This is a genomic window from Leucobacter salsicius M1-8, from assembly GCF_000350525.1.
In the GTDB taxonomy this organism is placed as follows: Bacteria; Actinomycetota; Actinomycetes; order Actinomycetales; family Microbacteriaceae; genus Leucobacter; species Leucobacter salsicius.
The window spans coordinates 115,343-230,404 of record NZ_AOCN01000019.1 but is presented as its reverse complement, the minus strand read 5'-3'; the positions used below and the strand labels follow the sequence as shown (position 1 = coordinate 230,404).

At 64.2% G+C, this 115,062-nt stretch carries 109 protein-coding genes and 3 tRNA genes (2 of these 112 only partly in view); 36 read left to right on the top strand and 76 right to left on the bottom strand.

Going from position 1 to position 115,062, the window contains the following annotated elements; all coding sequences use genetic code 11:
- The 33 genes from C795_RS0108800 to rpoB form a co-directional block, all read right to left on the bottom strand.
- On the bottom strand, nt 1-196 hold the beginning of the coding sequence (locus C795_RS0108800) for an adenylate kinase (protein WP_017793386.1). The gene continues 404 nt to the left of window position 1, outside the view; the window shows 196 of its 600 coding nt (coding positions 1-196); it begins with the start codon at nt 194-196; its stop codon lies off the left edge, out of view.
- Nucleotides 193-1,515, bottom strand: coding sequence for a preprotein translocase subunit SecY (secY, locus tag C795_RS0108795; protein ID WP_017793385.1), 1,323 nt, complete (start codon nt 1,513-1,515; stop codon nt 193-195). Before secY ends, C795_RS0108800 begins: the two co-directional genes overlap by 4 nt.
- A 215-nt stretch (nt 1,516-1,730) precedes the next feature.
- Nucleotides 1,731-2,192, bottom strand: coding sequence for a 50S ribosomal protein L15 (rplO, locus tag C795_RS0108790; RefSeq protein ID WP_017793384.1), 462 nt, complete (start codon nt 2,190-2,192; stop codon nt 1,731-1,733).
- A complete protein-coding gene (rpmD, locus tag C795_RS0108785; RefSeq protein WP_017793383.1) occupies nt 2,189-2,377 on the bottom strand; it encodes a 50S ribosomal protein L30 in 189 nt (62 codons plus the stop codon). Before rpmD ends, rplO begins: the two co-directional genes overlap by 4 nt.
- Nucleotides 2,377-3,078: a 30S ribosomal protein S5 gene (gene rpsE, locus C795_RS0108780; protein ID WP_017793382.1), complete on the bottom strand. Its 702-nt coding sequence runs from the start codon at nt 3,076-3,078 to the stop codon at nt 2,377-2,379. The genes rpmD and rpsE overlap by 1 nt, the downstream gene beginning before the upstream one ends.
- The gene (gene rplR, locus C795_RS0108775) at nt 3,075-3,449 is read right to left on the bottom strand and encodes a 50S ribosomal protein L18 (protein WP_017793381.1); all 375 of its coding nucleotides are present in this window, start codon (nt 3,447-3,449) and stop codon (nt 3,075-3,077) included. Before rplR ends, rpsE begins: the two co-directional genes overlap by 4 nt.
- A 2-nt stretch (nt 3,450-3,451) precedes the next feature.
- On the bottom strand, nt 3,452-3,988 hold the full coding sequence (gene rplF / locus C795_RS0108770) for a 50S ribosomal protein L6 (RefSeq protein ID WP_017793380.1): 537 nt from the start codon (nt 3,986-3,988) through the stop codon (nt 3,452-3,454).
- A gap of 6 nt (nt 3,989-3,994) precedes the next feature.
- The gene (rpsH, locus tag C795_RS0108765; RefSeq protein WP_017793379.1) at nt 3,995-4,393 is read right to left on the bottom strand and encodes a 30S ribosomal protein S8; all 399 of its coding nucleotides are present in this window, start codon (nt 4,391-4,393) and stop codon (nt 3,995-3,997) included.
- A 118-nt stretch (nt 4,394-4,511) separates the two neighbouring features.
- A complete protein-coding gene (gene rplE, locus C795_RS0108760; protein WP_017793378.1) occupies nt 4,512-5,078 on the bottom strand; it encodes a 50S ribosomal protein L5 in 567 nt (188 codons plus the stop codon).
- Nucleotides 5,078-5,440 carry a 50S ribosomal protein L24 gene (rplX, locus tag C795_RS0108755; RefSeq protein ID WP_017793377.1) on the bottom strand — a complete coding sequence of 121 codons (363 nt, stop codon included), beginning with the start codon at nt 5,438-5,440 and terminating at the stop codon, nt 5,078-5,080. Before rplX ends, rplE begins: the two co-directional genes overlap by 1 nt.
- A gap of 4 nt (nt 5,441-5,444) precedes the next feature.
- On the bottom strand, nt 5,445-5,813 hold the full coding sequence (gene rplN, locus C795_RS0108750) for a 50S ribosomal protein L14 (protein WP_017793376.1): 369 nt from the start codon (nt 5,811-5,813) through the stop codon (nt 5,445-5,447).
- A gap of 30 nt (nt 5,814-5,843) precedes the next feature.
- The gene (gene rpsQ / locus C795_RS0108745) at nt 5,844-6,116 is read right to left on the bottom strand and encodes a 30S ribosomal protein S17 (RefSeq protein WP_017793375.1); all 273 of its coding nucleotides are present in this window, start codon (nt 6,114-6,116) and stop codon (nt 5,844-5,846) included.
- Nucleotides 6,117-6,118: 2 nt separating this feature from the next.
- Nucleotides 6,119-6,424: a 50S ribosomal protein L29 gene (gene rpmC, locus C795_RS0108740; protein ID WP_017793374.1), complete on the bottom strand. Its 306-nt coding sequence runs from the start codon at nt 6,422-6,424 to the stop codon at nt 6,119-6,121.
- Nucleotides 6,424-6,843, bottom strand: coding sequence for a 50S ribosomal protein L16 (gene rplP, locus C795_RS0108735; RefSeq protein ID WP_017793373.1), 420 nt, complete (start codon nt 6,841-6,843; stop codon nt 6,424-6,426). Before rplP ends, rpmC begins: the two co-directional genes overlap by 1 nt.
- A gap of 2 nt (nt 6,844-6,845) precedes the next feature.
- Nucleotides 6,846-7,604 (bottom strand): 30S ribosomal protein S3, encoded by a 759-nt coding sequence (gene rpsC, locus C795_RS0108730; protein ID WP_017793372.1) that lies wholly within the window; start codon nt 7,602-7,604, stop codon nt 6,846-6,848.
- On the bottom strand, nt 7,605-7,988 hold the full coding sequence (rplV, locus tag C795_RS0108725; RefSeq protein WP_017793371.1) for a 50S ribosomal protein L22: 384 nt from the start codon (nt 7,986-7,988) through the stop codon (nt 7,605-7,607).
- Between the two features lie 25 nt (nt 7,989-8,013).
- Entirely contained in the window at nt 8,014-8,295 is a 282-nt protein-coding gene (gene rpsS, locus C795_RS0108720) for a 30S ribosomal protein S19 (RefSeq protein WP_017793370.1), read from the bottom strand.
- 25 nt (nt 8,296-8,320) lie between these two features.
- On the bottom strand, nt 8,321-9,157 hold the full coding sequence (gene rplB / locus C795_RS0108715) for a 50S ribosomal protein L2 (RefSeq protein ID WP_017793369.1): 837 nt from the start codon (nt 9,155-9,157) through the stop codon (nt 8,321-8,323).
- Nucleotides 9,158-9,179: 22 nt separating this feature from the next.
- Nucleotides 9,180-9,479, bottom strand: a complete 300-nt coding sequence (gene rplW, locus C795_RS0108710; protein WP_017793368.1) for a 50S ribosomal protein L23 — start codon at nt 9,477-9,479, stop codon at nt 9,180-9,182.
- Entirely contained in the window at nt 9,476-10,096 is a 621-nt protein-coding gene (gene rplD, locus C795_RS0108705; protein ID WP_017793367.1) for a 50S ribosomal protein L4, read from the bottom strand. The genes rplW and rplD overlap by 4 nt, the downstream gene beginning before the upstream one ends.
- A 4-nt stretch (nt 10,097-10,100) precedes the next feature.
- Entirely contained in the window at nt 10,101-10,754 is a 654-nt protein-coding gene (rplC, locus tag C795_RS0108700; protein ID WP_017793366.1) for a 50S ribosomal protein L3, read from the bottom strand.
- A 13-nt stretch (nt 10,755-10,767) separates the two neighbouring features.
- A complete protein-coding gene (gene rpsJ, locus C795_RS0108695; protein WP_010156393.1) occupies nt 10,768-11,076 on the bottom strand; it encodes a 30S ribosomal protein S10 in 309 nt (102 codons plus the stop codon).
- A gap of 523 nt (nt 11,077-11,599) precedes the next feature.
- On the bottom strand, nt 11,600-12,706 hold the full coding sequence (locus tag C795_RS0108690) for an MraY family glycosyltransferase (protein WP_017793365.1): 1,107 nt from the start codon (nt 12,704-12,706) through the stop codon (nt 11,600-11,602).
- Nucleotides 12,703-14,502, bottom strand: coding sequence for a polysaccharide biosynthesis protein (locus C795_RS0108685; RefSeq protein ID WP_017793364.1), 1,800 nt, complete (start codon nt 14,500-14,502; stop codon nt 12,703-12,705). Before C795_RS0108685 ends, C795_RS0108690 begins: the two co-directional genes overlap by 4 nt.
- 207 nt (nt 14,503-14,709) lie before the next feature.
- Nucleotides 14,710-15,903, bottom strand: coding sequence for an elongation factor Tu (gene tuf, locus C795_RS0108680; RefSeq protein ID WP_017793363.1), 1,194 nt, complete (start codon nt 15,901-15,903; stop codon nt 14,710-14,712).
- A 161-nt stretch (nt 15,904-16,064) separates the two neighbouring features.
- Nucleotides 16,065-18,179 carry an elongation factor G gene (gene fusA / locus C795_RS0108675; RefSeq protein ID WP_017793362.1) on the bottom strand — a complete coding sequence of 705 codons (2,115 nt, stop codon included), beginning with the start codon at nt 18,177-18,179 and terminating at the stop codon, nt 16,065-16,067.
- A 147-nt stretch (nt 18,180-18,326) separates the two neighbouring features.
- Nucleotides 18,327-18,797, bottom strand: a complete 471-nt coding sequence (rpsG, locus tag C795_RS0108670) for a 30S ribosomal protein S7 (protein WP_017793361.1) — start codon at nt 18,795-18,797, stop codon at nt 18,327-18,329.
- The gene (gene rpsL / locus C795_RS0108665; protein ID WP_017793360.1) at nt 18,797-19,171 is read right to left on the bottom strand and encodes a 30S ribosomal protein S12; all 375 of its coding nucleotides are present in this window, start codon (nt 19,169-19,171) and stop codon (nt 18,797-18,799) included. The genes rpsG and rpsL overlap by 1 nt, the downstream gene beginning before the upstream one ends.
- A gap of 292 nt (nt 19,172-19,463) precedes the next feature.
- Complete coding sequence (locus tag C795_RS0108660) at nt 19,464-20,096, bottom strand: hypothetical protein (protein ID WP_017793359.1); 633 nt, start codon at nt 20,094-20,096, stop codon at nt 19,464-19,466.
- A complete protein-coding gene (locus tag C795_RS0108655) occupies nt 20,093-20,581 on the bottom strand; it encodes a hypothetical protein (protein ID WP_026139557.1) in 489 nt (162 codons plus the stop codon). Before C795_RS0108655 ends, C795_RS0108660 begins: the two co-directional genes overlap by 4 nt.
- Entirely contained in the window at nt 20,578-21,612 is a 1,035-nt protein-coding gene (locus tag C795_RS0108650) for a hypothetical protein (RefSeq protein WP_017793357.1), read from the bottom strand. The genes C795_RS0108655 and C795_RS0108650 overlap by 4 nt, the downstream gene beginning before the upstream one ends.
- Before the next feature lie 169 nt (nt 21,613-21,781).
- Complete coding sequence (locus tag C795_RS0108645) at nt 21,782-25,675, bottom strand: DNA-directed RNA polymerase subunit beta' (protein WP_017793356.1); 3,894 nt, start codon at nt 25,673-25,675, stop codon at nt 21,782-21,784.
- Between the two features lie 37 nt (nt 25,676-25,712).
- Nucleotides 25,713-29,210, bottom strand: coding sequence for a DNA-directed RNA polymerase subunit beta (rpoB, locus tag C795_RS0108640; protein WP_017793355.1), 3,498 nt, complete (start codon nt 29,208-29,210; stop codon nt 25,713-25,715).
- 306 nt (nt 29,211-29,516) lie between these two features.
- Between rpoB and C795_RS0108635 the strand changes: the two genes are divergently transcribed.
- The 4 genes from C795_RS0108635 to C795_RS0108620 are packed head-to-tail and all read left to right on the top strand — an operon-like array spanning nt 29,517 to nt 31,835.
- On the top strand, nt 29,517-30,209 hold the full coding sequence (locus tag C795_RS0108635) for a phosphatase PAP2 family protein (RefSeq protein WP_017793354.1): 693 nt from the start codon (nt 29,517-29,519) through the stop codon (nt 30,207-30,209).
- A 10-nt stretch (nt 30,210-30,219) separates the two neighbouring features.
- A complete protein-coding gene (locus tag C795_RS0108630; RefSeq protein ID WP_017793353.1) occupies nt 30,220-30,534 on the top strand; it encodes a glutaredoxin domain-containing protein in 315 nt (104 codons plus the stop codon).
- Nucleotides 30,527-31,390, top strand: a complete 864-nt coding sequence (locus tag C795_RS0108625; protein ID WP_017793352.1) for a spermidine synthase — start codon at nt 30,527-30,529, stop codon at nt 31,388-31,390. The genes C795_RS0108630 and C795_RS0108625 overlap by 8 nt, the downstream gene beginning before the upstream one ends.
- Nucleotides 31,383-31,835, top strand: a complete 453-nt coding sequence (locus C795_RS0108620; RefSeq protein ID WP_017793351.1) for a SprT-like domain-containing protein — start codon at nt 31,383-31,385, stop codon at nt 31,833-31,835. The genes C795_RS0108625 and C795_RS0108620 overlap by 8 nt, the downstream gene beginning before the upstream one ends.
- A gap of 10 nt (nt 31,836-31,845) precedes the next feature.
- Here the strand turns inward: C795_RS0108620 and C795_RS0108615 are convergent, their stop codons facing one another.
- Entirely contained in the window at nt 31,846-32,403 is a 558-nt protein-coding gene (locus tag C795_RS0108615) for an NUDIX hydrolase family protein (RefSeq protein WP_017793350.1), read from the bottom strand.
- 116 nt (nt 32,404-32,519) lie between these two features.
- On the opposite strand from C795_RS0108615, the gene C795_RS0108610 reads away from it, so the two are divergent.
- From C795_RS0108610 to C795_RS0108600, 3 genes are read left to right on the top strand one after another with little or no spacing between them, the layout of a single operon-like run.
- A complete protein-coding gene (locus C795_RS0108610) occupies nt 32,520-33,365 on the top strand; it encodes a carbon-nitrogen family hydrolase (protein ID WP_017793349.1) in 846 nt (281 codons plus the stop codon).
- Between the two features lie 34 nt (nt 33,366-33,399).
- Entirely contained in the window at nt 33,400-34,206 is an 807-nt protein-coding gene (locus tag C795_RS0108605) for a M15 family metallopeptidase (protein ID WP_017793348.1), read from the top strand.
- Nucleotides 34,207-34,215: 9 nt separating this feature from the next.
- Nucleotides 34,216-34,710 (top strand): NUDIX hydrolase, encoded by a 495-nt coding sequence (locus C795_RS0108600; protein WP_017793347.1) that lies wholly within the window; start codon nt 34,216-34,218, stop codon nt 34,708-34,710.
- A 13-nt stretch (nt 34,711-34,723) separates the two neighbouring features.
- Here the strand turns inward: C795_RS0108600 and C795_RS0108595 are convergent, their stop codons facing one another.
- From C795_RS0108595 to C795_RS0108580, 4 genes are read right to left on the bottom strand one after another with little or no spacing between them, the layout of a single operon-like run.
- Nucleotides 34,724-35,644, bottom strand: a complete 921-nt coding sequence (locus C795_RS0108595) for an ABC transporter substrate-binding protein (protein WP_017793346.1) — start codon at nt 35,642-35,644, stop codon at nt 34,724-34,726.
- On the bottom strand, nt 35,644-36,339 hold the full coding sequence (locus tag C795_RS0108590) for an ABC transporter permease (protein WP_017793345.1): 696 nt from the start codon (nt 36,337-36,339) through the stop codon (nt 35,644-35,646). The genes C795_RS0108595 and C795_RS0108590 overlap by 1 nt, the downstream gene beginning before the upstream one ends.
- Entirely contained in the window at nt 36,336-37,025 is a 690-nt protein-coding gene (locus tag C795_RS0108585; protein WP_017793344.1) for an ABC transporter permease, read from the bottom strand. The genes C795_RS0108590 and C795_RS0108585 overlap by 4 nt, the downstream gene beginning before the upstream one ends.
- The gene (locus tag C795_RS0108580; protein WP_017793343.1) at nt 37,022-37,834 is read right to left on the bottom strand and encodes an ABC transporter ATP-binding protein; all 813 of its coding nucleotides are present in this window, start codon (nt 37,832-37,834) and stop codon (nt 37,022-37,024) included. The genes C795_RS0108585 and C795_RS0108580 overlap by 4 nt, the downstream gene beginning before the upstream one ends.
- A 252-nt stretch (nt 37,835-38,086) precedes the next feature.
- Here C795_RS0108580 and C795_RS0108575 point away from each other — a divergent pair, with 252 nt between their 5' ends.
- Together C795_RS0108575 and C795_RS0108570 are read left to right on the top strand one after the other, a co-directional pair.
- Complete coding sequence (locus C795_RS0108575) at nt 38,087-38,671, top strand: lysophospholipid acyltransferase family protein (RefSeq protein ID WP_269570014.1); 585 nt, start codon at nt 38,087-38,089, stop codon at nt 38,669-38,671.
- 32 nt (nt 38,672-38,703) lie between these two features.
- On the top strand, nt 38,704-40,410 hold the full coding sequence (locus C795_RS0108570; protein WP_017793341.1) for an FAD-binding dehydrogenase: 1,707 nt from the start codon (nt 38,704-38,706) through the stop codon (nt 40,408-40,410).
- 142 nt (nt 40,411-40,552) lie between these two features.
- Here C795_RS0108570 and C795_RS0108565 read toward each other — a convergent pair whose 3' ends face one another.
- From C795_RS0108565 to C795_RS0108540, 6 genes are all read right to left on the bottom strand, one after another.
- Complete coding sequence (locus C795_RS0108565; protein WP_017793340.1) at nt 40,553-41,530, bottom strand: diaminopimelate dehydrogenase; 978 nt, start codon at nt 41,528-41,530, stop codon at nt 40,553-40,555.
- A 157-nt stretch (nt 41,531-41,687) separates the two neighbouring features.
- Complete coding sequence (locus C795_RS0108560) at nt 41,688-42,323, bottom strand: PACE efflux transporter (RefSeq protein ID WP_017793339.1); 636 nt, start codon at nt 42,321-42,323, stop codon at nt 41,688-41,690.
- A gap of 271 nt (nt 42,324-42,594) precedes the next feature.
- Entirely contained in the window at nt 42,595-44,028 is a 1,434-nt protein-coding gene (locus C795_RS0108555) for a protein adenylyltransferase SelO (RefSeq protein ID WP_017793338.1), read from the bottom strand.
- A 48-nt stretch (nt 44,029-44,076) separates the two neighbouring features.
- Nucleotides 44,077-44,688 (bottom strand): CueP family metal-binding protein, encoded by a 612-nt coding sequence (locus C795_RS15630; protein WP_157487042.1) that lies wholly within the window; start codon nt 44,686-44,688, stop codon nt 44,077-44,079.
- Nucleotides 44,689-44,772: 84 nt separating this feature from the next.
- Nucleotides 44,773-44,907 carry a putative transporter small subunit gene (locus tag C795_RS17555; RefSeq protein ID WP_017793336.1) on the bottom strand — a complete coding sequence of 45 codons (135 nt, stop codon included), beginning with the start codon at nt 44,905-44,907 and terminating at the stop codon, nt 44,773-44,775.
- The gene (locus C795_RS0108540; RefSeq protein ID WP_051053785.1) at nt 44,904-46,556 is read right to left on the bottom strand and encodes a sodium:solute symporter family protein; all 1,653 of its coding nucleotides are present in this window, start codon (nt 46,554-46,556) and stop codon (nt 44,904-44,906) included. The genes C795_RS17555 and C795_RS0108540 overlap by 4 nt, the downstream gene beginning before the upstream one ends.
- A gap of 487 nt (nt 46,557-47,043) precedes the next feature.
- On the opposite strand from C795_RS0108540, the gene C795_RS0108535 reads away from it, so the two are divergent.
- Nucleotides 47,044-47,682: a hypothetical protein gene (locus C795_RS0108535; protein ID WP_017793334.1), complete on the top strand. Its 639-nt coding sequence runs from the start codon at nt 47,044-47,046 to the stop codon at nt 47,680-47,682.
- On the opposite strand, the gene C795_RS17425 is transcribed toward C795_RS0108535, so the two are convergent.
- Nucleotides 47,672-48,196 (bottom strand): DUF2510 domain-containing protein, encoded by a 525-nt coding sequence (locus C795_RS17425; protein WP_083879189.1) that lies wholly within the window; start codon nt 48,194-48,196, stop codon nt 47,672-47,674. The two genes, C795_RS0108535 and C795_RS17425, sit on opposite strands and share 11 nt — an antisense overlap.
- Nucleotides 48,197-48,426: 230 nt before the next feature.
- Here C795_RS17425 and C795_RS0108525 point away from each other — a divergent pair, with 230 nt between their 5' ends.
- From C795_RS0108525 to C795_RS0108515, 3 genes are all read left to right on the top strand, one after another.
- Entirely contained in the window at nt 48,427-50,472 is a 2,046-nt protein-coding gene (locus C795_RS0108525) for a heavy metal translocating P-type ATPase (protein ID WP_083879199.1), read from the top strand.
- Nucleotides 50,473-50,702: 230 nt separating this feature from the next.
- Nucleotides 50,703-50,828, top strand: coding sequence for a hypothetical protein (locus tag C795_RS17695; protein ID WP_017793331.1), 126 nt, complete (start codon nt 50,703-50,705; stop codon nt 50,826-50,828).
- A gap of 144 nt (nt 50,829-50,972) precedes the next feature.
- Nucleotides 50,973-51,470, top strand: a complete 498-nt coding sequence (locus C795_RS0108515) for an aminoacyl-tRNA deacylase (RefSeq protein ID WP_017793330.1) — start codon at nt 50,973-50,975, stop codon at nt 51,468-51,470.
- A gap of 30 nt (nt 51,471-51,500) precedes the next feature.
- Here the strand turns inward: C795_RS0108515 and C795_RS0108510 are convergent, their stop codons facing one another.
- Nucleotides 51,501-52,067, bottom strand: a complete 567-nt coding sequence (locus C795_RS0108510; protein WP_026139551.1) for a TetR/AcrR family transcriptional regulator — start codon at nt 52,065-52,067, stop codon at nt 51,501-51,503.
- Nucleotides 52,068-52,205: 138 nt separating this feature from the next.
- On the opposite strand from C795_RS0108510, the gene C795_RS0108505 reads away from it, so the two are divergent.
- The 7 genes from C795_RS0108505 to C795_RS0108475 are packed head-to-tail and all read left to right on the top strand — an operon-like array spanning nt 52,206 to nt 62,002.
- Nucleotides 52,206-53,393: an MFS transporter gene (locus C795_RS0108505; RefSeq protein ID WP_017793328.1), complete on the top strand. Its 1,188-nt coding sequence runs from the start codon at nt 52,206-52,208 to the stop codon at nt 53,391-53,393.
- Between the two features lie 32 nt (nt 53,394-53,425).
- A complete protein-coding gene (locus C795_RS0108500; protein WP_017793327.1) occupies nt 53,426-54,922 on the top strand; it encodes a carboxylesterase/lipase family protein in 1,497 nt (498 codons plus the stop codon).
- Nucleotides 54,919-55,656, top strand: coding sequence for a phosphatase PAP2 family protein (locus C795_RS15620; RefSeq protein ID WP_017793326.1), 738 nt, complete (start codon nt 54,919-54,921; stop codon nt 55,654-55,656). Before C795_RS0108500 ends, C795_RS15620 begins: the two co-directional genes overlap by 4 nt.
- Before the next feature lie 31 nt (nt 55,657-55,687).
- Nucleotides 55,688-57,964, top strand: coding sequence for a glycoside hydrolase family 3 C-terminal domain-containing protein (locus C795_RS0108490; protein WP_017793325.1), 2,277 nt, complete (start codon nt 55,688-55,690; stop codon nt 57,962-57,964).
- 42 nt (nt 57,965-58,006) lie between these two features.
- A complete protein-coding gene (gene pta / locus C795_RS0108485; protein WP_026139550.1) occupies nt 58,007-60,130 on the top strand; it encodes a phosphate acetyltransferase in 2,124 nt (707 codons plus the stop codon).
- A complete protein-coding gene (locus tag C795_RS0108480; RefSeq protein ID WP_017793323.1) occupies nt 60,127-61,329 on the top strand; it encodes an acetate/propionate family kinase in 1,203 nt (400 codons plus the stop codon). Before pta ends, C795_RS0108480 begins: the two co-directional genes overlap by 4 nt.
- Nucleotides 61,330-61,363: 34 nt before the next feature.
- A complete protein-coding gene (locus tag C795_RS0108475) occupies nt 61,364-62,002 on the top strand; it encodes a hypothetical protein (protein WP_017793322.1) in 639 nt (212 codons plus the stop codon).
- Here C795_RS0108475 and C795_RS0108470 read toward each other — a convergent pair.
- Together C795_RS0108470 and C795_RS0108465 are read right to left on the bottom strand one after the other, a co-directional pair.
- Nucleotides 61,999-62,598, bottom strand: coding sequence for a hypothetical protein (locus tag C795_RS0108470; protein ID WP_017793321.1), 600 nt, complete (start codon nt 62,596-62,598; stop codon nt 61,999-62,001). The two genes, C795_RS0108475 and C795_RS0108470, sit on opposite strands and share 4 nt — an antisense overlap.
- Nucleotides 62,562-63,554, bottom strand: coding sequence for an ADP-dependent NAD(P)H-hydrate dehydratase (locus C795_RS0108465; protein ID WP_017793320.1), 993 nt, complete (start codon nt 63,552-63,554; stop codon nt 62,562-62,564). The genes C795_RS0108470 and C795_RS0108465 overlap by 37 nt, the downstream gene beginning before the upstream one ends.
- Nucleotides 63,555-63,602: 48 nt before the next feature.
- On the opposite strand from C795_RS0108465, the gene arr reads away from it, so the two are divergent.
- Nucleotides 63,603-64,055, top strand: coding sequence for an NAD(+)--rifampin ADP-ribosyltransferase (gene arr, locus C795_RS0108460; RefSeq protein WP_051053780.1), 453 nt, complete (start codon nt 63,603-63,605; stop codon nt 64,053-64,055).
- Nucleotides 64,056-64,060: 5 nt separating this feature from the next.
- Here the strand turns inward: arr and C795_RS0108455 are convergent, their stop codons facing one another.
- Both C795_RS0108455 and C795_RS0108450 read right to left on the bottom strand, forming a co-directional pair.
- On the bottom strand, nt 64,061-64,591 hold the full coding sequence (locus tag C795_RS0108455) for a hypothetical protein (protein WP_157487041.1): 531 nt from the start codon (nt 64,589-64,591) through the stop codon (nt 64,061-64,063).
- A 555-nt stretch (nt 64,592-65,146) separates the two neighbouring features.
- Nucleotides 65,147-65,650: a hypothetical protein gene (locus C795_RS0108450; protein WP_017793317.1), complete on the bottom strand. Its 504-nt coding sequence runs from the start codon at nt 65,648-65,650 to the stop codon at nt 65,147-65,149.
- A gap of 291 nt (nt 65,651-65,941) precedes the next feature.
- Between C795_RS0108450 and C795_RS15615 the strand changes: the two genes are divergently transcribed.
- Nucleotides 65,942-66,676: a restriction endonuclease gene (locus tag C795_RS15615; protein WP_017793316.1), complete on the top strand. Its 735-nt coding sequence runs from the start codon at nt 65,942-65,944 to the stop codon at nt 66,674-66,676.
- A 336-nt stretch (nt 66,677-67,012) separates the two neighbouring features.
- Here C795_RS15615 and C795_RS0108440 read toward each other — a convergent pair whose 3' ends face one another.
- From C795_RS0108440 to C795_RS0108425, 4 genes are all read right to left on the bottom strand, one after another.
- Nucleotides 67,013-67,786, bottom strand: a complete 774-nt coding sequence (locus tag C795_RS0108440) for an ATP-binding protein (RefSeq protein ID WP_017791934.1) — start codon at nt 67,784-67,786, stop codon at nt 67,013-67,015.
- Entirely contained in the window at nt 67,779-69,431 is a 1,653-nt protein-coding gene (gene istA / locus C795_RS0108435; RefSeq protein WP_017791933.1) for an IS21 family transposase, read from the bottom strand. Before istA ends, C795_RS0108440 begins: the two co-directional genes overlap by 8 nt.
- Nucleotides 69,432-69,959: 528 nt before the next feature.
- A complete protein-coding gene (locus C795_RS16915; RefSeq protein WP_083879187.1) occupies nt 69,960-71,003 on the bottom strand; it encodes a protein kinase domain-containing protein in 1,044 nt (347 codons plus the stop codon).
- 421 nt (nt 71,004-71,424) lie between these two features.
- Nucleotides 71,425-71,898, bottom strand: coding sequence for a hypothetical protein (locus tag C795_RS0108425; RefSeq protein ID WP_157487040.1), 474 nt, complete (start codon nt 71,896-71,898; stop codon nt 71,425-71,427).
- Nucleotides 71,899-72,645: 747 nt separating this feature from the next.
- Here C795_RS0108425 and C795_RS15610 point away from each other — a divergent pair.
- Nucleotides 72,646-73,041: a tyrosine-type recombinase/integrase gene (locus tag C795_RS15610; protein WP_083879185.1), complete on the top strand. Its 396-nt coding sequence runs from the start codon at nt 72,646-72,648 to the stop codon at nt 73,039-73,041.
- A gap of 179 nt (nt 73,042-73,220) precedes the next feature.
- Here C795_RS15610 and C795_RS0108415 read toward each other — a convergent pair.
- The 3 genes from C795_RS0108415 to C795_RS0108405 form a co-directional block, all read right to left on the bottom strand.
- Nucleotides 73,221-73,293: transfer RNA gene (locus C795_RS0108415), tRNA-Phe, on the bottom strand.
- Between the two features lie 66 nt (nt 73,294-73,359).
- Nucleotides 73,360-73,436: transfer RNA gene (locus C795_RS0108410), tRNA-Asp, on the bottom strand.
- 35 nt (nt 73,437-73,471) lie between these two features.
- Nucleotides 73,472-73,544: transfer RNA gene (locus C795_RS0108405), tRNA-Glu, on the bottom strand.
- A 244-nt stretch (nt 73,545-73,788) separates the two neighbouring features.
- Here C795_RS0108405 and C795_RS0108400 point away from each other — a divergent pair.
- A complete protein-coding gene (locus tag C795_RS0108400) occupies nt 73,789-75,003 on the top strand; it encodes an aminotransferase-like domain-containing protein (protein WP_157487039.1) in 1,215 nt (404 codons plus the stop codon).
- A gap of 168 nt (nt 75,004-75,171) precedes the next feature.
- Here the strand turns inward: C795_RS0108400 and C795_RS0108390 are convergent, their stop codons facing one another.
- Genes C795_RS0108390 through C795_RS0108375 form a run of 4 tightly spaced genes read right to left on the bottom strand, consistent with a single transcriptional unit; the run spans nt 75,172 to nt 80,848 of the window.
- On the bottom strand, nt 75,172-76,158 hold the full coding sequence (locus C795_RS0108390) for a C-terminal binding protein (protein ID WP_017793311.1): 987 nt from the start codon (nt 76,156-76,158) through the stop codon (nt 75,172-75,174).
- Nucleotides 76,155-77,807 carry a thiamine pyrophosphate-binding protein gene (locus tag C795_RS0108385; RefSeq protein WP_017793310.1) on the bottom strand — a complete coding sequence of 551 codons (1,653 nt, stop codon included), beginning with the start codon at nt 77,805-77,807 and terminating at the stop codon, nt 76,155-76,157. The genes C795_RS0108390 and C795_RS0108385 overlap by 4 nt, the downstream gene beginning before the upstream one ends.
- A gap of 3 nt (nt 77,808-77,810) precedes the next feature.
- Complete coding sequence (locus tag C795_RS0108380) at nt 77,811-79,484, bottom strand: amidohydrolase (RefSeq protein WP_017793309.1); 1,674 nt, start codon at nt 79,482-79,484, stop codon at nt 77,811-77,813.
- A complete protein-coding gene (locus tag C795_RS0108375; RefSeq protein WP_017793308.1) occupies nt 79,484-80,848 on the bottom strand; it encodes an MFS transporter in 1,365 nt (454 codons plus the stop codon). Before C795_RS0108375 ends, C795_RS0108380 begins: the two co-directional genes overlap by 1 nt.
- Before the next feature lie 275 nt (nt 80,849-81,123).
- Here C795_RS0108375 and C795_RS0108370 point away from each other — a divergent pair, with 275 nt between their 5' ends.
- A complete protein-coding gene (locus C795_RS0108370; RefSeq protein ID WP_017793307.1) occupies nt 81,124-82,074 on the top strand; it encodes an Lrp/AsnC family transcriptional regulator in 951 nt (316 codons plus the stop codon).
- 12 nt (nt 82,075-82,086) lie between these two features.
- Here C795_RS0108370 and C795_RS0108365 read toward each other — a convergent pair whose 3' ends face one another.
- The 8 genes from C795_RS0108365 to C795_RS16300 form a co-directional block, all read right to left on the bottom strand.
- A complete protein-coding gene (locus C795_RS0108365) occupies nt 82,087-82,371 on the bottom strand; it encodes a hypothetical protein (protein WP_017793306.1) in 285 nt (94 codons plus the stop codon).
- 102 nt (nt 82,372-82,473) lie between these two features.
- A complete protein-coding gene (locus C795_RS0108360; RefSeq protein ID WP_017793305.1) occupies nt 82,474-83,763 on the bottom strand; it encodes a M18 family aminopeptidase in 1,290 nt (429 codons plus the stop codon).
- 3 nt (nt 83,764-83,766) lie between these two features.
- Nucleotides 83,767-85,326, bottom strand: a complete 1,560-nt coding sequence (locus C795_RS0108355) for a leucyl aminopeptidase family protein (RefSeq protein ID WP_017793304.1) — start codon at nt 85,324-85,326, stop codon at nt 83,767-83,769.
- 70 nt (nt 85,327-85,396) lie between these two features.
- A complete protein-coding gene (locus tag C795_RS0108350) occupies nt 85,397-86,806 on the bottom strand; it encodes an ABC transporter permease (protein ID WP_017793303.1) in 1,410 nt (469 codons plus the stop codon).
- Nucleotides 86,803-87,600 (bottom strand): ABC transporter ATP-binding protein, encoded by a 798-nt coding sequence (locus C795_RS0108345; RefSeq protein ID WP_017793302.1) that lies wholly within the window; start codon nt 87,598-87,600, stop codon nt 86,803-86,805. The genes C795_RS0108350 and C795_RS0108345 overlap by 4 nt, the downstream gene beginning before the upstream one ends.
- A gap of 104 nt (nt 87,601-87,704) precedes the next feature.
- Nucleotides 87,705-89,354 carry an amidohydrolase gene (locus C795_RS0108340; RefSeq protein ID WP_017793301.1) on the bottom strand — a complete coding sequence of 550 codons (1,650 nt, stop codon included), beginning with the start codon at nt 89,352-89,354 and terminating at the stop codon, nt 87,705-87,707.
- 34 nt (nt 89,355-89,388) lie between these two features.
- On the bottom strand, nt 89,389-90,978 hold the full coding sequence (locus tag C795_RS15605; protein WP_198008451.1) for an amidohydrolase: 1,590 nt from the start codon (nt 90,976-90,978) through the stop codon (nt 89,389-89,391).
- A gap of 113 nt (nt 90,979-91,091) precedes the next feature.
- Nucleotides 91,092-92,456: an MFS transporter gene (locus C795_RS16300; RefSeq protein ID WP_198008450.1), complete on the bottom strand. Its 1,365-nt coding sequence runs from the start codon at nt 92,454-92,456 to the stop codon at nt 91,092-91,094.
- A 111-nt stretch (nt 92,457-92,567) separates the two neighbouring features.
- On the opposite strand from C795_RS16300, the gene C795_RS0108325 reads away from it, so the two are divergent.
- The 4 genes from C795_RS0108325 to C795_RS0108305 all read left to right on the top strand — a co-directional run bounded on the left by C795_RS0108325 (nt 92,568) and on the right by C795_RS0108305 (nt 96,642).
- Nucleotides 92,568-93,470 carry a LysR family transcriptional regulator gene (locus tag C795_RS0108325; protein ID WP_198008449.1) on the top strand — a complete coding sequence of 301 codons (903 nt, stop codon included), beginning with the start codon at nt 92,568-92,570 and terminating at the stop codon, nt 93,468-93,470.
- A 135-nt stretch (nt 93,471-93,605) separates the two neighbouring features.
- Nucleotides 93,606-94,649 carry an LLM class flavin-dependent oxidoreductase gene (locus tag C795_RS0108320; protein ID WP_026139549.1) on the top strand — a complete coding sequence of 348 codons (1,044 nt, stop codon included), beginning with the start codon at nt 93,606-93,608 and terminating at the stop codon, nt 94,647-94,649.
- Nucleotides 94,650-94,754: 105 nt separating this feature from the next.
- Nucleotides 94,755-95,330 (top strand): hypothetical protein, encoded by a 576-nt coding sequence (locus C795_RS0108315; protein WP_017793297.1) that lies wholly within the window; start codon nt 94,755-94,757, stop codon nt 95,328-95,330.
- A gap of 607 nt (nt 95,331-95,937) precedes the next feature.
- Nucleotides 95,938-96,642: a hypothetical protein gene (locus C795_RS0108305; protein WP_017793295.1), complete on the top strand. Its 705-nt coding sequence runs from the start codon at nt 95,938-95,940 to the stop codon at nt 96,640-96,642.
- An 89-nt stretch (nt 96,643-96,731) separates the two neighbouring features.
- On the opposite strand, the gene C795_RS0108300 is transcribed toward C795_RS0108305, so the two are convergent.
- Nucleotides 96,732-97,217: an SRPBCC family protein gene (locus C795_RS0108300; RefSeq protein WP_017793294.1), complete on the bottom strand. Its 486-nt coding sequence runs from the start codon at nt 97,215-97,217 to the stop codon at nt 96,732-96,734.
- A gap of 222 nt (nt 97,218-97,439) precedes the next feature.
- Here C795_RS0108300 and C795_RS0108295 point away from each other — a divergent pair, with 222 nt between their 5' ends.
- The 5 genes from C795_RS0108295 to C795_RS0108275 all read left to right on the top strand — a co-directional run bounded on the left by C795_RS0108295 (nt 97,440) and on the right by C795_RS0108275 (nt 102,520).
- A complete protein-coding gene (locus tag C795_RS0108295; RefSeq protein WP_017793293.1) occupies nt 97,440-98,162 on the top strand; it encodes a VIT1/CCC1 transporter family protein in 723 nt (240 codons plus the stop codon).
- A gap of 138 nt (nt 98,163-98,300) precedes the next feature.
- Entirely contained in the window at nt 98,301-99,866 is a 1,566-nt protein-coding gene (locus tag C795_RS0108290) for an HNH endonuclease signature motif containing protein (RefSeq protein ID WP_157487038.1), read from the top strand.
- A 187-nt stretch (nt 99,867-100,053) separates the two neighbouring features.
- Nucleotides 100,054-101,178 carry a fatty acid desaturase family protein gene (locus tag C795_RS0108285; protein WP_017793291.1) on the top strand — a complete coding sequence of 375 codons (1,125 nt, stop codon included), beginning with the start codon at nt 100,054-100,056 and terminating at the stop codon, nt 101,176-101,178.
- Nucleotides 101,179-101,240: 62 nt separating this feature from the next.
- Nucleotides 101,241-101,609 carry an MGMT family protein gene (locus C795_RS0108280; RefSeq protein WP_017793290.1) on the top strand — a complete coding sequence of 123 codons (369 nt, stop codon included), beginning with the start codon at nt 101,241-101,243 and terminating at the stop codon, nt 101,607-101,609.
- Nucleotides 101,606-102,520, top strand: coding sequence for a LysR substrate-binding domain-containing protein (locus tag C795_RS0108275; protein WP_017793289.1), 915 nt, complete (start codon nt 101,606-101,608; stop codon nt 102,518-102,520). Before C795_RS0108280 ends, C795_RS0108275 begins: the two co-directional genes overlap by 4 nt.
- Nucleotides 102,521-102,541: 21 nt before the next feature.
- On the opposite strand, the gene C795_RS0108270 is transcribed toward C795_RS0108275, so the two are convergent.
- Nucleotides 102,542-103,162 (bottom strand): LysE family translocator, encoded by a 621-nt coding sequence (locus C795_RS0108270; protein WP_026139548.1) that lies wholly within the window; start codon nt 103,160-103,162, stop codon nt 102,542-102,544.
- Between the two features lie 83 nt (nt 103,163-103,245).
- Between C795_RS0108270 and C795_RS0108265 the strand changes: the two genes are divergently transcribed.
- On the top strand, nt 103,246-103,698 hold the full coding sequence (locus C795_RS0108265) for an Lrp/AsnC family transcriptional regulator (RefSeq protein WP_017793287.1): 453 nt from the start codon (nt 103,246-103,248) through the stop codon (nt 103,696-103,698).
- Between the two features lie 21 nt (nt 103,699-103,719).
- On the opposite strand, the gene ypfJ is transcribed toward C795_RS0108265, so the two are convergent.
- From ypfJ to C795_RS15595, 5 genes are all read right to left on the bottom strand, one after another.
- Nucleotides 103,720-104,610, bottom strand: coding sequence for a KPN_02809 family neutral zinc metallopeptidase (gene ypfJ, locus C795_RS0108260; RefSeq protein WP_026139547.1), 891 nt, complete (start codon nt 104,608-104,610; stop codon nt 103,720-103,722).
- Nucleotides 104,600-105,586, bottom strand: coding sequence for a prolyl aminopeptidase (pip, locus tag C795_RS0108255; protein ID WP_017793285.1), 987 nt, complete (start codon nt 105,584-105,586; stop codon nt 104,600-104,602). Before pip ends, ypfJ begins: the two co-directional genes overlap by 11 nt.
- 65 nt (nt 105,587-105,651) lie before the next feature.
- Nucleotides 105,652-107,736 (bottom strand): acyl-CoA dehydrogenase family protein, encoded by a 2,085-nt coding sequence (locus C795_RS0108250; RefSeq protein WP_017793284.1) that lies wholly within the window; start codon nt 107,734-107,736, stop codon nt 105,652-105,654.
- Between the two features lie 200 nt (nt 107,737-107,936).
- A complete protein-coding gene (locus C795_RS0108245) occupies nt 107,937-109,469 on the bottom strand; it encodes a DEAD/DEAH box helicase (RefSeq protein ID WP_017793283.1) in 1,533 nt (510 codons plus the stop codon).
- Between the two features lie 3 nt (nt 109,470-109,472).
- Entirely contained in the window at nt 109,473-113,837 is a 4,365-nt protein-coding gene (locus tag C795_RS15595; protein WP_017793282.1) for an efflux RND transporter permease subunit, read from the bottom strand.
- 54 nt (nt 113,838-113,891) lie between these two features.
- Here C795_RS15595 and C795_RS0108235 point away from each other — a divergent pair, with 54 nt between their 5' ends.
- A protein-coding gene (locus C795_RS0108235) for a DUF445 domain-containing protein (RefSeq protein WP_051053779.1) crosses the window boundary here: on the top strand, nt 113,892-115,062 show its 5' portion. The gene runs 128 nt beyond the window's last position; only the first 1,171 of its 1,299 coding nucleotides appear in the window; the start codon lies at nt 113,892-113,894; the stop codon falls past the right edge of the window.

Here is a 115,062-nt window from a genome sequence, read left to right as displayed (position 1 = left end):
GGACGAGCTCACCCGTCTCAATAATCGCCTGAACCTTCTTGCCCAGTTCGGTAGCACCCTTGATGTTCGCGCGGAAGATATCTCCCGTCGAAATCGCCGGTACTGCGTAGCCCTCGGCGATCCGGTGGGCCTGTGTGCCCTTACCGGCACCGGGAGGCCCGATGATCAGCAGTCGAGTGGTAGCGGTCTGGGTCACTTCAAAAGCCCTTCGTAGTGGCGCTGCTGGAGCTGAGCGTCAATTTGCTTGACGGTCTCGAGGCCGACGCCGACGATAATGAGGATGGATGCACCACCGAACGGGAAGTTCTGGTTAGCTCCAAAGAACGAGAGTGCGACGAGCGGCAGCAGTGCGATGACGCCAAGGTACAGTGAGCCCGCAGTGGTAATGCGCATCAGCACGTAGTTGAGGTATTCAGCGGTCGGACGGCCTGCACGAATGCCGGGCACGAACCCGCCGTACTGCTTCATGTTGTCGGCGACCTCTTCAGGGTTAAACGTGATCTGCACGTAGAAGAAGGCGAAACCGATGACCAACAAGAAGAAGACGAGCATGTAGAGCGGCTGGTCACCCGACACGAGGTTGTTCTGAATCCAGACCATCCACGCCTTGGGCTCTTCACCGATCTTCGGCTGGCTGAACTGCGTGACGAGCATCGGCAGATACAGGATCGCCGAGGCAAAGATCACGGGGATCACGCCGGCCATGTTTACCTTGATGGGAATGTAGGTGCTCGAGCCACCGTAAGTGCGGCGGCCCACAACGCGCTTCGCATACTGCACCGGAATGCGGCGCTGCGACTGCTCGACGAAGACGACGGCTGCGACCACAACAAGTCCGACAGCAAGCACAAGGAAGAAGATCTCCCAGCCCTGCGACTCCTTGATGACCCACATTGCGTTGGGGAAGGTTGCGGCGATCGAGGTGAAGATCAGCAGCGACATGCCATTACCGACACCGCGCTCGGTGATGAGCTCACCGAACCACATGATGAGGCCGGTACCGGCGGTCATCGTGAGGATCATAATGACAATCGCCCACCACTCCTGCGACACAAGGTTGCGGCACGCGTCGTTCGACACAGCACCAAAGAGCTGCCCCGAACGTGCGACCGTGATCAGCGTCGTCGACTGTAGAATTGCGAGGGCGATCGTGAGGTAACGCGTGTACTGCGTCAGCTTGGCCTGACCGGCCTGGCCCTCCTTGTGGAGCACCTCGAAGTGCGGGATCACCACACGCAGCAGCTGCGTGATAATCGACGCCGTAATATACGGCATGATGCCGAGCGCAAAGATCGACAACTGAAGCAGCGCTCCGCCGCTAAAGAGGTTCACCATCTCATAAAGACCCGATGCGCCCTGCTTGTTGGCAGCGAGACATGCCTGCACGTTGTTGAACTGAACGAACGGCGTGGGAATAAACGAGCCGAGTCGGAACAAGGAGACGATCGCGAGTGTGAACACGATCTTTCGCCTAAGATCCGGGGTCCGAAAGATCCGTCCGATGGCGCTGAACAAAATCTGCCTCCTGGAAACGTCGCCTGGGGCCTTCGCCTGACGACGAGAACCGATTGCACCAGCCTACACGCCAGCGTGAGGCTGAATGAAACTGCCGCGGTCGCGGCAGTGAAAGTCATGAAAAAAGGGGCAGGCTGGCCGGTGATGTTCACCGGCCGGCCATGCCCCAGTCACTCGCACCTAAGGGCGAACGACATCAGTATCTAGAAAGATACTTACTTGATCTCGCCACCGGCAGCGACGATCTTCTGCTCAGCTGAGCCGGAGACCTTGTCGACCGTAACGGTGAGCTTGACCTGCAGGTCGCCATCACCGAGTACCTTGACGGGATGGTTTGCACGAACCGCACCCTTGGCGACGAGGTCAGCAACAGTGACCTCTCCACCCTGGGGGTACAGGTCGGCGAGCTTCGCCACGTTCACGACCTGGTACTCAGTGCGGAACGGGTTCTTGAAGCCGCGCAGCTTGGGGGTGCGCATGTGCAGCGGCATCTGCCCACCCTCGAAGCCTGCCCGAACCTGGTAACGTGCCTTGGTGCCCTTGGTGCCGCGGCCTGCGGTCTTACCCTTGGATGCCTCGCCACGACCCACGCGGGTCTTGGTCTTCTTGGAACCCTCGGCGGGGCGAAGGTGGTGTGCCTTCAGCACGGCGCCGCGCTCCTCGATGTTCTCGCTCATGCGTCGATCTCCTCAACCTCTACCAGGTGAGCAACTGCACGCACGTAGCCGCGGTTGATCTTCGAGTCCTCACGAACGACAGAATCGCCGATCTTCTTGAGGCCGAGGCTCCGCAGCGATGCACGCTGGTTCTGCTTCTCACTGATAACGGACTTCGTCTGCGTAATCTTCAGGCTCGCAGCCATTACGCACCTGCCTTTGCCTTCGCGGCAGCGTCGGCCAGCGCCTTTGCCTCGGCACGCACAATGCGGGCCGGAGCAACGCGGTCGAAGTCAAGGCCGCGGCGAGCTGCGACGGAGCGGGGCTCCTCGAGCTGCTGCAGTGCCTCAACGGTCGCATGCACGATGTTCAGGGTGTTCGACGAACCGAGCGACTTGCTCAGAACGTCGTGGATGCCAGCGCACTCGAGTACGGCGCGCACCGGGCCACCGGCGATAACACCGGTACCTGCGGCTGCGGGACGAAGCAGAACCACACCGGCTGCTGCCTCACCCTGCACGGGGTGGGGAATGGTGCTGCCAACGCGGGGAACGCGGAAGAAGTTCTTCTTCGCTTCCTCGACACCCTTGGAGATCGCGAGGGGAACTTCCTTCGCCTTGCCGTAGCCGACGCCAACGGTACCGTTGCCATCGCCCACCACGACGAGCGCGGTGAAGCTAAAGCGACGGCCGCCCTTGACGACCTTCGACACACGGTTGATCGTTACGACGCGCTCGAGGAACTGGCTCTCGTTGCGGTCACGACCGCCGCGCTCGTTGCGAGTGCCGCGATCACGGCTGCCGCGACGCTGTTCGCGCGGCTCGCTGCGGTGATCCTGAGCCGGTGCGGCCTGGGTATCAGCCTGAGCCTCTGCAGACACTTGCTGCTCCTTCGTTTCGTTGCTCACAGGGTCAGCCCCCCTTCGCGAGCGCCATCGGCGATCGCTGCGACGCGGCCGGCATACTTGCTGCCACCACGGTCGAACACGACGGTGTCAACACCGGCGCTCTTCGCACGCTCAGCAACGAGTTCGCCGACCTTGCGGGCCTTAGCGGTCTTGTCGCCTTCGAAAGCGCGCAGATCGGCTTCCATGGTCGAAGCCGAAGCCAGGGTGAAGCCCTTAGCGTCGTCGATGACCTGAACGAATACGTGACGAGCGGAGCGCGTCACTGCGAGACGGGGGCGAGCCTCCGTGCCGACGATCTTCTTACGCAGGCGGGCGTGGCGGCGTACTCGCGCAGCCGTACGGCCCTTAGCCCGGGAAATTGAAGCGGCCATGGTTACTTACCAGCCTTTCCAGCCTTGCGACGGACATTCTCGCCAGCGTAGCGAATACCCTTGCCCTTGTAGGGCTCCGGCTTCTTCAGCTTGCGGATGTTAGCGGCGGCCTCTCCGACCCCCTGCTTCGAGATACCAGCAACGGTGATCTTCGTGTTGCCCTCAACAGAGAGCGTGATGCCCTCAGGAGCGTCCACGAGCACCGGGTGCGAGAAGCCGAGCGCCATCTCAAGGCCGGTACCCTTCTGCTGCACGCGGTAACCGGTGCCGACAACCTCGAGCTGCTTTGAGTAGCCCTCGGTCACACCGATGATGTTGTTGTTGATGAGCGTGCGGGTCAGACCGTGCAGTGCTCGTGAGTCGCGCTCGTCGTTGGGACGAGTAACCAGAAGCTGGCCGTCCTCAACCGATGCACGGATGGGCTCTGCAATGGTGAGCGTGAGCTCACCCTTTGCGCCCTTGACCGTGACGTTCTGGCCATCGATCTTTACGTCTACACCACCGGGAACGGTGATGGGAAGCTTACCAATACGTGACATGTCGTCTTACCACACGTAAGCGAGGACTTCCCCGCCAACGCCCTTCTGATCGGCCTCGCGCCCCGTGAGGAGGCCCGAAGAGGTGGACAGGATCGAGATGCCGAGGCCACCGAGAACGTTGGGGATCTCAGCCGCACCTGCGTATACACGCAGGCCGGGCTTGGAAACGCGCTTGATACCTGCGATCGAACGCTCGCGGTTCGGGCCATACTTCAGCGACATGGTCAGGGTCGTGCCGACGCGTGCGGGCTCAACCTTCCAGTCCTTGATGTAGCCCTCGCTCTTGAGGATCTGTGCGATCCGCTCCTTCAGCTTTGAGCCGGGGAGCGAAACGTCGTCATGATGTGCGCTGTTAGCGTTGCGCAGTCGGGTCAGCATATCTGCGACCGGATCAGTCATCGTCATGAGTGACTCTTTCTTTTTTCACCTGGTTTCACGATCCGGTACAAGGATCGCGACCTAGGAGACACGCGGCCAGGGCGCCCGGGAAAACCCCGGGCGCCCGTCCGCTTGGACTATTAAATTATTCTGACTTGAAGGGGAAGCCGAGCGCGCGAAGCAGCGCACGACCCTCGTCGTCAGTCTTGGCCGTGGTTACGATCGTGATGTCGAAGCCACGCACGCGATCAATCTTATCCTGATCAATCTCGTGAAACACGCTCTGCTCGGTCAAACCGAAGGTGTAGTTGCCGTTTCCGTCGAACTGCTTGGCCGAAAGACCGCGGAAATCGCGGATACGGGGCAGTGCGAGCGTAACAAGGCGGTCCAGGAATTCCCAGGCGCGGTCGCCACGAAGCGTGACGTGTGCACCAATGGCCTGGCCCTCGCGCAGCTTGAACTGTGCGATCGACTTGCGAGCCTTGGTAACCATGGGCTTCTGGCCCGTGATCTTCACGAGGTCCGCAATTGCGCCCTCGATTACCTTGCTGTCGCGTGCAGCTTCGCCAACGCCGGTGTTCACGACGATCTTGACGATGCCGGGCACCTGCATGATGTTCGCGTACTCGAACTGCTCGCGCAGTGCGGGGACGATTGCATCGCGGTACTGCTGCTTCAGACGGGGCTGGATCTTGACAGCCTGATCAGTCATCAGAGGTCCTTCCCAGACTTCTTTGCGTAACGAACGCGCACGGTCTTCTTCTTGCCGTCCTTCTCAACCTCTTCAACGCGGAAGCCAACGCGAGTGGGCTTCTTGGTCTCGGGGTCGATCATGGCGACGTTCGAGATGTGGATCGGGGCCTCAACGGTCTCGATGCCACCCTCGCGGGCGCCCTGGCTCGACTGGCCAACGCGCACGTGCTTCGTTACGAAGTTAACGCCTTCGACAAGAACACGGTCGGTCTCGGTGAATACCTCGAGAACACGGCCCTGCTTGCCCTTGTAGCCGCCGCGCTCCTGCGACGGGCCCGAGATGACCTCTACGAGGTCACCCTTCTTGATCTTCATGCCCATAGGACTAGATCACCTCCGGTGCGAGCGAGACGATCTTCATGAACTTCTTATCGCGAAGCTCACGTCCGACCGGCCCGAAGATACGGGTGCCGCGGGGCTCCCCATCGGCCTTCAGGATGACGGCAGCGTTCTCGTCGAAGCTGATGTACGAGCCATCAGCGCGACGAGTCGACTTGCGCGTGCGAACGATGACGGCCTTGACGACGTCACCCTTCTTCACGTTGCCGCCGGGGATCGCGTCCTTGACGGTCGCGACGATCGTGTCGCCGAGACCGGCGTAACGACGACGCGAACCTCCGAGAACACGAATGGTAAGCAACTCCTTGGCGCCGGTGTTATCGGCAACCTTGAGTCGGGATTCCTGCTGAATCACTAGCTACTCCTTACTCAGTAAGCCTGAGGCTTACTTCGCCTTCTCGAGGATCTCGACCAGGCGCCAGCGCTTTGAAGCGCTGAGCGGACGGGTCTCGTGGATGAGCACGAGATCGCCGATGCCTGCACTGTTCTGCTCGTCGTGGGCCTTAACCTTCGACGAACGGCGGAGCACCTTGCCGTAGAGGGCGTGCTTCACACGGTCCTCGACCTCGACGACGATGGTCTTGTCCATCTTGTCGCTGACAACGTAGCCGCGGCGCGTCTTACGGTAGCCGCGAGCTTCCTTTTCGACCTCAGCCATTATTAGGCCTCCTTCGTATCAGCGGCGGCGTCCGCCTGCTCAGTCTTCTTGGTGGCCTTAGTGGCCTTAGCCGGCTCGGCAGCGGGGGTTACCCGAATTCCGAGCTCGCGCTCACGCAGCACGGTGTAAATGCGAGCGATGTCGCGCTTCACCTGGCGTACGCGGCCGTGGCTTTCCAGCTGGCCGGTGGCTGACTGGAAGCGCAGGTTAAAGAGCTCGGCCTTAGCCTTCTTGAGCTCCTCAGCCAAACGCTCGTTCTCGAACGAATCCAGCTCCGTGATGGCCAGTTCTTTGGTCCCGATCGCCATTACGCGTCGCCCTCCTCGCGCTTAATAATGCGGGCCTTCAGAGGCAGCTTGTGGATCGCGCGGGTCAGTGCCTCGCGCGCAAGCTCCTCGTCAACGCCTGCGACCTCAAAGAGGACGCGGCCCGGCTTGACGTTGGCCACCCACCACTCGGGTGAACCCTTACCCGAGCCCATGCGGGTTTCCGCGGGCTTCTTGGTGAGGGGACGATCCGGGTAGATGTTGATCCATACCTTGCCACCACGCTTGATGTGACGCGTCATCGCGATACGAGCGGACTCGATCTGACGGTTCGTCACATAAGCGGGAGTCAGGGCCTGGATACCGAACTCGCCGAAGGAAACCTTCGTGCCGCCCTTTGCCTGGCCACTACGGCCGGGGTGGTGCTGCTTGCGGTACTTGACTCGACGGGGAATCAGCATGCTTACTTCTCCGCTCCTGCTGCAGCGGGTGCAGCCTCGGCCTGAGCACCGCGAGGTGCACGGCGGCGGTCTCCACGGTCGCGCGACGGCTTCTGGGCCGCCTGCTCGCGTGCGAGTTCCTTGTTGGTGAGGTCACCCTTGTAGATCCAGACCTTCACGCCGATACGGCCGAAGGTGGTCTTTGCCTCGTAGAAGCCGTAATCGATGTTCGCACGGAGCGTGTGCAGCGGCACGCGACCCTCGCGGTAGAACTCCGAGCGGCTCATCTCGGCGCCGCCAAGGCGGCCTGAGACCTGGATACGGATGCCCTTGGCACCAGCGCGCTGTGCGCCCTGGAGGCCCTTGCGCATCGCGCGGCGGAAAGCCACACGAGCAGCGAGCTGCTCGGCGACGCCCTGTGCGACGAGCTGAGCGTCAGCCTCGGGGTTCTTAACCTCGAGGATGTTCAGCTGGATCTGCTTGCCGGTGAGCTTCTCGAGGTCAGCGCGGATGCGCTCAGCCTCGGCGCCGCGGCGGCCGATGACGATACCGGGGCGTGCCGAGTGGATATCCACGCGGACACGGTCACGGGTGCGCTCGATCTCGACGCGCGAAACGCCGGCGCGATCAAGCTGCTTGGTCAGGTGCTGACGGATCTTGATGTCCTCGGCAAGGTAGTCAGCGTAACGCTGGCCCTTCTTGGTCGAGTCCGAGAACCAACGCGAGACGTGATCAGTGGTGATCCCGAGGCGGAAGCCGTAGGGATGAATCTTCTGGCCCATTTACTTGGCTCCCTTCTTCGCTGCCGCAAGCTCATCGGCGGTCGCGATGACAACCGTGATGTGGCTCGTGCGCTTGTTGATACGGAAAGCGCGGCCCTGTGCACGGGGGCGGAAACGCTTGAGCGTTGCACCCTCATCAACAAAAGCGCGAGCAATGACAAGCTCGTCCTCGTTCAGACGCAGGTTCTCCTTGTCAGCCTTCACACGTGCGTTAGCGATTGCCGAAGCGACCAGCTTGAACACGGGCTCAGCTGCAGCCTGCGGGGCGAACTTCAGGATGGCGAGTGCCTCCTGAGCGTTCTTGCCACGAACCAGGTCAACAACGCGACGGGCCTTCTGGGGGGTGATGCGGATATGACGCACGCGTGCGATCGACTCCACCATTTCTCTTCCTCCTTCACGTCGCCGCTTAGCGGCGACGGCCCTTCTTGTCGTCCTTCACGTGACCGCGGAAGGTACGAGTGGGCGCGAACTCGCCCAGCTTGTGGCCAACCATGGTTTCGGTGACGAACACGGGAATGTGCTTACGACCGTCGTGAACCGCGATGGTGTGTCCCAGCATTGCGGGGATGATCATCGAGCGGCGCGACCAGGTCTTGATCACATTCTTGGTGCCAGCTTCGTTCTGGACAACTACCTTGCTCAGCAGGTGGTTATCGACGAAGGGGCCCTTCTTGAGACTACGAGGCATCTTCTACTCTCTCCTACCCGGCCGACTAGCGCTTCTTGCCAACGGTACGGCGACGCACAATGAGCTTGTCGCTTTCCTTGTTAGGACGGCGCGTACGGCCTTCCTTCTGGCCCCACGGGCTGACCGGGTGACGGCCACCTGAGGTGCGGCCTTCGCCACCACCGTGCGGGTGATCAACAGGGTTCATGACGACGCCACGAACGGTCGGGCGTACGCCCTTCCAGCGCATACGGCCGGCCTTACCCCAGTTGATGTTCGACTGCTCGGCGTTGCCGACCTCGCCGACGGTTGCCCGGCAGCGTGCGTCAACGTTGCGGATCTCGCCCGAGGGGAGACGCAGCTGAGCGTAAGGGCCGTCCTTAGCGACGAGGCGCACCGAAGAGCCTGCCGAACGAGCCATCTTGGCACCGCCACCGGGCTTCAGCTCAATGGCGTGAATGACCGTACCGGTGGGGATGTTCTTGAGCGGGAGGTTGTTACCGGGCTTGATATCAGCCGCGGGACCCGACTCAACGATGTCGCCCTGCTTGAGCTTGTTCGGAGCGATGATGTAACGCTTCGCGCCGTCCTCAAAGTGCAGCAGCGCAATGCGAGCCGTACGGTTGGGATCGTACTCAATGTGAGCAACCTTGGCGTTTACGCCGTCCTTGTCATTGCGACGGAAGTCGATGACGCGGTACTGGCGCTTGTGGCCACCACCGATGTGACGGGTAGTGATACGACCCTGGTTGTTACGACCGCCCGTCTTGGGGAGCGGACGCAGCAGCGACTTTTCAGGCGTGGAGCGCGTGATCTCGGCGAAATCGGCGACGCTCGACCCGCGACGACCGGGGGTCGTCGGCTTGTACTTACGAATAGCCATAGTGTGTTCCTTTTCGCCCCTTCTACAGCGCAGCCGTGAAGATGTCGATGGAGCCCGACTTCAGCGTGACGATGGCGCGCTTGGTGTCCTTGCGCTTGCCAGTGCCAAACTTGGTGCGGCGGGTCTTGCCCTTGCGGTTCAGCGTGTTGATCGAAGCGACCTTAACGCTGAAAACCGACTCGATCGCGAGCTTGATCTCGGTCTTCGTTGCAGTCGGCTGTACCTCGAAGGTGTACTGGCCGTTTGCATCGATGAGGCCGTAGCTCTTCTCGGAAACGATGGGGCGGATGATGACGTCGTGTGCAGACTTGTTCAGGCTCACTTCGTGTCCTCCTTGGCGGCGCGGCCGGCGACGAATGCGTCGAAGGCAGCCTTGGTGAAGACGAGATCGTCGCTGACGACCACATCGTAGGCGTTGAGCTGATCCTGGAACAGGACGTGCACGAAGGGCAGGTTGCGAACGCTGAGCGCCGTAACCTCGTCCTCACGGGTGATGACAACGAGAACGCGCTTGCCAGGAGCAACCTGTGCGAGGAAATCGCGTGCGCTCTTGGTGCTGGGCTTGTCGCCAATGCCGAAGCTGTCAACGACGTGCATGCGGTTCGCGCGTGCGCGATCCGAAAGCAGACCGTTGAGTGCTGCAGCGATCATCTTCTTGGGGGTGCGCTGCGAGTAATCGCGGGGTACCGGCCCGTGAACGATGCCGCCGCCGCGGTGCTGAGGCATACGAACCGAACCCTGACGGGCGCGGCCGGTACCCTTCTGCTTGAACGGCTTGACACCCGAACCGGAGCGCTCGCCCCGGGTCTTGGTCTTGTGCGTACCCTGACGCGCAGCTGCGAGCTGAGCGGTGACCACCTGGTGGATCAGCGGGACGTTCGTCTCGGCGCCGAAGATTGCCTCCGGCAGCGAAACATCAAGCTTGGTAGCGGTAGTCATGAACTTACGCTCCCTTCACTGCGTTGCGAACGAAAACGAGACGACCGCGAGCACCGGGAACCGCACCCTTCACGAGGATGAGGCCCTTCTCTGCGTCAATCGCCTGGACGAGGAGGTTCTGCACGGTCACGCGCTCGCCACCCATACGGCCGGGCATCTTCTTGCCACGGAACACGCGACCGGGGGTCGCTGCGCCGCCGACAGAGCCAGGCTTACGGTGGTTACGGTGTGCGCCGTGTGAAGCGCTAACACCCGAGAAGTTGTGACGCTTCATAGCACCGGCGAAGCCCTTGCCCTTGGAGGTGCCAACGACGTCGATCTTCTGACCGGCCTCGAAGGTGGCATCCACCGTGAGCTCCTGGCCGAGGCTGTAATCAGCCGCGTCGGAGGTGCGAACTTCGGTGAGGTGGCGGCGAGGCGTAACGCCTGCCTTTGCGAAGTGACCAGCGGTGGGCTGGTTTACCTTGCGGGGGTCGATCTGACCCGCGGCGATCTGCACGGCGCTGTAGCCGTCGACCTCGGGGGTACGGATCTGAGTGACCACGTTGGGGGCCACCTCAATAACGGTCACGGGAACGACATTGCCGTTCTCGTCCCATACCTGCGTCATACCGAGCTTGGTGCCCAGAAGACCCTTCACGTTGCGTACTACTGACATGTCCGGACCTCCCTTAGAGCTTAATCTCGATGTTGACATCGGCAGGGAGATCGAGACGCATCAGCGAATCGACTGCCTTGGGCGTCGGATCCACGATGTCGATGAGGCGCTTGTGCGTGCGCTTCTCGAAGTGTTCGCGGCTGTCCTTGTACTTGTGAGGCGAACGGATCACTGCGATCACGTTCTTCTCGGTGGGGAGCGGCACGGGGCCGATCACAGTTGCACCCGCGCGGGTAACCGTGTCGACGATCTTACGTGCTGAGCTATCGATGACCTCGTGGTCATACGACTTGAGTCGAATGCGGATCTTTTGTCCCGCCATGACATCTCTACTTTCTACTTGCGTCTTATTTCACGCACGGGGCGTGAAGCATTGGACGTCTTACGTACCAGCGCCCTGGCATAGCTGAGCCCTAAGGCTCTACGTGCTGGGTCTCTGTTCACCTGTCAAAACCGCACCCGGAGGCACGGCCCACTCGTACAAAAACGGCCGGCATAAATCCGACCGCCTCAGTGCGTGTGGTGCTCGTTCGCTGCCCGCGGCCTAACCCAAACCCTGATTCATCAAGGCGGCTATGCACTGCCTGGCAGTGATCCACGCCGAAGCGAGGAGTACTGAACCTGTTTATTCTCGCATGCCTCGCGCGATCGTGCAACCCGGGCGTGTCTTCCCTCGTGTATTTGCTTCTCCGCTTAGACCGGGGCCCCGGCCTGTCCTAGCTTCGCTCGGCCACGCCAACCCCGATGCGCGGAGAAGCAAACACACTCGCTCGCCGAAAAGCCAACCCCGATGCGCAAAAACGCGCAATCAGTTCGCCCTCCGCACAGCAGGATCCATCGAAGATTTACGCGCGCGCGGGAAGCAGCTTGGGGAGTGCGAGGTAGAACACCAGCACCGCGAGCCCGCCCGCGAGTAGCGCGAGGGTGCCCCAGAGGCCCGTGAACAGCGATGCGAGCCCGAGCAAGGATGTAATCAGCGTGGCGCCCGCCGTAAAGCCCGACGCCTGCACGTGGCTGTAGCCCATCTGCTGAATGCGCTGGTAGGTGTGCTCCTTGTGCGGCTCGTCCCACTTGTGACCGGCGCGCACCCGCTTCACAAGTGTTACACCGACGTCGCCAAAATAGATCACCATGGGACCGATCGTGGCGAGCAGGGGCACTCCGGCCAGCAGCGCCGCGAAGCTCGTGATCGCGGTCGCACCGCCGAGCAAATAGCTCCCCACGTCCCCCAGGAAGGCACCCGGCTTTGTCAGGTTCCACGGTAGGAAGCCGGCAAAGCCCGCCCCCAAGATCAGACCAGCCGCCACTAGCCAGGGCAAGCCCATCCCCCAACCAGCGCCAGCAAATGCTAGTCCAGCAATCAGGCCATGAAACCCGCTGATGCCGTTCAGGCCGTCCATGAAGTTCGCGACATTGATGTAGCTCGAGATAAAGAACACGGCATAGATGACGAGCAAGATTGTGCCCCAGAGCGGCAGCGCGGGCACCCAACCAAATGAGGCCTCTGCCCCAGCAATGCGTCCGACATCGCCGGAGTTGAACAGCGATACGCTCGCGCTCGGCTGCACCCAGAACAGTGCGATGGGAGCGGCAAGTGCGATCACTAGGAGCAATGCGCTGCGCACATTGACGCTCACACCGTGCAGATCTTCTGCCAGGCCGAGGAGCCCCGCACAGAACGATCCGGCGACGACCACCGCGAGGACCTGCCAAACTGCGCTTGCAGGGGCGGCGTCCGCGAACAGCAGCACGCCTATGACGCCCGCAATGACCATCGCGATCAGTACAGCGAGGCCCAGGCCGCGCAGCACGGGGCGCGCGTGCGAAGAGCGCTCGTTGGGCACATCCATAATGCCCAAGCGCACCAGCACCGGGCGCACGACGAATGGCAGCAGCAAGCTGCACACGAGTGCAACCCCGCCAGCGAGCAGGGCAGCGGTTAGGGGGATCAATGCACGCGCTCCTCGGCGGCCTGGGTCAGGTCCATCCGCGCGACCCAGCCCTCGTGGTCGAGCACCTCGGGTGAGATCGTGTCGACGTGGGCGTGGGAAATCATCGGGTGGAAGGGACGTTCGTTGCCCTCCCCCTCACCGGTCAGCTCCTCGTGCAGCTTCTCGCCGTGACGCAGCCCGGTGAACACAATCTCGACGTCCTTGCCTGACTGCGCGATCATGCGTTTGGCAACGTCCAAGATCGAGACGGGCTCCCCCATCTCGAGAATCAACACCTCGCCCTGACGCCCGATACCGCCGGCCTGTACGACAAGCTGACAGGCCTCGGGAATCGTCATGAAGTACCGGGTGACGTCGGGGTGTGTGACCGTCAGCGGGCCGCCAGCCTCAATTAGCTTGCGAAAGGTGGGGAGCATCGAGCCGCGGCTGCCAATGACGTTGCCGAAGCGCACGGAGAGGTACCGCATGCCGGTCTGCTCGGCCATCCAGGCGGTGAGCTTCTCAGCGACCCGCTTGGAGTGCCCGAGAACGCTCGTGGGGTTCGCGGCCTTATCTGTAGAGATGTTCACAAACGTCCCGACCCCGGCCGCCTGCGCGGCGCGCAACACGTTCAGCGTGCCGAGGACGTTCGTCTTCCACGCCTCGTCGGGGTACTGCTCGAGCATGGGTAGGTGCTTGAGCGCTGCGGTGTGGAAGACCACCTCGGGGCGCCGCTCGAGAAAGATCTGGTGAAGCGCGTCGGCATCGCGAATATCCGCGAGCACCACGTCATTGGTGTCCAGCAGTCCGTGCCCGCTGATGGCCAGCTGGCTCTCCTGCAGGGCAGTCTCGTCGCGATCGAGCATGATGAGGTCGCTCGGGGCGAACTTCGCGAGCTGTCGGCACAGCTCTGAGCCGATCGAGCCACCGGCGCCTGTTACGAGCACACGCTTGCCCTGGAGGTAGGACGCGATCGATTCGGTTTCCAGGCGCACGGGGTGACGCCCGATGAGGTCCTCGATCGACAGTGCGCGTACGTCCGAAATGGCCGCATTATTTTGCAGGATCTGTTCCAGCGGCGGCAGCACGAGGGCGGTCATTCCGGCCCGGTCCGCTGCGGCGTCGACGCGCCGCATCATTGCGGAATCTGCGTCTCCAATACACACGATGAGTTTGGTCGCCCGGGTTTCGCGAGCGATCTGCGGAAGGTCTGCGAATCCGCCGAGCACACGGACGCCCCGCACCTCCTGGTTGCGCTTGGTCGGGTCATCGTCGATGAAGCCGACGGGCAGCGCCGCACCCTTCGCGTCGGTGAGCATACGCTTCGCGGTCTGCACCCCGAGATATCCCGCACCGTACAGCAGCGTGATCTCGGCCTCGTCGCCGGGCTTCAGCTGCTTCTCGCTCCTGAGCCGCATGATGTAGCGAGCGACGCCCATGAGGCTGAAGGTGATGGGTGCGGCGATGATGAGGGTACTGCGGGGAATGCCGTTGCCGTAGCCCACTAGGAATGCGAACACCCAGGCGACGATCATCACAGCCGTGATGTCGATGACGAGCGCACGCACCTCATCAAAGCTGCCGATCGCAAAGCGGTTGCGATAGAGCCAGGTGAGCCAGCCAGCTGCGAGCTGCAGCACCGCTGTGACCCCGATCACCACGAGCGTCCAACCCCAGTGGATCCGGGCGAGATTGAAGTCAAACCTCAGTACGAGCGCGACGAGAATGGCGATCGCCCATGCCAGCGCATCGAGGAGGTAGAGCGCGCCATACTGCCGCGCAAAATGGGTGATGCGTTCGGCTGCGGTTTGCGGCACTCCTGCTCCGTTCGCTGTGTGGTGTGAGGGCAAGGATCTGCCCCGTACTTCGAGGATACTCCTCAGAAGGTGAAGACCCCACCAGGCTGGGGCCGGGCGGGCCGCAATAGAGATGCGGTGCCGGATCAGTGCCGGAGGATGCACAAAACCCCCGGGAAAAATCCCGGGGGTTTTGTAGGTCTATCGAAAGACTTAGAAAACTAAGACTTACGCGAGAACCTTGGTCACCGTGCCGGCGCCGACGGTGCGGCCACCCTCACGGATTGCGAAGCCGAGGCCATCCTCCATAGCGATGGGCTGGATCAGCTCAACGGTCATGTCGGTGGTGTCGCCGGGCATAACCATCGGCTTGTCCTCGGGCAGCGTGATAACGCCGGTCACGTCAGTCGTACGGAAGTAGAACTGGGGACGGTAGTTCGTCTCGAACGGGTTGTGGCGGCCGCCCTCTTCCTTCTTCAGGATGTAGGCGGTGCCCTCAAAGTTCGTGTGAGGCGTGATCGAGCCGGGCTGAACAACAACCTGGCCGCGCTCTACGTCTTCGCGCTTGGTGCCGCGGAGAAGCAGACCACAGTTCTCGCCTGCCCATGCCTCGTCGAGCTGCTTGTGGAACATCTCGATACCGGTAACGGTGGTCTTCTGCGTGTCGCGCAGACCAACGATCTCGACCTCAGAGTTGATCTTCAGCGTGCCACGCTCGGCGCGACCCGTAACAACGGTGCCACGACCGGTGATCGTGAAGACGTCCTCAACGGGCATCAGGAAGGGCTTGTCACGGTCACGGACGGGGTCCGGAACGCTGTTGTCGACAGCTTCCATGAGCTCGAGAACTGAGTTAGCCCACTTCTCTTCGCCCTGGAGTGCCTGGTAGCCCGAAACGCGGACGACGGGGACGTCGTCTCCGGGGTAGCCGTGCTTGGAGAGCTCCTCGCGGACCTCCATCTCGACGAGCTCGAGGATCTCCTCGTCGTCAACCTGGTCGCACTTGTTGAGTGCAACGAGCAGGTAAGGAACGCCAACCTGCTTTGCGAGCAGGATGTGCTCCTTGGTCTGTGCCATCATGCCGTCGGTAGCAGCAACCACGAGGATTGCGCCGTCCATCTGGGCAGCACCGGTGATCATGTTCTTGATGTAGTCGGCGTGGCCGGGTGCATCAACGTGCGCGTAGTGGCGCTTCGGGGTCTCGTACTCAACGTGCGAGATGTTGATCGTGATGCCGCGCTGGCGCTCTTCCGGCGCCGAGTCGATCGTTGCGAAGTCGCGCTGAACGTTGGTATCCGAAGGGTACTTGTCAGCAAGCGTCTTCGAGATAGCAGCGGTAAGGGTCGTCTTACCGTGGTCAACGTGACCGATCGTACCGATGTTTACGTGCGGCTTGGTCCGCTCGAACTTGGCCTTCGCCACTATGGTCCTCCTCAGGACATAAGCACCGCTTCCCTTCGACCATTTCGAAGGGCACGAGTACTGGGTTTGTGTACCTATGTTACAAGCTCAGCGACGCAATCGCGACCTGAGCCTCACGGCGAACGGCCAGACTAGGTCTGGCCGCCCGCCGCCGGGCAATATTACTCGCCCTTAGCCTTCTGAACGATCTCATCGGCCACGGCCTTCGGCACCTCAGCGTAGGAGTCGAAGGTCATCGAGAACACTGCACGACCGCTGGTCTTCGACCGCAGATCGCCAATGTACCCGAACATCTCAGAGAGGGGCACCAGTGCACGAATGACCTTTACGCCACTCGCGTCTTCCATCGACTGGATCTGGCCACGACGTGAGTTGAGGTCACCGATAACCTCACCCATGTACTCCTCGGGCGTACGTACCTCGACGGCCATCATGGGCTCAAGGATGACGGGCTGCGCGAGGCGAGCTGCTTCCTTGAACGCAATCGAGCCGGCGATCTTGAACGCCATTTCCGACGAGTCAACATCGTGGTAAGCGCCATCGAGCAAGGTTGCCTTAACACCCACGAGCGGGAAGCCCGCGAGGATGCCGTAGCCCATTGCGTCCTGGATACCAGCGTTGACTGACGGGATGTACTCGCGCGGAATGCGACCACCGGTCACCTTGTCCACGAATTCGTAGATCTTGTCGCCCTCAACCTCGAGCGGAGCAAGCGCGATCTGTACCTTAGCGAACTGACCCGAACCACCGGTCTGCTTCTTGTGGGTGTAGTCGTACTTGGCAACCTCGCGGCGAATCGTCTCGCGGTAAGCAACCTGCGGCTTACCAACGTTCGCCTCAACCTTGAACTCGCGCTTCATGCGGTCGACAAGGATGTCAAGGTGGAGCTCGCCCATGCCGGCGATAACCATCTGGCCGGTCTCGGCGTTGAGGCTCACGCGGAACGTGGGATCCTCTTCAGCGAGCTTCTGGATGGCGACGCCAAGCTTCTCCTGGTCACCCTTGGTCTTGGGCTCAATAGCAACCTCAATGACGGGCTCAGGGAAGGTCATCGACTCGAGCACGACGGGCGCGTCAGCGGCGGCCAGCGTGTCACCCGTGGTGGTGTCCTTCAGGCCGATGACGGCGTAGATGTTACCTGCCATCAGCTCGTCAACAGGGTTCTCCTTGTTGGCGTGCATCTGGAAGATCTTGCCGATGCGCTCCTTCTTGCCCTTGGTCGAGTTAATGACCTGAGTGCCCGAAGGAATCTTGCCCGAGTACACGCGAACGTAGGTCAGACGACCGAAGAACGGGTGAACAGCGATCTTGAAGGCGAGAGCCGAGAACGGGTCGTCAGCCTTCGGGAAACGCTCGATAACGATCGACTCGTCGCGGGGATCGTGTGCCTCGATCGCGCCAACGTCGAGCGGGTTGGGGAGGAAGTCCACAACTGCGTCGAGCATGGGCTGGATGCCACGGTTCTTGAACGCCGAGCCGCAGTACACGGGGTAGATCTCGTTGTTCACGACGAGCTTGCGGATGCCGCCCTTGATCTCGTCGATCGTGAGCTCTTCGCCACCGAAGAACTTCTCGAGGAGTGCATCGTCGGTCTCTGCAGCGGTCTCAACGATCTTCGCGCGGTACTCTTCGGCCTTGGCCTGGAGCTCAGCGGGAATTTCCTTGGTCTCGTAGTTAGCGCCCAGGGTAACGTCACCCTTGGAATCGCCTTCCCAAACGAATGCCTTCATCGTGAGCAGGTCAACGACGCCAACAAAGTCAGCCTCTGCACCGATGGGCAGCTGCATGACGAGCGGCTTTGCGCCGAGGCGGTTGACGATCGTGTCTACGGTGAAGTAGAAGTCAGCGCCCATCTTGTCCATCTTGTTGACGAAGCAGATGCGGGGAACTTCGTACTTGTCAGCCTGACGCCAAACGGTCTCCGACTGGGGCTCAACGCCCTCCTTGCCGTCGAACACTGCAACGGCGCCGTCGAGCACGCGAAGCGAACGCTCGACCTCGACGGTGAAGTCAACGTGGCCGGGGGTGTCAATGATGTTGACCTGGTTCTTGTTCCAGAAGCAGGTTACGGCGGCAGACGTAATCGTAATGCCGCGCTCCTTCTCCTGCTCCATCCAGTCAGTCGTCGCGCCACCGTCGTGGGTCTCGCCCAGCTTGTGGTTAACACCCGTGTAGAACAGGATGCGCTCGGTCGTGGTGGTCTTGCCAGCATCGATGTGAGCCATGATGCCGATGTTGCGGACCTTACTCAGGTCAGTGAGCACGTCTTGTGCCACGGGGTCTCCTCCGGGTGGGGATAAAAGTTTGGTGTGCGCTGAGCACGGGCCCGGTTGGGGCCGATGCCAGCTAAGAAGATCAAACGGCGGGGTGGGCGGCGCGCAGCCGCGCAAGCGGAGCGCGCTGCCCACCTCACCGAGTGACGACTACCAGCGGTAGTGTGCGAACGCGCGGTTCGACTCAGCCATCTTGTGAGTGTCCTCGCGGCGCTTCACAGCGGCACCGAGGCCGTTGGATGCGTCGAGGATCTCATTGGTGAGGCGGTCCGTCATCGAGTTCTCGCGACGGGCCTTCGCGTAGCTGGTCAGCCAGCGCAGTGCGAGCGTGTTGGCGCGGTGAGGCTTAACCTCAACGGGCACCTGGTAGGTGCTGCCGCCAACGCGGCGTGAACGAACCTCAAGGGTGGGGCGCACGTTGTCGAGCGCCTTCTTGAGAACCGTCACTGCGTCCTGGCCGGACTTCTCAGCAACAACTTCGAGTGCCTGGTAAACGATGCGCTCGGCCAGACCCTTCTTGCCGTCGACGAGAATCTTGTTGACCAGCTGGCTAACAATGGGAGCGCCGTATACGGGATCGGCAACTACGGGGCGCTTGGGAGCAGGACCCTTACGAGGCATTACTTCTTCTCCATCTTCGCGCCGTAGCGGCTACGAGCCTGCTTGCGGTCCTTGACTGCCTGAGTATCGAGCGCACCGCGGACGATCCGGTAACGAACACCGGGGAGGTCCTTGACACGGCCGCCACGCACGAGCACGAGTGAGTGCTCCTGCAGGTTGTGACCCTCGCCCGGGATGTAGGCGGTGACCTCAGTACCGTTACGAAGCTTCACACGAGCGACCTTACGCATCGCCGAGTTGGGCTTCTTGGGGGTGGTGGTGTAGACACGGGTGCAAACCCCTGCCTGCTGCGGGTTCGCCTTAAGGGCGGGCGCCTTGGTCTTAGAGACCTTAGGCGTGCGGCCCTTGCGAACCAACTGCTGAATAGTAGGCAATGATTCTCCTATTTAGTCCTGCACGGTGACAGGAATGCTTCCAATGGATGAGCATGCGTCGCGGCTTACGCGGCGACTGAGCTGCTGAGATCGCACCCCTGGAGGTACAATCGCGGGTGCAGCTATGCCGTGGGGGCGCAACTCTTGCGAGTCACATACCCAGCGATGAACACCCCAAAAAGCCGCCGCGAGGGCAGCGCAAACGGGTGCACACCAGTTAGCTACTTTACGCGCAGATGCGAGCGCGCGCAAGAGCGACCGGGCGATCCTCAGTCGGGCGTGTCGCGGGCAGCTACCGCGGCGGCTCCAGATGGCGGCTGAGCTCGTCGAGCATGGCCTGCACCTGGGGCTCAACGAAGCGCTCGATCGCGGCGGCGATCCGGGCCCTGTGGGTCACAAGCGCGAGGCACAGTTCGCGCCCAATCTCCTCGGCACAGTCGTCCGCGCGGGCAATCTCGGCAGCAAGCACTTCCCGTTCCTGCGCAGTCAAGGGCGGCCGCGGGAGCGGCGCCTCGGGGCGCACCTCCTCCGCGAGGCCCGCGAGTGTGAAGAGGTACGGCTGCGAGCCCTCTGCGGGCTCGGGATCCGGATCAATCCCCTCGAATTCAGGCTCAAGCCCGGCGGCCGGATCGTAGCCGCCCGAGCTCCACAGCTCCTCCCCCGTGAGTTCTGCGTGCAGCAGCGGCAACTCTCGCTCCGTGTACTCGTCGACCCCGCGGTCGATGATGCGCTGCATTCGGCTCGTGAGTGCGTGCGTCACCTGATGCGGCACGTCGTGGCCGATCGCGGCGGCCATCACCACCGGAGATCCGGTGCAGCGCCGGCACACCCGCGTGCGACCGCGGTGGCTCCCGGGGCGCCACGATGGCAGCCATCGCAGCCAAGCGTCGACAGCGACGGAGACCCGATCCTCGACGACCGTCACGAGCCGTCGCTCTCCTCAGCCCGCTCCCACGGCCACCGCGGAGGCGGCCGGTCGGTGTACACGCGCCGGGCGAGAACCGCCCAGAAGGCGAGGGTTGCGAGCGCCCAGGAGACGCCGAGCGCGACCGCGTAGGGGCTCAGCCAGGTGGCGCGCAGGTCCATCCCGGCGAGCATGCCGCCGAGGCACCAGACGAGGTAGCCGCCGACGGCCGCGATGATGATCTGCCCCCAGGCGGGGCTGCGCTGTCCACGTAGCAGCGTGATCGCCTGTCGCCACAGCGAAGCGGCGAGCAAGGCGAGCGCGACGACCACCGTGAGTGGGCCGGCCGAGGGCGACACAGAGTCGGTCATCACCGGTTCGGTGCCGGTTGCGAGCGCGATCGCACCCCAGGAAGGGACCAGCAGGGCGACTGCAACGATGCACGTTGCGGCGATCAACGCCACCACATAACCGCGCGTTACGCCCCGCCGGCCCGCCGCGCTCATATCGACTTCGCCTGCACCTCTGCCAGGGCCGATTCGTACGCTGCGAGTTCTTCCGCATTGCGCTGCTTCATGCGCCTACCGCGCGAACCGATCCACGCACCGAACCATACGGTGGCTTCGCGGGCGATCACACCGGCCGCGATCGCGGGAACCGAGACACCAAACTTTTCAATGAGCGCGGCGGGAGCCAGATCAATGAGTGCCCGCCAGCCAAGCGCCTCGACGACGAGCCCCGCGGTGGCAGCTGCCCAGACGAAGACGCCCACGAAAAAGCCGCCCAGCACATAGGCCCACCAGCCAGCACGACCGACGATCAGCACGAGCACGGCAAGCCCGACGAAGAACGCGATCGTCGCGGCAATGAAACTCCACGCGAGCAAGCTTTCCGTGAGCCCGGCGACGAATTGTGACGGTGCGAGCGTGGGCGCGAGCCACAGCGCCACGACACCCGCGCACACGAGCGCGAAACCAACCGTGCCGAGCAGCGCAATGAGCACGCCCGCTCCGCGGTTACCGCGAATCTCGGGGGGCATCGGCGACTGCATGTACAGCGCCGCCATCGGGTGGTCAGCCGCAATGCGAATCTCGCCGTCGCGCGCTGGCTCCTCGGTCGCGCTCGGAAGGTCATCGAGGCCGAGCGTGGGGTCCGCGATACCCGCACCCATGTCGATGTTGAGCTGGGTGTCCACCTCGGAGATGGCTTGGCGGCGCGCCTGTTCTGCAACCTCGGGCGTGGGGGCGACACCGAGATCCACGCTGCCTTCGGTGCTTGTACCGGATCGGGCACTCGCGGCTTCGCCAGTCACTTCCTCGCCGGGCTCCGCGATTGCCGCGGGAGTAGCCTCGTCAGCCAGAGTCGTGGGCTCTCCGTTCGGGCCCGCGGGCTCAGCCGACGGGCTCGTGGCGCGCTCAACCGCCTCGAGGACCTCGGTTTCGCTCACTTCGGTTTCTTCGACGGGTGCGCCGAGATTTGCCGGGGCCTCTGGGGCTTCCGCGGCTCTCGACGCAGGGGTCTCGCGTTCTTCGCTCATCGCCTCACCTCTTGGGTCCAAAAACTATCGGTGACCTACCACCATCACGCCACAGTACAAGCTTGCCACCACTTTGCGGCGTTCCCTCGCCGGACTCTCGCAAGACCACGCAAAAAGCGCGTGGGCGCCCGCACCGAAGTGCGAACGCCCACGCGCCTTGAGGCCAGCGTTAGCTGTAGTTGCCCGGGTTGAACTCGTCAGCCGTGAAGCTGTCGAAGTCCACGAACGACAGGTCGTTCTCGTCGAACGTGCCCTCGGTTGCAAACAGGCGGTTCGGGTAACGCTCCGCCTTTGCATCCTCGGTTGCGCTCACGGTGACGTCACGGTAGACGCCCAGGCCGGTACCGGCCGGGATGAGCTTACCGATGATGACGTTCTCCTTGAGGCCGATGAGCGGATCTCGCGATCCCTCCATCGCGGCCTGCGTGAGCACGCGGGTCGTCTCCTGGAACGATGCAGCCGACAGCCACGACTCGGTTGCGAGCGAGGCCTTGGTGATACCCATGACCTCGGAACGCGCGGTAGCCGTGCGCTTGCCGTCGAGCAGCGCCTCGCGGTTGATGCGCTGGTAGGTGGCACGGTCAACGAGCGCACCAGGCAGCAGATCGGTGTCGCCGTGATCAACCACGGTGACCTTGCGCAGCATCTGACGAACGATGACCTCGATGTGCTTATCGTGGATCGGTACACCCTGCGAGCGGTACACGTTCTGTACGCCCTCGACGAGGTACTTCTGCACGGCACGCTCACCGGGGATGTGCTTGTCGAGCTCGGTCGAGCCGACCTGAAGGATGTCCTTCGGGTCAAGCGTGCCCTGGATGAAGGGCTGACCCAGCTGAACATGGTCGCCGTCCTCCACGAGGAGGGTGGAGCGCTTCAGCACGGGGTACATCTTCTCTTCGGTTCCGTCGTCAGGCGTCAGCAGGATGCTGCGGCCCTTCGGCGTGTCCTCGATGATGATGCGGCCAGCGGCCTCTGCGATGGGCGACGCACCCTTGGGGGTACGAGCCTCGAAGAGCTCCTGCACGCGGGGCAGACCCTGCGTGATGTCGTCTGCCGAAGCCGAACCACCCGTGTGGAAGGTACGCATCGTCAGCTGAGTACCGGGCTCACCAATCGACTGAGCAGCGATAATGCCGACTGCCTCGCCGATGTCGACGCGCTGGCCCGTAGCAAGCGAGCGGCCGTAGCAGGTGGCGCACACGCCCACTGCCGACTCACACGTCAGTACGGAACGCACCTTGATCTCGGTCACACCGCCAGCGATGAGCTGGTCGATGAGCACGTCGCCCACGTCCTCGCCGCCGGTGGCGACGACAGAGCCGTCAGCACCAATGGCGTCGGTTGCGAGGGTACGTGCGTACACCGAGTTCTCGACGTTCTCGTCACCGACGAGCACACCGTTCGCGTCGGGTGCCGCGATGGGCAGGTCGAGGCCGCGGCGCGTGCCACAGTCTTCCTCGCGGATGATGACGTCCTGCGACACGTCGACGAGTCGACGAGTCAGGTAACCCGAGTCTGCGGTACGCAGAGCGGTATCAGCCAGGCCCTTACGAGCGCCGTGGGTCGCGATGAAGTACTCCGCAACCGACAGGCCCTCGCGGTACGAGTTGATAATCGGGCGAGGGATAATCTCACCCTTCGGGTTCGACACCAGGCCACGCATACCGGCGATGTTACGGATCTGCAGCCAGTTACCACGTGCACCCGACGACACCATACGGAAGATGGTGTTGTCCTCGGGGAACTGCTCGCGCATGGCCTGAGCAACCTCTTCGGTCGCCTCGGTCCAGATCTCGGTGAGTGCCTTGTGGCGCTCGGAGTCCTGGATCATGCCGCGGTCGTAGTCGCGCTGAACCTTCGAGGCACGCTCTTCGTGCGCCGCGATGATCTCTGCCTTGTTCGACGGGGTAACGATGTCCGACAGAGCAACGGTGACACCCGAGCGCGAAGCCCAGTAGAAACCGGCGTCCTTGATGCGGTCAAGCGTTGCCGCCACCTCAACCTTCGGGTAGCGCTCGGCCAGGTCGTTGACCAGGCTCGAGAGCGTGCCCTTGTCGGCTACCCGCTCAAAGTAGGGGTAGTCGGCAGGCAGCGTCTCATTGAAGAGCGCGCGTCCCAGCGAGGTCTCCACAATGACGGGCTTGTCAGACGTGATGCCCTTAGCATCGGTGTAATCGGTGAGACGAATCTTCACCGGTGCACCCAGGTCGAGCGTGTGCTCGTCCATTGCAAGGATTGCCTCGGCGATCGAACCGAATGCGCGGCCGGTGCCGACAGCGCCATCCTTGAGCGTCGTGATGTGGTGCAGACCGATGATCATATCCTGCGAGGGCAGGGTCACCGGGCGGCCATCAGACGGCTTCAGGATGTTGTTCGATGCGAGCATCAGCACGCGAGCCTCAGCCTGCGCCTCAACCGACAGCGGCAGGTGAACTGCCATCTGGTCGCCGTCGAAGTCAGCGTTGAAGGCGGTGCAGACGAGGGGGTGCAGCTGGATAGCCTTACCCTCAACGAGCTGCGGCTCGAATGCCTGGATGCCCAGGCGGTGCAGCGTCGGTGCACGGTTGAGCAGAACGGGGCGCTCGCGGATGATCTCCTCGAGCACGTCCCAGACCTCGGAGCGCGCGCGCTCCACCATGCGCTTCGCAGCCTTCACGTTCTGTGCGTGCGACAGATCCATGAGGCGCTTGATGACGAACGGCTTGAACAGCTCGAGTGCCATCTGCTTGGGCAGACCACACTGGTGCAGCTTGAGCTGCGGGCCGACCACGATGACCGAACGGCCCGAGTAGTCAACACGCTTGCCGAGCAGGTTCTGACGGAAACGACCCTGCTTGCCCTTGAGCATGTCGCTGAGCGACTTCAGGGCGCGGTTGCCGGTGCCCGTGACCGGGCGACCACGACGACCGTTGTCAAACAGTGCGTCGACGGCTTCCTGCAGCATGCGCTTCTCGTTGTTCACGATGATCTCGGGAGCACCGAGATCAAGCAGGCGGCGCAGACGGTTGTTGCGGTTGATCACGCGGCGGTACAGATCGTTGAGATCCGAGGTCGCGAAGCGTCCACCGTCAAGCTGCACCATCGGGCGCAGCTCGGGCGGGATCACCGGTACAACGTCGAGCACCATCGCGGCGGGGCTTGCGCCCGTCGTGAGGAACGAGTTGACAACCTTCAGGCGCTTGATCGCACGGATCTTCTTCTGGCCCTTGCCCTCGGCGATCTGCAGGTGCAGCAGGTCGCTTTCGGCAGCGAGGTCGAAAGCCTCAAGACGCTTCTTGATTGCCTCGGCACCCATGTAGGCCTCGAAGTAATCGCCGTAGCGGTCCATGAGGTCAGCGAAGACTGCGTCCTCAGGCTTGAGGTCGCCAACCTTGAGGTTGCGGAAGTCCTCCCACACGCGCTGCAGGCGAGCGATGTCATCATCGAAGCCCTTACGCATGACGGTCATTTCCTTCTCGGCTGAGGCTTCAGCGCGGCGGCGCTGATCGGCCTTCGCACCTTCTGCCTCGAGCGCGGCAAGGTCGGACTCTGCCTGCTGCTGGCGCTGTGCGATCGAGATGTCGCGCTGGTCCTCAAGCGTCTTCAGCTCGAGCCGCAGCTCAGCCTCAAGCTCGCCGAGGTCTTCGTGGCGGCCCTCATCGTCAACGTCGATCACCATGTAGGCAGCGAAGTAGATGACCTTCTCGAGGTCCTTCGGTGCCATATCGAGCAGGTAACCGAGGCGGCTAGGCACGCCCTTGAAGTACCAAATGTGCGTGACAGGTGCTGCCAGCTCAATGTGTCCCATGCGCTCGCGGCGCACGCTCGACTTGGTAACTTCTACGCCACAACGCTCACAAACGATGCCCTTGTAGCGCACGCGCTTGTACTTGCCACACGAGCACTCCCAGTCCCGGCTGGGTCCGAAGATCTGTTCGCCGAACAGACCGTCCTTCTCCGGCTTCAGGGTGCGGTAGTTAATCGTTTCAGGCTTCTTAACCTCGCCAAATGACCAGCTGCGGATATCCTCAGCGGTCGCCAGACGGATCTGCAGCTCGTTAAAATCTGGTCCCTCGAGCAAAATGTTCTCCCTTGGTAACTGTGTCGTCTGGTCCGGCTTAGATCTCGTCAACAGACGAGGTCTCGAAGCGCGAAGAAAGGTTAATGCCGAGCTCTTCCGCGGTGCGGTGAGCCTCATCGTCGTTGTCGCGCAGGCTGACGACGTTGCCGTCCTTGCCCAGCACCTCGACGTTTAGGCAGAGCGACTGCATCTCCTTCATGAGCACGCGGAACGACTCGGGGACACCGGGCTCGGGGATGTTCTCACCGCGCACGATCGCCTCGTAAACCTTCACACGACCAAGAATGTCATCCGACTTCACCGTGAGCAGCTCCTGCAGCGCGTATGCGGCGCCGTAGGCCTCGAGCGCCCACACTTCCATCTCACCGAAGCGCTGGCCACCGAACTGGGCCTTACCGCCCAGCGGCTGCTGCGTGATCATCGAGTAGGGACCCGTTGAACGCGCGTGGATCTTGTCGTCCACGAGGTGGTGCAGCTTCAGGATGTACATGTAACCGACCGCGATCGGGTACGGGTAGGGCTCGCCCGAACGACCGTCGAACAACCGGGTCTTACCCGTGTGATCGACGAGGCGGTCGCCATCGCGAGTCACGAGGGTCGAGTCCAGCAGACCGGCGATCTCGGCCTCGGAAGCGCCATCGAACACGGGGGTCGCAACCTTGGTGTTCGGGGCAGCTTCGAGGGCCTCCTGCGACAGCTTGGCAGCCCACTCGGGGTTGCCCTCTACCTTCCAGCCCTGCTTGGCGATCCAGCCGAGGTGGACCTCGAGCACCTGGCCGAAGTTCATTCGACCGGGGATACCCAGCGGGTTCAGGATCACGTCGACGGGGGTACCGTCAGCGAGGAACGGCATGTCCTCAACGGGGAGGATCTTCGAGATGACACCCTTGTTGCCGTGACGGCCAGCAAGCTTGTCGCCCTCGGTGATCTTACGCTTCTGCGCAATGTAGACCACGACGCGCTGGTTGACGCCCGAGCCAAGCTCGTCGTCGTTGTCGTTCTCGGCGTCAAACACCTTGACCGACGTCACCGTGCCCGAGACACCGTGCGGCACCTTGAGCGACGTGTCGCGAACCTCGCGGCTCTTCTCGTTGAAGATAGCGCGCAGCAGGCGCTCCTCAGCCGAAAGCTCGGTCTCGCCCTTGGGCGTGACCTTGCCGACGAGGATGTCGCCGGGGCCAACCTCAGCGCCGATGCGGATGATGCCGCGCTCGTCGAGGTCCTTGAGCGCCTCCATGCTGGCGTTGGGGAGGTCACGAGTGATCTCCTCCTTGCCGAGCTTGGTGTCGCGGGCATCGATGTCGTACTCCTCGATGTGGATCGACGAGAGCGTGTCGTCCTTCACCAGGTTCTGGCTCAGGATGATGGCGTCCTCAAAGTTGAGGCCCTCCCACGGCATGAACGCGACCAGCAGGTTCTTGCCCAGTGCGAGCTCGCCGTTCTCGGTAGCGGGACCATCAGCGATGACCTCGCCGGCTTCGATGCGCTCCCCCTCCTTGACGATGACGCGGTGGTTGTAGCTCGTGCCCTGGTTCGAGCGATCGAACTTGCGCAGGAAGTAGCTCTTGCGGCCACCCTCATCAAGCTGGATCGTGACGACGTCAGCAGACACGTCCTCGATCACGCCCGACTTCTCGGCGACAATGACGTCGCCGGCGTCAATGGCTGCGTAGCCCTCCATACCGGTGCCCACAACGGGCGACTCGGAGCGGACGAGCGGCACGGCCTGACGCTGCATGTTGGCGCCCATGAGCGCGCGGTTTGCATCGTCATGCTCGAGGAACGGAATCAGCGAGGTTGCGACCGACACCATCTGGCGGGGCGAAACGTCCATGTAGTCCACGCGAGTCGCGTCAACCATCATCACTTCCGAGCCACGGGGGCGAGCCAGCACCTGCTCCTCAGCAAAGGTGCCGTCCTCGGTGAGGGGGGCACCTGCCTGAGCGATGAGGTACTCGTCCTCTTCGTGAGCGGTGAGGTAGTCAACCTGGTCGGTGACCTTGCCATCGAGGATGCGACGGTACGGCGTCTCAATGAAGCCGAACGCGTTGATCCGCGCGAACGTTGCGAGTGCACCGATCAGGCCAATGTTCGGGCCTTCCGGGGTCTCAATGGGGCACATACGGCCGTAGTGCGACGGGTGAACGTCTCGAACCTCGACGCCTGCGCGGTCACGTGACAGACCACCCGGGCCGAGGGCCGACAGACGACGCTTGTTCGTCAGGCCAGCAAGCGGGTTGTTCTGGTCCATGAACTGCGACAGCTGCGAAGTACCGAAGAACTCCTTGATCGCTGCGAGCACAGGGCGCGTGTTGATCAGCGTGTTGGGCGTGATCGCCTCGATGTCCTGGGTCGTCATGCGCTCACGCACGACGCGCTCCATACGGCTGAGGCCGGTGCGCACCTGGTTCTGGATCAGCTCGCCAACGGCGCGGATGCGACGGTTGCCGAAGTGATCGATGTCGTCGGTGTCGAGACGGTTCTCGAAGGGCTTGCCGTCACGGATGCCGGGCAGCGTCTTCGTCTCAGCGTGCAGACCAACGAGGTACTTGATCGTCGAAACGATGTCCTCAAGCGACAGCACCGAATCGGTGATGGGGGCATCGACGCCCAGCTTGCGGTTGATCTTGTAACGACCGACCTTTGCGAGGTCGTAGCGCTTCTCGTTGAAGTAGCTGTTGTCGAGCAGAGCCTTGGCAGCCTCGATGGCAACCTGCTCGCCCGGACGCTGCTTGCGGTAGATATCCTTGAGCGCCTCTTCCTGGGTGAGGACGGTGTCCTTCTCCAGGGTGAGCATGATCGACTCGTAGCCGGCGAACTCTTCCATGATTTCTTCGCTCGTCATACCGAGCGCCTTCAGGAAGACGGTAACCGACTGCTTACGCTTGCGATCGATGCGCACACCGACCTGATCGCGCTTGTCGACCTCGAACTCGAGCCAAGCACCACGGCTCGGGATTACGCGTGCGGTGAAGACGTCCTTATCGCTCGTCTTCTCCTGTGCGCGCTCGAAGTACACACCGGGGCTACGGACGAGCTGCGAAACGATGACGCGCTCGGTGCCGTTAATGATGAACGTGCCCTTGTCCGTCATGATGGGGAAGTCACCCATGTAGACGGTCTGGCTCTTCAGCACCTGGGTCTCGGTGTTGTAGAAGGCCGCCTCGACGTACAGCGGAGCGGCGTAAGTCTTGCCGCGCTCCTTGCACTCCTCGATGGTGAACTTCTGATCGTCGAGAATCGGGTTCTCGAACGACAGCTGCATAGTGCCAGCGTTGTCTTCAATCGGTGAGATCTCGTCAAAGATCTCTTCGAGGCCGCTCTTCAGCGCGATGTCATCGCGCCCCTGAGCCTGTGCCTCGACGACGCTCTGCTTCCAGGCGTCGTTTCCGACGAGCCAGTCAAAGCTCTCAAGCTGCAGTGCCAGTAGGTTAGGCACCGACAGCGTGTCGGAAATCTTGGCGAAGGACAGCCGCTCGTGATTGCGGCCATTCTTCGGTTGGGTGGTGGACGATGCGTTGCGCGCAGCAGCCAAGGAAACTACCTCCGTGGGCCCCGTCGGGCCGGTTGAGCCTGGTCTTGCGAGAAGTGCATCGGATCACAAGGTCGAGGCTCATATGCGCTTTCGCGCCAGCTCCCGGGGCCTACCACTATATGAAGGCACACTGGTGTCCGTAGTGCAGCTTTCTACTGTAACACCATCGTTACGCGCTGTCCATGAGAAAACCGGTGTTTATGCACCAGCCCCGCGGGCCCCCAGCTTATTCCCGGGAACCGGGATGGTTCCATGCGACGCGCTGTTCCCACAAAACTCCGCAGCTTGCGACGCTACTGTGTCCAGATGAACGATGCACCAGGCGCGAATCGCCACGATCCGGATCCTGCGTCGCCGCGCGCCGCAACCGCCTGGGCGGTCGCGGGCCTCGCGGCCGTCGTCGCGTTTGGGGCGTACCTGCGCTTCGTTTCGCAGGGCCCGCTCGGCATTGATGAGTGGTGGCACGGAGTCGCGGGCGTCACACGCGGCAGCGTCCCGTTTGCCATCGCAGCATTCATGGCGGAGGTGGGCAGCGGCATCGGTGCGGCCGTGTGCGCGGCAATTGCGGCCGCCCTCTTCTTTGCCCTGCGGTTTCCGCGCGCCGGGGCGACGGTCATGACCGCGATGCTGTTCGGCGTGGTCTCGTCCCAGCTACTGAAGCAGTTGGTGGCACGGCCCCGCCCCTGGGATCAGCTCTATGGTTCGAGTGGATATTCGTACCCGTCGGGGCACACCATGGGCGCGGCCGCACTGGTGGTCTCACTCGCTCTCGTCGTGCGCTATTCAGGCTGGGTGACTCGTCGGCAGGCAGTATGGGTCAATCTGGCGGCCGTCGGTTGGATCGTTCTCATGGCGTGGAGCCGCACCGCGCTCCACGTGCACTGGCTGAGCGACACGGTCGCTGGCGCGATCGTGGGAGCCACTGCTGCCCTCATTTCGTTTGCGATGTGGCAGCCGCAGCGCGCGGCGGCACAGGCCAATGTCGGAGGCTCGCTTTAGGCTTGGGTGCATGACCACCTCTTCAGCGCCCCGCGATTCTGTTGATCCGAGCCACACTGAAACCGCAGTCCAGCCCGAGACGGTGATGTTCGGTGCCGACTGGTGCGGCGATTGCCGGCGCGCAAAGCTCGTGTTCGATCGTGCGGGAGTGTCCTACCGCTACATCGATCTGGTGCTAGAGCCCGATGCGGCAGAGGTGGCTCGAGACATCAGCGGTCGCACGAACATTCCCGTCATCCTCTATCCCGATGCAAGCCATCAGGTTGAGCCCTCAAACGCTGACCTGCAGCGCAAGATCGAGGAGCTGGGGCTCGGCCGTGGCTAAGCTCGTGCTTCCCGATCCGGTTACCCTCCCCTCGGGCCTCATCGCCGCCGTCGAAGAGGACGAGTGGGTCCCCGGAGCGGTGCAGTTGACCATTGACGGCACCCCGCAGTCACACGTGAATCTGCGCGACGAGACCGAGCTCTTCTTTGAGTACGTGCGGCGCATGGGGCATGTCATCGACCTGTTTCGCCCCGAGGGTGCGCCCATTTCGGCGCTACACCTGGGTGGCGGGGCTTTCACCCTCCCCCGCTATGTCGAGGCGATGCGCCCGGGCAGCCGTCAGCAGGTGATTGAGCTCGAGGGCGCGCTCGTCGATCTGGTTCGCGAGGCTGCCCCGCTGCCCAAACGCGCGAGCATCAGGGTGCGACGCGGCGACGCCCGCGAGGTGCTGGGCAAGCTGCCCGCGGGCATGCAGGGCGCAATGGACCTCGTCGTTGTTGATATTTTTGCGGGGGCGCGCACCCCGGCGCACGTGTCGAGCTTCGAGTTCTACGAGCTTATTCGCCCGCTGCTCGCCCCCGGGGGCGTGGTGGTCGTAAACACGGCGGATGGCACCGGCCTGCCGTTTGCGCGCGGTCAGGCCGCGACACTCGCGAGCCTGTTCCCCTCGGTCGCGGCCATCGCCGAGCCGCAGGTCCTCAAGGGCCGCCGCTTCGGCAACATCGTGTTCGTCGCGTCCACCGATCCGCTCGATTCACTCGACTGGATGCCGCGGTTGCTTGCCGGCGGGCCGCACCCGGCACGCATGCTGTACGGCGCTGAGCTGTCAGAACTCATCCGCGGCGCACGCATCGTGACCGATGCAACCGCCGTCGATTCCCCCGCCCCGGCACGGGAGCTCTTCGGCCGTGGCTAATCTCGCACGGGTTCGGGTCTGGGCCGAGGCGCTCATCAAGATGCACCTCGACCCGGCCGTGTGGAGCTTCGGCTTCGACACCGCGAAGCGTCGCGCCGGCCTGTGCAACTTCACCGAGAAACGCATCACCGTTTCGCGATATCTCGCCTCCAAGTTCGACGACGACGAGGTACACCAGATCCTGCTGCACGAAGTTGCGCACGCGATGGCTGGCCCTCGCGCTGGACACGGCGCGCTCTGGAAGCGCACGGCGGCAGAGATCGGCTACGTCGGCGGGCGCACCCACGACGGCGAAATCGCGCACGAACAGGCCCCTTGGGTCGGGGCATGCCCGGCGGGCCACCCGCACTACCGGTTTCGTCGCCCCACACGGGAGCAGTCCTGCGGCAAGTGCTCCCGCTCGTTCTCTCGAACGCACCTCATCAACTGGCGCAAACGGGGTTGAGGGATCGCGGCTAGCAGCCGGTGGCGCCGAGCGCCTGCCGCAGCAACGCGCCCCGGCCACCCGAAAGCTCCCGCAGCGTTTCGTCTGACAGCGCGAGCTCGGGCGACATCCAGGTCACCTCGAGCGCGTCTTGCCGGGGGTTGCAGGTGCCGGTGACCGGCACCACATACACGAGCGAGACGGCGTGCTGCCGCTCGTCATAGAACTGCGAGATGCCCGGCATCGGAAAGTACTCGGCCACCTGCGCGGGTACGAGCGCGTTGGGCATCTGGGGAAACGCCATCGGCCCCAGGTCGTTCTCGAGGTGACGCGCAAGCGCCTCACGCACGGGTTCGCCGTAGCGCACCCGGCCCGACACGAGCGTGCGGGTCATGACCCCGTCTGGGGTGCTCCGCAGCAACAGCCCCACCTCGGTGATCTGCCCCATCCCGTTGACGCGCACCGGCACTGCCTCTACATACAACATCGGGAGTCGGCCGCGCACGAACTGCAGCTCGTCTTCACTCAGCCACCCGGGGTTATCGGGGCGGCCTTCGTTCTCTGGCCGTGGCGCAGTGTCGATGCTCATGCGGGTTCGCCCTCCGATCGGTTTCGGCGGCGCACCCTGACAGTTCGCACCACCACGCTCTATTGTGCCGCACTCGCCGGTGCATTGGCGTGCTCACCACGCGTAGTGTGGAGAGCATGCACGTGACAGAGCCACACATCGCCCCCGCTCACACTCGAGTCGCGCTGGTACAGGTCGCGAGCCCCGTCGACGAAACTCAGAGCAATCGCATCGCTCGCGTCGTGAACCTCATCCGGTCTCACGCGGGGGCCGAGCTGTATGTGCTGCCCGAGCTCTGGAGCCCGGGCTACTTCGCCTTTGAGCAGTATGCCGACCGCGCCGAGTCGCTTGCGGGGCCCACGGTCACCGCAATGAGCGAGCTGGCCCGCGAGCTCGGCAGTTGGATTCACCTCGGCAGCATCGTCGAGCGTCGAGGCGATCAGTTGTTTAACACGGCCGTGTTGCTCGACCCCACCGGCACGGTCGCCCAGGTGTACCGCAAGATTCACGTATTTGGGTACCAGTCCCTTGAGTCAAAGCTCCTCACCCCGGGTGAATCGCTGAGCGTCGTCGACAGTCCCGTTGGCCCCGTCGCGAGCACCACGTGCTACGATCTGCGCTTTCCTGGCCTGTGGCAGCAGATTAGCGAGCGCGGCGCAGAGGCCGTCGTGATCCCCGCGGCGTGGCCAGCGGCCCGACGGGAACACTGGCGGGTACTCACGCAGGCCCGCGCTATCGAGCACCAGCTCTGGGTACTCGCGTGCAATGCGTGTGGCACCCAGGGCGAAGTGCAGCTCGGGGGCTACAGTCGCATCGTCGATCCTTCGGGCACCATCATTGCCGAGTGCGGATCGGAGGAGCAGTTCATTATGGCCGATCTGCCCCGCGACGCGGTGACACTCACTCGCGCCGAATTTCCTGTCATTGCTGATCGGCTCGAGGGGGCCGGGTACGTAGGTCTGAGCAGCAACCCGCTGCTGTGAATGCGGCCCAAGCAGCGTCCCCTACGATATTCCTATGACTTTCATTCGGCACGGTGCCGCTGCCCTTCTCGCTCTCGTGCTCGTTGGGTCCCTCACCGCGTGTGCACCGGAGCCCGAGCCGGTTCAGCCGAAGAAGCCTGCCGCCGAGCAGGCTGCCGAGGCAAAACCTAAGCTGGCCAAGCCCGAGCCGCAGCCCGAAGCTGAGGCCCCCGCGGCACCCGCGCCAACCGGGTTTGACCGCAAGGCTCACTCGATCGACGACCCCATGTCGATCTGGGTGGTGGGAAACAAGCTGCGGCCATTGAACCCCGTCGAGTTCGAGCCGAGCGATCTCGTGCCCACCGAGGGAGTCGCAAACGATAACGGGCAGCCGCTGCGCGAGGTCGCAGCGCGCGCAACCGAGCAGCTCGTGGCGGGCGCGCTCGACGCCGGGTTCGATGTGCGCGTCATCAGCGCCTACCGCCCCTATGCCCTCCAGGTGCAGCTCTATGAGAGCTACATCGCGCGCGACGGGCAGGCGGCCGCCGACACCTATTCTGCGCGCCCCGGGCACTCCGAACATCAGACTGGTCTCACCGTCGATTTCGACGACTACGGCGCCTGCTACCTGGCGTCGTGCTTCGGTGAGACTCCCGCGGGCCAGTGGCTTGCGGAGAATGCCGCAGCCTACGGCTTCATCGAGCGGTATCCGGCCGACAAGGAATCCGTCACGGGTTTCATGCCGGAGCCCTGGCACTTCCGATATGTCGGCCCCGAGCTGGCAGCCGAAATGCGGGCAACGGGCGTCACGACGCTCGAGGAATTCTTTGGGCTCCCCGCGGCCCCCGGGTACGCGGGCTAATCTGGAGCGGTGTCAGTAGCTCCCACGCCCCACTCCCCCGCCGCGACGCCGGATCAGGCCGTCGAACCCCACTCCGCGATTGCCGATCAAGTGATCCGGGTGAGCGCGGTTGTGCTGCGCGACCGTGAGGGGCGCGTGCTTAATGTGCGCAAGCGCGGCACCCATGCATTCATGCTGCCGGGCGGCAAGCCCGAGCCGGGCGAATCCGCCGCAGCGTGTGCGGCGCGCGAGGTGGCCGAGGAGCTCGCCATTGCGCTCGATCCGGCGTCGCTCACGCTACTCGGCGTGTTTCGCACCGCCGCCGCAAACGAGCCGGGGTTTGCGCTCGAGGCCACCGTGTTTGCCCACGACTTCGTCGCGGCCGCGCTCAGCGCGGCCCCGCTCGCCGAGATTGAAGAGGTCGCGTGGCTTGACCCGGCGCGGCCTCGCGAGGGACTTGCCCCGCACATCGCCGTCGCACCGCTCAACATCGAGTTCGTGTTTCCCGCCCTGCGCTCGGAGTAACCAGCGCTGGCGGTTACGCCAGCCCCTGTGCGCCCAGCCAGTCCGCCGCGATCTGCTTCGCGGGAAGTTCGTCGTTGACGCTGCGCGCGTTGAGCTCGACGAGGTCGGCCGGCTGCAACGCTGCGCTCACCGCGTTGATGATCTCGGCGGCGCCCTCGTCGACGCGATCGCTCACAATCGGAACCACGTGGGACGCGAGAAAGATGCCTTTGGGGTCGGCGAGCGTCACGACATCGCCACTCGAGAGCGAGGGGTCGGCCGAGTAGATGTTGGCGAGCTGAATATCGTCGTCTTGGAGCGCCTTGAGTGTCAACGGCCCGCCGCTGTCCTCGATCGGTGTGAACTTAACGCCAGCGACCCCATACACGCTCGCGAGCCCGGCTGGGCCGTACGGCCGCGACTCGGCCTCGGAGTTGGCACCGAGCGTGATCGGCCCGGTGACATTCGCGAGATCGCCGATGGATTCGAGCTGCCACTCCTGTGCGAAGGGGGCGGTCACGACGTACGAATCCTGGTCGGTCGCGGGCGACTGCTCGAGGGCGCGCAAGCCCTCCGGGGTGGCTTCCTTGAGTGCCGCGTAGACGTCCTCGGAGGTGCTGGCCTCGGTATCCGGCTGCCAAAACTGCAACAGATTTCCCGTGTACTCAGGCATCAGGTCGATCGTGCCCGCCTCAAGTTCGGGCAGGTACACCTCGCGTTGACCGATGCGCAGTTGCCGATCGACTTCGTACCCGCCGGCCTCGAGCGCCTGCGCGTAGAGCTCGGCGATGATCTCGTTCGAATAGTAGTCCTGTGACCCGATGACGAGTGGTGCGGTCGCATCACCCGATCCGGAGTCGCTAGCGGTCGCCAACGGGTCGCTCCCAGAGCAGCCCGCGAGCGTGAGGGCCAGGGCGGCCGTGACGGCGAGTAGGGTGGTGAATTTGTGGCTCATTATCGTGCGGCCTCTCTGATCGGGTGAATAAGCGCGGTGTGGTTCGTGCGGCGCGAAGCGACCCGCTGCATCGCGCCGAGTAGCAGGTCGATCGCAAGCGTCAGCGCAACGACAAGGAGCGCCCCAGCAAGCATTTGCGGGTAGTCGCGGGTCTTGAGTCCCGCAAACAGGTAGCGGCCCAGCCCCACGTCGGCGACATAGGCAGCCAGCGTCGCGGTCGATACAATCTGCAGGGTTGCGGCACGCACGCCGCCGAGGATCACGGGGAGGGCGAGCGGCAGCTCGGCCTGCATGAGCACCTGCCACGGGGTCATGCCGATCGCGGCGGCCGCGTCGGGCACCGCTGGATCGATTGCTTGCACCCCGGAATAGGCTCCGGCGAAGAGCGACGGGATCGCGAGGATGATGAGCGCGATGAGCGGGGCCTCGATCCCGATTCCGAGCGCGAGTGCCAGCAGTGTCAGCAGTCCGAGCGTCGGCAGCGCTCGGGCGGCGCCCACGATACCGCCCACGAGCGCGGCGCCTCGGCGAGCGTGGCCGATGGCCGCCCCCGCAGGGAGCGCGAGCAGGGCTGCACCAAGGAGGGCGACCGCGGTGAGGCCCAGGTGCTCGGCCGTTCGAATTGGGATGGATCCGGATCCGCTCCAGTGGGCCGGGTCGACGAGCCAGGCGAGCGCTTCGCCAAAGAGGTTCATGCGTTGGCCGATCCGGAGCGTGCGAGTGCGCCAGCACGCTCCTGCTGTCCGGCTGCGGCCCGGGCCCACGGGGTTAGGAGCCGCCCCGCGAGTACGACCGCGAGGTCGAGCACGACCGCCAGCAGCACTGTCGCGATGACGCCCGTCCAAACCTCGCCCGCAATGCCGCGTTGAAAGCCGTCGGTGAGGAGCGACCCCAGGCTGGGCACGCCGATGAGCGCGCCGATCGTGACCAGGCTCACCGTCGACACCACGACGACGCGCAGCCCAGAGACGAGCACCGGCACCGCGAGTGGCAGATCGACCCGCCAGAACATGGCCTGCGGGGAGTGTCCGAGGGCGACCGCGGCGGTGCGCACCTGGGGATCAACCGCAGCGAAGGCGTCGGCGGCGGTGCGCACCAGCAGCGCAACGCCGTAGATCGTGAGCGCGGTGACCATCGTCTGCCACGAGCGCAGCGGCACGCCCAGCACGGCGGGCACGATGATCAGCAGCGGCAGCGCGGGGATCGCGTAGGCGAGACTCGCGGCCGACAACAGCGCGCCGCCTATGCGCGGGCTCTCGAACGCGAGCCGGCCGATCGGCACCGCGATCACGAGACTCAGGGCGATCGCGGGCAGGCTCAGCGCGAGGTGCGAGGCCGCAAGACCCGCGACCTGCTCCCAGTTACTCAGCCACCAGCTCACTGCGTGAGCACCCCCACAGGGGTGCCGTGCTCGTCAATCGCGACCGTTCGGCCCTCGACCACACGCGTGTGTAGCTGCCGATCGGCCAAGTTGGCCCCCACAAAGTCACGCACAAAGTCGGAGGCGGGGGCGGCCAGCAGTTCGGCCGGGGTGCCGCGCTGGGCAATGTGCGCGCCACGCTCGAGCACGACAATCTCGTCTCCCACCCGCATCGCCTCGTCGACATCGTGAGTGACAAACACGATCGTCTTGCCGAGCTCGGCCTGCAGTCTCATGAGCTCGGCCTGCAGCTCACGGCGCACGATGGGATCAACCGCGCCGAAGGGCTCGTCCATGAGCAGAATGTTGGGGTCGGAGGCAAGCGCTCGGGCCACCCCAACCCGCTGTTGCTGCCCGCCCGACAGCTGGGCGGGGTACCTCGCGCCGAGGGCTCGGTCGAGCCCAACGAGGTCGAGGAGCTCGGCGGCTCGCCTGCGGGCTGCCGTCTTGGGTTCGCCGGTGAGCCGTGGCACCGTCGCAATATTGTCGAGCACGCTGCGGTGCGGCAGCAGGCCGCCCTGCTGCATGACGTACCCAATAGAGCGTCGCAATTGCACAGCGTCGCGGGTGCGCACGTCTTCGCCATCGATGAGCACCCGGCCGGAGCTCGGGTCGACCATTCGGTTGATCATGCGCAGCAGCGTGGTCTTTCCAGATCCTGAAGAACCGACGAGCGCGACGACGCTGTGCGACGGCACCTGGAGCGAGAAATCGTCAACCGCGAGGGAGCCGTCTGGGAAGCGCTTCGATACGCTCTGAAACTCGATCATGCTGGGCACCTCCTTGATTGGTGCGGGCCTTGGTGCACCAGCCTAGTGTTGTGGTCGCGGCGGGCGCGAGTCATTCACAGGGTCTTTCCTGGGACCGGCAGCCGGTTACGGCGGCCTCGTGCCCAGAGCAGTACACACGGCGCGGGCTACACTCGGTGGGTGATTTCCTCCCCCGCTCCGCGCCCCGGCCCGACGTTTTTTATCGGGCGAACGATCTTGGCGCCGTATCTGTGGCTCAGGTATCGCCCCCGGGTGTCTGGGCGTGAACACGTGCCAATGGCAGGGCCGGTGCTCCTCGTGAGCAATCACCTATCGGGTCTCGATACGATTCTGATTCCGTCGTTTTCCCCGCGCAAAGTGCAGTTTCTTGCGAAGGCTTCGCTATTTCGGTCACGCCTGGGCGGCTGGTTCTTTCGCGAGATCGGGGCGATCCCCGTGCACCGAGATGTCTCGGCCGCCGCACAGGGGGCGCTCAATGTCGGGCGCGAGGTGCTCGTAGCTGGCAGTGTGTTCGCGGTGTTTCCCGAGGGCACCCGCTCACGCGACGGGCGGCTGTACCGCGGCCGCGCCGGTGCCGCCTGGCTCGCGCTCGAGACTGGCGCCACGGTTGTCCCCGTTGGGCTCGTCGGCACGGGCCGCCATCTAAAGAATCCCGCTACGGGGCGACCGGATCGCGTCGAGCTGCGCTTCGGGGCGCCGGTGCCGCTCACCGACCTGGCCGTGCTGCCCGCCGGGCAGGCCCGGCGAGAAGCGACCGAGCGCATTATGTCGGCCATTGCCGAGCTGACCGGCCAGGAGCGCGTCGACGAGCACGCCTCTGGAGGAAGAGACTTCTAGCATTCCCGTCGGCGTCGGAGCACAATGGGGGCATGGACGCTGACGTCATCATTGTGGGGGCCGGTCTCGCCGGTCTTGTGGCTGCTCGTGAGACCGCCGCGGCCGGGTTACGCACCATCATCGTGGATCAGGAGGGCCCGCAGGACTTTGGCGGGCAGGCCTGGTGGTCGTTTGGTGGACTCTTTATGGTCGATACCCCCGAACAGCGCCGCTTTGGCGTGCGCGACTCGTTTGACCTCGCGTGGCAGGACTGGCAGGGCAGCGCGCAGTGGGATCGCAGCGCGCACGCCCCGGGCGGCCCCGCCAGCTCGGCGAACACGGGCGAGGACACGTGGGCTGAACGCTGGGGGCGCGCCTACGTCGAGTTCGCGGCGGGCGAGAAGCGTTCGTGGATCAGGGAGGCCGGCATCGATCTCACCCCGGTCGTGGGGTGGGCCGAGCGTGGCGACCTGACCGCCACGGGGCACGGCAACTCCGTGCCCCGCTTTCACGTGCCGTGGGGCACGGGAACCGGCGTGATCCGGCCCTTCACGGATGCCGCTGAGCAGGCCGCCGAGCGCGGTGGCACCCAAATTTTGCACCGGCACCGCTGCGATCACCTGATTGTGGAGGACGGTCGGGTGGTGGGCATCAGCGGCACTCGACTGGCGCACAGCTCGAACGCGCGCGGGGCCCCATCAAGTCGCGAGGCTGTGGGCGACTTCGAGCTGCGCGCAAGTGCGGTCGTCGTGGCGAGCGGCGGCATCGGCGGCGATCACGAGCTGGTGCGCAAGTTCTGGCCCGAGCGGCTCGGTACCCCGCCCGCGCACATGGTGACGGGCGTGCCCGCCTACGTGGATGGCCGCATGATCGACATCGCGGGCGAGGCAGGCGCGCGACTCGTGAACCGCGACCGTATGTGGCATTACACCGAGGGCATTCGCAACTGGAACCCCGTGTGGCCGGGCCACGCGATACGCATTCTCCCCGGGCCGTCACCGCTGTGGCTCGACGCGCTCGGTCGCAGGCTCCCGCTGCCCGGGCTGCCGGGACATGACACGCTCGGCACGCTGCGGCTGCTGCGCACGGATCCGGATCTCGCGGTTCACGATCACTCGTGGTTCGTCGTGACGGCGCGTATGGCCGCGAAGGAGTTTGCGCTGTCGGGCTCGGAACAGAACCCCGACCTCACGAACCGCGACAAGAAGCTCCTCGTCAAGACCCGCTTGGGAAAGGGTGCGCCGGGGCCGGTGCAGGCGTTCATCGACCGCGGCAAAGACTTCGTGACCGCACTGTCGCTGCCCGAGCTGGTGGCGAAGATGAACGGGCTGACCGACCAGCCGCTCCTCAATCCGGCGCACGTGGCGCGGGTGGTGCGGGAGCGGGACGCGGAGGTCGCGAATCCGTTCTCGAAGGACGCGCAGATGATGAGCATTCGCAACTCGCGGCGGTATCTCGGCGACCGGCTCACCCGCACGACCGCGCCGCACCGGATCCTCGACCCGGCGGCCGGGCCGCTCGTGGGCATCAAACTGCACACGCTCACGCGCAAGAGTCTCGGCGGCATCCAGACCGACCTGGATTCGCGGGCGCTCGATGCTGACGGCCGGCCGGTTCCCGGGCTCTACGCCGCGGGCGAGGCGGCGGGGTTTGGTGGCGGAGGTGTGCACGGCTACAACGCGCTCGAGGGCACCTTCTTGGGAGGCTGCCTGTTTTCGGGGCGGGCCGCGGGGCGGGGCGTGGCGAGGGACGTGAAGTAGCCGGAGTGACTGGCCGCGCGGGCCGCGGGCCGGGATCCGATCCCCCTACAACACAAATGTGGCCCGTACACATGATGTGCACGGGCCACATTGCCTACGAGGCCACCGAGCAGCCTCGTAGTCCTGTATAGAACGGACTCGTCTAGAGCAGTCCTGCGCGCAGTTCTGCGGCCGACTTCGGCGACAGCAGCCCGGGGGCGATGTCGAACGGTGTCTTTGCACCGTGGTCGCCCGTCTTCGCGAGGCGCGCGACGGCGCGGGCGTAAGCCACGAGCACGCTCGAGGTAAACTCGGGGTTTGAATCCAGCTGGAGGCGGTACTCGATCGACTGCTTCGTGCCGGGTGAGCTCTCGCCGCTGCGAATCACGAACCCACCGTGGGGCATACCCGAGTGGTCACGCGCCAGCTCCTCGGCCGACACAAAGTGCACGGTCGTGTCGTAGGGCTCGAAGTAGTTGGGCATCGTCACGATTGCCTCGCGTACTGCCTCGGCATCCGCACCCTCCTCGAGCACCACGAAGCACTCGCGCGTGTGCTTCTCGCGGGTCGTCAGTTCGGGCCGCTCCCCCGCACGCACGCGGTCGATGGCGTCCTCCGCGGGCAGCGTGTACTGCGCGGCACCGGCCACGCCCGGGATGCGGCGCACCGCATCAGAGTGACCCTGGCTGATGCCACGGCCCCAGAACGTGTAGGTCTCACCCTGCGGCAGGATCGCCTCGCCATACAGGCGGTTGATCGAGAACAGGCCCGGATCCCAACCCGTCGAGATGACGGCGGTAGTGCCGCCCTCGGTCGCGGCCGCGTCAACCGCCGCAAAGTGCTCGGGAACGAGCGCGTGGTTGTCGAAGCTGTCAACAATCGAGAAGCGCTTCGCGAGCTCGGGGCTCTGCACCGGCAGGTCACTCGCGGAGCCGCCGCAGAGCACGAGCACGTCGATCTCGTCTGCGTGAGCATCAATGTCTGCGAGGGCGTAGACGGGGGCGTCGCCCAGGGGGTCGAAGCTGCCCGGATCACGGCGGGTAAAGATGCCCGCGAGTGAGAGGTCAGCCTGAGCCGAGATGGCGGTTTCTACTCCGCGGCCCAGGTTGCCGTAACCAACGATTCCGATGCGGATAGTCATCAGCGTTGCCTTTCTTGCGTGCGCGATCTGCGCCAAGCGCTGATGCGAGTGTATGCGGGCTGTGTTACGCGCAGGTCACAGGAGTGTTCGCATCTCGAAAAATCAACAAACGCTCAGGTTGCGCCGCGTGCGACACTGCCCGCACCACCGGTACCGGCTAGCGTGCGGAGGCAGGCAGACCGCAGACTCGGTCAAACGCCCAGGTGTAGACGACTGTAAACACCAGGAAGAACACGAGCAGCCCACCCTCGATCATGAGCCCCTCCCAGAGGCTTACGTTCAACAGAAACGCCACGAGCGGCACCGTGAAGATGAGCACGCCGCCCTCGTAGCCGAACGCGTGCAGTGCACGCGACCAGGCGCCGCGGCCGCGCATTCCGCGCCGGCGCTCGAACGCCTCGTACATCATGTTCCACACGTAGTTCCAGGTGGTGGCGGTCACGGTCACGAGCACCGCGGTGAGCGTCGACTCTCCCCCTCCGTGCCCGAGCAAGGCACCCAGCACGAAAATCGTGAAGAGCAGGCTGAAGCCCTCGTAGCCGACTACAAAGGCGATGCGGCGCAGTACAGGAGCGTCATTGAAGAATCGTGCGTCGCGGGGCTTTGAGTGCACCATCGCGGTCGCAATCTGACCGGTGGCGGTCGCGACCCGGGAGGCAGCGGATGTCAGGGCAATCTGCGCCGTCGAGAGGGCCTCTTGCGCTGTGGCGAAGACATCCTGCGCAGCCATTGAGGCGTCGGACTGAGGGGCAGCGTGCGCGGGCACGGCGGGGTTGTGGCCTGGGGCGGTCACGGGTATCACTCCATAGATACAAGATTTTGCGGCAGACACTCTGGGTCACACTAGAACGCGAAAATCTCGGTAATTCGAGTATAACGACACTAATTCAGTCGTCAAATCATGATTTCGATACTGAAACCGCAACAACTACGATATTGACAACATCATTGACTCAATGACCAAACGTAGCTCCTGCGAAGAACCATAACACCGCCGCAGGAGCAACAGGCCCCACTATTCTGCACCGCAGAAGCTGCGCTCGCCCCCACCGATGACCGAATGCTTATGTACCGCAGTAACTGATGAACCTGCGTGCGCCCGCCGCGGGAGGCTCGGCGAGTCGCTCGAAGCCCGCGCGCTCATGTGCGGGGTCGGTCACGGCAGCAAGCATCTGTTCAAACGGTCCTAGGTCCCCCGCGGTGGCAGCGGCAAGCGCCTCATCGAGCAGCGCGTTGCGGGCAACATACAGGGGGTTCGCTTCGTTCTCCGCACGCATCGAGAGCGTGTAGTCACCGTGCTCATACTCGATCCGGGTCAGCGTCTCGGTTGCGCGCTGCACCACTTCGGCATCGCTCACCACGCCCGCCCCGAGCCCGAGCCTGTCGCGCATGCCATCGGTCCACGCCGAATCGTAGGCGGGGCCGAAGCAGGCCAACACGTCGCGGGCCGCCTCGATGGCTGCCTCAGACGCACCGTCTGCGTCAGCGCCTGCCTCGGTGTACTGCCCACCAGCGGCCTGCCCGACAGCGGCCTTCCTGCCAGAGACCTCCCCCGCGATTAGCGGCAAGAGCGCCTCAGCGAACCGTGTCAGGTTCCACAGCGCCACGCTCGGCTGCGCCCCATACGCGTAGCGCCCCTGCCGGTCGATCGAACTGAACACGGCTGCGGGGTCGTAGCGGTCAAGAAAAGCGCAAGGCCCGTAGTCGATCGTCTCACCAGAGATCGTCATATTGTCGGTGTTCATGACGCCGTGCACGAACCCCGCAAGGGTCCACCGCGCAATGAGTGCCGCCTGGCCCGCGACGACGTGGTCCAGCAGTTCGAGTGCGGGCGTCACGGAGGCGACGCGATCCGGAGCGTGGCGTTCGAGCGCGAAGCTCACGAGCCGCGCAAGCAGATCCGTATCGCTAGTGGCCCGCGCGTACTGGAACGTACCGACGCGTAGATGGCTCGCGGCCACGCGCACGAGTACCGCGCCGGGCACGAGGTCACCGTCGCGCTCGATGCGCCGCCCGGTCGAAATCACCGCGAGCGCCCGGGTCGTGGGGATGCCGAGGACATGCATCGCCTCGCTCACGAGGTACTCTCGCAGCATCGGACCGAGGGCCGCGAAGCCGTCGCCCCCGCGCGAGAACGGGGTGGGTCCAGATCCTTTGAGATGTACGTCGAGTAGGGTGCCGCGCGAGGTGCGCAGCTCGCCCAGGAGCAGCGCACGGCCATCCCCGAGCCTGGCCGAGTAGCTGCCAAACTGGTGCCCGGCATACACCTGCGCGACGGGCTTCGCCCCGCTCGCGAGATCGTTGCCGAGCAGCGCGCGCACGCCCGCCTCCGTGCGCAACGCCTCGGGGTCGAGCCCCAGTTCGCGCGCGAGCGGTTCATTCAACACGGTGAGCTGAGGATTCGCGGGCCGGATCGACTCCCACGGCACCCCCAGCTCAGGGAACGCGTCTGCGAACGCGCGCTCGAGGGGCAGCGGAATGCTGGATGATCCGGTCATGCTCCCAGGGTACGCCCGTACCTCGAGGGCATCTTCAGTGCCCTGTCGTTACGCCTGCAGCTGCAGGGTCGTAATGCAGGTGGGGTCTTGGTCGCCGGTGCGCACAACCTGTTCGCCGCTCACTCCGCCGGCCGTCACCTCGATGCGAAACTCCCCGTCGCGCGGTAGCCAGAGCCCCACAAAGCCGTTGTCCTCGGTCTGCGTGGACTGCTCGAGCACCACCTCGCCAGTTGCGACGTTGGTAACGCGAAGCTGCACATCGGCAGCCTGCATCTCGCCGACGCAGGAGGTGGGAACGTGGAACTCGCACGGGTGCGTCTGCGTTTGGTACGGCGCGAGTGAGAGGTAGAACTCATCGCCCGAGAGCGGCAGCGATGTCTCGTCCGTGGCGCCAGGTTGCAGGCGCACCTCGGTCGGCAATACCGAAACCGTGAAGCCCTCGGGGCGATCCGCGACAGGCAGCGCTTCCAGGCCTTCGACGAGCGCTTCGGGCTCGCTTGCCGAGAGTCCGAGACCGGCGAGCGTCTGCTCGATCGACGCGGCGGGCTGTTCTGTTGACTGCTCTGCATTCTGCCCCTGGCCGTCGACTGGGGCGGTCGCGCATCCGGACAGGGCCAAGGCTGCGGCGCAGGCCGCGATCCACAGGGTACGAGTTCTCATGGGGGTCAGTCTGGCACCACAGCCGTAAAAGAACTTGAGCCCGGGATTCGCAATGAATCCCAGGCTCAAGAGGCGCGCATCACCCTAGATGATGCTGCGGCCTTCCTTCTTCGCTTCCTTCGCGTCGCGCGTGAACGCGCGCACGATGTAGGTGAGCGTGCCAGCGACGAGCACCGGCCAGGCGAGTACGTACAGGGTCAACCAGAACGTTGAGCTCATCGGTTTACTCCTTCCAGTTCGGGGGCTTCCGCCGCCGAATCGTCTTGGGTGGTGTCTGCGCCAGCGCCGTCAAAGTCGCCGGTGCGCTGCTTAATGAGTTCGAAGTCGAAGCTCCTACCCCGGTTCAGCATCGTGATGCCCACACACACCAGGGTCGAAACCGCGTACGCCACGAGCGACCCCGCGAGCACCGGGTAGGTGTGCAGGAATCCAATTCCGAAGGGTGCGACCGCGACGATCGAGACGCCGCCAATGATCAGGGCGGCTCGTTTCCCGAAGAATCCGAATGCCATAAGGCCAAGCACGACTCCTACGCCAATCACCGACAGGACGTCGACGAGCACACCGAACGCGCCGTCGAGCGGCAGCCATTCGAAGCGCACCGGCACGAAGATCGCGAGAGCGACGACCACAGCCACGCTGAACGCAACGTTGGTGACGCGCCCCCAGTAGAAGCTTGCGATGACGGGGAACACGAGGGCGCCCCACATGGCACCTACGAACACGAGCAGGTCGAGGATGTTGAACTGGATCGACGCGAACCCGAGCGCCGCCGCGGTGGCGACAATCATGGTGATGCGTCCCACGAGCACCATCGTGCGCGGGTTCGCCCCCTTCTTCCCAGCAATGTTCTGGCCGTACACGTCGGCCATCATGATGGACGCAAGAGCTGTCATATCGGCGTCAGCGGTCGATGATAGCGAGCCGATGATCATCACGAAGAACACGCAGATCAGCACGGGGCCCAGGTAGGTGGCCGCCATCTGCGGGATCAGGTTGTTGACGTCGCCGCCCATGGGCTCGATGCCGGCGTAGAGGGCGATCACTCCAAGCATGCCGATTCCGATGATGGTGGCACCGTAACCGACCGTCGCGGTAATGAACGTCTTCTTGATGAGGTCCTCGCGCACCGCGAACAGGCGCTGGGCGATGGTCTGGTTGCCGATCGCGTAGGCCAACACCGCCGCAATGTAGGGCGCACCCTGGTTGAAGAATGCGTCGGAAGAAAAGAAGTTGCGCTGTTGGGGCGTCAGGTTCTCAGCGCCCGTCTCGAAGAGACCGGGCCCGCCCGCCGCGAAGAACACGACCGGGATGATGATGGCAACAGCGCCAAGCATCGCGATGACCTGCGCGAAGTCGGTGAGCACCGACGCGCGAAATCCCGACCACAGCGTGTACAGCAGCACTCCCGCGGCGATCGCGATGATGCCCTGCGTGAAGCTGAACGGCGACAGCATCGAGATCAACGCACCACCCGCGATGAGGTTCGAGGTGAGGCTGATGAGGCTGCCGAGCACGTTGGAGCCCGCGAGCATGAGCTGGCTTGAGCGCCCGTGGCGGGCAAACATAACCTCGGCGATCGTGTGCGCTTTGGGAGCGACCTTCCTGATCCGGCGCCCAAAGGGGTAAATCAGCAGGATCATGAGCGCGCCCCAGAGCCCGTAGTGAATGGGTCCAGAGATGCCGTAGGTGTAGCCGGACGTGGCCGACGCGTACATCGATGCGGCCCAGATCCAGGTCGCGGTCATGGATGCCGCGGAGATGCCGAATCCGATCTTGCCGCCGCCCGTCATGTAACCGTCGGCGTTCTCCTTTTTCTTGGAGATGCGGATCGACATGTACAGGCTGCCACCGAAGAACAGCAGCATGAGGGCCACGGTGACGGGGCCCGAAAGGAGTTGGAAGTTTTCCAAGTGAGTGTCTTTCTATCTCGTCGTGTGCGCCGCGCTCGAAACGAGCTGCGCGCGCCTGCTAATGCGAGAGAAAGACGCTAGGTAGGTGCGAGGTGAAAGAACCGTCGCGTGAAGTTGGTGAGCGGAGCATGCCAGGAGAAACGTGTCTGGTACAGGGGCGTCATCTATTCCTTTCGTCGGGCGGTACGGACAAACCAGGGCCGCGGTGACGAAACAATGACGCACACGAAAAGCCCGGGGTGCTGCTCCTTACTAGCCGGATCGGTGCCACACGCTCGAATGAGCAATGCGGACCGCAAAATGTGAGTGAATTCCCAGCATATCAAAACAGCGCGCCAGTTGCAGAAGGCCCACTCGCCGGTGTATGAGCACCGGAGTGTCGCGGCGCGATATGGTGGGAGCCACCGAGCTCCGCTTCTCTCACGCACAGGAGTGCCTCACTATGAATACCGAAGCCGCCCGCCGTACCCGCCAAACGGCCGCCGTCGCCGGAAGCCTCATTGTCGTGGTCGTGATCATATGGATCGACGTCACCACCGCTATCTGGCAAGAAGTTGTCATTCTCTCGGGACTTGCGGCCGGACTCGTCACGTTCCTGTTGACCGTGGTCGTGCTTGATCGGGTCCTTGCCAACAACACGGCACGGCGATGGGCGCCCATTAACCGGCTTGCGGTCACCGAGTTTCTCCATGCGATCGTCGATGACGATGCGAGCGAGATCGCCCACGGTCGATTCGTGCCGCGCTCACTCGGCCTTCCCACCCAGCTGCAGCCCGAGTCACTCGCCACCCTTCGCGATCAGGTGGTGCAGGAACGCCGGGCACTCTCGGACGCACTGAGTCGGTGGACCAGCTTCTTGGCTTCGAGCGGTGACAACGAGGACATCTTGCTGCACATTGCCGACATCGCCCTACACCTCGACCTGGTGCGAGATGCCGCACTCGAGGCCGAGCTACGCGGCGACGCGAACGCCCTCAGTGAGCTGCGTACCGCGGTTTCACTGTGCAATAAGCACTCGGCCGCGCTGGTTGACGAACTGCGCGGCCGGCTCGCCGTGCCGTCGAAGCTGGCTACAGGATAAAAATAATACCGACCGCGCTCAGAATGATGCCGGCGATCGCGAGCCCCTTGCCGGTACCCGTGGTGGCACTCTTGTTGGCGCCGATGATCGAAAGCACGAGCCCTGCGGCTCCAGCACCCAACCCGAAGATGAGGGGCAAAAATATCGACACGAGGCCGACAATGAAGCCCGCCGTCGCCAGACCATTCGACGCTCCAGTGCCCACGACCTGCTGCTGATACTGCTGCTGGTAGGGCTGCTGTGCGAACTGCTGCGGCTGAACATACTGCGGCTGCGCGTACTGCACTTGTTCGGGCTGGGCGTACTGCGGGTTCACCTGCAGCTCGGTCGACCCGGCCACTTGTTCCTGGGGCTGGGCGTACAGTGCCTGAGCCGATTCAGGCGCCTGAGGAGCCTGAGGAGCCTGAGGAGCCTGAGGAGCCTGGGGAGCCTGCGTATGCAGAGTCCACTGCGCGCCGTCCCAGTAGCGCACGACCCCCATGCTGTCGGGGTACCAGCCAGGTGCGACGTTCATGCGACTCCGTTCGAGCAGTTTCGTGTACGCCAATCAGACACACGATGCCCAGGCTATCGCAGCCCATATCGCTGTCGAGTGGTGGCAGCCGTGCGGGAACACGGGGAGACCCCATATGGTTGACCCAACCATACCCAGCAGGGGCACCCAAGGGAGGGTCTATCGTGGACGATCACACGCATCATCACCAGGACACTGCTGGCGAAGCGTCCCCGCCCCTCGGCCACGACATGCACGCCGGTCACAAGATGAGCGGTCACGACGATCACGGCGATCACGGCGATCACGACGGTCACGACGATCACGACGATCACGTAGCGCAGTTTCGCCGCCTGTTCTGGATCATGCTCACCATCGCCGTGCCAACGGTGCTGCTCTCGGGCATGTTCTCGATGATCGTGGGCTACACACTCCCCGACGTTCCCGGCCTCACCTGGGCCTCCCCCGTGCTGGGCACCCTGATGTACGTGTGGGGCGGCAAGCCATTCCTCACCGGTGCGGTTAGCGAGATCCGGGCCCGCAAGCCGGGCATGATGCTGCTCATCGGGTTGGCCATCACAGTCGCGTTTGTCGCCTCCTGGGGTGCGAGCCTCGGCCTCATTCATCACGAGCTCGACTTCTGGTGGGAGCTCGCGCTTCTGATCGTAATCATGCTGCTCGGCCACTGGATCGAGATGCGTTCGCTTGCCCAAACCACCTCGGCACTCGATTCGCTCGCAGCGCTGTTGCCTGATGTCGCAGAACGTGTCAGCGCGGGCGGCGAGGTCGTCACGGTCTCACCCGGCGAACTCACGGTGGGTGACGTCGTGATTGTGCGCCCCGGCGGCAGCGTGCCCGCCGATGGCAGGGTCATTGACGGGCGTGCGTCCATGGACGAGTCCATGGTCACGGGCGAATCCCGCACCGTCACCCGCGAGTCTGGTGATCAGGTCACCGCGGGTACTGTCGCCACTGACTCGGGTATCCGCGTCGAAATCACCGCGACGGGCGACGATACGACCCTCGCCGGCATTCAACGCCTCGTCTTGGACGCCCAGAATTCTTCGTCCCGCGCGCAGCGTCTCGCCGATACTGCGGCTGGCTGGTTGTTTTGGTTTGCGCTCGGCGCGGCCCTCATTACCGCAGTCGCGTGGACGCTGGTGGGGCTCCCCGACGACGCGGTCATTCGCACCATCACCGTGCTCGTCATTGCCTGCCCCCACGCCCTCGGCCTCGCGATTCCACTCGTCGTCTCAATCGCGACCGAGCGCGCGGCCCGCGGTGGCGTGCTTATCAAGGATCGCCTCGCGCTCGAGAGCATGCGCACCGTCGACACCGTGCTGTTCGACAAGACTGGCACGCTGACCCGGGGCGAGCCAGTGGTCACGCATGTCGATTCGGTGGCTGGTTTTGATCCGGATCAAGTGCTTGCGCTCGCCGCGAGCGCAGAGTCCGACAGTGAGCATCCGCTCGCCAAGGCGATCGTGCGCGCCGCGGCGGAGCGCGGGCTCCATGTGCCCCGTAGCACGGAGTTCACGTCGTCCCCCGCCGTCGGCGTCACCGCAGTCGTCGCGGGGAGCCGCGTGCGCGTGGGCGGGCCGCACCTGCTCACCGAGGAGGGAGCTTCCGAGCTAGCCATCGCCGACACCTGGCGAGAGACCGGGGCGATCATCTTGCATGTCGTGCGTGACGGCGCCGTGATCGGAGCGCTCAGTTTGGCCGATGAGGTGCGACCCGAGTCACAGCAAGCGATCGACGCGTTGCACGCGCAAGGCGTCGAGGTCGTCATGATCACGGGTGATGCTCTCGCGGTCGCTCAGACCGTCGCCCAAGAGCTAGGTATCAGCCGCGTGTTCGCGGGCGTGCGCCCCGAGAACAAAGCAGCCAAGGTGCTCGAGCTGCAGCACGAAGGGCGGCGCGTGGCGATGGTGGGCGACGGTGTAAACGATGCCCCCGCGCTCGCGCAGGCCGACGTCGGGCTCGCGATCGGCGCGGGCACCGATGTCGCGATCGCGTCGGCGGGCATCATCCTCGCGAGCGACGACCCGCGCTCGGTGTTGTCGGCGTTTCAGCTGTCGCGTGCGGCCTACCGCAAGATGAAGCAGAACCTGTGGTGGGCGGCGGGCTACAACCTGATCGCAGTGCCGCTTGCGGCGGGTGTGCTCGCGCCGGTCGGGTTCGTCCTGCCCATGTCGGTGGGCGCAGTGTTGATGTCGATGTCGACGATCGTAGTCGCCCTCAACGCGCAGCTGCTGCGCCGGCTCGACCTGCGGCCCGAGGTGAGCGCGCGGGTGTAAGGCAGTCCTTCTGGCCGATCGAGGGGCTTCGCTTCGCTTCACTCGTTCATCCGTTCGTCCCTTCGCAAAATATGCGCGAGGAGTTCCGCCTTTGACTGCTTCTACAGCGGAACGTCCCCCGCATTTTTGGTGAGTAGTGGGCGCCCACTACCAGTACTCCCCGTGAGCGCGTACCGATGGGCAGGCTATGGTCAGGATCGGGCACCTGCTTACCGACGAAGGGAGTTGAGATGTCTGGAAAAGATCGCGGTCAGAAGACCACCAAGAAGCCCGCAAAGTCGACGCTGAAAGAGAAGCGCGCGGCAAAGCGAGGCAAGACTGAAGAATCAGAAATCGCTCAGGCTACAAAGCGCTAGCCAGTGAGCTGATCACACTAAGTGTCGTGCTGGCCGGGCTCCTCGCCCGGCCAGCACTCTTATGTGCGGGGCGTCCTCGCACAGATGAAATATCTGCTCGCCGTTCGCCGTTGTGTTCATTAGACCCGACGAAAGCGAGCGCGCATGGCTGAACAGCCCACCCTCCAGCCCTCCACCGTGACCGATGCCCGGCTCACGCGCGCCGCCGAAGACGCCGCTGCGCGCGGCCTCGCCGTCGAGTTCATCACGCCCGAGAGCACCGGCCGCCCCACCGCCGATGACTTCGGGGGCGCCCCGATCGTCAAGACCATCGTGGTGCAGCGCGGCGACAGCTTCGTGTTCGTGCTCACCCCACTCGACGCGCAGTTCGGGTGGCCGCCGCTGCGGGCGCACCTCGGCGTCAACCGGCTGTCACTGCCCGACGCCGACACCGCGTTTGAGGCGACCGGCTACCGGCGCGGAACCATCACGCCTCTGGGCGCCACCACGGCGTGGCCAGTCGTGCTCGACAAGAGCCTCACGGGTCGGACGATTGTGTTAGGTGCGGGCGCCGCAGGTGTGGGCGCGAGACTTCTCGCTGACGACCTCGTCACTGCATACGGCGCGTCGGTTGTGGATCTCAGTTCGGGCAATTCTGCCTGAACTGAGCAGTAGCATGGCCTGCCACCCGATCTATGGCCTGAGAACCTGCAGGAACGCCTCCACATCAGCGGCCATATCCGTTTCAGGGTTAATCATCCACGCGGTCTGCAATCCGTCGGCAAGCGCATGGGCGGCGCGCATGATCCACAACGGATCGAGATCCGCACGAATTGTCCCTTCCTGCTGCGCCTCCGTTACCGCACCGAGCGCAACCGCCTGCATCCGCTCGGTGCGTTCTTGAAAGAAGGCGTGCGCGGGATGATCCGGATCGCCAGCATCGGCAGCAAGATTTGCATACAGCCGCACTAGGCCGGGCACCTCGGCGTTGTGTCTGATCACCGCCAAGAATGCTTCGATGAACCCCCGGCCCGCGTACTCGCGGGTGTCCCGTTCATCACGGGCCTCGAGAATCGCGACGAACAGTTCGTCCTTTGAACCGAAGTAGTGCAGCAGGCCCGCCGGGCTCAGTCCCGCAGCCTCGGCGATCTCGCGCACCGATGCCTTCCTGTAGCCGAGCTCCGCAACGACGGCGAGCGCAGCGGCGAGAATCTCCTCGCGCTTTGCAACACCCTTTGCGTATGCTCCCCGTCGTGCCATTTCTTCAGGGTACTCGGTGAAATTAAAAACCAAACGCTATTCGTGAATCACTTGATTTTCTGCACTCCGGGTGGCACCATTGCAGGTAAATTCCGAACACTGTTCGGCATTATTCGGTCCGCTCAATGAGGAGCAAGCATGTCCGTCCCCCCGAATGACCCCCAGCATCAGATCGCCCCGACCGGGCTGATCTCAACAGCCCCGCCCAACGCGGGCGAACCTGCCGCGAGCCCGCCGGCAGGCAAAGCGCTTCTACCGAGCATGCTCGTCTCGACCTTCACCCTCTTCGCGCAACCGCTTGTCGGCGCCATCAGCGATCGCACCCGGTCACGGTTTGGTCGTCGAGCCCCGTGGATGGTGTTGGGTGCCATCGTCGGTGCGATTTTCCTGTTCGCCATGGGGTCCCTCACCGACATCCTGTGGATCACCGTGAGCTGGGTCATCATCCAGGTCGCCCTGAACTTCGTGCAGGCGCCCCTCACCACGATCACGGCCGACCGCTTTCCGCGCGCAAAGCGCGGCACCGCGAGCGCCATGATCGGTCTCGGCACCCAGCTCGGCATGACCGTCGGTGTCATGCTGGCGGCCTCCCTCGGCACGATGGTGGGCATCGGCTACACCACCTTTGGTGTGCTCGTACTTGTCGTCACGGTACTGTTCGTGCTGGTCAACAAAGATTGGTCCTCGAAGGAAGCCGCGGTCGATGCCTTCAGCTGGGGCGGGTTCTTTAAGGGCTTTTGGATCAACCCGAAGAGACATCCCGACTTCGCGTGGGCCTTTGCCGCCCGCTTCCTCCTGATTCTCGGCTACTTCGTTGTCTTTGCCTACCAGCTGTACCTGCTGCAGGACTACATCGGCATGACGCTCATACAAGCCCAGGGGGCAAGCGTCACCCTGACCCTTGTGGCCCTCGTGCCCACCCTCATCGCGATCGTCCTGTCTGGCTGGTGGAGTGACCGGGCGGGTCGCCGCAAGAGCTTCATCTATGTGGCGTCGGCGGTCATGGTGGTGGGGCTCGCAATGCCACTTCTGATGCCCAACATGACGGGCATGATCGCCATGAGCGTTATCAACGGCGTGGGCTTTGGCCTCTACATGTCGGTCGATGCGGCGCTCATGACCGAGGTGCTTCCGAGCGAAGGCACTGCCGCGGGCAAGGACCTCGGCATCCTCAACGTGGCCACCAATATTCCCCAGGCGATGAGCCCCGTCATCGCGGCCACAATCATCACGTCGCTCGGCGGCTACCCGTCGCTGTTTATCTTCGCGATCGTGTTCGTCGCGCTCGCCGCCGTCGCGATCGCGAAGATTCGAGGCGTAAAGTGACGACCCCAAGAACAGAAAAGGATGTGGTTGCCGTGACCGACGAGTCAAGCCAGGGTGCGCACGAGTTCGTCGAAACACAGACCCTCGCGGGCCGCGTGCGCGGGCGGTGGCGCCCGACCACCGACTCTCGCGGCAACCCCCGATCCGCGGCGTTCTTAGGGATCCCGTTCGCTGAGGCCCCCGTGGGCGCGCTGCGTTTCGCGGCGCCCGTACCCAAGTCTCCCTGGGAAGGGGTGCGCGACGCCCTCGAGTTCGGGGCATCCGCGCAGCGCGGCGACCCTGGCATCACCCTCATCCCGGAGCCCAGCGTGCCGGGCGACAGCACGCTTAACGTCAACGTGTTCACGCCCAGCCCCGTTCCCGCGAGCAGCGGCACGGGCCTGCCGGTGCTCGTATGGATTCACGGCGGTGGCTTCTTCGCGGGCTCCCCCGCGAGCACTTGGTACGACGGCCGCAATTTCAACCGCGACGATGTCGTGACCGTCACCATCTCATACCGGCTTGGCTTTGACGGCTTCGGTTGGATCGAGGGCGCCCCGCACAATCGGGGCGTGCGCGACTGGCTGCTCGCGCTTGAATGGGTGCAGCAGAACATTGCATGCTTTGGGGGAGATCCGGATCGCGTCACAATTGCTGGGCAATCAGCTGGTGGCGGCGCAGTGCTCACCCTCCTCGGAATGACGCAGGCACAGCACCTGTTTCACGGCGTGTACGCGGTGTCTGGCGCGCTCGCTGATATCTCGGAAGAGCGCGCGCGGGCGTTTGGGCGCACCATGGCTGCGGCAGCAGGTGTCGAAGGGACTCGGGCTGGGTTTGCTTCGGTGTCCGAGGATCGCCTCTTGGAGCTCCAGAAGAAGGCCACCGCCATGACGCCTGCTTCAATGGGCAAGATCATTGAAGAGGGTCTCCCGCTCGGGCCCTGCATCGACGGGGATCTGATCTCAGCGCCGACCCGCGAGTCCTTGCGGGCGGGCGTCGGCGCAGACAAGCCAGTCGTCATGGGCACGACCGACGACGAGTTTTCTATGGCCATGGAGCACTCCGCGAAGACGCTGCGCTGGGTACCGCGCGGAATTCTGCTCGGCAAGCTCGGGGTGCCGAAGGCCCGCCGTGCTGCCTACCTCGCCGCCAACGCCGATGTCGTCGCGAAGGGCAAGGCCCGACTGGCGGGCCGTGTGCTCACCGATCGCATGTTCCGCACCGCCGTTCTCAACATTGCGGCCGACCGTGGTGATGCCCCCACCTGGCTGTACCGGTTTGCCTGGCCCTCGGGGCAGTTCGGGTTCGCCGAGCACTGCCTCGACGTGCCCTTCTTCTTCGACTGTCTCGACGGGCCCGCCATGGAACCGCTCGCCGGGCCCGCTCCGCCGCAGGGGCTGGCAGACGAACTGCACGCCGCGGCGGTCACCTTCATCAAGACTGGGGATCCCGGTTGGCCGAGAACGGATGATCAAGAGACCGCGCGGGTGTGGGATACGCCGAGCCGCGACATGACTCACGCTTACGCTTCCGTGGAGGCGCTGCTGTGAAGCCCAAGCGAGAGTCATTGGCCGGTCCCCGGCAGCCCCGCGACCGACGTCTGCTCTGGATCGGCGTGATCCTGCTCGCGCTCGTCGGTGTGCAGACCATTGCGGTCGCGTCGAACCCCGAGAGTCCGTGGACGCAGGGCATCGATGAGATCTGGCGCGCATGGGTTGGCGTGGGCCCCGATTCAGGCGCATACACCTGGCTCGTTCCCGTGTTCTTCCAGTACCTCGGTCAACTCCCCGGCATTGTCTCAGTGTTCCTGCTGCTTCCCCTGGCGCTTTTCCTCGTGGGCAGGTGGCGTAGCGCCCTTTATGTCATGGCGGTGCAAGTCGCGGCTCCCGGGCTCGTGTCCCAGGTCCTCAAGAACACCGTGAATCGTCCACGCCCCGAAGCCGACGATGCGCTCGGGCTCTTCGGGCCACTGTTCCATGTCGACCACGGCTCGTTCCCTTCGGGTCACGCCACAAGCGCGGGGGCGCTCGCCGTGATCCTGATCGCCCTCATCCCCCACGCGACCCGGGCCCCGACCATCGCACTCTTCGTGATCAGCGCGTTCTTGATTGTGGGCATGGTCTGGCAACGCACGCTCGTCAATGCCCACTGGATCACCGACGCAGCCTCGGGCGTCATGGTCGGCGCCGGCGTCAGCCTCGTGCTGTGGTGGGCGTTCGAACCGTGGCTGCGGCAAGACCGCGGACGAAGGCCCTGGTTCATGCCCAAACAGATCGACGCCTAGCTATCTCACCCGCACCACCTCAGGAGACCCCATGAACGACCAGTCCCACACCCCCATTAGTGATCTCAGCGACCTCAGCGTCGATGAGAAAGCCTCGCTCACAAGCGGAGCCGATTTCTGGACGACCAAGGCCATCGACCACGCCGGCATTCCCTCCATCATGATGACCGACGGCCCGCACGGGCTCCGCAAACAGCAGGGCGACAGCGACCACCTGGGCCTCAATGCCAGCGTGCCCGCCACCTGCTTCCCTCCCGCGGCGGCACTCGGGTCGACCTTCGATCCAGATCTTGCCGAGCGCATCGGCGTCGCCCTCGGCATTGAGTCGGCCATCGAAGACGTCGCCCTCATTCTCGGGCCCGGTATCAACCTCAAACGTTCACCGCTGTGCGGGCGCAACTTCGAGTACATGTCTGAGGATCCGATCCTCTCGGGAGCCATGGGAGCTGGGCTTGTACGCGGCATCCAATCCCAGGGCGTGGGCGCCTCACTCAAGCACTTCGCGGCCAACAATCAGGAGCACGACCGCATGCGGGTGTCCGCAGACATCGATCTCCGACCGCTGCGAGAAATGTACCTTCGCGGGTTCGAGCGCGTAGTGAAAGACGCGCGGCCGTGGACTGTCATGTGCTCGTACAATCGCATCAACGGCGTGCTCGCGTCAGAGAATGCGTGGCTACTCACCGATGTGCTGCGCGGCGATTGGGGGTTCGACGGACTCGTCGTCTCAGACTGGGGCGCCGTGGCCGACCGGGTGCGTTCGCTCGCCGCAGGGCTTGATCTCACGATGCCCGGTGGCGGTGACTCCGACCAGGAGCTTGTCGCGGCCGTCACGTCGGGTGATCTCGACGAGGCTATCCTCGACACCGCCGTAGCCCGAGCGATTGACCTTGCGGTGAAAGCCCAGGGCCGGGCCAACGTCGAAGGTCCCCTCAACGTCGACGCACACCATGCCCTCGCGCGAGAAGCGGCCGCCCGCTCGATCGTGCTGTTGAAGAATGAGGGCGGCCTGCTGCCGCTCAAGCCCGGCGCCTCGGTCGCGGTAATCGGTGAGTTTGCCCGCACGCCGAGGTTTCAGGGCGGGGGCTCCTCCCATATCAATCCGACGCGGCTGGATTGCGCGCTCGATGCGTTCCAGGAGACGGTGGGACGGGCCAGCCGCGTCAGCTTCGCCCCGGGGTACGCGTTCGACGGAGCCAATGCCAAGTCGCTTCGTGCGGAGGCCGTCGCGGCCGCACAGGCATGCGATGTTGCCGTCGTCTTTCTGGGGCTCTCCTCCTCCGAAGAATCCGAGGGGTTCGACCGTGAGCACATTGATCTGCCTCCGTCGCACCTGGAACTGCTCGACGCGGTGCTCGAGACGAATCCCAATACGGTCGTCGTGCTGTCCCACGGTGCCGTCGTCGCGCTACCATTCGCCGATCGAGTACCCGCCATCGTCGAGGCCTGGCTGCTCGGCCAAGCCGGCGGGTCGGCCACCGTCGATGTGCTGACCGGCGCAGTGAACCCCTCGGGCCGTCTCGCCGAGACGATCCCGGTCAGGCTCTCAGACACCCCCGCCTTCGGTTCATTCCCGGGCGACTTTGGACACGTGCGCTACGGCGAAGGTCTCTTCGTGGGGTATCGCTGGTACGACCTGCGCGGCATGGACGTGACCTTCCCGTTCGGCCACGGGCTGTCGTATTCAACGTTTGAGTATGGCTCCCCCGATGTGTCGACCGCAAGCAACGGAGACCTCCGCGTGCGGGTCACGGTGCGCAACACGGGCGGCGTCGCGGGTCGGGAGGTCGTACAGGTGTATGTTGCACCGCAGCAGTCCGTAGTGGAACGCGCACCGCGCGAGCTCAAGGCGTTTGCGTCGGTCGAGATCCCGGCGGGAGACTCTCGCGAGGTCGAACTAACCGTACGGCGGGAGGACCTTGCCTACTGGGACACGCGAGTCAACCAGTGGATCGTTGAAGGCGGCGGTTACACCGTCGAGGTCGGGGCCTCAAGCCGTGACATTCGCGGGGCCGGCACCGTCGAAGTGGAAGGCGACGAGGTTGTCATGCCGCTGTCGTTCGATTCATCGGTCGGCGAGATTCTCGCACACCCGATAGTCGGCCCCATCGTCCAGGCGCAGCTGACGGGCATGAACGACATGACCGCAGGATCCGAGGAATCCGGCATCATGAGCGGCGAGAACATGGCGAAAATGCTGGCTTCGTTCCCTATCGGGCGACTCGCGAACTTCCCCGGAATGGGGGTGACCAAAGAACAAGTCGAACAACTGATCGCACTTGGCAATGCACAGCAGACCAGCCATTGAACTCGCGTCGGTTCTTCACCCGCATACGCCTAGGCTAGAGACGTGGCAAAAAGCGTCTATCTCACGAGTACCGAAGGCCGAACCGGTAAGAGCGCGGTGGCCCTCGGGCTGCTTGACACGCTTCTCGGGCAAGCCCCCACCGTTGGTGTCTTCAGGCCCATGATTCGACAGGGCGACGAGCAGGACCGTGTGCTCACGCTGCTGCTCGAGCGTGCCGCCAACGGCATTCCCTACGAGGAGTGCGTGGGCGTCACGTATCTGGAGGCACACGAGGACCCTGACGCGGCGCTCGCGACCATCGTCACGCGCTTCAAGCGGCTCGAGGAGCGCTGCGACGTGGTCCTCATCGTGGGCTCCGATTTCACCGACGTCGCGGTGCCGACTGAATTGTCATTCAACGCTCGCATTGCCGCGAACCTCGATGCTCCCGTACTGCTCGTGCTCAGCGGTCGTGCGCGCACCGAAGCCCTCGGCACCCTTGGGCAGGCCGACCCGCGTACCGCCGACGACATCGCACGAGTCGCCGAGATGGCCCAGCTCGAGCTCACCGCCGCGCACGCCGCCCTTATCGGCGTCATCGTGAACCGCGCAGACCCTGCCGCACTCGAAGCAATCAACGAGGATGTGAGCGCGGCCCTCGAGAATGTGGCCCCGGTGTGGTCGCTTCCCGAGGATACCTTGCTCGTTGCCCCTCCAGTGAGCGCCGTCATCGCTGCGGTCGAGGGTCGCCTGCTGCGCGGGAGCCCCGAGCTGCTCGCCCGCGAGGTGCAGGATCTGGTGGTCGCCGGCATGTCGATGGAGCATGTGCTCCCCCGACTCAAGGAGGGTGCCGCGATCATCATCGCGGCCGACCGCAGCGAGACGCTGCTCGCCGTCGTGATGGCCCACCAGGCCGACACCTTCCCCACGCTCGCGGCCGTCATCCTGAACGGCGATTTTCCCCTCTCCCCAGAGGTTGAACGGTTGCTCGACGGCATCGGCTCGAGCCTGCCAATTGTGCGCACCTCGTTTGGCACGTTCGACACGGTGCAGCGCACCATGCACACCGTCGGGCTCCTGTCACCCGATTCACCCCGCAAGTTTGACACCGCACTGGCACTGTTTCGCGCGCACGTCGACACCGACGAGCTCACCTCGCGACTCACCCTGCACACTGGCGGCGTCATCACCCCCACGATGTTCGCCTACCAACTCTTCGAGCGGGCGGCGAGCAGCAGGTCTCACATTGTGCTGCCCGAGGCGAGCGACGACCGGATCCTGCGCGCCGCGAGTTCACTACTCGCGCGCGACACCGTCACGCTCACGCTGCTCGGCGACGAGTCTGAGATTCGCCGCCGCGGTGGCGAACTGGGCCTCGCGCTCGACAAGGCGCACATTATCAACCCGGTCGATAGTCCGCTGCGCGAAACGTTCGCCGCCGAGTACGCACGGCTGCGCGCTCACAAGGGCGTCACCCTCGAGACCGCGCGCGACCGCATGCTTGACATCAGCTACTTCGGCACGATGATGGTGCACTTGGGCTACGCAGACGGTATGGTCTCGGGCGCCATCAATACGACCGCCCACACCATCACCCCGAGCTTCGAAATCATCAAGACCAAGCCCGGCGTCTCGGTCGTCTCGAGCGTGTTCTTCATGGCGCTCGAGGACCGCGTGCTCGTCTACGGCGACTGCGCTGTAATCCCGGACCCCACCTCCGAGCAACTCGCCGACATCGCCGTCTCTTCTGCGGCGACCGCGGCCGGCTTCGGGGTCGAGCCGCGGGTCGCGATGCTGTCGTACTCCACGGGCACATCGGGATCCGGATCAGAGGTTGAGAAGGTGCGCACCGCGACCGCGCTCGCACACGAGCGCGCCCCCGAGCTGCTGCTCGACGGCCCGATCCAGTACGACGCGGCGAGCGACCCCGCGGTCGGGCAGCTCAAGATGCCGGGCTCACCCGTCGCGGGCCGGGCCACCGTGTTCATCTTCCCCGATCTCAACACGGGCAACAACACGTACAAGGCAGTGCAGCGGTCGGCGGGCGCCGTCGCGATCGGCCCAGTGCTGCAGGGCCTGAACAAGCCGGTGAACGATCTGTCGCGCGGCGCGACGGTCGAGGACATCCTCAACACGGTTGCCATCACCGCGGTGCAGGCGGGCGACGCGAAGGCGGTAGACTCATGAGTCTCGTTCTTGTCATTAACGCCGGGTCCTCGTCGTTCAAGTACCAGCTGATCTCGCCGATCGATGGCACCCGCGTGGCCAAGGGCCTCGTCGAGCGCATCGGTTCGGGCACCGGGCACATCAGCCACGAGATGCCGGGAGTGGCGGCGATCTCGCGCGACGCGCAGATTGCCGATCACGCCGCGGGCTTTCTGGAGATGCTGCGTGCGTTCGAGGATTCCGGATCCCCGCTCCTCGAGCTGGGCGTGACCGCGGTGGGGCACCGCGTCGTGCAGGGCGGCGATGAGTTCTTCGCGCCCACACTCATTGACGATCACGTGGCGCAGCGGATCTTGGATCTCGCGGTGCTCGCACCCCTGCATAACCCCGGGGAGCACCAGGCGATTGTGGCGGCCCGGCAGGTATTCCCCTCGATCGCCCACGTAGCGGTGTTTGACACGGCCTTTCACCAGACCATGCCGCCCGCGGCATATACCTACGCAATCGACCAGGAGGTCGCGCGCAAGCACCACGTGCGGCGCTACGGGTTTCACGGTACTTCGCACCGGGTCGTCTCGCGGCTCGCGGCCGATTACCTGGGTCGGCCGGTCGAGGAGCTCAAGCAGATTGTGCTGCACCTCGGCAATGGGGCGTCGGCGTGCGCGATCGACGGCGGCCGATCGGTCGATACCTCTATGGGATTGACTCCGCTCGCGGGGCTGGTCATGGGGACGCGATCCGGCGACATCGACCCGTCGGTGTTGCTGCACCTCATGACCGCCGGTGGCTACACCGCCGCCGAACTCGATGAGCTTCTCAACAAGCGTTCGGGTCTGCTCGGGCTCTCGGGCTACCAGGATATGCGTGAGGTGCGCGACGGCGTCGAAGCCGGCGACCCCGCGGCAACGCTGGCGCTCGATGTCTCCGCGCACCGGCTCAAGCACTACGTTGGCGCGTACGCGGCTGTATTGGGTGGCCTCGATGTCATCACGTTCACCGCAGGTCTGGGTGAGAACAGCGCGATATTGCGTGAGCGGGCGCTCGCCGGACTCGAGTGGTTCGGCATTCGCGTCGACCCCGAACGCAACTGGGAACCGGGCAGCGAGGCGCGACGCATCAGCACCGATGATTCACGGGTGCAGGTGCTCGTCGTGCCGACCGATGAGGAGCGCGAGATTGCCGCCCAGACGCTGGAGGTTTCGGGGGCGCTGCAGCTCTAGGCCGCACATGGGCACGCGACTACACTGAGACGGTATGAGCACGTCTCGGCAACGACGCCTGATCGCCTCAACAATCCTGGGCGCAGGCCTATTCGTGATGGTCGCCTGCACGGATTCCCCCGACCCTGCTGACTCTCCCGCCGTCGAGCAGCCCGGTACAGAAGCGCCCGCGGCACCGGTCACTCCGCCGGCGGAGCCATCTGTTGAGCCGGCCTCGGTGCAGGTTCCGACTGACTGCGATTCTCTGATCCCTGCTGAGTCGATTGCGTCCGGCATGCAGCAGTACCCGGATCGCGCCCCCAGATGGGCCGCCACGATGTTTGGCCCGAAAACTCACGAAACCGTCATGGCAGGCGACTCGCTGTTGACGTGCGCCTGGGGGTTTCCCCAGTCTGACGTGATCGCCGTCGTTTCGGTCTCTTTGATTTCGGAGGCCGCAAAGAGTGGACTCCTCACCTCACTCAAGGGTTCGATTTACGAAGACGCCTCGGCCTTCTACAAGGACCTGGGAGTCGAGGCCGAGATCGCCTACAAACGCCCGCCCTCGAACGACCTGCAGTATGTCTCGACCGTGCTGATCGATGGACCGGTATTGGTGGCTGCGTCTCAAACCACGGACGGCGAGTTTGCGGGTAAGGCTCTGCAATCGATTCAAGGGTTGAACGGAGACTAGCTGTTCGTCGCTGAGCGGGCAGCGATCCGGGACAGCAGTCGTTGTCCGCCAGCGCCCCAGCGGTCGGCGAAGTCTGTGGCGAGCGCCTCGTCTTGCAGCTCGGCAAAGCTGCTGGCATCGAGCTCCTCGAACGCATTGTCTGCCGAGTGGATCCACACCCAGACGTCGTGCCCGTCGCTATTACGGAGGGCGCCCTGCGCCTGCAACTCTTGAAGAGCCCAGATGATCCGCTCTTCGTAATCTGTGCGCAACTCATCGTAGGCGTCGTCGTCGATCTCGCTGCCCGTTCCGTCCAGGGAGGCTTGGGTGCCTGAGAGTTCCCAAATCGCACTCGTTACACGGCCCGGAGGCGTGTCGGTCGGGTCCTCACCAACGAGCGGCCATTCAGAGGGCCACCAGGCTAGCTCCGCGGTCTCCGCGTCCTGTTGCGTCTCGATGAGCCAACTGGCACTCGCACCCGCGAGGAAGAATCCCGTCAGGTCCTCGGCCACACCGCAGGCGATGAATGCCAGATCAGGCGACTGTGCGGTGAGCGATGCGACTCCGGCGTTGAGAGTCGTCAGGATCGCTTCGTTGAGCCTGGTGAAGTCGTGCATGGAGCCAGCCTACTGAGTGTGCTGATCGCTTTGGGAACTGCGCATGCGACGTCGAGCGCGGTGATCGGGGTGCCTGCGCACTGCGTGGGGTCCGTTGCGTCGTCCCCCGACGCGAGGCGAGCCGCGACGTCGTGGACCAGTGCGGCGGTGGCGGCGAGCGGGGCGAGCACTTCGGGGTTGGCGCGCACGGGCCCTGCATGTCGCGCGACCAGCGCCCCGAGTATCCCTGCCAACACGTCGCCCGTTCCTGCCGTGGCCAGCCAGGGCGTCGCAGGACCCACCGACATGACGCGCCCACCGGGGCTCACCACGGTTGTAATCGATCCTTTCAGCAGAATCGTCGCGGAGAGACGGGTCGCGAGGCGCGCGACGGCGGAGAGCGGTACGGTCCCGGATCCGGCGCCTTGCGGTCGCAGCAGGGGCAGCGGGCCGAGATCGGCTTCGGCCCAGAGCCGCCGAATCTCGCCGATGTGCGGGGTGAGCACCGCGGGAGCGCTCGCCTCGGTGCGGGCGAGTGCACTGTCCAGCGCACCCGCGTCGAGCACGATCGGCGTCTCCCCCGTGTGCAGGTGAGCTATGGCCGCGGTTTCCGCGACCGAGCAGCTGCCCGAGTCAGTTCCGGATCCCACCAGCCACGCATCGCAGCTGCCGTCCCCGAACACCGTTTCCGGTCGCGCAGCGAGCACCGCTGCAGCGGGTGTGGGCAGTCCCAGCTCCGGCTGAGCGTCGTCCAACGGCGCGACGTAACGGACCATACCGATGCCGGTGCGCCAGGCGGCGCTGACTCCCAACACTGCCGCTCCTGGGTAGCGCGCAGATCCGATCCGGGCCGCCAGGACGCCGCGAGTGTACTTGTGATCATTATCAGCAGGCGGGCGCAACCATGCGGCAGCGTCAGCCACGCCCCACAGCTTCGACGCGGGGATTCCTGCCTGAGCGGGTTCTTCGGCCGGCATGTGCGGTCACCTCATTGGTTTAGGACACCTACGGCGTACTATTTTCGCATGTCCACGACAGATCATCAGGCTCAGCCGAATGCTCCGCTCGACACACCACTCGATGCGGGGCCCTTCTTCCATGGCACCCGGGTGGCGTTGGAGCCTGGGGACGCGTTGGTCCCGGGGTTCAATTCGAACTATCAACCCGAGGTCGTGATGAACCATGTCTACTTCACGGCATTGGTTGACGGCGCAGGCCTCGCTGCTGAGGTCGTGTCCCTCTCGGGTGGGGAACCGCACGTGTATGAGGTGGTGCCCACTGGCAACTTCGAGGACGATCCGAATGTCACCGACAAGAAGTTTCCGGGCAACCCGACGCGATCGTACCGGAGCGCGGCACCCGTTCGCATTGTGCGCGAGGTCACCGAGTGGAAACGATTGACCCTGGAGGAGTTGCAGTTGTGGCGGGAACGGCTCAGCAGGATACGTGCAGGCGAGGCTGGCGAGATTCTCAACTAGCTGGGTCAGCTGGTGGCTGGTCGGCGAGTGGAGTCTGTCACCCGAGCAACTTGGAACCCTGCAGTCGGATCGGTGTCGTCGAACTGGACCTTCACTTCGAGGCCCTGGTAATTGAACCCCGGCGCACCGTTGGCCGCTGTGAGTCGTTCAATGCTTGCTGCGTCTGAAGTGGTGAGAATGAATTCACCGGTCCGCATGTCAAAAGAGGTTCCGGTCACACCTGCTACGCCGAATGCTCTCGCCGCGGCGCCGTCCTTGTCCACGAGCTCAACAGAAGCCCGTTCGAGGAGCCCGATGTGTACCGAGGTGGGCGCTGGCACGATCTTGACGGGGGCTGTCGCGTTGAGGTTTTCGACGTTCGCCAGCAGTTTCTCTGCAGAGGGCGCCTTCTCGTAATAGCGAAGCGTTACCTGCCCCTCAACCTCGCCATCGATAAGGACCATTCCCGCGAATTCAGGGTTCAGTTCGTTGATGCCAGCATCTTGAATGAGGTCAATTGTCTTCTGCGCATCTTCATCGGCCACCGCATCGACCACACTCTGGTGTTCGGGTGCCAGAGGCAGAGCCAGCTGCTCAGTTTTCGGCATGTCCGATGTGCCCTCAGCTTGGTTCGCCGAGGCCGCAGCTAGCCCAACACAACTCACTGAGCACCCGAGAACGAGAGCAAAGGACGCTGCAACTGCTGGCTTTGGTAATTTCACGCTCACCCGATTCGATCACTGCTGGCGGTACACCGCCATATGATTGAGATACTAGGTCAGTTTCTGTTCGTGTCAACAGATCAGACCGTGCACCGGGGAGCTCAGCTCAACCCAGAAATTAAAAGAACCCCCGTGATCTAGACGCGCGATTCCAGAGGGTATCTCGGCGCTCAACGCAGAATGCCACCCTCAAACCTCGGAGCGACGCAGCGTACTGACTCAAACGAACAATGGAGGCGAGCGGTTATCTTGAATGCTCATGGCTCCCCCAAACGCAGTCGCTCGGGACAGGCTGACCTAGCAAGCTCCAGAAGTCAGAACCTTAGACAGATGTCAGCTAACAATCCTGGGAGCGCCCAATTGCCCCCCGCCAAGGTGAGTCAAGGTTCACTACTTCGCGAGGTTCGCGAACGGTCGCTCTCCGAAATGACCCCGAAACCTCCCAATGAGTTCGGATTCCAGCTCACTCGGCACCCCGTCAGGCATCTCGTTCCAGGCTATGATCAACGAATCGCGGTCAGCAAGTTGCCAGATATACCTCCCTCCCCAATGGCCAACATTTGCACCCTCGCCAAAACGCAAGTACTGCCACAGACGGCTGCGTAGTGTCGCAGCTCTCCCAGGATCGCCCGCTTTTCCGATGTATACGACTTGAGCCCCCGGCACCCAGTTTCGTTGCAAGTCGGCGATCTCCACGTTGGGGTCTTTACCTTTGAAATGCCCACCACTTCCAATTTGGGTAAACTCCGGCTCACTCGTAACAGTCCGCAGCACCGCATACACGCCACGTACAGCAGGGATCCGAGCACGATCGGAACTCAGTTCGGCAATCGTCAAGAAGCCCGTGAACCCTGCTTGAGAAAGCCCCTGCTCATCGAATTGATCAAGAATCATGCTGTGGACCTTTCATCTAGGTACTCGATAACAAGAAGCACCAGGGCAGCAGTATTGAATTCTTCCGCGGCGGTCATTGACATCGAAATTATGCGGTGGGGTGGCATTTTTGACAGAACACAGTCAATTTCCGCCTTTGGTGACTGAGCCACGATACTTGCTAACCGGATCTCAACTATTTCCTGCCTCGATGCAAGACCGTTCAACCTCTCAGCTCCGTCCACCTAGTTATTTCTGGGTCCACAGTATCGATCCTCGCGTGCTATCCACGCTGCCAGTTATTCTGAGTCAATGATTACCCCCACAGCGTATGAGCATCTTGTTGCGCGACACTTCGAGCGATTGGGATACCGCACACAGGTCACGAGCTTGACTAATGATTATGGACTCGATGCAATAGCGGAGAATGATCATGAGCGGGTCGCGATACAAGCGAAACTCTATGGTCACACTTCGCGGCAAGTCAACCGCCAAATGATCATGGAACTGCACGGAGTGAAGGATTATTTTGACTGCGACCGTGCCGTACTTGCTACCGATGGGATTGTGCGCTCAGACGCGCGAGAGGTCGCAGCGAAGCTCAGCGTGACGCTACTAGAGCTCTCGGCAGATACGTTACAACCTGCTGTATCAACGGAGCGCGTAGCCCCCACAACGGGTCTTGATGCCGAACCTGAGACATTTGAGAGTGTCTGGATGCAATACATCCTGCCTCTCGCAGGCAGGACACTTTCAGCTGCCGACGGGCGCAAGAATGAGATCGTGGCAGTCGACTGGGCAGAACTCAAGAGGGTCAGCTCAACAGGACGTTTGAGCAGTATCGATATCGAAATCTTCCGGCTCGCGATCACCCGCCTCCTCGCTGAGGGATCAATCACTCGCGATGAGATCAATCAAAATTACGCAAGGCGCGCATCTTCAGCTGTCATCTTGGTACTTTCCCAAGTCCCATTTTTCGTATTGGAGAGAAAGCCTCGGATCCAACTTACCTATATCCCAAGAGGCAATGAGCGAATCCCCCTCTAGCAATAGATTTGAGGACTGGCCCCAAATACTTGTAACCGCCCTTGGTGTTTGGACGCTATTAAGGTGTTCAGTGGCACCGACCGGCATCGATTAGGTGAGACATCGCTTCTCATGGAGCGACACAATGGGGCTAGCTGTATGCAACGGCGCGATCCCGCTAGCTGGGCGCCCTGGCAGCATTTTGTGGCCGGGGTTTTGCGTGTTCACTGTTCACCTATACGCAGTTTGAGCGTCGCGGGTGTTTAGTCGACGTTTCGGAAAGCGCGTGTGTAACGATCGGAAAGCGTGGGTGCAACGACCGTAAAGTGCTCGCTGCACCCACGCATGACCCTTGAGCTATACCTCAAGCCCGCTATCGATGCCAGTGACCGTGTGCCTACGCATGTTCGGGCCGGCCAACTGCACGATCTCTGCGTTCGACACGATCCGATTCAATATTGACTCCGCGACCACTGCATCATGAAGTGATTTGTACCAGTCCTCGGGATCGAACTGACTCGTCACCACGGTCGCGCCCCGGCCCTCCCTCGCGGCGAGAATATTGAGGACCTCGGCAGCGGTCTCACTACTGATCGGCGTCGTGAGAAAGTCATCCAGGACTAACGCGTCGCAGGCATGGAGGTCTTGTAAGAACTTCAACCTGGCTGGATCGGTGTGGTGATAGACCGCGAGCTGGTTCGCGAGGTCATCCAACCGGTAATACCTTGCCGTGTAATCACGGCGGCAGGCTGCATTCACCATTGCTTGCGCGAGGTATGATTTTCCCACGCTCGATGACCCGAGAATGACAAGGTTTGTGCAGTGATCTACCCATCTACATGCAGCAAGTCTGGCAATTACTTCACGGTGTAACGAGCGGCCGTCGAGGTAGTGGATGTCCTCGACACAGGCGGCAGGGTTCGGGGTGCGCGACGCTTTCAACAGTTTCAACATACGACGCTCACCCCGAGCCTCGGTCTCTTGATTCAGCGCGTGCCTGATCTTCTGCGAGAACGACCACTCATCAAACGAGGGATCGTTCGCGATGTTAATGACGGTTTCACCAAATGCTGTCAATCGCAGTTTGGTGAACAGGGGCATGTCGTCCTCAGTGAGGTGCTGCTCAAACATCGGCCCCCTCCGCTCCTGGCTGGATGCCGGTGAGTGCTTCGAGGCTGAACGCCCCGGGCCCTGCCAGATGCGCGCCGCTCGTGTCGCGGCCAGCGATTCGACGCGAGTGAGGAGATTCGGTCCCCGTTGTCCTCGCACCTGATCGTATGATTTGGGGGCGCTCGTCTTGCTCAGCTCTGACAACTGCCAGCGCGTGTTTCACGGCGGTATAACTGATCTGCCTGTGTGCGTCGTTATCGGTGAGCTGTTTGCAGGCGCGTTCGAGCTGCTGCCGGCTGCCCCGCTTCCCGAGATCGAGGATGTTCATGCATGACCGGAACCCTTGTGCCTCGATCTTCTTCCCATCGAGCAGCCTCGTGAGCGCGGCGACCGTTCCGGGCCCTACTTTCGCGGCCTGTCTGAGAAAATAGGCGCGCGTCCAGAGCCCCGCCGTTTCTTCCAGATAGGCGGGCGCATGTTCAGCATCGGTGACATACCCGTTCCGATGGCTGCCGCGCTGATGCGTCGCAATCACTGCGCCATCAGCAAGCACATCGAGTTGTTCGCCGACGATACGCACGTCGACGTTCAGGCCAGCGAACTCGTACGGAACTGAGTACTTGATGGTGTCGATCTGGACATGCCAGTCGCGATGTACTTTTGCTTTGCGCCACACCACCGGCTCCCATCTCTGAGCTGGCAACTCGAGGAGACCCGTCCTCTCGGCCTCCTCAAACCAGTCCATCCGGCTGCGCTGTTCACCCCGGAACGGGATCCTGCGGTTGATCCATTCCACACGCTCTGCGACTGCTCCGTTGAGATCATCGAGTGACGCGAACACTTGATCATTGAGGTAGTGAATGACCCAATTCGTGACGACTTTCACCCCAGCTTCGACGTTCCCTTTATCTCTTGGAGCAGCTGACCTCGTGGGAACAGCAGCGGTCCGGTAATGCTCGAGAAACTCCGCATAGGAGCCGTTCACGTCACGAGCACGCGAGGCCTTGCTGATCTGGTTCGATGCCGTCGAAGCGTTGTCGGGCACGACCAGCAGGGTGACACCGTTCACGTACTCGAATGCGCGTCGGTGAGCGTCATGCCAGGCAGGTTGTTTCTCATCGAGGTAGCCATACGCGAACACGAGTCCGGAGTACGGCAGTGACGCGACGAACACCGACACCGGGGTGGTTGCTCGACTGATCGGGTCGATGATCTGCATGCGGGTGCCCGCCCAATCGACTTGCATCGTATGCCCGGGCACATGCTTGATCGGGGCGGTGAGGTCTCTCACGCGTACATACTCAGCAATAATCTGGCAGAACCGCTCGTACCCGTAATGGCGTACCCCAGCAGGAGCATCTGTTTGCAGGTATTTGGCCCAGAGTACTTTCAACGGCGGTTTCTTCCGCCCTAACCTCGACTGGACCACCTTGTCGATGTCCACTGGCACAAACCCGTCCGCTGCGCTCTTGCGTCCGTCGGAGAAGAGCCCGTCGATTTCTTCCAGCGCCAACGCCGCAACCTGTTCACTGCCGACGAGTTGCTGCTCGTCGAGCACGCGGCGTACCTTAGCGATCGTGCGCTGCGAGCAGCCCAGCCGCGTAGCAATCTCCCGGTAAGAGCGTTTTTCTATCAAAAGCAGCATCAGCTGCCGATAATCCGTCATTAGAATTCCTCTCGCCCCAGCGAACACTCGTCGCCAGGGTAAGAGCCATCCTCAGCCAGAAGCCATCGAGAGCGCTACCCGATGCTTACATCAATGCTTTCCGATCGTTGCACACGCGCTTTCCGAAGCGCCTTCTAAACAGCGGGATGAGCATGTTAGTCATGAGGCTCGACTGTCTATCAGGAATGGTTCTTGACGTTGTCTTCCTACGTCCCAAACCCGGAAGTCCGTTATTACATCAACACCAAGGTAGGCCTTGGTGTTGAGTCTTCTTACGCTCTGTGTATGTAAATCTGTAGTTGCGAAGATACAAAGTCTGGTAGGGAGCGGATTTGAGTGCCAGTGGTGCGCTGATCTGAGGAACGTAGACCTTGCAGCTCGACATCCTGTTTTCTGGGCTAGATCGGGGCCGAGATTTCACAGGTCCGGACGTACCGTTCTTTCTTTGTATACCAGTGCGGTCGGCGAACTTGCGCGCACAAGCTCAGGCCTTCCTTACAATTACAATTCAGTTCAGTTCAGTTCAGTTCAGTTCAGTTTTACAAACATACTGCGAAGTGCTGGAGCCAGTTCTCCCGCACGCACAACACGGGCAGGCGTCCCTGACACTGCTCGTTTCGAGCCGAGGTAAAATGCGTGCACCTTCACTTTTCCATTAGGAACTGAACTAGCACATACGCCGAGCGACTTTCGGTTGTTCTGCCCGACACTCTCTGCGCAAAAGGTGTGCCCCAAGTGGGTGATCCGGTGCCAGCTGCGTCGGCGGCCAATGGCCGTAGCTAGCGCGTTTGCAAAGCTTTCAGCAGAAGGATGTCGAGCGGCAGGGTCAACACCCATTCCACGCTTGATAACGCTCGAGACGGCTCGAGGAACATGCGGGGCAATGTCTGCAAGAGATCTCACGTCGCCGGCCGCGATGAGTAGTTTCTGTTCTGCTCGTGGAAGATGCGGGTCGACGGGGTACTCGCCTGACAACAGATAAAAGACTGTTGCAGAGAGTGAGTACACGTCAGAGGCGACAGTGCACACGCCGTCATCCATGGCCACTTCAGGAGCAAGGGTGCACCAACTGCCATCACGTGGCGCTTCCCCGTTCTCGTCGAGGATGCAGCAGTACTCAAAGTCAGACAAGTGCGCAATATCCCCGTCAAGGAGCGCATTTGCCGGTTTGATGTCGCGGTGAACCATGCCTGCTGCGTGTACTGCAACGACGGCTGTAGCGAGGTGAGCCCCGTACCGAACTGCGAGAGCCGTGGAGATTCCGTTTGGTGCTGCTTCAGATTCGAGATCACCGATAGGGAGCAACCGAGTTACGATGTAGCGAAGGTCGCTGTTGGCTACGACATCGGCGTTGATGACGGGAATGATGAAACGGTTTCTCAGCTGCTCTAGGCGGCGAGCCTCATCCCACGACTGTGGGGAGCTGTTCTCCTGGTGGAGAAGCTTGAATGCAACCGTCTGGTTGAGATGACGGTCGTGGGCCTCGTACACGTCTCCGTCAGAGCCAAGCTTACGTTGTAAGACATACCTGTCATTGACAGTGGTTCCCGTGGGAAGAGTTGAACTGCTCATCAAAGCAAGGATACTGTCATCTATGAGCGTAATTGGAGTAGTCGTCGTCCCAAACGGGAAGCAGCCCCGGATTCATGCCGTCATACTTGACGGAACACTTGAGGAGCCAACTTACGTGGATAAGTTTGAGCTCCGAACTACCTCGGTTGAGCCTGCTGAGCAAGCGGTAGATCTAGCACTCGCTTTAAACAGCAGACTCACTTCTTTCGATCTCGAGGGGTCCGGCATCCGCATCGCTGGCACTCCACCGGTAGCCCGGCGCAACAAAGCATCTTTCTCTAGAGCACACTGTGAGGGAGCGATACTGTACGTACTTCGCGAAGCGTTGGGCGTCGCTGTCGCTACCGTCGATCCTGCGGGTGCCCCGAAGTCGTTCGGAATCACAAAGACTCGGTTCGAAGAGCTACGGGATCAGATTGCCTCAGCTGGCTCGAACTCTGATGCTGTCGTAGGCGCTCTGGCTGCTCTCGCGAAGCTCTGACACCTGCCGGCATACGAACAATGAATCGATGCCTTCGACCCCCCATCGCATGTCAATGTCCGTGAGAGAATTGATGGCCACAGCAATAAGCCATTCGACGTCAATATGCTCCCGGATTCGTCGCGCAGCGTTCGCAATTGAGGTGCCGCTGGCGATGTTAACGTCGAGAATGACTGTTCGGCGGGACCGGCCTCCACAGAGTTCTGGGTTTAACATCATCGCGGCACCAAGCACCCGCTCAGCTGCAGGGCTGGCTGCTTCGACCGTGAACGAGTCCCATCCGTCGACGCACTCGAGAAAGGAACGTGCCGAAGAAGCGAGCTCCGCAACCTCGTCGTGCGCTCGAACGTTATTGTTCCCGTGGAGAACTAATTCAGCGAGATCCATTTTTCCCTTTCCGGCAAAACCAGCCATCCAACGCACCACGGTTTCGCGAGTAACTCGGGGCAACTCGGAAGTAGATTCCGGACAGCTATACACGGCGCAACGAAAGCTTCCCTCAGTCTAAGTGTTCTCACCGATATTTCGGACTTCATCTGTAGAAGTCTCCCCAACCTTTAGGGCATCAGCGCTCTGCAGTCGAAGGATATGCTGAGCGTTGATTGACTCGGGCCTATCATCACGCCGCGAGTGCGGCGCTGCGTGGATTAACCGATTCAAACTCGACCTGAATTAGCTTCTATAATCCACGCGGCGTCATTCCCGGTGGTGCTTGCCTTCGATCCAACAACGATCTCGAGCCATGACTCTTGCCTCGCAGTCCACACTTTGCGGTTGATCGCGTTCTTCTACAGCAGCGAGACGAAACTCGCCATCGCCGCGTTACCAGCTGCCTCATCCGCTCGACCCATTGAGCCTCGCAGCTGAAACCGGGTAAGCGCGTGTTGGTGAACTCTCCTGGAATGGAATTGGCCTCCTCGGCCAGATTGCACGGTTTTCCGTGCTGCGTGTCAGTGTTTTCAATCGCTGCAACTGTAGGTATGGTTCGCAACGTCTACGAGGGCCAGTCCCGTATCTAAGGGATGGGCACTGTCCCGTCGTACACAAGGAACTGCCTAGGTGCAGAATGACTCGCGCCTGAAGGAGAGAGACACGGTCGAGCTGATCGAGTTCGTGTTCTAGACAACAAATTCAATCGCGAATCGCCTCCCAAAAAATGGCATGACCACGCAGCTCTTCCCCAATACAGCGGACTTGGCACGCACAACTCCGCTACCAGTGGCCACAATCGAACTCCTGAAGCACCGCCAAGTAAGAATTGAGGGACAGAGCACCTTGCTTTTCCCGACGCCCCTCATGAAGCTTCGAGATCCGTCAAACACACAACGTGAGATCCGCGACCGCCGCGATGCACTCGGCTACCCCGAGCTGTCCACACACAGCTTCCGCAAAACGGTCGCAACGATGCTCGATGCCGCCGGCCTTTCAGCTCGCGACATCGCGGAGTACCTGTGCCAGGCGAACCCGTCAATCACGCAGGACATCTACATGGCGAAGCAGACGGGAAGCAAGAAAGCCGCCGAGACCATGCAGAAAGGTCCCAACGGCTTATTTTGAATGTGCGGGGTTTATGCGGGGTGCTCGACTGAAAGATTTGAGAGCGACCTTTCGATTTTGCATCGAACGATCCTCGATCATTCAGCACCAGAAAGCAAAACACCTGGTCACACAAATAAAAGAACCCCCGTGATGTAGAAGCTACACGGGGGTTCAGTAGCGGTGTAATCTCCGCTACGTGGCTCCGACCGGCATCGATCCGGTGACCTTTCGATTTTCAGTCGAACGCTCTACCAACTGAGCTACAGAGCCAGGCGACTCATTCAAGAACATGTCACCTGAGACGAAGAAGCCCTTCCGTTAGAAGGGCTCTTCATCTGGCGACCCTGACGGGACTTGAACCCGCGACCTCCGCCGTGACAGGGCGGCGCGCTAACCAACTGCGCTACAGGGCCTTACGTATTAAATTGTGTGTTAGCAAGTTCATCAGTGACCCCAACGGGATTCGAACCCGTGCTGCCGCCGTGAAAGGGCGGTGTCCTAGGCCACTAAACGATGGGGCCGAAGCGATTTCGTTTGACTTCCTCGCTAACAAGATATGACTTTACGCGACCAGATCGCACCTCGGCAAATCGAGGCCCCAAAATGTTGACTCCCGGGCATGTCGCAACCCAAATTTCGCGAGATTCCGCCGTTCTTCTCCTCCGAATGCCGCACGGTTGAGTTGTTTGCTTTCTGTGTCAGCATGGGAGCATGCCCGGTCGCCACTGGACTGGGCCGGCAGACCGATCGAGATGACAAGAGCCCATGACTTCGAACTTCCCCACACCCCTGCCTCACTTTGCCCGACGTGAGCGCTTCTTTCGCCCCTCCCCTGTGCGGTCGGTATGGGACGTGTCGATGGAGCCCGGCATCATCTCCCTTGCGGGCGGCAACCCCGATCTCACAGCGCTCCCGCTCAACGAGCTGGGGCAGGCCGCGTCACGGCTCATCAGTGCGCAGGGCGCTGAGGTGTTGCAGTACGGCGCCGGATCCGGCATCCTCCCGCTGCGAGAGGAGCTCGCGCAACTCATGAGCACCGCAGGAGTCGCCTCAGGCCCCGAGGACATCCTCATCACCGCGGGGTCCCAATTGGGTATCGAGCTCGTTACGGCGATGCTGTGCGACCCGGGTGACGTCATTCTTGCCGAGGCTCCCACCTACGTGGGCGCCATCAGCACGTTCATGGGGCTCGAGGTCGCAGTGGAGCATGTCATGTGTGACGAGGACGGCCTCATCCCTGCAGAGCTCGAACGCCGCATCACCGAACTGCGCGCTGCCGGTCGCATCGTCAAAGCGCTCTACACGATTCCAAATTTTAACAACCCCTCCGGTATCACACTGTCTGCTGAGCGCCGCCCGATCATCGCGCAGATCTGCCGCGACGCGGGCATCACTGTCATCGAAGACGACCCATACGGGCTCGTCCGGTTCGAGGGCGAACATATCCCCGCTATCAGGTCCTTTGATGATTCGGTCATCTACCTCGGGTCGATGAGCAAGATCTTCTCCCCCGGCATTCGCATCGGCTGGCTCACCGCGCCGGCTGCGGTGCGCGAGCGACTGCAGCTGTTGTCCGAATCCGCCGTCATTCATGCATCGATGTTGAGCCAGCATCTCGCGCTCGCCTACTTGCGCGACTTCGACTGGCGGGCAACCCTCAGCAAGACCATCGACCGCTACCGTGAGCGAGCTGATGCGCTGCTGCGGGCGCTGCCCGCAGCTCTGCCCGCGGGCAGCACCTGGACGGGCCCGAGCGGCGGCTTCTTCGTCTGGGCGACGCTGCCCGACGGGGTGAGCGCCGACGAGCTCTTCGACCTCGCCGTCGAGGAGGGTGTCGTGTTTATTCCGGGGTCAGGTTTCTTCGCCGATGGTAGCGGCGCTCGGAACCTGCGATTCTCATTCTCGCTCGAAGCACCGGATCGGATCCGTGAGGGTCTCGTTCGGCTTGGCCGGGCCACAGCCCGACTTTCCTCGCGTTAGCCGCTCAGCGGGGCGCACAGGGCCTCTGATCGGGGCCACCCAGCGGCGCGCTGGTGTGATGATGGGCCTCCCGTCGAACCCAGTCCCACGCAAAAGGCCTCCCGCCTCAGTCAGAGCGACCGAGGCGGGAGGCCTTTGGGTACCAAGTGTTGCTGCGGGCAGCGAGCGCTACGCCAGCTTGTTCACCGGCGAATCGGGCGCACCCGACGTCACCAGCGAAGCGGCGTTCTGTGCTTGGATGCGCACGTACTCGATCTCGGTGCGCGCCGAGAAGTACGCGATGTGCGGGGTGAGCACGACATCCTTGCGTCCCACGAGCGGATGGGAGGCCGAGGGCGGCTCCTCCTCCAGCACGTCGAGCGCAGCCGCCGAGAGGTGGCCCGAGTCGAGCGCAGCCGCGAGGGCCGCGCTATCGATGAGGCCGCCGCGCGACACGTTCACGATGACCGAGCCCGCAGGCATGCCCGCGATGAACTCAGCGTTGACCATGTTGGCGGTCGCGGGGAACAGCGGCAGGTGTAGCGTCAGCACGTTGGCCTGCGCCTGCACCTCCTCAAGCGTCGCCCGGGTCACGCCGGCCGCAGCGAGGTCAGCCTGCACCTCAGGGGTGTCGGGGAGCATCGGATCATAGCCGAGGATGCGACCGAACAAGGGACCGGCGAGGCGAATGAACTCGCGGCCGATCTTGCCGAGCCCAACGACGCCGAGCGTCAGTTCGCTCATGCGCGGTGGTGCCACGGGGGCGCGATCGTTCCAGGTCGCAGGCTTGGCCGACTCCAGGTAGAAGTCGAGCTGGCGCACGGCGTGGAGCGTGAGCGCGAGCGCGTGGGTGGCGACCTCTTCAGTCGCGGCCCCCGGCACATTGGTTACCCACACACCGTGCTCGGTGGCGGCATCGATGTCGACGTAGTCAAAGCCCATCGACATCAGCGCGATGATCTTGAGCTCGGGCAGTGCCTCGATGATCTCGCGGGTGACCGAGGCGTACCCCGGCAGGAGCACGGTCGCACCCTGCGCGCCAGCAATAATCTCCTGCGCATCGCGCGTGTTCAGCACCCGCACCTCGAAGCCGGCGGCCTCGAGTAGGGCAACGCCCGGCGTGATGTCGGTGTCGTCGGCGTCGGTGTACACCGCGAGCGGCTTCACGGCGCTCATGCGGCGGCCTCCGATGCGTCGAACGTTGCCTGGTCGATGTGGATCAACTGCAGGCCACCACCGGCAACCGCGGCGGTGACCGCGGCAGCCAGCTCGGCCGTATTCGCCGCACGCTGGCCGTTACCGCCGAACGCGGTCGCGACCGCGGCCCAATCGGGCTGCACGAGGTCGACGCCCACGGGCGCGATCTCGGCGTCAAGCTCGTTCTGCTTGATCTCGGCGTAACCACCGTTGTCCACCACGATCACAGTGACGTCGAGCTTCTGCTCGATGACGGTGATGAACTCGTTCATCGAGAACATCAGCGCACCGTCTCCGGTCACGGTGAACGCGGGGCGATCCGGAGCGGCAATACGCGCACCGAGGGCCGAGGGCAGACCGTAACCCAGGGTCGCGTACGTCGCCATGTAGGGCGTCGAGTTGGGCGTCGAAACGCGCAGCGTGTTGAGCAGACCCCAGTACGCGATCTGCGACGAATCGGTCGAGACGATCGCGTTCTCGGGCAGCGCGGCAGCGATGGCCTCGGCCAGCAAGGTGTTCGTGGCCGACAGCTCGAACGACTCTGCGCGCACGGCGGCGCGGGTCGCCTCGACGCTTGCGGCCGCAGCCGTCGCGTCGCGGGGAGCCAGCTCGCTTGCGGCGAGCTCGGCATCGATCGCGGCGAGCGTCGCCCGAGCCTCGCCCACAATGCCCACGTCCGCACGCTGGTTCTTGCCCAGCTGAGTCTCGAGCAGGTCGATCCGGATCACAGTGCCCCGCGCCTCGAGCGCCTCAACCCACAGCTCGGCCTCGCCCAGCTTCGAGCCGACAACGAGCAGCACGTCAGCGTTCTGTGCGCGCTCGCGGGCCGCGGCCAGGCGCAGTGCCGAGCCGATGGCGAGCGGATGACGCTCGTCAAGCACACCCTTCGCGTTGAGCGTCGACACGACGGGCGCCTGCAGGCGTTCAGCAACCGCACGCAGCTCGGCAGCTGCCTGGCGTGAGCCGCCACCCGCGAGGATGACGGGATCCTTGGCGCTAGCGAGCAGCTTGGCGGCCTCGGCGACGAGCGCCTGATCCGGCGCAGCGATCGCGGCAAACTCGCGCGGGGCGATCACCTCGGCCGCAATGTCGGCCTCCTCTTCGAGGAGGTCGAGCGGCACTTCGATGTAGACCGGGCGGGGGCGCGTGGTCGCGAACAGCTCAAACGCGTCGTGCACGGCCTGCACCGCCTCTTCAGCGGTCTGCACCCGGCGGCCCCACTCGACGATGGCAGCCGCGGCAGCGAGCTGGTCCTTCGTCTCGTGCAGCGTGCCCTTGTCGGCGAACTCGGCGCCGCGGGCGGGGCCGGGAGCCAGAATGATCATCGGGCGCGACTCGCAGTACGAAGTACCCGCGGCCGAGAGCGCGTTGAGCAGGCCGGGGCCGCTCGTCGTGATCACGACGCCGGGCTTACCCGTCTGCAATGACCAACCGTCGGAGCCGTAGCCCGCGCCCTGCTCGTGGCGCGTGGTCACGGGGCGAATGCCGAGCGCCGACAGCGGCCGGTAGAACTCGAGATTGTGCGTGCCGGGGATGCCGAAGATGGCGTCCACTCCGTACCCCGCGATGGTCTCCATCACGAGCCAACCGGTGGTGACCTTCTTTATGCTTTCGGTGATCTGCGTCATGACCTACGCTCCTTCAGCGGCGAACCGCTTCGTGCCGTCAACCCAGGTCTCGAGGACCGGGATCTGCGAAATTTCTGCGCCGTCGATCTCAAGCGGATTGCCCGCGAGCACGACGAAGTCGGCGCGCTTACCAGCCTCGAGCGAGCCGAGCTCGTTCTCACGGCCGATCGATACGGCACCCTCAAGGGTGTGCCCCTTGAGGGCCTCCGCTGCGCTAATGCGCAGCGAGTCGGGGCCGAGCTTGTGCCCGCGGCGAGTGACGCGGGTGACCGCGGCCTGGATCGCCTCGAGCGGGCGGGGCTCCGCGACGGGGGCGTCAGACGAAATCGTGACGGCCACGCCAGCCTCGAGGAACTCGCCGAGCGGGTTGAATCGCTCACCGGGGGTGCCGATCGCCTGCTCGACGCCCTCACCCCAGTTGTAGTAGTGCTGCGTCTGGTTGACCGGGCGGATGCCGAGCTTGGCCATGCGCGTGATCTCTTCTGCTGCGGGAAGGCCACAGTGCTCGATGCGGTGGCGTGCGTCTGCATCGGGGCGTTCCTCGAGCGCCGCTTCAATCGCATCGACGACCATCTTGATGGCGACGGGCGACTGTGCGTGGGTCGCGGTCTGCAGCCCAGCAGCGTGAGCCTTGCGCACGAGCTCGGTGTATTCGGCAGGCTCGTGGTACAGCTGACCCTTGCGGCAGGGATCCTCGGCGTAGCCCTCGGGGAAGTAGGCGGTCCAGCCACCCAGCGTGCCGTCGGCGTACAGCTTGATGCCAGCTGCCGAGAGGAACGCGTTGCCGAACGGGCCCGTGATGCCGAGGTCGATGACCTGGTCGAGCAGGTGCGACAGGAAGTAGGCCGAGACACGCATGTTGAGCGCTCCGCGGTTCGCCATCTCCAGGTAAGCCGCCATCTCGCGCTGTGACACCTGGGCGTCGCCGATTGCGGTGACGCCGCCGGCGAGGAACTCGCGCTGCACGAGGTCGAGCTGGCGCTGGTGCTCGGCGGGCTCGTCACCGAGGTGGAAGTTGGGGCCGTGGTGGCCGATCTTCACACCGTGCAAGCCGGTGAGCACGTTGCACGCCGCGTCAGACAGCTCGCCCGTGAGCTCGCCTTCGGCGTCGCGGAAGAACTCGCCACCCTCGGGGTTGGGGGTGTCCTTCGTGATGCCGTACTTGTCGAGCGTGAAGGTGTTCACGACGCCGCCGTGACCCGACGCGTTCATGATGTACACCTCGCGGTCGTTCGCGATCTCGTCGAGCTCGAACCGGGTGGGGTGGCGGCGCTCTTCGAGGTTGCGCTGCTCGTAGCCATAGCCACGCACGGGCACGCCCGCGGGCAGCTTCTTGGCGCCCTCGCGCATGAGCTCCACGATCTCGGGGATAGAAGCCGCGTGGGCCGGGTTGACGTCAACCCAGGTGAGCAGCTGCCCGTACATGAGGGGGTGAGCGTGCGCATCGATAAACCCGGGCACAATCGTGGCGCCGGGGTAGTCGGCACGCACCGGCTCCACACCAGCGGCTGCCGCGGCTGCTTCAACGTCGGCGAGCGTGCCGATTGCGAGGATCTTGCCGCCAGCGGTGAACATCGCCTCGGCCGTCGGGTTCTCGGCATCGACCGTGAGGATCTGTGCCGCGGTGACGATCGTGGGCTGCGAGTCGCGTGCGTCGTAGGTTGCGAGCGTGCGCATTACTTGGTTCCTCCGTTGGTATCAATGTGGGTGGTGTCAAGGCGGGCCTTGAAAGATTTGGTGACGGGTGCCATGTCAGAGTGCTGCGGCGCGAACTTGACGCCGATGAAGGCCGCCACAGTGAGCACGCCGAAGAACGCAACGACCGACCAGAAGTTGCCGCCGGTGACGACGAGCAGCGTCGAAGCGATGACGGGCGAGAGGCCGCCCCAGACTGCAGCGCCGACACCGTACGACAGCGACATCGAGGTGTAGCGGCCCTGCGGGCGGAACATCTGCGCCATGAGCGTGGACAGCGGAGCCCATGCGCCGCTGAGGGTCACGCGGATCAGGATCACGAAGACCCAGATCAGGGCGACGTTCTTGGCCTGGATCGACATCACGAGCGGAATCATGACGAGGAAGGACGGGATGATGCCGAGGTACATGACCATCTTGGAGCCGATCTTGTCACCGAGGGCCGCGATGGGCAGGGTGACGATCATCTCGACCAGTGAGGCGACGGTCATGGCGCCGAGCAGGATCATCGGGTCGAGACCGATCTCAGGGGTGTCCGCGTAGTTCTGCACGAACGTGGTCGCGAGCACGTAGCCGCCCGACGACATCGCGATGATCAGGAAGCCCATGAGAATGGGGAACCAGTTGTTCTTGAGCGAGAAGAGGAGGGGGCTGGACTGTTCCTGGCCCTCGACCTTGGCCTCGAAGACCGGGGTCTCCTCGACCTTGAAGCGAACCCAGAAACCCACACCGATCAGCACGATGCTGAACAGGAACGGCAGGCGCCAGCCCCAGTCGAGCATGAACTCGGTGCCGAACGAACCGAGGATCAGGAACGCGCCGGTCGCCATGAGGGCACCCAGCGGGTTGCCGACCTGGGTGAAGCCACCGTAGAAGTTCTTCCACTTCGCGGGAGCGCTCTCAACGGCCATGAGGCTTGCGCCACCCCACTCGCCACCCACGGCGAGACCCTGCACCATGCGGCAGAGAATGAGCAGGACCGGAGCCCACATGCCGATCGTGCCGTAGCTGGGCAGCAGGCCCACGAGGGTGGTCGCGATGCCCATCAGGATCAGCGTGATCGTCAGCGCGGGCTTGCGGCCGAGCTTGTCGCCCATGTGGCCGAAGATGATTCCGCCGAGCGGACGCATAAAGAACGCAACCGCGTACGTGCCAAATGAGGCGAGGGTTGCGAGTGCCGGATCAAGATCCGCGGGGAAGAACACGTGCGGGAAGATGATCGCTGCTGCGGTCGCGTAGATGTAGAAGTCGTACCACTCGATCGAGGTGCCGACCAAGGCAGCAAAGCCGCCGCGAAGCGCGCGTTTGTGCGTACGCTCCGGGACTGGCGCTGTTGTTGAGGACATGTAAAGCTCCTTCGCTTCAAAGAGAGGCGCGTCACACGATGTTTCCGTGTGCGCGAACGTCTGCGACTCTATGCCGCCCCAACACTTCCGTCCACCTCATTTACTTCGTAGGATCACTCGGCTACGCTCGTTATGCGTGCGAGAGCACGCACTTAACCAAGAACTTGTCCCGAACACGTTGCCTGTCTTCAGATTTGCCTGTACAGTCACGCATTCCGGCCTATTTGGCGCGGTTCAGCGACCTCCGCGGTGCGGGCACACGAAATGGAATCTACATGGAACATGCACCACGCACGTCGTCCATCCCGTCACGCGCAAGCGCTTCCTTCGACGAAATTGATGCGGCGCTCATTCACGCGCTGCAGATCAATGGACGCGCGACCATCCACGAGTTGTCCAGCGTGCTGGGTATCTCCCGGGACTCCACCTCGGCGCGACTCCAGCGGCTCCTCAATGAAGAGGGCGTGCGCGTCGTCGCCGCGATTGACCCGCACTTTGCGGGGCACCACGTACTCACTAACTCAACGGTCCAGGTCGACGGCCCCGTTGAACCGGTCGCCAATCGCATCGCCGACATTCCGAACGCGGTGTTCGTGTCGATGACGAGCGGCCCGCTGCCCCTGGTCTTCGAATCCCGACAACACGACGAGGATGAGCTTCACCGGGTGCTCGATCAAGTGCGCGCCATTCCCGGAGTGCGCAGCGTCAACGTGTCTCGCTACACCGAGATCATGACGGGATTCTTCGTCTCGTCTCGTCGCGAACCCACTGCGATCGACGCGTTGGACACCGAGCTCATCGAGCTGCTGCAACGCGACGGCAGGCTCAGCTTTCGCACGCTGGCCGACTCGATTCACTTGTCCCCCACCGCGGTGCGGGCACGCATCAACAAGCTGGTCGATTCGGGGGCCGTGCGAATCTCGGCGATCACCTCGGGCCAGCTCGGCAGATCACGCCGAGCAATTGGCCTGGGCATCAACGCCCGAGGCGATTCCACCGAGATCCGTGAGTACCTGCTCAGCGCGAGCGATGTGAACTTCGCTGCCCGTGCCTACGGCCGGTTCGACTTCATTGCCACGATAGAGGGGCCCGACACGGCTCAGCTGTTGGCCGTCGTCGAGGGGCTGCGCGCGTTAGAAAGCGTCAGCGCAGTGGACACCTGGGCCCACTTCAACATCGTGAAAGAGAACTACGAGCGCGCGATTACGCACAAACGCGAACCGTAAAAGGCGCGATCCTCAGCCGCCGAGAGCGCGCTGCACGCGACTCAACGAGATGTTCTCGTGCAACAGCACGCCCGTGCTGGTGCGCTGCTCGAAGTGGTATCCCATGCGCCCCTGGCACAGCATGCCAATGAGGTAGGGCTCGCTCGGCGCCCACATGATCCACGTGGGCTGACCATCGGCATTGGTACCCAAGTAGGTGAACTCAATGTCGCGGTTGCCGATGCGCTGCACGCTCGGCGAAAGGGTCTCCCGAGAGAGGGCAACACCGCCGCTCCCCGTCTGCTGCATCTCACTCATGGCTCGATCCTAGCGAATCAAGAGGGTTGCAGCCTAGAGGCATCCCGGCGCGCCTTGCTGCAGGCGGCCTGGTCACGACAGGTTATGCCGTGACCAGGTTCACTATGCTCCGGCGAAAAACGCGCCGATCACACGGGCCAGACCGTGCAGATCGTCGACGTGCGCGAGCTCGCGAGCGGAGTGCATCGACAGCAGCGGCACCCCCACGTCGACCGTGCGAATACCCAGCCGGGTCGCCGTCAGTGGCCCGATCGTCGACCCGCAGGGCACCGTATTGTTCGACACGAAGGGCTGCGTCGCGACGCCCGCGGCATCACACGCGCTCTGCCAGAGGGCGGCGCCGTGGGCGTCGCTCGCATAGCGCTGGTTCGCATTAATCTTCAGCATCGGTCCGCGCCCTGCGAGCGGACGCACCCGCGGGTCGTGCTTCTCGGGGTAGTTCGGGTGTACCGAGTGCCCCGCGTCTGCTGAAATGCACCACGAGGCAGAGTTTGCCCGCGCGGTGTCTTCAACGGTCGAGCCTAGCCCTGCGCGCAACCGATCGAGCACCTCGGCGAGAAACGGCCCGCTTGCGCCCGATCGCGTGTCTGACCCGAGTTCTTCGTGGTCGAACGCGGCCAGCATCGAGATAGTGCCCGGGGCGGGCTCCTGCTCGATCAGCGCCACGAGGCCGGCGAAGGTCGAACTCAGATTGTCCATGCGCGCCGACGCCAGGAACTCACCCTTGGCACCAATGCGCGCCGCGGGCTGAGTGTCGAAGAGCCGCACGTCCGTGCCGACGATGTCGCTCGCGGCAACATCGCTGCCAATCGAATCAGCCAGGAGCTCGAACACCGAGACCCCCGCCCCGGTCGCCAGCACAGGCTGAGTGTGCCGCTGGCGATCGAGCGCGAGCCCGGTATTGGCCTCGCGGTCGAGATGAATCGCGAGCTGGGGGATGCGCGCCACAGCGCCCGTACACACAAGGTGCTCGGCACCGTCGCGTGTTACGACGCGGCCCGCAAACCCGAGGTCGCGGTCGAGCCAAGAGTTCAGCAGTGGCCCGCCGTACACCTCGACACCGGCCTGTGCCCAGCCGTCAGCCGTGAAGTCGGGCTGCGGCTTGAGCATAAAGCCAGGCGAGTCGGTGTGAGCCCCGAGAATACGAACGGGGCTCGTCGGCACGACGCCCGATCCGGCACGCCAGGCAATGATCGCGCCGTCACGCACCACAAACCCGCGCTCCCCATCGGTGACTGAAGCCCAGGCTGCGGTCTCATCGTGGGCAACGAAGCCCGCGGCGAACAGCATCGCGGCCCCGGCCCGCGCCGCGTGGTAAGAGCTGGGAGCGTCTGCGACGTACGCGCCCATTGCGTCAATGTACGCGCCCTGGTCGTGCAGCAGATCGGTCATGGGCTACTCGGCGCTCGCGTCTGTGTCGGTGCCCTCAGCGGCCTCGGGTGCCTCGAACGCGGCAGCGAACTCGGCGAGCAGACGCGCACCGAAACCGGTTGAGCCGACCGAACGCCACAGATCGTCGCTCTCGGACTGCATGGTGCCCGCGATGTCGAGGTGGCCCCAGGGCGTGCCGTCAACGAACTCGTTGAGGAACAGTGCCGCGAGGATCACGCCGCCATACGAGCCGCCGATGTTCGACATGTCGGCGACGTTTGACTTGAGCTGCTCGCGGTAGCGGTGATCGAGCGGCAGGCGCCAGATGTTTTCGTCGCTCGCCTCGGCCGCGGCTTCGAGCTGCGCGGCAATCTGGTCGTTGTTCGCGAGCATGCCCGCGGTGCGGGTGCCGAGCGCCCCCATGACCGCGCCCGTGAGGGTCGCAATGTCGACGATGGCGTCGGGGCGCTGACCCGAGACCGAGGTGTCCTCGGTGGCGAGCACGAGGCCGTCAGCCATCACGAGGCGACCCTCAGCGTCGGTGTTCTTGACCTCGACGGTCTTGCCGCCACGCATCGTGAGCACGTCACCGAGCTTCATCGCGCTACCCGAGGGCATGTTGTCGGTGCACATGAGCCAGCCGGTGACAGCGCTCTGCACGCCGAGCTCAGCGAAGGACGTCATTGCGGCGAACACGGCACCCGCGCCCATCATGTCGAACTTCATGGCAGCGTGCATCGCGTTCGAGGGCTTCAGGCTGATGCCACCCGAGTCATACATGATGCCCTTACCGATGAGCGCGAGGTGGCCCTCGGGGTCGGCGGGGCGGTACGAGATCTTGATCATGCGCGGCTCTTCGATGCTGCCTGCGTTGACGCCGAGCAGGCCGCCGAGGCCCATCTCTTCAATCTGGGCCAGGTCGAAGACCTCGACGTCCAGGCCAAACTCGGGGGCGACCTGCTCCACGACCTCGGCGAACTTGTCGGCGTTCAGGTGACGCGGCGGGGTGTTCGCGACGTCGCGAGCGATCGATGCGGTACGTGCGAGCACGAGTCCACGCGCGACACCTTGCTCGGCTTCCTCGATGAACTCGGTGGGCACCTGCAGCGAGAGCTCCTCGAGCGGGGCGGTGATGGGCTCGCTCTTCAGCGCGTCATAGCGGTAGCGTGCGAGGGCAGCACCCTCGATCGCGGCCTGCACGGCCACGCCCGCATCCCAGTCACCCTCGGCGATCAGCTCGCTGAGGTCAACCGACAGGTGGCCGATCTCGCGGGCGGCGCGCGTGAAGGCGGCAACTGCGTCGCGCAGTTCGGCGTCGGTCTCGATACCGTTCTTGCCGGTGCCGACGAGCACGGTCAGGGGGCTGCCGGGCAGCACCAGCGTCTGCTTGGAGCCAGCCTTGAACCCCGCGGCGGCGAGCGCGTCGCGATCGAGCGTGCCGACGGCTGCGGGCAGGTCGCCCTCGGCGGGCACGAAAACCGCCTGTGCGCCGGGGCCTGTGGCGGGCTCTGTGGTCAGGCTCACGCGCGTAGCGTGCGAGAGGGAGGGGACGGGATCGAAGGCAGAATCAATCTGGACGCTCATGGCTCCACCCTATCGCCGCGGTCTCGCGCGAGGCCTGTCTGTTCGCGCCCGGCTCACAGGGGCCCCAGGATCAGGCGGCGGCGAGCGCGGCGACGGGCGAGATCCGGATCGCGCGCTGCGCCGGGACTACCGCGGCGCCGATGGCGAGCAGCACCCCGAACCCGGCGACGCCAGCAACGATCGGCAGCGGAATTGACGGTGCCGCGAGGCCCAGGCTCGCACCGAAGAGCGATTGCGCTGCGATCCACCCGTACAACACGCCCAGCACGAGCCCCAGTCCCAGGGACGCGACCACCATCTGCACACTCTCGGCAATCACCATGCGTCGCACCTGCCCGCTCGTGAAGCCGAGGGCGCGCAGCAGCCCGAGTTCGCGGGTGCGCTGCAGCACGCTGAGCGAGAGCGTGTTGACGAGCCCGATCGCGGCGATGATCGCGGAGAACCCGACCAGCCCCACGAGCACTCCCGTCGTGATCGCCATGGTCTGGTTGAGTACCTCGATGTCTTGCTGCGCGGCCCCGAAGGCCTGCAGCGCCATGTCCTTGTAGCTCTCGAGCGCGACGGCGAACATGGTGACGAGGGTCACGCCGATGACGAGGCCAATCGTTGAACGGGCGCTACGCTCGGGGAACCGCACGGCGTTACCCGCGGCGATCGATCCCACCGGGCCTCGGCCCAATAGGCGGCCGGTGAGCTTCAGCAGCGGTGGCATCACAAAGTGGGCTCCGATGGCGATACCGGTGAAGGAGAACAGGCCGCCAAAGAATGAAACGAGGATCGCGAGGGGCGATCCCAGGCTGAGCAGCAGTCCGAGGGCAAGCAGCACCGCACCGCCCGCCAGAAACAGGATCGAGATCACTGTGCGGCCGGTGCGTCCCTTCGCCTGCTCGGGAGTGAGTTCGACCGCCGCACCGGTGGCGGCGATCGGCGAGACGGCGCCGACGCGGCGCGATCCGGCCCAGGCGGCCACCCAGGTCGTGAGCGCGACAGTGGCGACGGCACCGATCACGAGGGGATCAAACAGCGGGTAGTCGCGGCCCGCGGGCAAGATTGCGGGCCCGCCACCCCAGGCCCCCGTCCCCCACTGAATCGCGCCCGCCACCAGGCCGGTCGCGAGGATCAGCCCGATGACGGAACCGATGGTCCCCATGAGCAGCCCCTCGGCCGCCACCCGTGTGCGAACGCGCGCGGAGGTGGCCCCCACGAGCCGTAGCAGCGCGATCGTGCGGGTGCGACCCGCAATGATCGTCGCAAACGTGTTCGCGGTCACGATCGCGCCGACGTACAGCGCAATCATGATGAAGATCGCCGACACGATGAGCAGGGTCGCCTTGAAGGTGGCCGATTCTTCGGCCAGGGCCGGATCAATGGCCGCGGTCATGAGGCCGGTCGTGAGAATCAGCGTGACCGCGAAGAGCGAGCTCAGCGCCGTGACGATGATGGTGGCGGCGTGCTCTCTGAGCGTGGATCCAGTGTTCACGCGTTCACCGCCCGAGTGCCGTTGCCGCTCTGCGTACCGTGGTGCTCGAGCCCCAGCATGGTCGCCGAGATGTCGGCGGCCGTCATCGCGCCGCGGTCGGACACGATCTGCCCGTCCGCGAGAAACAGGATGCGGTCGGCGTAGCTCGCTGCCACGGGGTCGTGGGTGACCATCGCGATGCTCTGCCCGGTCTCGGTGGCTGCCGAGCGCAGCAGCTGCAGCACGTCGCGGCCGGTGCGGGAGTCGAGGGCGCCGGTCGGCTCGTCGGCAAAGATGACGTCGGGGCGGGTGGCGAGCGCGCGGGCAATCGCCACCCGCTGCTGCTGGCCGCCCGAGAGCTGATGCGGCCGGTGGCCGAGTCGCTCACGCAGCCCGAGCGCGTCAATCAGCGCCTCGATGCGGGCGCGCTCGCTCGCGTCGGGCTTGCGGCCATCGAGCTCAAACGGGAGTCGCAGATTGCCCATCACGTCGAGCGTGGGCACGAGGTTGAACGACTGAAACACGGACCCGATCCGGCGCCGGCGCAGCTTGGTGAGTTCAGCGTCGCCCAGGCGTGTGATCTCGTCGTTCCCCAGCCACACTTGCCCTTCACTTGCGGTGTCGAGACCCGCCATGACGTGCATCAGCGTCGATTTGCCCGACCCCGAGGGCCCCATGATCGCGGTGAACTGCCCGCGGCCGATGCCGATCGAGACGCCATCGAGCGCGGTGACCTTTTGTGGGCCTGTGCCGAAGTGCTTGCTGAGGTGCGTGACGCGTGCGACCACACCGATGTCGCTTGACTGAATGTTCATGATTCCAGGCTAGAAATCTCAGGGGCCTCTCGCATCGGCCCGGGGTGCCAGCCTGGTGGCACCCCGGTACCGCACTCATTCAGGCCCCGGGCCTAGACCGAGTGCTACGCCGGGGCGAGCACACCCTCCGCGTCATACTGAAAAAGGCCGTCCACCATGGTCGCGCGCACCTCAATATTCTTGATGCGCTCAGGGGCGACTCCGGCGATCTCGTCAGACAGCACCACCAGGTCGGCCAGGTTCCCTCGCACAAGCATGCCCTTGTAGTGCTCCTCGTGCACGGCGTAGGCCGAACCGTGCGTGTAGGCCCGCAACGCCTGCCCGGGAGTCAGTGCTTCTCTCAACCCCACCGGGTTCCCTCGTTCAGAACGCCGGTTCACCATGTCGTGCAGACTCGGCAGCGGCTCTCCGGTGACGACCGGGGCGTCAGTCGATCCGGGCAGCTCGACTCCCCCGTCTACAAAGCTCCGCATGCGGTACGCGAGCTCCAACCGCTCCGTTCCCAGTGCGGCCTGGAACCCGTCCCCAAGCACGGAGATGAAGCGCCCCTGAGGAACGGGCACGTGACCGCCCGCGATAATTCGTGCCACCTGTTCGTCAGACGCGACCGCGACGTGCTCGATCCGGTGCCGCGTGTTCGCGCGCGGGGCTTCCGCTTGCCCCGCTGCGAATGCGTCGAGCACGACATCGAGTGCCCGGTCGCCGATCGCGTGGGCCGCGATCTGCCAGCCGTTCGTGTGCGCGGCCACGATGTTGGCTTGCAGCGTGTCCTGGTCCTGTTGCAGGTAGCCCGCATTGCGCGGAGCATCTTGGTAGTCGCAGCACATGGCGGCGGTGCGCCCCACGAGCGACCCGTCGCTCAGCACCTTGACCGGGCCGATACGCAGCCACTCATCTCCCAGCCCGCTCCGAATCCCGTGGTCGAGCCCCCAACCATCTCGCCCACCCACCGGACCAAGCCCGTGCATCGCGTCCATGTACGGCATGAGCGTGAGCCGGGTCTTGAGGAGGCCACGGTCGCGAGCCGTCTGAAACGCGTGAATGTCGGCGGGCCCGTAGCCAATCATGCGGCCGCCCACTCCCGGTTCGCTCGCGCTCGTGAGGCCGTTGCGCAGACACCACTGCGAGGCGGCATCCAGGCCTTCGATGAGCTCCTCGTGCTGCAGGGGTCGAAACACGTGCGCGACGAGGTCCATCGCCTGCTCCTGGATCAGCCCGGTAAACCGCCCGCGCTCATCGAAGCCGAGGCTGCCCCCGTCAGGCGCGGTGATGCGTGTCAGATCTGGGTACCCCGCCAGGGCAAACGCGGCAGTGTTGGCGACCGCCATGTGATGCGAACTGTGCTGCAGATAGACGGGCCTGCCGCCCGCGATGCGGTCGAGCACCTCACGATCCGGGTGTTGCCCCAGCTTGTTCTGGTCGTATCCCTGAGCGCGCACCCACGCACCCTCGGGCCGCGTGCCCGCAAACTCCTCAACGCGCTGGTAAAGCACCTCGAGTGTGGGGGCCACCGTGGGTGAGATGTCGAGCTGCGTCATCTCGAGCCCCACCATGGAAAAGTGAAAGTGGGCGTCGTTGAACCCGGGTACGACGGGCGCCCCGCCGAGATCGATGCGGCTGTCGGCGGTGACGCCCTCAAGTTCCTCATCAAACCCGACGATGCGGCCTCCCAGTATTCCCACCCGCTGTGCGCGGGGACGTCCCGGGTCGACCGTGGTGATCCGAGCATTCTCGATGATGGTGTCAATTCGCATGTTGCGCCTCTGTATCTCCTCGTCACCTCGACCGCTATGCGTCGCCGTGCACCTGAGCGCCGCCCACGAAGGTGCGTTCAGCGGTGATCCCAGAGATCGCGGCGGGATCGATCGATCGCGGGTCCTGGTCAAGCACGACGAAGTCAGCGAGGTACCCGGGTTCGATGCGTCCCTTTGTGGCCTCCTCCCCGGTCGCCGTGGCGGAACCGGTGGTGTACACGGCCAGCGCCTCTTCGACCGAGATCGTCTGCGAGCGGCCCACGGCTGCGCCGTCGTCGCCCGTGCGCGTCACCATCGACTGAATCGCGGCGAACGGGGAGAGCGGACTCGCCGGGTAGTCGGTCGAGGCCGCCACCGTAACTCCCGCATCGAGAAACTTGCGGTGCGCGAACATGCGCTCCGTACGCTCGGCGCCGTACCACTGCTCAAGGCGGCCACCATAGAAGCTCGCGTAGCGCGAGAACGGGGTCACGATGAGCCCCAGCCGGGCGATCCGAGCCACGATCTCGTCGTCCACGATGCTGCAGTGCTCGATCCGGTGCCGCACGCGCCCCGGCACCTCGCGCTGCGCACTCTCGTAAGCATCGAGCAGCATCCGGATCGCGGTGTCGCCGTTCGCGTGGATGCCGAGCCGGTTGCCGTCGCCGTGCACCTTCGACACCAGCGCGTAGAGCTCCTCCTCCGAGGAGATCACCATACCGTGATCGTGCGTGCCGCAGAACGGCTCAGAAACGAGGCAGGTTCGGCCACCGATCGCCCCGTCCACAAATGCTTTAACACCCACCACGCGCAGCCATTCATCACCCATGTCGGTGCCGAGTCCGAGGCTGCGGTAGTCGTCATAGCACTCCTGCGCGAGCAGCATGCCCACTCGCACCTGTCGCTGTCCCGCCTGTTTTGCGGCCGTGTGCACGGCGAGCTGCTGCGCCCCCACGAAGGCATCGCAGGTCGAGGTGATGCCCCACGAGCTCCACTCCTGCAGCGCAGCCGTATATGAACTCACGAGGTCGGTGGCCGAGGCCAGCGGAATCGGACGCAGCGGATCCCCTGGCTGGGTGACGTACCGGCCCAGGAGCGCGCGCTCAAACATGCGCCCGTCGAGTCGCCCCGACGCGTCCCGGCCGTAGCTGCCACCGGCGATGTCGGGAGTGCTTTCGTCAACCCCCAGGGCGGTGAGTGCAGCGGTATTGAGCGCCGCCCAGTGTGCAGACGCCTGCCGCACGAGAACGGGGGTGTTCGGGAACGCCGCGTCGAGCTGGTCGCGGTGCACAAGCCCGGTCAGGGAGTCATCGTAGTTCGAGGCGAGCACCCACTCGGTGCCGTTGACGCGCGTCGCGATAAGGGAGATGAGGCTCTCGATGTCGGGGGCGAAGCGGGGCGAGACGTCGAGGTCAAGTCGACCCTGCACCGAATCGGCGAGGTGCGCATGCGCGTCATTCAGGCCCGGGATCACGACGGCCCCGCCGAGATCCACGACCGGGGCCGTAGGGAACCGGTCGCGCAGGTCGGCCAGGTCACCCGTTGCCACGAAACGTCCGTCGGCAACCCCAAACGATTCAATGTCGCGACGGCCCTGCGAGAATGCCGACCCGGCCCGGTAGATCGTGACCTGTTGCTCGAGCATGTTCATTCCTCATCTGTGTAGTCGTCTTGCGTGGTGTGCGGCCCCCACCTCGGGAGCTCCGGGCGCGGGCCCAAGATGGCCCGCGCCCCGCTGATCCGGATCAGTGCTCGCTCTCACCGAGCATCCTGGCCGCTAGGCTTCGACGCCCGCAGGTTCCTGATCCGGCACTGCAATGGTGTTGGTAAAAGCGGCTTCGTTCTTGCGAATGTACTTTGCGAGCGCGATGACGCTCGCGAGCGTAATCGCGATGAGGAGACCGTGGTAGCCGGCGACGCCCCACACCTGCCCCCCCCGAAGGCGTTCAGGAGCGACTGCGCGACGAGCGGGGTCGCTCCGCCGACGATGGTGGCGGATACCTGGTACGCGATCGACAGACCGGAGTAACGCACCTGGGGCGGGAAAGCGCTGGCCAGGAACCCGGCGAGCACCGCGAAGTATGAGGCCCCGAACATGGTCGAGAGGGCGAGGCCGATCGTGATGAGCACCGGATCGCCCGTGACGATCAGCAGGTACGTGGGTATCGTCGTAATGAGGTTGGCCGTGAGCACCCAGACCATGAGCTTCGCCATGCCGATCTTGTGGGCAATCAACGCCGCGGCCGGTTGCACGATGAACTGCAGGATCGCGATCACTAGAAGTACATTGAGCATCACCGTGCGATCCACGCCCAGCTCGGTGGTGGTCCAGGCCAGTGTGAACGTGTTGTTGAAGTAGGCGGCGGCGATACCGATCGCACTCGCACCCATGCCGAGGAAAATCGCGACGGGTGCCACGCGGAAGACCTCAACGAGCGGGGACTTCACCACGCGAGCGCTCTTTTTCATCTGCGTAAACGCTTCGGTCTCTTCGAGCGAGATACGAATCACGAGGGCGACGATGACGAGGATTCCCGAGAATAGGAACGGAACTCGCCAGCCCCACGACAGGAACTGGTCGTCAGGAAGTGAACCGACCGCGAGGAAGATTAGGGTGGCCAAGATCGATCCCGCGGGCGATCCCTGCTGCACCCAGCTGCCCGCGATGCCGCGGCGCTTCTTCGGGGCGTTCTCCGTCGCCATCGCGACCGCCCCGCCCCATTCGCCGCCGAGGCCAAGGCCTTGAAAGGCGCGGAGCACGACGAGCATGACGGGCGCCCACACGCCGATCGTGGCATACCCGGGCAGCACGCCAATCAGCGTGGTTGCCACGCCCATGATCAGCAGCGTGGCGACGAGAGTGCCCTTGCGTCCGAGTTTGTCCCCCAAATGACCAAAGATGAGCCCACCGATCGGGCGCGCGATGAATCCAACCCAGAACGTAGCGAACGAAGCGAGCAGGCCCACCGCCGGGCTGGCCTCGGGGAAGAACACCGGCCCAAAGGCGAGGGCGGCTGCTGTGCCAAAGATGAAGAAGTCGTACCATTCGATCGCGGTTCCGACGAACGTGGCGATTCCTGTACGAATCTCAATAGATCTGGCAGTCCGTGTCTTCGTCGACATCGAGTCTCCTGTGCTGATTAAGGGCACGGCCTCGGTGCCGCGCATGTCTCATTCTCAGCACCGGCATTGGATACCGTCAAATGATACTTTCTGTGGTTTAGTATGCAAAACATGCATGACTCGATGGATCTCAAACTACTCGGCGGGTTTCTCGCGGTCGTCGACCACGGCTCCATCACTGCCGCCGCCGAACACATCAGACTCAGCCAGCCGGCACTTTCCCGCCAGGTTGGCGAGCTTGAGCGACGCCTCGAGATTCGGCTATTTGATCGCGCACACACGAGCCTGCGGCTCACGTCGGCTGGGCGCCAGTTCATCCCGCTCGCGCGCGACCTGGTGGCCCGCGCCGAGTCCCTGCATCGCACTGCCCGGCGCATCGCCCTGGGAGAGTCGCCCCAGTTTCGCATCGCCTGCCCATCGGCCACCGTGCGTGGCGTCGTCGCCCCGTTCGTGGCCGGGACGGGTGCCCCCATCTTTGACACGAAGCTCGACATCGCCGACCGAGTGTACGCCCACGTGCTCAACCGTGAGGTGGATTTTGCGATCAACACGATGCCTCCGCCCGTGGGGCTCAGATCTGAACTCGTCGGCAGCGCGCCGCTGTGGGCGTACTTTGCGCCAGACCACCCGCTGGGCGACCAAGACCACCTGACCGTCGAGGACCTCGTACACGATCCGCTCATCGTGCTCGCCTCGGGCACCGGCCTCCGACAGGTCATCGATGACGCACTCTGGCCCGTGCGCAATCGCGTCACGATCGCGGCCGAGCCCGTGTCTTCCGACCTCGCGATCGCAATGGCCGCGTCGGGGCGCGGCATCTGTCTCGATCTGCTACCCACATCGTTCAGGCTCACCCGGCGCCCCCTGCTGGGGGCCGACGGAGCGCGCATCACAATGCCGCTCTATGCGGCGTGGCAGCCCGAGCATTTTGCGTCTAAGGAGATCGCGCAGCTCACCTCGACACTGACGGAGTGGATGGCCGAGCACCACGGGCCGCAGCCCGCACGACACTAGGACCCCGCAGGACCCGATCACACCAGGGGCTCCGCGGGCGACCCTGGGGCTCCGTTTGCGTGGAGCATTGGGCGACCGCGCAATCAATGCCACACCAGCGGGAATAGATGCGCACGCATGCAGGTTGCATTCGTCATGAGAGCATTCGGATTCCTTTCCTTCGGGCACTACGGTCCTGTACCCGGGTCGCGCGTACCCACCGCCGGCGACATGCTGCGCCAGACCATCGAGCTCGCCGAGGGCGCCGATGAAATCGGCGTGAACGGCGCCTACGTGCGCGTGCACCACTTCGCGCGCCAGGCTGCCTCACCGATTCCATTGCTGACCGCCATGGCGGCACGCACCCAGCGCATCGAGGTGGGCACGGGCGTGATTGACATGCGCTACGAAAACCCGCTGTATCTTGCTGAGGAGGCAGCGGCGCTCGACGAAATTTCGATGAACCGGATCGCGCTCGGCATCAGCCGGGGATCACCCGAGCCTGCGATTCGCGGCTGGGAGAACTTCGGCTACACCGGATCGACCGATCCTCGCGGCGCCGACATTGCGCGGGAGAAGTTTGACCTGTTTCTGCGCGCGATCGACGGCGAGGGCATTGCCGAGGCCGACCCCCGTATGGGGCCCGCAGGCAAGCTCGCGGTCGAGCCCTACTCCCCCGGTCTGCGCGACCGGATCTGGTGGGGAGCGGGGTCTTCGGAAAGCGCGGTGGACGCGGGCCGCAAGGGGCTCAACCTCATGAGCTCAACGCTGCTCACTGAATCGACCGGCGAGCCCCTCGATGTGCTGCAGCGTCGGCAGATTGAGGTGTTTCGCGAGGCGTACCGGGAAGCGGGCCACACCCGCCCGCCGCGCGTTTCGGTGAGCCGCAGCGTGTTCCCCATCATGAACGCCACCGATGAGGCGTACTTCGGGCTGCGCGACAGCCAGGATCAGATCGGTGTGATCGATGGGATGCGCTCAACCTTCGGCAAGACCTATGCTGACGAGCCGGATCGGCTGATCGAGCAGTTGCTCGCGGACGAGGCGGTTATGGCCGCAGACACGTTGATGCTCACGATTCCGAACCAACTGGGGCCGGAGTACAACCTGCACGTCCTCGAGTCGTTCGCGAAGCATGTAGCGCCCGCGCTCGGGTGGAAGCCGAACACCGAGGGGCCCGTTCAGGGCGACGCGGTTTAGCTGCCTGGAGCGGTAGGCATCTGGCACAGGACGCCGGATGCCTCCCGCTTCGGAGTTGTCCAAGCCACTGAAACGTCGGATCACAGGCAGTGCTACCCTGTGCGCATGATGATGCGCCGCTTGCAGAGCCTGGGCCTGGTTATCGGGCCACTCATCTTCGCGCTGTCGCCACTCTTCTGGATTGACGGACATTACGGCGTGATCGGCGGGCTTCTCATCGCCACAGCCACCGTACCCTGGGTGTTTGGCCTGATCGGGGAATACAACGCACTCAGCCTCCGGCTTCCCGTTCTGTCGGGGCTCTGGCTGCTGCTGGTCCTCATTGGCATGTTTGGCACGGTCGTGTTCGGACTCCAGGGGGTGTTCGAGGCCATCTTTGGCGTCACTGAGTGGCGCTCCCTTGCCACGTTCGAGGTCTACCCGCTCCCTGTCGCCGTCGTTCTCACCCTGGCTGGGCCTGTCTTTCCTGCCGCACTGCTCTTCTTGGGAGCGATGCATTGGCGTACCGGGCTCACGCCGCGCTGGAGTGCGGCGCTTCTGGTGCTCGCCGCCGTCGCTTTTCCTATCGCCCGGATCACTCGTTCGACCCCTGTCGCATTCATCGCCGATCTCGTCATGCTCGCGGCCTTCTGTGCGGTCGCATGGTTCTCGTGGCACCGAACGAGCGCGCCATCCGCCTAGCGGTTCACTCACTGCCAGACCAGGGCGAGTAAGCCCATGCCTCACCGGCTGTTCATAGCTTCGTACCGTGAGGAGTACGCGGCAGCGACACTATCGCTCTTTATGGATTCTGTGACTCAGACGTCCGCGGCCGACTACATCCCAGAACAGGTGCAGGCGTGGGCCCGGCCTGCGGAGCGGGATCTCGATTAGTGGCAGCTCGCAATGAGCACCCGAAACAGTTTCGTCGCGGTTCTTGACGGCGAGGTTGCCGAGTTCTCAGACGGTGCGCCAGACGGCTACATCGACATGCTGTTCGTGTCACCGCGCTTCCAGCGCCAAAGCACCGGGTATCGTCTGCTGCGGGTTTCGGACCGAACAGGTTCAGCACCTACGCCTGGCCGGTGTGACCCTCACAGACTTCCGAAAGAGCAAGCCACTGCGGTAGCCCCGCATGCGGAGGCACGAGGCGGCAAGTATTCGACACAGAGACCCAACACTCCATTCGAACGACACTTTCTAATCGCTGCCTTCACCCGGCTCTGCATTAGCGAATTCAATGCAACACCAGTACTTTGTTGAGCACTGGCTATAGCTGACGCTTTCGTAATTCTCAGGGGGCAGATCGATGCGTTTTCACCGGTTCAAGGCGGTTGCCGCGGTAACCATGATGTGTACGGTCGGAGCGCTGACGCTCACCGGCTGCGGCATCATTCCTGGCTTCGGGCCCACGCAAGAGCCCGCTGGCTCTCGTGTGAGCAGTAAGTCCGAGAAGCCGAAGCCGGTCGAGGAAGCTGAGCCCGCCGAGGAGGCCGAGCCCGTCGGGAAGGAAGCTGCTCCCGCGCCCGTCGAACTCGTGCTTCCCACGGCATGTGACGCCATGAACTCGACAGCGTTCGATGAGGCCGCCGCAGCCATCGCGAACCTCAATCTTTCAGTCCCCATTCAGGCCGCAGGCCCCGAGATATTTGAAAACACTGCAGGTGCGGTGGCGAAAGACACCTTGGCGAAGTCGATCCGTGTCGAAAGTTGCTACTACCCGGTGCACTTCCACAACGCGGTCACCCAGTACGTCGCCGAGGTTCCCACCGCTGACCAGGCCACGCTCATCGCGGCGCTGCGCGACGACCCAACGATCACCGAGAAGTCCTCTGGACGCGTGCTGCACTTCGCCTTCGATCAGCTCAAGGAAGGCCCCAACGGGTCGACGATGAGCACCCAGGTGAACTACATGTTCGCGGGAGACGTCTGGATCGCGGTGTTCGACAATGGCGAGCTCGACTACGCCCCCGCAGCCATCGACGGCCTGCTCGCGGCAAACCCAACGCTGTAACGCACCGGGCGGCAACGCGCCTGCGGGCGTATGGGGCCCGGCTGCGGGCGGATCCGGATCAAACCCCGGATCACGCCCGCAGCGCACACCTACATCGCGCGGTACTGCGCGCTCATGGCCGGGAAGTAGTGCTCGAAGCTGGGCTCCTCGGTGTCTTCGGTCGCGGCAACCAGCAGGTCGAGGTAGTACTCCCACCCCGGGCCCACCTCGCCGATCTCGACGCGCTCTGTGAGCAGATGCGTGAAGATCAGCAGTGTGTCGTCGGGGCCCTCGTCCTGGAGCTCGAACCCGATCTCCCAGTCTGCGCCTTCGTCGAGCACGTGCAACACGAGCCTGTTGGGTGCCTCACACGCTCGAATCCCAACGCGCAGCGCGGGCTCGTTGGATTCGAAGCGCATGAGTACTCGCACGCTCCCGCCAGGCTGGGCATCGCCCTCCCATGGGCCAAACCAGCGCTCCGTGAGCTCGGATTCCGTGAGAAACGCCCACGCCTCGTCGATCGGCAGGGCAAGTGAGCGCGCCAGTTTCAGATACTGTCGCCCTTCACCGGATATGACGCGTCCGCTAGCTTCCACTTCGGCCTCCTTGGGGTCGCCCTAAGCGTATCTGCCGCGCAGGCATACAGCCTCTGAATGTTCGGGTTGTCGAACTCAGTTTCGCGGCAGATCGACGTGTGATCTGGGCTTCTCCCTCGCTCCGGATCATTGCTAACGTGACTATCTGCGCATGCGGCGCGCGCCGATGCTGATCGATCGCGCGTGTGAATATTGCTGCGCCGAGATGCTGAGGAGCAAGCCATGACTGAGTTCGACATTGCGAGCCCACACGACTACGACCACCGGCACGCCGATGTCTCGTCGGGCTGGCTGCGCGCAAGCGTGTTCGGCGCTATGGACGGGCTTGTCTCAAACGTGGGCCTCATCGCCGGTATTGCTGCGGCAGGTGCCCCCACCGGCGTTGTCGCGCTGACCGGCGTCTCGGGTCTCATCGCCGGCGCCATCTCTATGGCGCTCGGGGAGTTCACCTCGGTGCGCACCGCAAACGAGCAGCTCGACGCCGAGGTCGCGGTGGAGCGCGATGCGCACGCGCGCAACCCCCGGGGCGAGCAGGCCGAGCTGGCCGTATTGTTTGGCAGGCTGGGCATGGAGCCTGGCACGGCGGCGGATGCAGCGGACCAGGTGCACGCTAATTCCGAACAGGCCGTGCGCGTGCACCTCGCGCACGAGCTCGGACTCAGCCCCGAAGAGAAGCCGTCGCCCTGGGTCGCCGCGATCTCCTCGCTTGTTTCGTTCAGCGTGGGCGCCGTGATTCCCGTGTTGCCGTTCCTATTGGGCTTCGGCGACCTGTGGTGGGGGCTCGCGTTCGGTGGGGCCGGCCTGCTCGTCGCGGGCGGCGCCGCTGCCGGCTTCACTCGCCGCAACTGGATCATGGGCGGTCTGCGCCAGCTCCTGTTTGGCGGCGTAGCGGTCGCGGCCACCTACACGATCGGCACGTTGCTGGGAGTGTCTGAGTTCAGCTAGCCGGGCATGCCTCTTGCGTGCCCCGGTCTCTATTCCTGGTCCGTTGTAGGGTTCATACCTAAGAAATGCCCGAAACTTTGTATCGGAAGGGCCCGAAAACCGGGCCTGAATGTCGGTGGCATGGGCTGTACTAGGGATATGAACGAGCAGCCCCCTGATCCGGATCCCCGCGCACCGCGCGGCGGTGGCCCGGGCGCGGGTGGGCGCGCGGGCGGGCAAGCCTCAGGCGCGCAGAGTGCTCGGAAATCCCGTAAGGCGCAGCGGCAACGCCGCCGTTCGGCCCGCGTCATCATGGCAGGGGTCTTGCTCGTCGAGGAGCTGACCCGCGCCCAACGCGCGAGGGATCGCGATCGGCTCACCGAGTACGCCCGCATGCTGGCGGCAGCGCTCACAGACGCGAGCCCGGCCGAGATGGCGCTTCGTTCATTGCGGGCCGAGCTTGCCGCGATGCTGCATGTGAGCGAGTACGCGGTGGAGCGTGAATTCGATCTCGCTTACGCGCTTGACACCCGCTACCCGGCCACGGGTGAGGTGCTCGGGGCCGGGCTGATCGGGGTCGCGCACGTGCAGGTGATCTGTGACGCGGGCGTCATTATCGGGAGCGGGGACGATGCCCTCGCCCGGCATGCCCGGTATGAGGCAGCCGTGTTGACGTATGCGGTGGTCGAGACACCGGGCCGGCTGCGCCCGATCGCGAAGCGTCTCGCGGAACAGTTTGCCGAGGTCTCCCTCGAAGAACGCCACGAGGCCGCACGCTCACAGCGCAGGGTGGAGATCCTTGAGCGTGAGGACGGCATGGCTGAGCTGTATGCGTTCCTACCGGCCGAGGTCGCGTATGCGATTAGGGACCGGATTCAACGCATTGCGAAGCAGGCGTGGCGGGCTGAAACCGCTGAGGCGGTGCGCCCCGAGGCCAGCGTTGACCCGCCAGCCTCCGATGTGTCAGCACCGCCCCGAAGCCTTGATGAGGTGCGTGCAGACACGCTCTCGGAGCTCCTGCTCAGTGGCAACCCGTACACCGATCTCGACCTCGCGGGTGGGGCGCAGCCAAGGAGTGACGTTCCGACGTATTTCGCGCATCTGCAGGTGGTTGTGCCGGTCGCGGCCCTCACCCCGGCTGAAGGTGCGGGAGTTGCCAAGCCCGAGCCTGAGTCGGGGCTACCGGTCGCGGTGTCGCCCCGGCCGGAGTGTGAATTGGACGGGTACGGTCCGATCTCGGCGCGGGTCGCGCGCGACATGCTCGATACTTCCCACAACATTTACCGCGTCGATGCGGATCGTGTCGGCAACGTGTTGCGGGTGGACCGATACAAGCCCACGAAGCAGATGCGTGACCTGCTGCGGGCGCGCGACCGGCACTGCCGATTCCCCGGGTGCACTCGGCTTCCGATGAGCTGCGAGATCGACCACACGATCGACTGGCAGTACGGCGGTGCGACGGCGACCGGTAATTTGGCTCACTTGTGCAAGTCACACCACGCGCTAAAGCATCACACGGAATGGAAACCGGTGCAGGACGCAACGGGAACGTTGACGTGGAAAAGCCCTGCGGGGCGGAGCTATGCCGACCGACCCCCGGGCCGCGGTTCCAGGATCGGCTTGACCGTGCCCGCAACCGCCGGCACACCTGAGTGGCGCACCGGCACGAATGTCAGGTTTGCCGAGGCACCCGACCCCAGAGACCCGAACAACCAGCTGCTCTAACCAACCGTTCCCGTCGACGCGCGCAACACACGAAATAGCCCCAAATGTCGGCATACACCTTATACACGGGATACATACCGGTTATCGCATGCTTCAACGGTTACATTAGCCAAAGCAATCGGCATCTGCCTTTTAGCTTCACTGACCGGGTGTCCACACGTCGCCCGAAGGGAACAAGGTGCCGCTCATGACGCTGACGTCTACCCTCGCACACGACTCGCAAGGCTCTAAGAATGGTCTCGGACCGCTCCGGTATACCCGAGCTCGCACCGAGGACTTTCCCCCCATCGCCAAGGCGTACACGAATGTGTCTCGCGAGGTGCGAGAGGCCGGTCTGCTCAAGCGAGCACAGGGATTCTACGCGCTAGTGGGCGTCGCGCTCGCGCTCGGATTTGGCGTTGCCGCCACCGGGTTCATCCTGCTGGGAGACAGCTGGTTCCAGCTTCTCATCGCAGTGGCCGTCGGCTTCCTCTTCACCCAGGTAGCGTTCGTCGCGCACGAGGCGGCACACCGTACCGTGCTCGCTTCCGGCCCCGCCAATGACCGGCTCGCCCGCGTGCTGATCGCGTTTGTGGGCATGAGCTACGACTGGTGGGATTCCAAGCACAGCCGCCACCACCAGAACCCCAACAAGGTGGGCAAGGACCCCGACATTGAGGTCGACACGATCTCGTTCATTGAAGAAGACGCGGTTCAGGCTCGTGGGATCGTGCGCGCCATTACCAAGCGTCAGGGCTGGTTCTTCTTCCCGCTCCTCACGCTCGAGGGTCTGAACCTGCATCTGCACGGTTTCCGCCACCTGCTGAGCCGCGGCAAGGTACGCGGCCGCTGGATCGAGCTGTCCATGATCGTCGCACGCTTCGCCCTCTTCTACACCCCCATCTTCATGTTCCTCCCCCTCGGCCTCGCATTCGCGTTCGCCGGCGTGCAGATCGCCGTCTTCGGCGTCTACATGGGTGCATCGTTCGCGCCCAACCACAAGGGCATGCCCGTCATCGCACACGATGCCAAGCTCGACTTCTTCAGCAAGCAGGTGCGCACCTCGCGCAACATTCGCGGCGGCTGGTGGGCCACCACGATGTTCGGCGGGCTGAACTACCAGATCGAGCACCACCTGTTCCCCAGCATGTCGCGCCCATACCTCGCCCGTGCGCGCAAGATCGTCCTGGAGCACTGCCGCGCGCTCGACGTGCCCTACACCGAAACCACGGTGTTGCGCTCGTACGCGATCGTGATCGAGTACCTTAACCGCGTCGGGCTCGCTGCCCGCGACCCCTTTGACTGCCCGGTCTCGGCCCAGTACGGCCGCTAAACACCAGCGCATCCGGCAACTCCTGACACAGCACCCCGCTCGGGGCGCGTAGGCTTATCCCTATGCCCAGCCCCGAATTCGTCGACACCGTTCTCGGTGTGGTGCGCCGAATTCCCGCGGGCCGGGTCATGACCTACGGCGACGTCGCCCTCGCGATCGGTTCAAACGCGCCTCGTGCCGTCGGGCGCGTGTTGGCGCTCTATGGCCATGCGGTGCCGTGGTGGCGCGTGGTGCCCGCCTCCGGGCTCCCGCCCCAGGGCCACGCGCGCCCCGCGCTCCCCCACTATCTTGAAGAGGCCACGCCGCTGCGATACGCGGCTTCGGAGGGCTCCCTCACCACGGTTTCCCCCGACGCACCTGAATACCGGCTCGCACTCTCCAGCGCTCGCCTGCCCTACACGCACGAAATCTACGCGGAGGTCGCCCTGTGAGCGAACACGTCATCCCCTTCACCTATGCCGCAGACGAAGCCTCCGGTGAGGCCGCAGCCGCTGCCGACACCGCAGCCCCGGATCCCACGAGCGGCGCCCCCGGCATGCGTCTCGGGTTCGTGCGCGGCATCGCACCGACGAAGTGGGCGAAGCGCTACCTGGTGGCAACGCACACCCCGCTCGAGCTCGTGCCCGTCGCTGCGACGTTCGCTCCCAGCAAGGCTGACAGCCCCGACTACGACATGCTGCTCGAGCGCACGGCCCCCAGCGGCACTCCCGCGGGCGCCGAGGAAGGCGGCCCGCGGCGCGCGCTGCGTCTCTACGGCGAAACCATCGCGCTCGTCGTGCCGGTCGACCACGAACTCGCCGAAGAGACTGAAATCTCCACGGCCGATCTCGCGCTCATTCCGCTCATTGATCATCCGGATCACGCCCCCGAGTGGCCGGCCCCCGAGCCGTGGGCGGATCCGGCTTGGAAGCCCCGCAACGCACGTGCGGCTCTCCAGCTCGTTGCCACCGGAGTGGGTGCGATGCTGCTTCCGCTTCCACTCGCGCGCCACATCTCGAACAAGAAGGATCATGTCCTCATTGCGGTCGTAGGCGACCTCGCCCCCACGATGGTGTGGGCGACCTGGCAGGCTAGCCGCGACGACTCAGACATGCAGCAACTGGCCGGGATCCTGCGGGGCCGCACGGCCCGCAGTTCACGCGTGGGCTCCCCCGCCGCGGGGTCCCCGACCGAGGCTCCCAAGAAGCAGGCAGCCCCGGCTCCCCAGAAGAAGAAGCCGAAACTGAAGCCCAATTCACGCGGTGCACAGCTCGCGGCAGTGCGCGAAAAGGCCGAACGCGCGAAGGCCGAGAAGCGCGCTGCGGCTCGCAAGACGAAGAAGGGCGGCGGCAAGCGCCACTGACCCGGGTCTCGCGCTGCGTCCCTAGGACAGAAAGCGTTCGAAAACGAGCAGTGCCGCGAGAACGAGCATCATCGCCCCGCTCGCATACGACACGAGGCGGGCGAGTTCGGGGCGCCGCGAGATCACCCGCTTCGAGGTAAGCGCGACCAGCGTGTAGACGACGAACACGGTGAGGGTAAACACGACCCCCAGCACGAGCATCTGTGCGCTCGCAGGCCAGTCCGCACGCAGCGAAACGAACTGCGGCAGGAGCGCGACGAACAACAGCAGCCCCTTCGGATTCGTGCCACTCGTGGCCACACCCTTCACGAACATGCGACGCGTTGATCCAGGGGTGCCTGCCGCCTCGGCATATCGAGCTTCCCTGGCCGAACGTAGCGTCTGCACGCCGAGCCATCCCAGGTACACCACACCAGCGACGGTGATAACGTCAAGCCCGAGAGGCGATGCCGCCACCAGGGCAGCCACCCCAAACGACGTTGCCAAGGTGAGTAGCAGGTAGCCCAAGGTGAGGCCCGTCACCGCAGGCCAGATCCCCCGACCGCGCACGCCAGTGGCGATCGCGTACCCCCAGTCGGCACCGGGAAGAAAGGCAAACCCGATTCCCGAGATTGCGAATGCGCCAAGCAGTGCCATGTCCATGCCTTGAATCGTAGAGAAATTGACACCACAAGTGCTGGTGCAATTGGGCTTGTTCTACATAGATTGCGCATACTATTAGCGTCATGGATGCGATTGATAGAGAAATCTTGCACGAGCTGCAGTTGTCGGGCAGAGAAAGTGCGACAACTCTGGCCCAGCGTGTGGGCCTGACCGTCGCTCCCACGCTGCGTCGCATGAAGGAGCTCGAGGCAAGCGGCGTCATTCGGGGGTTCCACGCCGACGTCGACCCCGAGCGCGTGGGGCTCGCGTTCGAAGCAATTGTCTTCGTGCAACTCAACGTCACCGACTCAGATACGATCCGAGAGTTTGAGCGCAGGGTCGACGAGCAAGCACAGGTCGTCGAAGGGCAGCGCCTCTTCGGCGACATTGACTATCTGCTGCGCGTTCTCGCACCCGATCTCATGAGCTACCAGCGCTTCTTCGACGAGGTCCTCACCGGGCTGCCGGGCGTGCGCAAGATCACGTCAACGATTGTCATGAAGACGCTCAAAGCGCCGATCGTGGTGCCGGTGTAGCTGGCACCATATAGCGCGGCCTTAGAGTCGCGACGCGGACACGTCAAATGTCGTGCACGCGCCCGGGCCATTCTCGTACCCGGTCATGAACCAGCGTTGACGCTGCTCGGCCGTTCCGTGGGTAAACCGCTCGGGATTCACTCGCATGCCCGCCGATTCCATGATGCTGTCATCGCCGATCGCCGCGGCGGCGTTGAGCGCATCCGCAATCTCTCCTTCACTGACGGGCTGCATGAACGGCACGCCCTCGCTGTCGGGTACGGTCGACGCGTCTTTCACCCAGGAACCCGCGTAGCAGTCGGCCTGCAGCTCGAGCCTCACCGAGCCCGATGCCGGGCCGCTCTCGTTGCCCACCTTGCCGAGCACCCCTGTGAGGTTGGAAATGTGATGGCCCCACTCGTGCGCGAGCACATACATTTGCGACAGGGATCCGCCACTGGCACCAAAATCCTCGCGCAGCGTATTGAAGAACGCGACGTCCATGAAGATCGACTCGTCCCGCGGGCAGTAGAACGGCCCCGTAGCGGTGTCGGCGGTTCCGCACCCCGAGCTCGTCTGCCCAGTGAACAACACCACCTCACCCGGCCCACGGTATCCCTCAACCTGGCCGGCCCAGTAGGTTTCGAGCGAGTCGCTCGCCCCCGCCATGCGGCACTCAACGTCGGCGTTTGCGTCCTTGCCCGTATTACAGTCGACGAGCTCCGTCACCTCTTCGGGCGACACCTGCTGGCCGCCCAGGAACTGCTGGGCGACGGGCTGCAGCGGCGTGAGGTCGACGCCCAGGAGCTGGGAGCCGATGAAGAGCAGCAGGGCGATTCCCACGCCGCCACCGGCAATCATGCCACCCTTTCGTGCGCCCGATCGCTTGGAGACGCGGCCAGAATTAATGCGCGCATTGTCGTTAAATGTCATACGAATCGCTCCCAAAACGATCGGTGGCGCGCACGAGCGCGTCGATGATGCCCGGCTCATCGGACGAGTGGCCCGCGTCAGGGATCATCTCAAGGTCGGCCTGGGGCCACGACCGGTGTAGATCCCAGGCTGTGCGTGCCGGGGTGCAAACGTCGTAACGGCCTTGCACGATGACGCCGGGAATGTCTCGGAGCGTGCTCCCCGCATCGCGAATGAGCTGCCCGTCCTCCATGAATCCGCCGTGCGTAAAGTAGTGATTCTCGATTCGGGCGAACGCGACCGCCGCCGGCACGTCCGCCCGTGCCGCAGCGATGCCCGCCTCGTCGGCCAACAGCCGCAACGTGGAGCGCTCCCACACGGTCCATGCGACCGCCGCGGGCACGTGCACGCTCGGGTCTGCATCGAAGAGGCGTCGGTGATACGCAGCCACGAAGTCGCCCCGCTCCGCCTCGGGAATCTGCGCGAGGTACTCCTCCCAGACGTCGGGAAACATGTGCGACGCGCCATCCTGGTAGAACCAGTCGATCTCGGTCTTGCGCAGCGTAAAGATGCCGCGCAAGACGAGCTCCGTCACCCGCGCCGGGTGCGTCTGCGCGTACGCAAGCGACAGTGTCGACCCCCACGACCCCCCGAACACCTGCCACGCATCGATTTCAAGGTGCTCTCGCAGCGCCTCCATGTCGGCGACGAGGTGCCACGTGGTATTCGACGACAGGTCTGCGGCGGGATCGCTCGCGTGCGGCAGGCTGCGGCCGCAGCCGCGCTGATCGAAGAGCACGATCCGGTAGCGAGCCGGGTCGAAGAATCGCCGCTGGTCGGGGCTACACCCGCCGCCGGGGCCGCCGTGCACGAACACGACGGGCTTGCCGTCTGGGTTGCCACACACTTCCCAGTAGACCTCGTGCCCGTCCCCCACAGCCAGCAGGCCGTGCGCGTAGGGCTCAATGGGCGGGTACAGGCTGCGCAGCTCGGTCATGATCCCACTGTACTGACTGGGCCCCGCGGCTTACTAGCCGCGGGGCCCATCGATCCGGATCGATTTTAGCCAGCCACCCGCTCAGTGCTGGGGGCCGCCTTGCCCTGCTGCCGGAGCACCTTCTCGTGGATGGGCCACCGGCCTGCCTCTTGCTCGGCCTCAACATAGGCCTGCGCCTCAGCTTGCCGCTCGGCCTCGATGCCCGTCGAAATCTCGGCCCGCAGTAGCTCGGGGGTGAACCCAAACGCCTCGACGAGATCAAGCGCGTGCCCGCGCAGGCGACCGATCAGTCGGTCGACATAGGCGGTGACCGCCTCGGCCCGCTGTCCTGAGATGCGGCCCGCGATCAGGTACCACGAGGCGTTCTCTTCGATCAGCCCGAGGCCGAATAGGTCGCGCAGCCATGTGAGCACCTGCTTCGATCCCGGATCCTTGATTCCCTCAAGCGCCTCGGTAAATGCCTCCCACTGCAGCAGCTCGGCGTGCGCGCGCGCAGCGGCGATTAGCTTGTGCTGCTGCGCATTGAACGCGTCCTCCTGCGCCAGTGCGCGGGCCCGCTTGTCTTCGCGCGCGATTCCGCGCCCGGCATCGCGCAGGGCGGCGGCGACCTCGGCGACCATCGTCTCGACCCGGTCGGCCAGCAGCGCACGCTGCGCCTCGGGGGCACGCAGACTGTCGACCGAGCGCGCAACGCTTCCGAGGTCGGCGATGCTCTGTCCCAGCTGGCGCAGCCCAAACCGGCTGACCCGGTCGCCCAACTGTGTCGCGGCAGCCTTCGCGAGGGCCGCCTTGTCACCGCCAGCAAACTGCGCCGCGTAGTCCTTGAGCAGCCGCTTGCCCACGAGCTGCAGCAGCACGTTGTTGTCACCCTCGAACGTGACGTAAATATCGAGGTCGGCGCGCAGCCCGGTGAACCGGTTCTTCGCAATGAAGCCTGCGCCACCGCAGGCCTCGCGGGCCTCCTGCAGGGTATCGAGCGCAGCCCAGGTCGAGAGCGGTTTGAACGAGGCGGCGAGGGTCTCGAGATCCTCGCGGTTCTCCTCCGTGTCGCGCGCTCCCGAGAAGACCTCGTCGAACACGGTGAGCAGCCGCTCGTCCGCAAAAGCCATCGCGTAGCTTTGGGCAAGCCGTGGCATCAGGCGCCGCTGGTGCTGGCCGTAGTCAAGCAGCACCGTCTCGCGGCCCGAAGCGCCGGGAAACTGTCGTCGCTCGCTGCCGTATTTGATGGCGATCGCGAGCGCCGCTTGCATCGCGCGCACGGCCGCGCCATCGAGCGAAACGCGTCCCTGCACGAGCGTGCCGATCATGGTGAAGAAGCGCCGACCTGGGCTCTCAATGGGCGAGGTGTAGGTGCCGTCGGGGGCCACATCGCCGTAGCGGTTGAGCAGGTTCGTGCGCGGTACCCGCACGTGCGTGAAGTGCAGGCGGCCATTATCAATACCGTTCAGCCCACCCTTCACGCCATCGTCCATGCTGCCAACGCCGGGCAGCATGTCGCCGGCGGGCGTGCGAATCGGCACGAAGAACGCGTGCACGCCGTGGTTCACGCCCCCGGTGATCAGTTGCGCAAACACAACGGCTGCCTGGCCGTGCAGCGCCGCGTTGCCCAAAAACTCCTTCCACGCGCCAGCGAACGGCGTATGGATCTCAAACTCTTCCGTCTCCGGATCGTAGGTCGCCGTCGTGCCGATCGAGGCCACATCCGACCCGTGACCGATCTCAGTCATCGCGAAGGCACCGGGCAGCTTCAGGCTGATGATGTCGGGCAGCCACTTCGCGTGGTGCTCTGGGTTACCCAGGTGCAGAATCGCGGAGCCGAAGAGGCCCCACTGCACGCCGCCCTTGATCTGCAGGGAGGGGTCAGCGAGCACGAGCTCCTGAAACGCGGCGACGTTGCCGCCGTGGTTGTCGGCGCCGCCGACGCTCGCGGGGAACGCCCGCTGAATCGCGCCGTTCTCGACCAGAATGCCGAGCTGCTCCATGACCCGTTCGCGATGCTCGGCCATCGACTGGCCGGGGATCGTGTGCAACCGCGGGTCCGCGGCGAGGGCGCGCGACTCAAGTCGCTCGGCCTTCCATCGCCCGAGAAGCGCGTCGCCCACCTCGGTGACATCAATGCGGGGCGTTGCCTGGGGGCTGGTGTCGCTCATCGTTGCTCCTTTGACAGCATGTGCGCGCCGGGCAGTGCCCGACTGTGCCCTCAGCCTAGGGAGCGAACGAATGCCGTTCAAGCACGAGGGGGCTGGGCCACAATTGCGGCCCAGCCCCCTCGCGCCATCATTGGCGACTACCTACAACCCCCACCCGCTCAGACTGTATACTTCCTCACTGTCGGCGCGGGTCGATCCGGCTATCGCAGCTTGTCGCCGGGCGCGAAGTCCGCAAAGAACCGGGGCTTGATACCCGCCTCAGCGAGCATCTCGTCCGTGCGCTCTTGGCGCGCTCGCGAGATGAGCAGAACGGCGCGACCGTCGTTCCCGGCGCGACCCGTGCGGCCCGTGCGGTGCAGGTAGGTCTTGTAGTCGTTCGGCGGGTCCGCCTGCACGACCAGGTCGACGCCGTCGACGTGGATGCCGCGCGCGGCAACGTCAGTAGCCACGAGCACCGCGGCTTTGCCGTCGCTGAACCGTTCGAGGTTCAGCTCGCGTCGGGCCTGGCTCAGGTTGCCGTGCAGCTCGACCGCGCGCACCCCCTCGTCCTCGAGCATCAGGGTGATGCGCTCAGCGTTTGCGCGGGTGCGGCAGAAGATCATCGTGCGACCGCGCCGCTTCGCCAGCTGGGTGATGACCGCGTCGCGATCGGTTCCTCTCACCAGGAGCACGCTGTGATCGACGCGTCCCGGGGCCTTTTCCTCGGCCTCGTGCACCGCGGGCTCGGGCAAGAACTCGGCCACGAGATCTGCGACGTCGCCGTCAAGCGTCGCCGAGAACAACAGCCGCTGGCCGCCGGGCACGGTCTGCCGCAGCACCTTCTGCACGGGTTCGAGAAATCCGAGCTCGCACATGTGGTCGGCCTCGTCGATGACGCTCACGAGCACCTCGCGCAGGTCGAGTCGGCGGCGGTCCACGAGGTCTTGGATACGCCCTGGCGTACCGATCACGATGTCGACGCCGCGCTCAAGCGCGTGGATCTGCGCATCGATCGGGGTGCCTCCCACGAGCTGTGCCGTGTAGAAACCCACCGAGCGAGCGAGCGGCTGAATCGTGCGGTCGATCTGCAGCGCAAGCTCGCGAGTCGGCGCCAAGATAAGTGCGCGCGGGTTTCGCACCGCGTGGGTGCCGCCGCGTACGCCACGCTTTGCAGCGGCAGGCTTCGGCGCACGGGGAATCTGCCCCTCGGCCTTCAGCTTGAGCATGCGCTCCACGAGTGCGGCGCCAAACGCAATGGTCTTGCCCGAGCCCGTGTTCGCCTTGCCCAGGACGTTTAGCCCGGCAATCGTGTCGGGCACCGTAGCAACCTGGATGGGGAACGGCGTCTCAGCACCCAGCTCCCCCAGCACGCGCACGAGGTTGCCTCCGAGGCCGAGGTCGGCAAAGCTCACGCCGGCGGCAGCTGCCACGGTCGTGAGTTTCGCAGCGGGCAGCGGGGCGCGGTGTTCGGCCCGCTGCCGCTCGATGACCGCGCGCTGGCGGTCTACCGCTGAACGCTGGGGCTGGCGCGACTCCCGCGTTTCCCGAGGGGCCCGGTTCTCCCGAGCATCCCGGTTCTCGCGAGAATCCCGGTTCTCCCGAAGGTCGCGGTTCTCGCGCGGATTGCGAGCCTTGCTTGAAGACGCCTCCGACTTATTCGAGGCCTCCCCGAATCGGGTGTTCTTCTTGCGGGGATTGCGCCCCGGCTCGTAATTAGCGGGGGGCTTGAACCCTCCGCGGCGGCCCTTGGCCATCAGTTACTGCTCCTCGCTCGGCACGGGGCCGGTGTGGTCTGCCTGGTCGGATGCATCCGCCGGGTGAATCTTGGTGGTGTCACTGGTGCTGGGCACTGCTGGATCCTGCGCCGCCTCCTGCGTCGCCTCCCACATCAGCTGTTCCCAATTGAGCTCGCCGGTCACCGGCGGTGCGGCCACCGGAGCTGCGGATACTGGCGGCGCGGGCGCGGGCGCGGGCTCCGAAGCTACCGGAGCTGCGGGCGCGGGCTCAGGCTCAGGCTCAGGCGCGGGCTCAGACTGCGGCTCGGACTGTGGCTCGGACTCCTCAAACACCGGATCCGCGCCCAGTGGCCCGGGCAGCACGAGCGGCGCGATCTCGTCGGTCGCGTTCCAGGTGTCTGAAGCCAGGTCCTCTGCAATGGGTTCGGGTTGCGTTGGACCCGTTGATTGCATGGAAGGGTCGGGCTCCACGGTGGGTTCGAGCACCTCCTCGGCAACAAACCCGAGGTCTTCGAGTGCGAGGGACATCTCTGCGGTAGCCGTCGGTACCTCGTCCTTAAGTTCGGCCCGAGCGTAGAACGGTTCGGCGATCACAGGGACGGCTGCAACTGGCTCAGCCACGACGTGGTCAACCTCGATGGGATCAACAACGACGGGCTCGATGACGACCGACTCGACCGCGACCGGAGACCCTGCAACGGGCGGTCCATCTGCCTCTGGCAAGTCGTGATCCACGCTGTCGGAGCCACGACGTCTGCGAGGCGGGCGAGCAGGCTCGGTGAACATCGCCCCCAGGGGTGCGTCGAGGGTGGATTCCGCGATCAAAGACTCCCCGGCGACCGGAATCGATCCGGTTCGGCGCGGGCCCGGGGATCCGGAAACGCTCGCCCCAGCAGCGAGCCCAGCAGCACCGAGTCCGGCACCGCCGAGCCCTACGCCACCGAGTGCCGAACGCATCCAGGCTTTCGCCCCGCCGCGCGTAGCTTCCGAGGCGACCCCGGCCGCGGGACCAGACGCGTCGTTCGCGGTGTTCTCCAGCCACGAGAGGCCCGTGGCCGGCACAGCCTCGGCACCACCACGGTTCGTGCGAGTTCTGCGGGGACCGCGGGGCTCACGGGGACCACGCGGCTCGCGTGGTTCACGAGGCGGCTTTGGCGAACCTGAGCGAAGCGGACCCGAGCCGCGCTCGCGGCGGCGCTCGACCACGTAGTAGAGGGTGGGCAAGACGACGAGGGTGAGCACGGTCGACGACAGCAGACCACCGATCACCACGACCGCGAGCGGCTGCGAGATAAAACCACCCTGACCAGTCACGCCGAGCCCCATGGGGGTGAGCGCAAGAATGGTCGCGAGTGCCGTCATCACGATGGGCCGCAGTCGCTGGAGGGTGCCGTGCAGCACCGCTTCGCGGAGCGCGTCACCGCGCTCGCGGTACTGATTCACGAGATCGACGAGCACGATCGCGTTCGTCACGACAATACCGATCAGCATCAGCACGCCGATCAGGGAGGCGACGCCGAGCGGAATCCCCGTGACGATGAGCAACAACAGTGCGCCGGTCGCCGCGAACGGCACCGAGGCGAGCAGCAGCAGCGGCTGCAGCAGGCTACGGAACGTCGCCACCATCACGACGTACACGATCAGAATCGCCGCCAGCAGCGCGATACCAAGCTGCTGGAAGGCCTCGGTCTGCTGTGACATGACGCCACCAATGGTCGCCGTCGCGCCTGCCGGCAGCTTCACTGTCTCGAGGGCCGAGTTGACCGAGACGCTCGCCGCGCTCAGGTCGTCGCCGGCGGGCAGCGCCGACACGGTGACCGTGCGGGCCCCGTCTGCCGTATGAATCGCTACCGGCCCGTCGGCGACCCCGACGGTCGCAAGCGCATCGAGACGCTGCGGGCCGGTCGCCGTCTGAATCATGAGGGCGCTCACTCCCGCCGGATCAGCGGGCACGTTTCCGGCCGAAAGGTAGACGCTCGTGACGTGCGCGTCACGAGTGATCTGTCCGATCTGTTGCGGCTGCATCTGCTGAGACAGCTGCCCGGCCACGGCGGCCTCGCTGAGGCCCGACTGCGCAGCGGCCTCGCGGTTGACGGTCACGCTGAGGTAGGGGCGCGACTGGCCGAGGTCGCTCTCGACCTGCTTCAGCCCCGACTCTTGCTTGAGCGCCTCGAGCACCGCGTCGCTCGCGTCTGCAAGCGTGGCCTGATCGGGGGCCGCGACGCTGACCTCGATCGAACTCGACATGCCGGGGCTCCCGCCAGACTGGCTGATCGAGAACTCACCGGCCTTGTCGAGGGTCGCGACCGCGCTACGAATTTCGTCTTGGACCTTTGCCTGGTCGGCGTCAGGGTCGGTCGTAATCGAGTAGTTGACGGCACCGTCACCACCGCCACCAAACATGGCGCTCATGCCGCCGCCACTGCTGCCGATCGTGAGCTGCACGGACTCCACCGCGGCGACGGTGTCGAGCACCTCTTCGACGCGTTCGGCTTGGGCGAGCTGAGCCTCGAGACTCGTTCCGGGCTCGAGGGTCTGCACGAGCCCCACCGAGTTTTGCTCATCGGCGCCCATAAAGTTCGTCTTCATGAGCGGTGTTGCGGCGATGGTTCCGCCGAAAATCACGACCGCCACGATAAGCGTGATCGCGGGGCGAGCCAGCGTCCACTCGATGATCGGCCGGTACCCGCGCTGCAACGCTGTCGGCACACCAGCCGCTTCGGCCGCTCGGGTGCGCCGGATCATGGCGGCGAACCCAGTGCGGCGCTTGGTGCCTGGCGGGACGTCATCCGCCTCACCGTTCGGCTCAGCACGCAAGAACCAGTACGCAAGCACGGGCACGATGGTGAGGGACACCAAGAGCGAGGCAGCGAGCGAAATGGTCACGGTAAACGCAAAGGGCCTAAAGAGCTCGCCCACCATGCCGCTCACAAATGCCATGGGCAGGAACACCGCCACCGTCGTAACGGTCGATGCCGTGATCGCGCCGGCAACCTCACGCACGGCCCGCACGATGATCTCGGTGCGGTGCGCGCCGACGTCGGCCCCAAATTCACCGAAGTGGCGCTTAATGTTCTCGATGACCACGATCGAGTCGTCCACGACGCGACCAATCGAGATGGTGAGTGCGCCCAGCGTCAGCATGTTCAACGTGTAGTCGGCAAAGTTCAGCCCGATGAAGGTGAACAGCACCGACACTGGAATCGAGATCGCCGTCACCAGCGTGGCTCGCACCGAGAGCAGGAAGACGAGGATCACCAATACGGCAAACAGCAGTCCCAGCAAGCCCTCGGTGGTGAGGGTCTCCACCGACTGTTCGATGTATGGCGCCTGGTCGAAGATCACCGTCAGCTTGGCCCCGTCGAGCTGAGAGCTCAATCGGTCGAGCTCGGTCTGCACCGCGTGCGATACCTCGACCGTGTTGGCGGACGACATCTTGGTCACCGCGATGGTGAGTGCAGGTTTGCCGTCTACGCGGGAGATGCTCGTCTCGGGTGCCCCCTCAACGACCACGTCAGCGTATGCACCAATGGTCAGCGGGGCTGCCGGAGCCGCGGGCGCTGGCGGTTCAAGTAGTTCAGCGCCGGGAAAACCGCCCGGCAGATCCTGCGGCAGGACCTCGGGGACGACCTGCGCGGGCGTACCCGGAATCGGCAGCGCGGCAATCGCCTCGGCCGAATCCACGGAGGAGCCGGCCTGCACGGCAAGCGTGCGATCCCCGTCACTCACGGTGCCAGCCGCGATCAACACCCCGCTCTGTTGCAGCGTGTCGGTGAGCGTCTGTGTGGACAGCCCGTCACGCGCCAAGGTTTCCAGGTTTGGCTTGATCATGACCCGCTCGGTGCGATCACCCGAGAGCTGCGCGTCGCGCACGCCGTCGAGGTCGCTGAGCTTCGGGGTTACGAGCCGCGAGACAAGCGACGCGGCTTCTTCTGCTGTCTGCCCGTCGGCCGGCGTCACCCCCACTTGAATGACCGGGAAGTCGTCGATGCTCCCCGACACAACCTGGGTGTCCGCGGCGGCCGGCAGCACAGCCGAAATTCGGCTGATCGCCCGCTCAACCTTTTGCTCGGTCACCGCCAGATCGACGCCGTACGTGAACTGCGCCACGATCATCGACGCCCCTGTGCTTGAGGTCGCAGTGGTGCTCTCGAGCTGCGGCACGCCACGCATTGCGGTCTCAATCGGACCCGAAACGTCGGCGTTGACGACTTCGGGTGACGCACCTGGATACGTGGTCACCACCGCGATCGCGGGGAACTGGACCGAGGGCATCAGCTCTTGCTTCAGCGATCCGGCACCAATCACACCAAACACCGCAGCCACTATTGTGACCAGCGCGATCAATGCGCGATTCTTGAGGCTGAACGCCGTGAGCAAATGCATGGCTTTGATTATTCCATGCCCGCCCGCACGAGTGCCGGGAGCATAATGTCAGGTATGCCCTTCACCCGCTCCCGCTCCACGCTCGGGGCCCGCTCCCCCGAGGATTTTGCTCGCCTTTCGGGGCTCAGACGCATGCAGGGCTTCGCGCTCGCGCTGCTCGGGCTCATGGCGGTTGTGTTCGTGGTCTCATTTTTGCTGCAGGGCACCCACCCGGCATGGGGGTACGTGCGGGCCGCGAGCGAGGGCGGCATGGTGGGCGCGCTTGCCGACTGGTTCGCGGTCACCGCGCTCTTTCGCCACCCGCTCGGTCTCAAGATTCCGCACACGAACCTCATCTCACGCAAGAAGGACGAGATCGGCGAGGGGCTCGGCTCCTTCATCGAAGACAACTTTCTCGCCGAGGACGTCGTGCACGACAAGCTCTCCGAGATCAGCGGCGCGCGGGCTGCCGGGGCATGGCTTATCGGACCCGGTGGCGCACGGCGCACGAGCGACCTCGCGGCCGCTGCTGCCCTGGGCGCGCTCGATGTGCTCGACGACAACGACGTTCGCGCGTTCGTCGAATCCCTCGTGCGGCGCCACATCGTCGACCCCCAATGGGGGCCGCTGCTGGGGCGAGCGGTCGACTCATTTATTACGGGCGAACACGAAGAGGCGCTGATCGATATCGCGGCCGATCGGCTTGGCGACTGGCTGGATGCGCACCCCGGAGCATTCGACCGCGTCGCCTCGTCGCAGCTGCCCTCATGGATGCCGAGCGTGCTCGATCGTTTCGTCGACCAGAGACTGCATACTGAGGCGGCGCGTTTCGCGCGCCGCGTGGCCCAGGATCCGGATCATCCGTTCAGACTCGCGCTGCGTCGCTTCTTGCGCGACCTGGCCCGCGATCTGCAGCAGCAGGAGCAATTGCAAAGGCAACTCGAGTCGTTCAAGCACGAGGTCTTTGATAGCCCCCGGATCCGGGCGCTCGCGGCGAGCACCTGGGACGCGGCACGCGAATCCATCGTGGGCATGCTGCAGGATCCCGAGAGCGAGCTGCGTACCCGCATGACCGCTGCCGCCGAGGACTTCGGCCACAAGCTGCTCGACGACGCCACGCTGCAGTACAAAATCGATGTGTGGGTCATGGGCGTCGTGGAGCACCTGGTGCGCGAGTACCGCCACGACCTCGCGAAAGTCGTGATCGAGACTGTGCAGCGTTGGGACGCTCGCGAGGCTGCCGAGA

Coding starts and splice junctions, on each gene's coding strand:
- rplO (WP_017793384.1), bottom strand. CDS start 2,192: ATGAGCGAGAACATCGAGGAGCGCGGCGCCGTGCTGAAGGCACACCAC.
- rpmD (WP_017793383.1), bottom strand. CDS start 2,377: ATGGCTGCGAGCCTGAAGATTACGCAGACGAAGTCCGTTATCAGTGAG.
- rplR (WP_017793381.1), bottom strand. CDS start 3,449: ATGGCCGCTTCAATTTCCCGGGCTAAGGGCCGTACGGCTGCGCGAGTA.
- rplF (WP_017793380.1), bottom strand. CDS start 3,988: ATGTCACGTATTGGTAAGCTTCCCATCACCGTTCCCGGTGGTGTAGAC.
- rpsH (WP_017793379.1), bottom strand. CDS start 4,393: ATGACGATGACTGATCCGGTCGCAGATATGCTGACCCGACTGCGCAAC.
- rplE (WP_017793378.1), bottom strand. CDS start 5,078: ATGACTGATCAGGCTGTCAAGATCCAGCCCCGTCTGAAGCAGCAGTAC.
- rplX (WP_017793377.1), bottom strand. CDS start 5,440: ATGGGCATGAAGATCAAGAAGGGTGACCTCGTAGAGGTCATCTCGGGC.
- rpsQ (WP_017793375.1), bottom strand. CDS start 6,116: ATGGCTGAGGTCGAAAAGGAAGCTCGCGGCTACCGTAAGACGCGCCGC.
- rpmC (WP_017793374.1), bottom strand. CDS start 6,424: ATGGCGATCGGGACCAAAGAACTGGCCATCACGGAGCTGGATTCGTTC.
- rplP (WP_017793373.1), bottom strand. CDS start 6,843: ATGCTGATTCCCCGTCGAGTCAAGTACCGCAAGCAGCACCACCCCGGC.
- rpsC (WP_017793372.1), bottom strand. CDS start 7,604: ATGGGCCAGAAGATTCATCCCTACGGCTTCCGCCTCGGGATCACCACT.
- rplV (WP_017793371.1), bottom strand. CDS start 7,988: ATGGTGGAGTCGATCGCACGCGTGCGTCATATCCGCATCACCCCCCAG.
- rpsS (WP_017793370.1), bottom strand. CDS start 8,295: ATGCCTCGTAGTCTCAAGAAGGGCCCCTTCGTCGATAACCACCTGCTG.
- rplB (WP_017793369.1), bottom strand. CDS start 9,157: ATGGCTATTCGTAAGTACAAGCCGACGACCCCCGGTCGTCGCGGGTCG.
- rplD (WP_017793367.1), bottom strand. CDS start 10,096: ATGACTACCGCTACCAAGCTTGATGTTTCGCTGCCGGAGGCAATCTTC.
- rplC (WP_017793366.1), bottom strand. CDS start 10,754: ATGTCAGTAGTACGCAACGTGAAGGGTCTTCTGGGCACCAAGCTCGGT.
- rpsJ (WP_010156393.1), bottom strand. CDS start 11,076: ATGGCGGGACAAAAGATCCGCATTCGACTCAAGTCGTATGACCACGAG.
- rpsG (WP_017793361.1), bottom strand. CDS start 18,797: ATGCCTCGTAAGGGTCCTGCTCCCAAGCGCCCCGTAGTTGCCGATCCC.
- C795_RS0108655 (WP_026139557.1), bottom strand. CDS start 20,581: ATGAGCGCGGCGGGCCGGCGGGGCGTAACGCGCGGTTATGTGGTGGCG.
- C795_RS0108650 (WP_017793357.1), bottom strand. CDS start 21,612: ATGAGCGAAGAACGCGAGACCCCTGCGTCGAGAGCCGCGGAAGCCCCA.
- C795_RS0108635 (WP_017793354.1), top strand. CDS start 29,517: ATGAACGATGCACCAGGCGCGAATCGCCACGATCCGGATCCTGCGTCG.
- C795_RS0108630 (WP_017793353.1), top strand. CDS start 30,220: ATGACCACCTCTTCAGCGCCCCGCGATTCTGTTGATCCGAGCCACACT.
- C795_RS0108615 (WP_017793350.1), bottom strand. CDS start 32,403: ATGAGCATCGACACTGCGCCACGGCCAGAGAACGAAGGCCGCCCCGAT.
- C795_RS0108610 (WP_017793349.1), top strand. CDS start 32,520: ATGCACGTGACAGAGCCACACATCGCCCCCGCTCACACTCGAGTCGCG.
- C795_RS0108605 (WP_017793348.1), top strand. CDS start 33,400: ATGACTTTCATTCGGCACGGTGCCGCTGCCCTTCTCGCTCTCGTGCTC.
- C795_RS0108595 (WP_017793346.1), bottom strand. CDS start 35,644: ATGAGCCACAAATTCACCACCCTACTCGCCGTCACGGCCGCCCTGGCC.
- C795_RS0108590 (WP_017793345.1), bottom strand. CDS start 36,339: ATGAACCTCTTTGGCGAAGCGCTCGCCTGGCTCGTCGACCCGGCCCAC.
- C795_RS0108580 (WP_017793343.1), bottom strand. CDS start 37,834: ATGATCGAGTTTCAGAGCGTATCGAAGCGCTTCCCAGACGGCTCCCTC.
- C795_RS0108570 (WP_017793341.1), top strand. CDS start 38,704: ATGGACGCTGACGTCATCATTGTGGGGGCCGGTCTCGCCGGTCTTGTG.
- C795_RS0108565 (WP_017793340.1), bottom strand. CDS start 41,530: ATGACTATCCGCATCGGAATCGTTGGTTACGGCAACCTGGGCCGCGGA.
- C795_RS0108555 (WP_017793338.1), bottom strand. CDS start 44,028: ATGACCGGATCATCCAGCATTCCGCTGCCCCTCGAGCGCGCGTTCGCA.
- C795_RS15630 (WP_157487042.1), bottom strand. CDS start 44,688: ATGAGAACTCGTACCCTGTGGATCGCGGCCTGCGCCGCAGCCTTGGCC.
- C795_RS17555 (WP_017793336.1), bottom strand. CDS start 44,907: ATGAGCTCAACGTTCTGGTTGACCCTGTACGTACTCGCCTGGCCGGTG.
- C795_RS0108540 (WP_051053785.1), bottom strand. CDS start 46,556: ATGCTGCTGTTCTTCGGTGGCAGCCTGTACATGTCGATCCGCATCTCC.
- C795_RS0108535 (WP_017793334.1), top strand. CDS start 47,044: ATGAATACCGAAGCCGCCCGCCGTACCCGCCAAACGGCCGCCGTCGCC.
- C795_RS17425 (WP_083879189.1), bottom strand. CDS start 48,196: ATGAACGTCGCACCTGGCTGGTACCCCGACAGCATGGGGGTCGTGCGC.
- C795_RS0108525 (WP_083879199.1), top strand. CDS start 48,427: ATGCACGCCGGTCACAAGATGAGCGGTCACGACGATCACGGCGATCAC.
- C795_RS17695 (WP_017793331.1), top strand. CDS start 50,703: ATGTCTGGAAAAGATCGCGGTCAGAAGACCACCAAGAAGCCCGCAAAG.
- C795_RS0108515 (WP_017793330.1), top strand. CDS start 50,973: ATGGCTGAACAGCCCACCCTCCAGCCCTCCACCGTGACCGATGCCCGG.
- C795_RS0108510 (WP_026139551.1), bottom strand. CDS start 52,067: ATGGCACGACGGGGAGCATACGCAAAGGGTGTTGCAAAGCGCGAGGAG.
- C795_RS0108505 (WP_017793328.1), top strand. CDS start 52,206: ATGTCCGTCCCCCCGAATGACCCCCAGCATCAGATCGCCCCGACCGGG.
- C795_RS0108490 (WP_017793325.1), top strand. CDS start 55,688: ATGAACGACCAGTCCCACACCCCCATTAGTGATCTCAGCGACCTCAGC.
- C795_RS0108480 (WP_017793323.1), top strand. CDS start 60,127: ATGAGTCTCGTTCTTGTCATTAACGCCGGGTCCTCGTCGTTCAAGTAC.
- C795_RS0108475 (WP_017793322.1), top strand. CDS start 61,364: ATGAGCACGTCTCGGCAACGACGCCTGATCGCCTCAACAATCCTGGGC.
- C795_RS0108470 (WP_017793321.1), bottom strand. CDS start 62,598: ATGCACGACTTCACCAGGCTCAACGAAGCGATCCTGACGACTCTCAAC.
- C795_RS0108465 (WP_017793320.1), bottom strand. CDS start 63,554: ATGCCGGCCGAAGAACCCGCTCAGGCAGGAATCCCCGCGTCGAAGCTG.
- arr (WP_051053780.1), top strand. CDS start 63,603: ATGTCCACGACAGATCATCAGGCTCAGCCGAATGCTCCGCTCGACACA.
- C795_RS0108450 (WP_017793317.1), bottom strand. CDS start 65,650: ATGATTCTTGATCAATTCGATGAGCAGGGGCTTTCTCAAGCAGGGTTC.
- C795_RS15615 (WP_017793316.1), top strand. CDS start 65,942: ATGATTACCCCCACAGCGTATGAGCATCTTGTTGCGCGACACTTCGAG.
- C795_RS0108440 (WP_017791934.1), bottom strand. CDS start 67,786: ATGTTTGAGCAGCACCTCACTGAGGACGACATGCCCCTGTTCACCAAA.
- istA (WP_017791933.1), bottom strand. CDS start 69,431: ATGACGGATTATCGGCAGCTGATGCTGCTTTTGATAGAAAAACGCTCT.
- C795_RS16915 (WP_083879187.1), bottom strand. CDS start 71,003: ATGAGCAGTTCAACTCTTCCCACGGGAACCACTGTCAATGACAGGTAT.
- C795_RS0108425 (WP_157487040.1), bottom strand. CDS start 71,898: ATGGCTGGTTTTGCCGGAAAGGGAAAAATGGATCTCGCTGAATTAGTT.
- C795_RS15610 (WP_083879185.1), top strand. CDS start 72,646: ATGACCACGCAGCTCTTCCCCAATACAGCGGACTTGGCACGCACAACT.
- C795_RS0108400 (WP_157487039.1), top strand. CDS start 73,789: ATGACTTCGAACTTCCCCACACCCCTGCCTCACTTTGCCCGACGTGAG.
- C795_RS0108390 (WP_017793311.1), bottom strand. CDS start 76,158: ATGAGCGCCGTGAAGCCGCTCGCGGTGTACACCGACGCCGACGACACC.
- C795_RS0108385 (WP_017793310.1), bottom strand. CDS start 77,807: ATGACGCAGATCACCGAAAGCATAAAGAAGGTCACCACCGGTTGGCTC.
- C795_RS0108380 (WP_017793309.1), bottom strand. CDS start 79,484: ATGCGCACGCTCGCAACCTACGACGCACGCGACTCGCAGCCCACGATC.
- C795_RS0108375 (WP_017793308.1), bottom strand. CDS start 80,848: ATGTCCTCAACAACAGCGCCAGTCCCGGAGCGTACGCACAAACGCGCG.
- C795_RS0108370 (WP_017793307.1), top strand. CDS start 81,124: ATGGAACATGCACCACGCACGTCGTCCATCCCGTCACGCGCAAGCGCT.
- C795_RS0108365 (WP_017793306.1), bottom strand. CDS start 82,371: ATGAGTGAGATGCAGCAGACGGGGAGCGGCGGTGTTGCCCTCTCTCGG.
- C795_RS0108360 (WP_017793305.1), bottom strand. CDS start 83,763: ATGACCGATCTGCTGCACGACCAGGGCGCGTACATTGACGCAATGGGC.
- C795_RS0108355 (WP_017793304.1), bottom strand. CDS start 85,326: ATGAGCGTCCAGATTGATTCTGCCTTCGATCCCGTCCCCTCCCTCTCG.
- C795_RS0108345 (WP_017793302.1), bottom strand. CDS start 87,600: ATGAACATTCAGTCAAGCGACATCGGTGTGGTCGCACGCGTCACGCAC.
- C795_RS0108340 (WP_017793301.1), bottom strand. CDS start 89,354: ATGCGAATTGACACCATCATCGAGAATGCTCGGATCACCACGGTCGAC.
- C795_RS15605 (WP_198008451.1), bottom strand. CDS start 90,978: ATGCTCGAGCAACAGGTCACGATCTACCGGGCCGGGTCGGCATTCTCG.
- C795_RS16300 (WP_198008450.1), bottom strand. CDS start 92,456: ATGTCGACGAAGACACGGACTGCCAGATCTATTGAGATTCGTACAGGA.
- C795_RS0108325 (WP_198008449.1), top strand. CDS start 92,568: ATGCATGACTCGATGGATCTCAAACTACTCGGCGGGTTTCTCGCGGTC.
- C795_RS0108320 (WP_026139549.1), top strand. CDS start 93,606: ATGAGAGCATTCGGATTCCTTTCCTTCGGGCACTACGGTCCTGTACCC.
- C795_RS0108315 (WP_017793297.1), top strand. CDS start 94,755: ATGATGATGCGCCGCTTGCAGAGCCTGGGCCTGGTTATCGGGCCACTC.
- C795_RS0108305 (WP_017793295.1), top strand. CDS start 95,938: ATGCGTTTTCACCGGTTCAAGGCGGTTGCCGCGGTAACCATGATGTGT.
- C795_RS0108295 (WP_017793293.1), top strand. CDS start 97,440: ATGACTGAGTTCGACATTGCGAGCCCACACGACTACGACCACCGGCAC.
- C795_RS0108290 (WP_157487038.1), top strand. CDS start 98,301: ATGAACGAGCAGCCCCCTGATCCGGATCCCCGCGCACCGCGCGGCGGT.
- C795_RS0108285 (WP_017793291.1), top strand. CDS start 100,054: ATGACGCTGACGTCTACCCTCGCACACGACTCGCAAGGCTCTAAGAAT.
- C795_RS0108280 (WP_017793290.1), top strand. CDS start 101,241: ATGCCCAGCCCCGAATTCGTCGACACCGTTCTCGGTGTGGTGCGCCGA.
- C795_RS0108270 (WP_026139548.1), bottom strand. CDS start 103,162: ATGGACATGGCACTGCTTGGCGCATTCGCAATCTCGGGAATCGGGTTT.
- C795_RS0108265 (WP_017793287.1), top strand. CDS start 103,246: ATGGATGCGATTGATAGAGAAATCTTGCACGAGCTGCAGTTGTCGGGC.
- ypfJ (WP_026139547.1), bottom strand. CDS start 104,610: ATGACATTTAACGACAATGCGCGCATTAATTCTGGCCGCGTCTCCAAG.
- pip (WP_017793285.1), bottom strand. CDS start 105,586: ATGACCGAGCTGCGCAGCCTGTACCCGCCCATTGAGCCCTACGCGCAC.
- C795_RS0108250 (WP_017793284.1), bottom strand. CDS start 107,736: ATGAGCGACACCAGCCCCCAGGCAACGCCCCGCATTGATGTCACCGAG.
- C795_RS0108245 (WP_017793283.1), bottom strand. CDS start 109,469: ATGGCCAAGGGCCGCCGCGGAGGGTTCAAGCCCCCCGCTAATTACGAG.
- C795_RS15595 (WP_017793282.1), bottom strand. CDS start 113,837: ATGCATTTGCTCACGGCGTTCAGCCTCAAGAATCGCGCATTGATCGCG.